The organism is Streptomyces sp. NPDC102467 (assembly GCF_044765445.1).
In the GTDB taxonomy this organism is placed as follows: Bacteria; Actinomycetota; Actinomycetes; order Streptomycetales; family Streptomycetaceae; genus Streptomyces.
In genome coordinates this window covers 366,326-478,642 of sequence record NZ_JBIWKA010000007.1, presented here as the reverse complement: position 1 = coordinate 478,642, position 112,317 = coordinate 366,326, and the positions used below count along the sequence as shown (strand labels likewise).

The window sequence follows — 112,317 nt, the reverse complement described above, 5'->3', positions numbered from 1 at the left end:
TCGACCTGCGCGTACCGGCCGAGCGGCACCTGCGAAACGATGTTCGCGCGCTGCTCGTCCGTGAGCACCTTGGTCATGTCGGTGTCGACAAAACCGGGGGCGACGACGTTGAAGGTGAGGTTGCGCGACCCGAGCTCACGGGCGAGGGAGCGCGCGAAGCCGACCAGTCCCGCCTTCGAGGCGGCGTAGTTCGCCTGCCCCGCCGAGCCGAGCAGGCCGACGACGGAGGAGATCAGCACGACGCGGCCCTTCTTGGCGCGCAGCATGCCGCGATTGGCACGCTTGACGACCCGGAAGGTGCCGGTGAGGTTGGTGTCGAGGACCGACGTGAAGTCGTCCTCGGACATGCGCATGAGGAGCTGGTCCTTGGTGACGCCGGCATTGGCGACCAGGACCTCGACGTTGCCGTGCTTCTCCTCGATCTCCTTGTAGGCCTGCTCCACCTGTTCCGTGTCGGTGATGTCGCACTTGACGGCCAGGAAGCCCAGCTTTTCGAGCTCCGCCGGATCGCCCGAGCGGTACGTGATCGCAACCTTGTCGCCGGCCTCCGCGAATGCGCGGGCGATGGCAAGGCCGATGCCCCGGTTTCCTCCGGTGACGAGAACCGAGCGGCTCAACGGATCACCCTTTCGATAGCGGTGGTGGTTCCTCGAAAACCTATCGGTACGACGCTCGGTACGGAGAATCGACCACCGACAGTGGCGTACCCGACTCACTGTCGAGTCCCTACAGAAAAGTCTGGCCGCGCGCCCCGCCGCGCGACATGATCGGGCGACGACGTGACGACAGGGAGACATTCGTGCCTCATACGATCGATGAAGCCTTCACGGCGCTCCCGCTGAGGGCCCTCGCCGATGCGGCGCTCGCCCGCGCGCGGGCGCTGGGCGCCGAGCACGCGGACTTCCGCTTCGAGCGGGTGCGCAGCGGAGTGGTGCGGCTGCGGGACGCCAAGCCCGCCGGTTCGTCCGACACCACGGACCTTGGGTACGCGGTGCGGGTGGTGCACGGCGGGACCTGGGGGTTCGCTTCGGGCGTCGACCTGTCCATGGACGCGGCGGCGAAGGTGGCGTCCCAGGCCGTGGCGATGGCGAAACTGAGCGCGCAGGTCATCAGGGCCGCGGGCTCGGACGAGCGCGTGGAGCTCGCGGGCGAGCCGGTGCACGCGGAGCGGACGTGGGTCTCCTCGTACGAGGTCGACCCCTTCACCGTGCCGGAGGAGGAGCGGGCCGGGTTGCTGGCCGACTGGAGCGCGCGGCTGCTCGCGGCCGACGGGGTGAGCCACGTGGACGCCTCGCTGCTCTGTGTCCACGAGAACAAGTTCTACGCGGACACGGCGGGGACCGTCACGACGCAGCAGCGGGTGCGGCTGCATCCCCAGGTGACGGCGGTGGCCGTGGACGGTTCGAGCGGCGAGTTCGACTCGATGCGCACGATCGCGCCGCCGGTCGGCCGGGGCTGGGAGTATCTGACCGGCACGGGCTGGGACTGGGACCGGGAACTGGCCGAGATCCCCGGGCTGCTGGCCGAGAAGATGCGGGCGCCGAGCGTGCGGGCGGGCTCGTACGACCTGGTCGTCGACCCGTCCAACCTGTGGCTGACCATCCACGAGTCGATCGGCCACGCCACCGAGCTGGACCGCGCGCTCGGCTACGAGGCGGCGTACGCGGGCACGTCCTTCGCCACGTTCGACCAGCTCGGCAAGCTCAAGTACGGCTCCGAGATCATGAACGTGACGGGTGACCGCACGGCCGAGCACGGGCTCGCCACCATCGGGTACGACGACGAGGGCGTGGCCGGGCAGTCCTGGGACCTGGTGAAGGACGGGACGCTGGTCGGCTATCAACTGGACCGCAGGATCGCGAAGTTGACCGGGTTCGAGCGGTCCAACGGGTGTGCGTACGCCGACTCCCCCGGGCACGTCCCCGTACAGCGGATGGCGAACGTCTCACTGCAGGCGGATCCGGGCGGGCTCTCGACGGAGGATCTGATCGGCGGGGTCGACCGCGGGATCTACGTGGTCGGGGACCGGTCCTGGTCCATCGACATGCAGCGCTACAACTTCCAGTTCACGGGACAGCGCTTCTTCAAGATCGAGAACGGCCGGCTCACCGGCCAGCTGCGCGACGTGGCCTACCAGGCGACGACGACCGACTTCTGGGGTTCCATGACGGCGGTCGGCGGCCCGCAGACCTATGTCCTCGGCGGCGCCTTCAACTGCGGAAAGGCCCAGCCGGGCCAGGTCGCGGCCGTCTCCCACGGCTGCCCATCGGCCCTCTTCAAGGGCGTCAATATTCTGAACACGACGCAGGAGGCGGGTCGATGAGCCCCCGGATGACTTCTCGTACGAACAGGCCGCACGAGATCGTCGAGCGTGCCCTGGCGCTGTCCCGGGCCGACGGCTGTGTCGTCATCGCCGACGAGACGTCCTCGGCCAATCTGCGCTGGGCGGGCAACGCGCTCACGACGAACGGGGTCACGCGCGGGCGGACCCTGACCGTCATCGCGACCGTCGACGGCAAGGAGGGTGTGGCCTCGGGTGTCGTCTCCCGGTCCGCCGTCACCGCCGCCGATCTCGAACCGCTGGTGCGGGCCGCGGAGGAGGCCGCCGCGCAGGCCGGGGCCGCCGAGGACGCACAGCCGCTCGTCGACGGCGTACCGCACTCCCCCGGCTTCACGGACGCGCCCGCCGAGACCTCGTCGGCCGTGTTCGCGGAGTTCGCGCCCGCGCTCGGCGAGGCCTTCGCGCGGGCCCGGGCCGGCGGTCGCGAGCTGTACGGCTTCGCCAACCATGAGCTGACGTCCAGCTATCTCGGTACGTCGACGGGCCTGCGGCTCCGCCACGACCAGCCCGACGGGACGCTGGAGCTCAACGCCAAGTCACCGGACCGCACGCGTTCGGCGTGGGCGGGCCGCTCCACTCGGGACTTCACGGACGTGGACCCGGCCGAGCTCGACACGGAGCTGGCGAAGCGGCTCGGCTGGGCCGAGCGCCGGGTCGAGCTGCCCGCGGGGCGCTACGAGACGCTGCTGCCGCCGACGGCCGTCGCGGACCTGCTGATCTACCAGCTGTGGTCGGCGGGCGCGCGGGACGCCGCCGAGGGCCGGACCGTGTTCTCCAAGCCTGGCGGTGGGACGCGGGTGGGCGAGCGGCTGAGCGAACTGCCGCTGACTCTGCGCAGCGATCCGCACGAGCCGGGTCTGGAGTCGGCGCCGTTCGTGCTCGCGCACTCCTCCGGCGACGACGCGTCCGTCTTCGACAACGGGCTGCCGCTGGCCGCCACCGAGTGGATCTCGCGGGGCGAGCTGAAGCATCTGTCGACGACCCGGCACAGCGCCGGGCTCACCGGGCTGCCGGTGGCGCCGGCCATCGACAATCTCGTCCTGGACGGCGGCTCGGGGAAGTCACTGGAGGAGATGGTCGCGGCGACCGAGCGCGGGCTGCTGCTGACCTGTCTCTGGTACATCCGCGAGGTCGACCCGGCGACGCTGCTGCTGACCGGGCTGACCCGGGACGGCGTGTACCTGGTGGAGAACGGCGAGGTCGTGGGCGAGGTGAACAACTTCAGGTTCAACGAGTCGCCGGTCGATCTGCTGAGCCGGGCCACCGAGGCCGGACGCACGGAGAAGACGCTGCCCCGGGAGTGGGGCGACTGGTTCACCAGGGCCGCCATGCCCGCGCTGCGGGTGCCGGACTTCAATATGAGCTCCGTCAGCCAGGGCGTCTGACCCCCGTGTATTCGCCCATAGACTGGGCGGGACCAGTTTTCGGGAACGTACGAGGAGACTCAGAACCGTGACGGACATCGTCGACGAACTCAAGTGGCGTGGGCTCATCGCCCTGTCCACCGACGAAGACGCGCTGCGCAAGGCGTTCGCGGACGGTCCGGTCACGTTCTATTGCGGCTTCGACCCGACCGCGCCCAGCCTGCACCTGGGCAACCTGGTGCAGATCCTGACCATGCGGCGCATCCAGCAGGCGGGCCACCGTCCGCTGGGTCTGGTCGGCGGCGCCACCGGTCTGATCGGTGACCCGAAGCCGAACTCCGAGCGCACGCTGAACTCGCCGGAGACCGTGGCCGGCTGGGTCGAGCGGCTGCGGGGCCAGATCGAGCGGTTCCTCGACTTCGAGGGCCCGCACGCGGCGACGATGGTGAACAACCTGGACTGGACCCAGGGCATGTCCGCCATCGAGTTCCTGCGGGACATGGGCAAGTACTTCCGGGTCAACAAGATGATCGCGAAGGAGGCCGTCGCGCGGCGGCTCAACTCCGACGCGGGCATCAGCTACACCGAGTTCAGCTACCAGATCCTGCAGGGGATGGACTTCCTCAAGCTGTACGAGCAGTACGGCTGTGTCCTGCAGACCGGCGGCAGCGACCAGTGGGGCAACCTCACCTCCGGCACCGACCTGATCCACCGGGTCCACCCGGAGGCCGCCGTGCACGCGATCGGCACCCCGTTGCTCACCAAGGCGGACGGCACCAAGTTCGGCAAGACCGAGTCCGGCACCGTCTGGCTGGACGCGGAGATGTTCTCCCCGTACGCCTTCTACCAGTTCTGGCTGAACGCGGACGACCGGGACATCTCCAAGTTCCTCCGCACCTTCTCCTTCGCGTCCCGCGAGGAGATCGAGGAGCTGGAGCGGCAGACCGAGGAGCGGCCGCAGGCACGGGCCGCGCAGCGGGCGCTCGCCGAGGAGCTGACGACGCTGGTGCACGGCGCCGGTCAGACGGCCGCGGTGATCTCCGCGTCGAAGGCGCTGTTCGGGCAGGGCGACGGGAATCTGGCGGACCTGGACGAGGCGACGCTGGCCGCCGCGCTCTCCGAGCTGCCGAAGGCCGAGGTCGCCGAGCTCGGCCCGGTCGTCGACCTGTTCGCCGAGGTCGGCCTCGTGGCCAGCAAGTCCGCCGCGCGCCGCACGGTGAAGGAGGGCGGCGCGTACGTGAACAACGTCAAGGTCGCCGCCGAGGACTTCGTCCCGGGCGCCGACGCCTTGCTGCACGGGCGCTGGCTGGTGCTGCGGCGCGGCAAGAAGAACCTGGCGGCGGTCGAGGTCACGGCCTGACCGCTGCTCGACGCGCACACCCGAGGGGGCCGGATCCTTGTCACGCGGATCCGGCCCCCTCAGGCGTCGGCTATGCCTTCCGCTTGTTGCCCCGCAGGGCCACCCAGGCCATCTCACCGACGCCGACCACCACCACCGCGCCGATCAGCTGCAGCAGATGCCGGATCCAGTCGATGCCCTTGGTGTCGTTGACTCCGAGGCCCGTGGCCGCCCAGTTGCCCAGAACGCTGCCGAGGATTCCGAAGACCGCCGTCAGCCACAGCGGGATCTGCTGCTTGCCCGGCAGGATCGCCTTCGCGATCAGACCGAGCACGAGACCCACGATGATTGCCCACAACCAGCTCATGCCGTCGCCTCCTCATGCGGCGTGAGAATGCGCGCATGCGCACCATGCGTTCAGTCTCTGTCCGTACCCCGTACGGCGCATGTCGGGCAGCTCCATACGAGGTACGACGCAGGGCACACGCCCGGCTCAGGCCTCCCCCGGTCTCGTAGCCGACGCACGCCGGGCGTACCGTGGAAGCGGTCCGGTCCGGGGAGAGTCCGGCGAATGCTCGGGTGGTGGAATGTGATGCGGAAGCGCAGGAGCAACGGCGGAGCACAGGTTTTCCGGATCACAGGGGCCCGGCAGGGGCTCGCGGACGACGTGCGCGGCCGACAGCGAAAGTACGTCATCGGGATGTCCGTCCGTACGCTCTCGGTGATCCTTACGGCCGTGCTGTGGAACGTGGAGCGGCCCGTCGCCATCGTGACACTGGTGCTCGGAGCCCTGCTCCCCTACGTCGCCGTGGTCTTCGCCAACGCGGGCCGGGAGAACGCGCCGGGACTGCCGTCGACCTTCGTGCCCGCCCCTACGCGACCCATGATCGCGCCCACTCCGGCCGGCGGTACGGCGGAAGCCGTGCCGGAGGACCGCGGCTGACCGTAGCCGTCTGCGCACGCCCGCGGCAGGGTGGATGAGGGGTACTCGAACCTCAAGAAAAGCTCAGATCAATCATGTAGTTCAGGTGCCGGGTGCCGGGTCGCCCGTGACATACTGCGTACGCGCTCCGCATCCCCCGTCGGAGCGACGGACCGACGCCGGGCAGCTCCCCCCGTGGCTGCTCGGCGTCGCCATTTCCGGGGCGTTTTCCGGGGCGTTTAGGGTGGACGCGTGAACCTCGCGAACCTCTCAGGACCGGCCCCCACCACCCCCCAGTGCTCGGCCAAGGGCTGCCGCGACGACGCGGTGTGGGTGCTCGCGTGGAACAACCCGAAGCTGCACACACCGGAGCGGCGCAAGACGTGGCTCGCGTGCGAGGAGCACCGCGAACACCTCGCCCAGTTCCTCGGCGTACGCGGCTTCCTCAAGGATGTCGTGACGCTGGAGGAGTGGGACGCCCCCGCGGAGTGACCCGCGCGTCAGGCGTCAGCCGCCGATCGCCGACATGGGGCGGTCGGGCTGCAGGAACGTCGGGTCGTCGAGGCCCGAGCCCGCCTTCTTGCCCCACATCGCGAGCTTCCACATACGGGCGATGTTCTCGTCGCTGCCCTCGGGGCCCTCGGCCCTGAGCGCTGCCCGCAGGTCCGTCTCCTCGGTGGCGAACAGGCACGTGCGGACCTGGCCGTCGGCGGTCAGCCGGGTGCGGTCGCAGGCCGAGCAGAACGGGCGGGTCACCGAGGCGATGACGCCGACGCGGTGCGGTCCGCCGTCGACGACCCAGCGCTCGGCCGGGGCGGAACCCCGCTCCTCGGAACCCTCATCGGTGAGCTCGAAGCGCGTACGGAGAGAGGCGAGGATGTCGCCCGCGGTGATCATGCCGTCGCGCTTCCAGCCGTGCTGGGCGTCCAGCGGCATCTGCTCGATGAAGCGCAGCTCGTAGCCGTGCTCGACCGCCCAGGCGAGGAGCTCGGGGGCCTCGTCCTCGTTCAACCCCGGCATCAGGACCGTGTTGATCTTCACAGGGGTCAGTCCCGCGTCGTGCGCGGCGGCGAGGCCCTCGATGACGTCCTTGTGGCGGTCACGACGGGTCAGGGTCTTGAAGACGTCGGGGCGCAGCGTGTCCAGCGAGACATTGACCCGGTCCAGGCCCGCCTGCTGCAGGGCGGCCGCGGTGCGCTTGAGCCCGATCCCGTTCGTCGTCAGGGACATCCTGGGGCGGGGGGTCAGCGCGGCGACCCGCTCGACGATGCCGACGAGGCCGGGGCGGAGCAGGGGCTCGCCGCCGGTGAAGCGGACCTCGGTGATCCCGAGGTGGGTGACGGCGATGCGGACGAGGCGGACGATCTCGTCGTCGGTGAGCAGGTCCGGCTTGGCCAGCCACTGAAGGCCCTCTTCGGGCATGCAGTACGTGCACCGCAGATTGCACCGGTCGGTCAGTGAAACCCGCAGGTCGGTGGCGACTCGGCCATAGGTGTCGATGAGCACGTGGGCCCCCTCCCTGGAACGTGGGCTGTCTTCTGTCCTCCGAGCCTACGTGACGGGTCCGACAGGGGGAGGCCTGTGATCCCACGAGCATGCCGCGCCCCCGTTCGTAGAGAGCTACGAGCGCTCTGCGAACGGGGGCGCGGACAGGGCTCGGATCAGTGGGCTCCGGTGCCGGTGAGCGAACGGACCTCCAGTTCGGCGTACTTGCCCTTGTCGGCCTTCTCCTTGGCCAGGTAGGTGCCGAGGATGCCCAGCAGGAAGCCGACCGGGATCGAGATGATGCCCGGGTTCTCCAGCGGGAACCAGTGGAAGTCGACGCCCTTGAACATGGACGTCTTCGGGTTGCCGGAGACAACGGGCGAGAAGAGGACCAGGAAGACGGCGGTGAACAGGCCACCGTAGATCGACCACAGCGCCCCGTTGGTGTTGAACCGCTTCCAGAAGAGGCTGTAGAGGATCGTCGGCAGGTTCGCGGACGCGGCGACGGCGAACGCGAGGGCGACCAGGCCCGCCACGTTGAGGTCGCGGGCGAGGGCGCCCAGGGCGATCGAGACGATGCCGATGAAGACGGTCGCCCAGCGGGCGGCCCGCATCTCCTGCTTCTCGGTCGCCTTGCCCCGCTTGATGACGTTCGCGTAGATGTCGTGTGCGAACGAGGACGACGAGGCGAGGGTGAGGCCCGCGACGACCGCGAGGATCGTGGCGAACGCGACCGCGGAGATGGACGCCAGCAGGACCGCGCCCCACGTGGAGTCCACGCCGCCCAGATGGAGGGCGAGCAGCGGGGCCGCCGTGTTGCCTGCCGGGTTCGAGGCGATGATCTCGGCCGGCTTGATCAGGGCGGCGGCGCCGAAGCCGAGCGCGATCGTCATCAGGTAGAAGGCGCCGATGATGCCGATGGCCCAGTTGACCGACTTACGGGCGGCCTTGGCGGTCGGCACCGTGTAGAAGCGGATCAGGATGTGCGGCAGGCCTGCGGTGCCGAGCACGAGGGCGATGCCGAGCGAGAGGAAGTCGATCTTCGAGGTGGCCGTGGCGCCGTACTTGAGGCCGGGCTCAAGGAACGCCGAGCCCTTGCCGCTGTTGTCGGCGGCGGTGCCCAGCAGGTCCGAGATGTTGAAGTCGAACTTCAGCAGCACCAGGAAGGTGAGCAGGATCGTGCCCGCGATCAGGAGCACGGCCTTGACCATCTGCACCCAGGTGGTGCCCTTCATGCCGCCGATGGTGACGTACACGATCATCAGGACGCCGACGAGCGCGACGATGCCGATCTTGCCCGCGTCCGACGTGATGCCGAGCAGCAGCGAGACGAGGACGCCCGCGCCCGCCATCTGCGCGAGCAGGTAGAAGATCGAGACGACGATCGTGGAGGTGCCCGCTGCCGTGCGGACGGGGCGCTGGCGCATGCGATAGGCGAGCACGTCGCCCATCGTGTAGCGGCCGGAGTTGCGCAGCGGTTCGGCGACCAGGAGGAGCGCCACCAGCCAGGCGACCAGGAAGCCGATGGAGTAGAGGAAGCCGTCGTAGCCGAAGAGGGCGATGGCGCCGGCGATACCGAGGAACGACGCGGCGGACATGTAGTCGCCGGAGACCGCGAGGCCGTTCTGGAAGGCGGTGAACTGGCGGCCGCCCGCGTAGAAGTCGGACGCGCTCTTGGTCTGCCGGCCCGCCCATACGGTGATGACGAGGGTCGCGAGGACGAACACCGCGAACAGGCTGATGATCAGTGGGCGGTGCTCGCCGGCTTCTCCGGCGGCGAGTACGTGCTGTGCGGGGCTCATGCGCCGCCCTCCATACGGGTCTTGATGGCCTCGGCCTTGGGGTCGAGCTTCGCGGCGGAGTACCGCGCGTACCACCAGGCGATGAGGAACGTGGTGAGGAACTGGGCGAGGCCGAGCACCAGGGCGACGTTGATGTTGCCGAAGAGCTTGGTGCCCATGAAGTCGCCCGCGTAGTTGGAGAGCAGGACGTAGACCAGGTACCAGGCGATGAACGCGATGGTGATCGGGAAGGCGAACGAGCGGTGCGCCTGGCGCAGTTCACCGAACTCCGCGCTCTGCTGCACCTCGACGAACTCCTCGGTGGAGGGCAGCGCCGGAGCGGAGTCGGGGCTGCCCTTCTGGGGTGGTGGTGCGTCGGTGGCCACGGAGTCTCCTCGTGATGCGGGTGCTGTCGGGGACGGGTGTATCTCACAGTGATGTGGATCACGTGAGCCGGGTCGCGATCGTAGGGCTCCCCGGCGTGATCCAACAGGGGGCGGAAGCGTGCGCGTGCCCCTTGCACAACGGCACGGGGACCCGCGCGCCGTGGTTCAACTCCCCTGATTTCTTTCGGAACTCGTTGATGACCTGCGGCGACTAGAGATACGTTCACACCGCACCACGCGTCATGTACCTGCCCGAGCACCACTTGTGTTCGGGCTTTTCCGTATTCACCGAATACGACGGATGATGTGGAGATCCCATGGCTCATCTGCCTGCCAGACGCCGCCTGGCCCTCGCCCTGCCGATCGGCGTCGCACTGACGGCCTCCTTCGGCTTCCTGCCGTCCGCGGCCGCCGTGCCCGCCGACTCCCCCGCGGTGAGCGCCAGTTCATCGGACACCGCGGATTCAGGGGCGTCGCTCACCTACGTGGTGAACACACGCGGCACCGACGGCCGCACGCTCGCCTCGGTGCGCAAGGCGATATCCGCGGCCGGCGGCTCCATAGTCGAGGGGTACGGGAAGATCGGCGTCATCGTCGTCCACTCCTCGAACCCCGACTTCGGCAAGCAGATGCGCGCCGCGCGGGGCGTGGCATCGGCGGGCGCGACCCGCACCGCGCCGCTCAGCCTCGCCGGCACGACCGACGAGGGCGCCGTACAGAAACTGTCCAAGGCCGATGCCAACGCCCTGGCGAAGAAGGCCACTTCGGCGCAGGAGCCGCTCGAGGCAGACCAGTGGGACCTGCGGGCGATGGGCGCGGACAAGGCCGCGAAGATCAACCCGGGCAGCCGGAAGGTCACCGTCGGCGTCATCGACACCGGCGTCGACGACACCCACCCCGACCTCGCCGCGAACTTCTCCGCCGCCCAGTCGGCGAGCTGCGTCGGCGGCAAGGCGGACACCTCGCCGGGCGCCTGGCGGCCCGCGAACCCGGACCACTACCACGGCACGCACGTCGCCGGTGAGATCGCCGCCGCGCGCAACGGGGTCGGCGTCGCGGGCGTCGCGCCGGGCGTGAAGGTCGCGGGCATCAAGGTGGCCGACCCGGTCAGCGAGCTGTTCTACCCGGAGAGCGTCGTGTGCGCCTTCGTGTTCGCCGCCGACCACGGCATCGAGGTCACCAACAACAGCTATTACGTGGACCCGTGGATGTACAACTGCATGGACGACCCCGACCAGCGGGCGATCGTCGACGCGGTGAACCGGGCCCAGCTGTACGCCACGGAGAAGGGCACCCTGAACCTCGCGTCGGCGGGCAACTCCAACCACGACCTCGACTCGGACGCGATCCTCGACGACTCCAGCCCGGACGACTCGACCGCGGTGAACCGCACGATCGACCCGCACACCTGCTTCGACGTGCCCACGCAGCTCCCGGGTGTCGTCACGGTCAGCGCGACGGGCGTCACCAACTCCAAGGCGTACTACTCCAGTTACGGCAACGGTGTCATCGACATCGCGGCGCCGGGCGGCGACAAGTACCAGATCCCCTCGGACACCCCGTCGAAGAACGGCCGCATCCTCTCCACGCTGCCGGGCGGCGAGTACGGCTGGCTCCAGGGCACCTCGATGGCCTCGCCGCACGCGGCCGGTGTCGCCGCGCTCCTCAAGTCGACGCACCCGAAGGCGTCCCCGGCGCAGTTGCAGGCCCTGATGAAGGCCCAGGCGGACGAGGAGGTCTGCCCGGCCTCGTACGACGGTGACGGGGACGGCGTCGTCGACGCGACCTGCAAGGGCGGCAAGCAGCGCAACGGCTTCTACGGCTACGGCGTCGTCGACGCCCTCAGGGCCGTCAAGTAAGCCTCGGCGCAGCCGACTTATGTATCCACACGTACGTTTCTGAACGAACGGGAGATCCATGACTTCGCCTCACCCGCGGGCCCGGAGCGCACGCCGCGCCCTGTCCGTGCCGCTCGGTATCGCCGCCGTCACGGCCCTGGCCTTCCTGCCGAACGCGGCGGCGTCCGCGGCGCCCGCCGTGGACGCCGCAGGGACGGACGGACCCGATCTCAGCTATGTCGTCAACGTCCATGCCGGACACGGTGGTTCGGCCGGAGTGAAGAAGGCCATCGGCCAGGCCGGCGGGACCGTCGTCATCGCGTACGACAAGATCGGCGTCATCGTCGCCCACTCGAAGAACCCGGACTTCGCGAAGACGATCCGCACCGTGCGGGGCGTCCAGTCGGCCGGGGCCACGCGCACCGCGCCGCTGGCCGCACAGTCCAGCGACGACGTCGCCACCGAGCAGGTGCTGACCACCGCGGAGATCAAGAAGGCCTCCGCGCAGGCCACTTCGGCGCAGGATCCGCTGGAACCGCTGCAGTGGGACCTGCCCGCCATCAAGGCGGACCGGGCCCACGAGAAGTCGCTGGGCAGCTCCAAGGTGACGGTCGGCGTGCTCGACTCGGGCGTGGACGACACCCACCCGGACATCGCGCCGAACTTCGACAAGGGCGCATCCGCCAGCTGCCTGGGCGGCGTACCCGTACAGAAGGACAACGCGTGGCGTCCGGTGGCCGGCGAGTCCGACCACGGTATGCACGTGGCGGGCACCATCGCCGCCGCGAAGAACGGCGTCGGCGTCACCGGTGTCGCGCCCGGCGTGAAGGTGGCGAGCCTGAAGGTGGCCGAGCCGGCCACCGGCATGTACTACACCGAGGCCGTGGTCTGCGGCTTCGTGTGGGCGGCCGATCACGGCGTCGATGTCACCAACTCCAGCTACTACACGGACCCCTGGCTGTTCAACTGCAAGACGGACGCCGACCAGAAGGCACTCGTCACGGCGGTCACGCGGGCCTCCCAGTACGCGGAGCGCAAGGGCGCGGTGAACGTCGCGGCGGCCGGCAACGCCGAGACGGACCTCGCGCAGGACGAGATCGTCGACGACTCCTCGCCCGACGACACGACTCCGGTGCCGCGGACGGTAAAGACAAAGGACTGCCTCGACATACCGTCGCAGCTGCCCGGCGTGGTCACCGTCTCCGCGACGGGCGCCAAGGGCATCAAGGCGTCGTACTCGAACTGGGGCAGGAACGTCGTCGACATCACGGCGCCGGGCGGCGACAGCACCGCCTACCAGACGCCCGCTCCCCCGGCGACCAGCGGCCTGATCCTGTCGACGCTGCCGGGTGGCAAGTACGGCTACAAGGCGGGTACGTCGATGGCGTCGCCGCATGTCGCGGGCGTCGCCGCCCTCATCAAGTCGACGCACCTGCACGCGTCGGCGGCGCAGGTGAAGGCGCTCCTCTACAAGGAGGCCGACGCGACGCCGTGCACCGACCCGTACGACATCGACGGTGACGGCACGGTCGACGCGGTGTGTGTGGGAGGCAAGAACAAGAACAGCTTCTACGGAGCGGGTACGGCGGACGCGTTGGACGCCGTGACCAAGTAGCGGTTCCTGTCGCGGGATTGCGGGGAGGGGCCGGACGGCCCCTCCCCGCTGCACCGTGATGACCTTCCGGCATAGTGCCTGCATGACGCACACACCCGGCACCGCACCTGTCTGGGACGCACTCGGTGGCGACCCGGCCCTGTTGCCCCGCATCTCGTACCGCACGCGCGCGGGGTCGCTGCCCGCGCGCCTGCCCGTGATCGCAGCGGCCCGCGCCTGCGTGGGTGCGTGCGCCCTGGCAGGCGCGGAACTGGCCGCCACGCGCGCGGGGCGGCCGGTGGCCGACGTACTGGTCGACGACGGCGCGGTCGCGACCGCTTTCACCAGCGAGCGGCAGCTGCTCATCGACGGGCGCGCGCCGGTCAACTTCGCCCCTCTGTCGCGTTTTTGGCGTACCGCGGACGGCTGGCTGCGGACGCACGCGAACTATCCGCACCACCGGGCGCGGCTGTGCGCGGCGCTCGGCGTCGGCGCGGACGCGACGGTGGAGGAGGTGGCGGCCCTGCTCGCCGGGCGGTCGGCGTACGAGGTCGAGGAGACGGTGTACGCGGCCGGGGGCCTGGCCGTCGCGCTGCGCACGCCCGAGCAGTGGGCGGCGCATCCGCAGGGCGTCGCGGTGGCGGCCCGTCCGCTGCTGACGCGGGACCGGCTGGACGAGGCCGCGCCGCGTGCCGCGCGGGGTGCCAGCGCGCCGCGCGTTCTCGATCTCACCCGGGTCATCGCGGGCCCGGTCGCCACCCGCACGCTCGCCCTGCTCGGCGCGGACGTGCTGCGGGTGGACACGCCGCGGTTGCCGGAGGATCCGGACGCGCACGCCGACACCGGGTTCGGGAAGCGCTCGACGCGGCTCGACCTGGCGGACAGCGCGGACCGGCGGGCCTTCGAGGAGTTGCTGACCGGCGCCGACGTGGTGGTCACGGGCTACCGGCCGGGCGCGCTCGACCGGTTCGGGCTGACTCCGGAGGCGCTCGTCGAACGGCGTCCCGGACTCGTCGTGGCGTCGCTGTCCGCGTGGGGCGCGTACGGGCCCTGGGGTGGGCGGCGCGGCTTCGACAGCCTCGTCCAGGTGGCGACCGGCATCGCGGCGGTCGAGGGCTCCCCTGCGGAGCCGGGCGCCCTGCCCGCGCAGGCGCTCGACCACGGCACGGGTTACCTGCTCGCGGCGGGAGTCCTGCGCGCGCTCACCGACCAGGCGCGGGACGGCGGTTCTCGGGTGCTGCGCTGTGCGCTCACGCAGACGGCGGGGTGGCTGCTGAACGCGCCGCGTCCGGCGGATCCCGAGGGTCCTGAGGGTCCGGAAGCAGTCGGGGGTGCGCCGGATCCGGGGCACCGGCTGGCGGAGACCGACAGCGCGCTGGGCCGGCTGCGGTACGCGCCGTCACCGGTGTCCTTCGTCGGCGGGCCCGCCGACTGGGCGCGGCCGCCGGGCAGATGGGGCACGGACGAACCGAGTTGGGCCCCACGTGGTTGAAAAGCGTGCGTGTCCGGATCGCTTTGCTCCAGTTGTCCCTGCGCACTTGCCCCGGTCTGTGCCGACTGGTGAAGATCCGAGCGTGACTTCCATACCGCCGGCCACCGAGATGTCGGACGCTCCCGCAGGCGGCGACGAGCCCGCCCGCAGACCCGGCGCCGGGCGCGCCGTCGCGGTGCTCGTGCTCGTCGCCGCCGCCGCGCTGATCCCGATGTTCGGGCCGCGGGCGGCGCTCGATGCCACGGGCGAGGCGGCCGCGCCCGGCGTCGGGGGGATCGCGCTGCTGCGTACGGTGCTGTTCGCGGCGGTGTGCGTGCAGGCGGGCGAGGTGTTCGCCGGGTTCCTCGCGCGCAGGGTCGCTCCCGCGCAGGAGCCGCCGCGGGCCTGGTCGGCGTACGCGTCGTGGGCGGGGTTCGCGGCCGCGCTCGGGCTCGCATCCGTGGTGGCCGCCGGGAACCTGATCCCGCACAGCCTCACCGCCCTGGACATCGGCGGCCTGTACGGGACGCGGGACGGCACCCTCGCCCTGGTGGAGGTCAACGCCTTCCTGGTGGCCGCTTTGTGCACGCGCTCCCGTCGTCCGGCGGCCGCGCTGCTGCCGCTGGCCGCCGTGGTCGTCGCGGAGGCGCTGCGCGCGCACCCGGACACCGAGGACACCCCGCTCGTCGGCTCGGCGCTCACCCTCGTCCATCTGACGTGCGCCGCACTGTGGGTGGGCGGCCTGCTGTACGTACTGCGCATGCTGCGTGCCTGGCGGACGACCGCCCCGGAGGCGGGCACGGCGCTGCTCGGGCTCTACGCGCGCGTGGCCGCGGTGCTGCTCGCGGCGATCACCGCGACGGGGCTGTGCAGCGCGCTGCGCCGGATGCCGCCGAGCACGGTCCTCGACCAACTGACGTCGACGGCCTACGGGCGCACCCTGCTGGCGAAGGTGCTGCTCGTGGCCGTCGTCGCGGCGCTGGCCGTGGTGGCGCGACTACGGCTGCGCGGGGCGCGGGACCGCACGAGTGCGTACGTTCCCGCGCGCGCGGAGGTCGTGGCGCTGGCCGCCGTCGTGGCGGTGTCGGCGGTGCTCACGGCGCTGCCGCTGCCGATCCGCTGGTAGGTACCGCTCGGTGTGCTCAGTGGGCTCGGTGCGCTAGTTGGTGACCATGACCTTGAGCGCGGTGCGCTCGTCCATCGCCTTGTAGCCGTCGGGCACGCCCTCGATGCCGACCGTCATGTCGAAGACGGGCGACGGGTCGATCGTACCGTCGAGCACGTCGGGCAGCAGCTCCGGGATGTATGTGCGGACGGGGGCGACGCCGCCGCGCAGCGCGATGTTCCGGTCGAACATGACACTCAGGTCGAGGCCCGTGCCACTGCCGTGCGGGACGCCCACGAAGCCGATGGCACCGCCGTCGCGGGTGATGTTCACGGCCGTCCGCATGGACTGCTCGGTGCCGACCGCCTCGATCACGGAGTGCGCGCCCTGGCCGCCGGTGAGTTCGCGGATCGCCTCGACGGCCGCGTCGCCGCGCTCGGCGACGACGTCGGTGGCGCCGAAGCGGCGGGCGATGTCCGTACGCACTTCGTGACGGCCGAGCGCGATGATCCGCTCGGCGCCGAGCCGCTTGGCCGCGAGAACGCCGCACAGGCCCACCGCGCCGTCGCCCACGACGGCGACCGTGGCGCCCTTGCGCACGCCCGCGCCGAGGGCCGCGTGGTGACCGGTGCCCATGACGTCGGAGAGCGTGAGGAGGGCGGAGAGCAGGTGGTCGTCGGAGGCCGCCTCTGCGGGCAGCCGCACCAGCGTGCCGTCGGCGTACGGGACGCGCACGGCCTCGCCCTGCCCGCCGTCGTAGCCGACCGCGCCCCAGAACCCGCCGTGCTCGCACGACGTGGTCAGGCCTTCGCGGCAGTAGTCGCAGACGCCGTCCGACCACATGAAGGGTGCGACCACCAGGTCGCCGCGGCCGACGGTGGAGACCTCGGTACCGGTCGCCTCGACGATGCCGAGGAACTCGTGCCCGATGCGCTGGCCCGGCCGGCGTGCGGCCTCGCCCCGGTAGGCCCACAGGTCGCTGCCGCAGATGCAGGCGCGCAGCACGCGCACGACAGCGTCGGTGGGCAGTGCCACCACGGGATCGGGGACGTCCTCGACCCGCATGTCGAACGGGGCGTGGATGGTGGTGGCGCGCATGGGGGGTGTTCCTTTGTGCAGGTCAGTGAGGGGTGCGCCGGGTTTCGACGCGCCTTTCACGGTACGCCGACCGTGGTGCCGTCCGCTCCTCGAGCACCCCCTGGGCCAGCAGGTACTGCGCCGCTACGTAGGTGAGCATGACCCAGAAGTCGGGGCGCGGCAGAGCCGGCCACTCGGCGACGCCCATGGCGATGAGCGAGTCGGACAGCAGGAAGAGGGCGCCGCCGATGCCGGCCACCGGGCCGAGCCGGGAGGCGCCGTACGCCATGGCGGTGAGCAGCACGCTGTACCCGGCGACGGGTCCACGCATGTCCGGGGGCAGGTCGGGCCAGAGCGCCGCGACCGTCGCAATGAGCGCGACGCAGTAGACGGCGCCGAGCAGCGTGCCCCGCGCGCGTGGCCTTCCCTGCCGCTTGAAGAGCACCAGGTAGGAGATGTGCCCGGCGGCGAAGCAGCCCATCCCGGCGAGGAACGCGGCGTCCTGGTCGAACAGGAGCAGGACGTCACCGCCCCATCCCCACAGCAGGGCGGCGCACAGCAGTCGGGGTGCGCCGCGCGCGACGACGTACGCCACGAGGAGGGGCATGAGGAGCGGTTTGGCGACGGTGTGCGTCGCGTCCGATCCTGCGAGGAGCGCGCCGAGGTCGACGGCGCACACGACGAGGAATCCGGTGCGCAGGGCCCGGGGCAAGGTCACGCGGCGCCCTCGGTGACCTTCCGCGGGGCGTGCGGCGCGCTCGTGGGCCGCGGCTGCCATCCGGGGCCCCGGAAGACCCGTCCGGCCCGCTCGCGCCAACTCGCCGCCGCCTTCAGGTCCCGCGCGATGGCCGCGTACTCGTGGGTGGCGACGCGCAGCGGGTTGAAGGAGTTGATGTTCTTGGTGAGCCCGAACACCGGGCGGTCGCCCTCCGCGACCCAGGACCCGAAGAGACGGTCCCAGACGATGAGGATGCCGCCGAAGTTTCGGTCCAGGTAGCCGCCTTGGGACGCGTGGTGCACGCGGTGGTGGGAGGGCGTGTTGAAGACGAACTCGAAGGGGCGCCACATCTTGTCGATGCGTTCGGTGTGGATCCAGAACTGGTAGACGAGGTTGGCCGAGGAGCAGAACGCGAGCGCCGCCGGGTGTACCCCGATCGCGATGAGAGGCAGGTAGAACGGCCATACGGTGAGGCTCGTCCAGGGCTGGCGCAGCGCGGTCGACAGGTTGAACTTGCGGCTGGAGTGGTGCACCACGTGGCACGCCCACAGGATGCGGATGACGTGGTGCCCGCGGTGCGACCAGTAGTAGAAGAAGTCCTGGCCGAGCAGCATGAGCGGCACCGTCCACCAGAGCACGGGCACGCGCAGCGGCGTCAGTTCGTAGACCGCCGTGTAGACGGCGAGGATGGGGATCTTCCACAGGAAGTCGAAGACGAGGCTTCCCAGGCCCATGGTGATGCTGGTCGCCGCGTCCTTGGTCTCGTACCCGGCGGCGTCCTCGTCCGGATGGATGCGCACGCTCACGATCTCGACCACGGTGAGCAGCACGAAGGCGGGTATCGACCACAACACGACATCGGGCAGGTTCGGCGACGACATGCGTGCACCGTAAGGGCAGGTGACGGGCCCCGGCTAGGGGTTGTTACCGACAAGTATTACCGCCGGTACGCACTACGGGCGTGCACTACGGGCACGCAGCGGGCTTCCGCCGGGGCTCGTCACCGCTCACCACACGCGGACCGACCCTCCCTTCGCGAACACCGGGCTCGTCGCGTCGGCCGGCGGCTCCTGGAGGGGCTCGTCGATCTCGGCGACCGTGGGCCCCACGCGGGCGGCGATCGGATCCAGGAGGGCCAGGTCGAAGCCGTAGACGCGGGCGGCGTTGCCGCCGACCATCGCGGCGATCTCCTCGCGGGACAGGCCCGCGTAGGAGATCCGCAGTCCTTCACGCGTGTAGGGGTACGTGCCTTCGTCGTGCGGGTAGTCACTGCCCCACATGATCTTGTCGAGGCCGATGCGGTCCCGTAGCGGCACTTCATGGGGGCGCATGAAACTGGCGCCTACGTAGCAGTTCTCCCGCCATACCGTAGAGGGACCCTTGCCCATCGAATCGGCGAGCCCGGCGCCGAACTTGGACTCCGCGGTGTTCGCCTTCGTGGCCGCCGCGACGAGACGCCCGTGGTAGTAGTCCAGCATGTCGAGCACACCGGGGATCCACCCCGAGCCCTGTTCGGTGAGGACGAGCCGCAGCTCCGGGTGCTTACGGAAAGCGCCGCCGAAGATCAGGTGCCACAGGGCCCGGTGCGAGAACCAGGTCGTCTCCACCATGAAGACGGCGCGCGCGGCCGGCTCCTCGCCGAGCGGCGGCGACGCCGAACCGGCGTGGTGGTTGACCGGGACACCGAGTTCGGCGCAGGTCCGCCAGATCGGGTCGTACGTCGCCGAGTACAGCTCGGCGAGGCCCGAGCCCGGCGGCGTACCGGGCAGCAACAGGCCGCCCTTCAGGCCCGCGTCCGCACAGCGGCGGATCTCCTTCACGGCCTCGTCGACGTCGTTGAGGAGGATCTGGAAGACGCCCGCTCTGCGGCCCGGGGCGGCAGCGCAGAAGTCCGCGAGCCACCGATTGTGGGCACGCAGACCCGCCCAGCGCTGCTCGAACTCGGCGCGCGAGGGCGCGGGCGCCATCAGGGACGCGGACGGGAAGAACGGCGGGATGGTGTTCGGGAAGACGACCTCGGCGACGACGCCGTCGCGCTCCAGCTCCTCGGTGCGGCGCTCGGAGTTCCAGTTGCGGTCGGCGGTGTCGGCGAGCAGGTCCTCGTACGGGTTGACGTAGGTGGCCGCCCACGCGTCGAAGGCGTCGTGGTGCGCGCGCTCCAAGTACGGCTTGTAGTCGAGGAGATCGGCGCCCGCGTGGCAGTCCGCCGAGATCACCGTGTAGCGGTCATCGGACGAGGTCGGTGCGGTCATGAGGTCACCCCGAGGGTCGGGAAGTCGTGGTCGGTCAGCCAGTGCCTGCCCACGTCGCGCGAGCGGGCCCAGGACGCCTCGACGGCGCTCTGGTCGGCGTCCTGGCCGAGGTCGGCCGGGGTCGGTCCGATACGGGCCGCGAGCGGTGCCAGCCTGTCGGTGTCGAAGCCGAACACCTCGGCCGCGGCCAGGCCCAGCATGCGCCGCGTCTCCGCGACCGGGATGTCGTGAAAGGTCTTCCTCAGCCACGCGCGCGTGTCCGGCCAGGTCCCCTCGGGGTGCGGGAAGTCGCTGCCCCACAGGATGTTGTCGACGCCGATCTCGTAGCGCTGCGCCAGTTCGCGGCGCTTGGTGTTGGTGGCGCAGATGAAGACCTGCCGGTCCAGGTACTCGTGCGGCGAGCGCTTCAGCTCGGCGAACGGGGAGAGCTTCTTGCCCCCATGGGCGCCCAGGTAGAGGCGGTCCATGAACCACAGCAGGTTGGGCAGCCACCAGCAGCCCGACTCGGCGATGCCGAACTTCAGCCCCGGGTGCCGCTCGAAGACACCGGACCACAGCAGGAACCAGAGGGGGCGCGCGGGCCACCACGTCACTTCGCTTACGTAGATGCCGAGATGGTCGCCGTACTCGTGGCGCGGCGCCGCACCCGAATGCGTCACGACCGGCATCCCGCACTCGGCCGCCGCCGCCCACACGGGGTCGTAGACGCGCGCGTGGTAGGGGTCCTTGTCGACCCACATGGAGGGGATCATCAGCGCGCCGAGTCCCGACTCCTTGGCGCGCTGCACCTCGGCGACGACCTTGCGCACGTTGTCGACGGCTGCCGTGATGGGCAACAGGGCGACACCACAGTGCCGTTCGGGGTGCTGCGCGACGAAATCGGCGAGCCAGCGGTTGTGGGCCTGCGCGCCGGCCATGCCGAGTTCGGGGTCCTGGTCGCCGGAGAGGCCGAGCCCCACGCCGAAGGGTGCCGCCGTCCGGCTGTCGACGGCGTCCGCGTCGGGGAAGACCACCTCGGCGGCCACTCCGTCACCGTCGAGCTCCTTGAGGCGCTGTGCCGCGTCCCAGCCGCCGCGCAGGCCCTCCTCGTTGTCGGTGAACCATTTCTCGGCGAACGCGTCGTTGCGGATGCCGAGGCGGGTCGCCTCCTCGCGGCGGGCGTCCCGCTCGCCGAGGAAATCGTCGAAGGCGCGGTGGAAACGGCTGTCCAGGTAGGGCCGGTACTCCTCGGTGGGCAGTCCGGCGTGGCAGTCGGAGGAGATGATCAGGTACGGGTCCCGGTCGCTCATCGTGCGTCCCTCCTCGGAGGAGTCAGTCGAGAATGAAGCTCTCCAGGTACGCCGGGTTCGCCCGGTCCAGCATCGACTGCGACCTGGCCCGGATCTGCCGGTCGCTGTGCTCGCTCTCGGGAAGCAGCCAGAACCGGTCCGCCGCGATGCCCTCCACGACGAGGTCCGCCACCTCCTCCACGGGCGTGAAGGCGACCTCGTGACCGGCCTCCTTCATGGCGGCCTCCCACTGGTCGAGGCTGCGGTAGGGCGTCTTGCGGGGACGCTCCTTCGCGTACTGGTCGGGCCGGTTGCGGTGCGATTCCCACAGGCCCGTGCGCAACATGTGGGGGCCGGGGAAAAGTACGGACGCGCCCACGCGCGCGTGCTCCGCCTTCAGGTGCGCGTACAGCGACTCGGTCATCGTCACGACGGCCGCCTTCGTGACGGCGTACACGGACGCGGTCGGCAGCGGCGCGATGCCGCCGTCCCCGGAGGACGTGTTGACGACGTGTCCGGGCTCACCGCTCGCGATCATGCGCGGCACGAACGCCTGGATGCCGTGGAAGACGCCCCACACGTTGACGGCGAACGCCCACTTCCAGTCGTTGGGTTCGTGGCTCCACATGCGGCCCTCCGCGCCCGAGCCGACGCCCGCGTTGTTGCACAGCACATGGCAGGCACCGAACGTCGCGTACGTGTCCTCGGCCAGCGCCATGACCTGCTCGCGCTCACCGACGTCGACCACGCGCGCGTGCACCGTCGCCCCGCTCGCCCGCAGGCCGTCGGCCGCGCTCTGAAGGGCGCTCTTCTCCACGTCGGCGAGCACGACCTTCAGGCCGTCCGCCGCGAACCGCCGCGCCATGGCGAGCCCGATCCCGCTCGCCGCGCCCGTGACGACGGCGACCTGCCCCGCCTCCGGCCGCATCAGGCGCTCCCCTCGGGCGGGCCGTCGAGGATCTGCTGCGGGTCGTCGTAGCGCTGGTGGATGTAGGGCAGCAGGGCCTGGCCGCTGACGCGCTCGACGACCCTGCCCTTCTGGTCGGTGGTCTTCTCACCGATGGTGATCTCCACGAGGGTGCGGACGGGAAGGTCGGCGACGGGGTCGTACATGGACTCGCGGAGCACGATGTCCCCGGTGATCCGCTCCAGCTTCCTGACCTTCTCGTTGCGTACGCAGTGCACGAGGACCGGATCGGCGTCGAACCCCGAACCGTCCACCGCAGGAAGGAACTTGAAGTAGAAGTCCGTCTTCCGCGACGGCTCCGGCAGGGGCAGGGTCTCGCTGACGGCGCCCCGCACCTCCACGAACTCGATGCCGTGCCGGGCCAGTGCTGCCCGCACCACGAGCCCGTCGCGCTCCACCGTGACGTCACCGAGCTTCTTCGGTTCGCCGAACACCTCACGGCCGCCGATCAGGGCCCGCTCGTGGGTCATCGGCATGACCAGCGGATACCAGCCCGCCACCCCGGCGTGCTCGGCGGCGACCGCGACCGAACCGGCGCCCAGCGGATAGCCCGGCAGGTCGACCTTGCTGATGTTGACCCGGACCAGGGGCCGCGCGGCGGGCTTGAGCGGCGGTGGCAGCACCGCCGCGACCGTGTCCGGGTCGGACTCCCACACGGCGACCACGCCGGTGGACCAGATGTCGGGAAGCTTGCTGCTCGCGGTGCGCGCGGCGGCGATCTCCGCCTCTGTGCGCGCTCCGTACCGTACGCGTGCCATGTCGTACCGCCCTTCGTCCGTGACGTGTCGGGGGTCGTTCGCGTGGCGCCTGTAACACAGTTACACCGGCGGCGATGAAGGGTAAAGACACGTGCACCGGCCGGTACGCAGAAGCCAGGAGAGGGGGCGCGGCATGACGCGCTCACCGCTCACCCGCGACGAGGTGCTCGACGCCGCCGCGGCCCTGGTCAGACAGAGCGGCCCGCAGGCGCTGACGATGCGGGGGCTCGCGGCCGAACTGGGCACGGCCGTCACGTCGATCTACTGGCATGTCGGCAACCGCGAGTCGCTGCTCGACGCCCTCGTGGAGCGCACGGTCGCCGATCTCGGCGAGATCCGGCCGCGCGGCGGCACTCCGCAGGAGCGCGTCGTCTCCGTCGCGCGGGCGCTGCGCCGGCTCCTGCGCGCGCATCCGCACCTGGTGGCGATGGTGCATGAGCGCGGCCTCACCGAGCGCATGTTCCTGCCCGCGCAACAGGCCCTGGTGCACGAGGTGCACGCGGCGGGGCTGCGCGGGGCCCGCGCAGCCGAGGCCGTGCGCGCCGTCCAGTTCCAGGTCGTCGGGCACGTCCTGGTCGAGCGGAACCGGGAGCGGGCGCCCGTACAGCGGCCCGGCGAAGAGGACTTGTGGGCCGAAACGGACACGGCCACGGCCGCCGCCGAGGACGACCGGGCCCTCGCCCGGGCGCTCGCCGCGCCGGTGGATCCGGAGCGTGTCTTCACCACCTCCGTACGGGCGCTGGTGAAGTCCCTCCTGGAGGCGGGCACTTGACCTGGCCGCCGATTTTCGGGCCGGGCGGCGACCGGAGTGTCAGTGACGGCCCGTATCCTCAGGGACCATGCTCGAAGACCGCCCGCCGACGTTCGCGTCCGCAGCCCCCTGGCCGACCGCGTACCCCAAGGGATATGCGGTCGTCGACGTGGAGACCACCGGCCTCTCCAGGGACGACCGGATAATCTCGGCCGCCGTCTACCGTCTCGACGCGCAGGGCGAGGTCGAGGACCACTGGTACACGCTGGTCAACCCGGAGCGTGATCCGGGCCCGGTGTGGATCCACGGCCTGACGACCGACGTCCTGGACGGCGCGCCGCTGTTCCCGGACATCGCGGAGGAGTTCGCCGCGCGGCTCGACGGCCGTGTCCTGGTCGCGCACAACGCGGTCTTCGACTGGTCGATGATCGCCCGCGAGTACGCGCGCGCCCAGCGCACCGCGCCGGTCCGTCAGCGGCTGTGCACCATCGCGCTCTCCAAGGAGCTGGGCCTGCCGCTGCCCAACCACAAGCTGGAGTCACTGGCCGCGCACTTCGGTGTCGTACAGGAGCGCGCGCACCACGCTCTCGACGACGCGCGCGTGCTCGCGGAGGCGTTCCGCCCGAGCCTGCGGGCGGCCGCCGTGGGGAACGTGAGACTGCCGCTCCTGGAGTGCCGCCCTCTCACGGAGTGGTCCGAGCCGTCGGTACCGCGGCAGCCGGCGGCCCCGGGGGTCTCCTACCGGGGTGGGGGCGCGGGCAGTTGGCGCCCTTCCCGTAAGCGGCCGGCGTGCCCTTACCCGAACCCTGGCCGGTACGAACCGGGCAAACCACTCAAGCAGGGCATGCGTGTCGCGTTCTCCGGGGACACCTCGGTCGACCGGGAGCTGCTCGAGGACCGGGCGGTCGAAGCGGGCCTCCATGTGGCGACGAGCCTGTCCCGGCTGACCAGTCTGCTGGTGACCAATGACCCGGACTCGTACACGTCGAAGGTCGTGAAGGCCAAGCAGTTCGGGACGCCGGTGATGGACGAGGCGGCGTTCGGACAGCTGTTGCGCGACGTAGAAGACGCTACGGGCGCGGCGGGCGGGGCCTGAGGGACAGACGGGTGATTTGCGGGGCGACTCGCCCCGCGCCCACTCGCCCGGCGCCGCCCGGACGCCCACCCTGTGGCGCATGGCACGTTGCGAAGTCTGCGGAAACGACTACGGCATGTCGTTCGAGGTCCACGCCCAAGGAGCGGTACACGTCTTCGACTGCTTCTCCTGCGCCATCCACCGCATGGCACCGATCTGTGAGCACTGCCGGTGCCGCATCATCGGGCAGGGCGTCGAGGTCGACGGGCGCTGGTTCTGCGGGGCGCACTGTTCCCGCGCGGAGGGGAAGGTGGGCATCGTCGACAACGTCTGACCCTTACCTGGGCCCGTCCACCCCAACCGGGCGCACCCCCCTGAAAACACCCCATGACCGAGCGGTACCGTCATGGGGTGTACCGCTTCCTGTTGACCCGGCAGTGGGTGATCCTCACCCTGGTCGCTCTCGTCCTCATCCCCACGATGATCCGGCTGGGCATCTGGCAGATGCACCGCTACGAGGAGCGCGCCGCACGGAACCAGCTGGTCACCGACGCCCTCAAGGCGAAGCCCGCGCCGGTGGAGGGGCTGACGAGGTCGGGGCACACCGTCACCAGCAGAGAGCGCTACCACTCCGTGACGGCGAAGGGCCGCTTCGACACCGACGACGAGGTCGTCGTGCGCCGCCGCGTCAACTCCAACGAAGAGGTCGGCTACCACGTCCTGACCCCGTTCGTCCTGGACGACGGCAAGGTGGTCCTGATCAACCGGGGCTGGATCCCGGACGACGACACCGATCAGTCCACCTTCCCCAAGATCCCGGCACCGCCCCGCGGCGAGGTCACCGTCACCGGGCGCCTGATGCCCGACGAGACGACCGCGGCGAGCGGCATCAAGAACCTCGAAGGCCTGCCCGACCGGCAGATCATGCTGGTCAACAGCGAGCAGCAGGCCAAGCGGCTCGGCAAGGAGGTGCTCGGCGGCTACGTCGCGCAGACCGCCCCCGAGCCCAAGGGCGACACCCCGGAGCTGATGGGCAAGCCCGGCATGGAGGACTCCGCGCTGAACTACGCGTACGCGTACCAGTGGTGGCTGTTCTCCGCGGCCGTACCGGCCGGCTGGGTGATCCTGGTCCGGCGCGAACTGCGCGATCGGCGCAGGAAGGCGGAGTCCGAGCAGGCGGCGCGGGACACCACGCCGGCCGCGGTCTGAGCCCCTCCTGCCTCACTTTTCCTCACTCGCCCGGTCCCGTCCTGGATTGCCGCACCGGGGCGCCGGGAACTCGCTCCGCGTGCACCCACATATCGAGGACTACGCCCTCATCGGCGACGAACAGACCGCGGCTCTGGTCGGACGGGACGGCTCCGTCGACTGGCTCTGCCTGCCGCGGTTCGACTCACCCGCCTGCTTCGCCGCGCTGCTCGGCGACGAGGAGAACGGCCACTGGCGGCTCGCCCCCAAGAACCTCAAGGACGGCGAGACCTGTACGCGCCGCGCGTACCGGCCCGGCTCCCTGATCCTCGACACGGAGTGGGAGAGCGACGAAGGCCACATCCGGGTCACCGACTTCATGCCGCAGCGCGACAAGGCACCCGATCTTGTACGGATCGTCGAGGGGATCAGCGGCCGCGTCACCGTCCGCGGCACCCTGCGGCTGCGGTTCGACTACGGCCACGTCGTGCCCTGGGTGCGGCGCTGCGACGGGCACCGGGTCGCCGTCGCGGGCCCGGACGCGGCGTGGCTGCGCAGCGAGCCCGAGGTGCACACCTGGGGCGAGGCCTTCGGCACCCACTCCGAGTTCACCGTCGAGGCGGGCGAGACGGTCGCCTTCGTGCTGACCTGGCACCCCTCGCACGAACCGCGCCCCGACCTCATCGACCCGCACGAGTCGCTGCGGCACAGCCTCGCCGACTGGCAGGCGTGGGCGGACCGGTGCTGCTACGAGGGCCCCCACCGGGAGGCCGTCCTGCGCTCCCTGCTGACTCTGAAGGCACTCACCTACGCGCCGACCGGCGGCATGGTCGCCGCGCCCACCACCTCGCTGCCGGAGGAGATCGGTGGCGTACGGAACTGGGACTACCGCTACTGCTGGCTGCGCGACGCCACCCTCACCCTGAACGCGCTGGTCTCCGCCGGATATCTGGACGAGGCCGAGGCCTGGCGCGACTGGCTGGTGCGCGCGGCCGCCGGTGACCCCGCGAAGCTGCAGATCATGTACGGCCTCGCGGGCGAGCGCCGACTGCCCGAGCAGGACCTGACCTGGCTGGACGGATTCCGTGGTTCACGCCCCGTACGCAGCGGGAACGACGCCGTGCAGCAGTTGCAGCTCGATGTGTACGGCGAGGTCGTCGACTCCCTCGCGCTGGCCCGCCACGCGGGTCTGCACGACAAGCCCCACGTCTGGCAGCTGCAGTTGGCGCTCCTGGACTTCCTGCACGACGCGTGGCGCGAGCCCGACGAAGGGCTGTGGGAGGTGCGCGGGCCGCGCCGCCACTTCGTCCACTCGAAGGTCATGACCTGGGTCGCGGCCGACCGCACCGTACGCGCCCTGGAGGACCATCCGGAGCTGCCCGGCGACCTCGACCGGCTGCGCAAGCTGCGGGACACCATCCATCAGGATGTGTGCGAGCGCGGCTACGACGCCGAGCGGGGCACCTTCACGCAGGCGTACGGCTCGACCGAACTCGACGCGGCGACCCTGCTCATCCCGCGCGTGGGTTTCCTGCCGCCGGACGACCCACGGGTGATCGGCACCGTCGACGCGGTCCGCAGAGAACTGGCGCGGGACGGTTTCGTACGCCGCTACAGCACGGACCACAACTCCGTCGACGGCCTGCCGGGACAGGAAGGGGCGTTCCTCGTCTGTTCGTTCTGGCTGGCGGACGCGCTGCACATGACGAGGCGCACGAAGGAGGCGCGCGAGCTGTTCGAGCGGCTCGTGGCGCTCCGCAACGACGTGGGGCTGCTCGCCGAGGAGTACGACCCCCGGGCGGGCCACCAGCTCGGCAACTTCCCGCAGGCGTTCAGCCATATCGGCCTGGTGACCAGCGCGCTGACCCTGTTCGGCACCACCGGCACCGGAGAGGCAGGATAGGAACCATGGATCTTGGACTGAAAGACCGTGTCTACGTAGTCACCGGCGCCACCCGTGGCCTCGGCAACGCCGCCGCGCGTGAACTCGTCGCCGACGGCGCGAAGGTCGTCATCACCGGGCGCGACGAGCAGACGGTCAAGGACGCGGCGGCCGCGCTCGGCCCGAACGCGCTGGGCGTCGCCGTCGACAACGCCGATCCGCAGGTCGCGGAGCGGGTGATCGGCGTCGCCCGACAGGAGTTCGGCGGGTTCGACGGGATTCTCGTCAGCGTGGGCGGGCCCGCGCCCGGCTTCGTCGCGGACAACACGGACGAGCAGTGGCAGTCCGCGTTCGAGTCGGTGTTCCTCGGTGCGGTACGGCTCGCGCGGGCCGCGGCGGCCGAGCTCGGCGAGGGCGGCGTCATCGGCTTCGTGCTCTCCGGCTCCGTGCACGAGCCGATCCCGGGACTGACCATCTCGAACGGACTGCGGCCCGGCCTCGCCGGGTTCGCCAAGTCCCTCGCGGACGAGCTGGGCCCGCACGGGATCCGTGTGGTGGGGCTGCTGCCCGCCCGCATCGACACGGACCGCGTCCGCGAGCTGGACGGGATGTCGGCCGACCCGACGGCGACCCGGGTGGCCAACGAGTCGCGGATTCCACTGCGGCGCTACGGCACCCCGGCCGAGTTCGGCCGGGCCGCCGCGTTCTTCCTGTCGCCTGCCGCCTCGTACCTGACCGGGGTCATGCTGCCGGTCGACGGCGGCTTCCGGCACGGCTTCTGAGCGTGCCTGAGCCCTGAGGAACCCTTGCGGAGAAGGGCGCCTCAGGGCTCAGTCGCTCTCAACTCACCCTCTCCGCGCGGTGCTTGACCGCCCGCAGTCGGACCTCGGCGGGCAGTGACTCCAGGCCCGCCGAGTCCCTCGCCTGTGCCAGCGCGCCGTCGCCGAGCTGCCGCAGGGCGTCGCCGGGCGCGGCGTGCGGTTCCAGGGTGAGGTTCATCCTGGCCCGTGGCGTCGAGCGGCGGCCGGTCAGGACAGCGCCCGCGTGGTCCACGCCGTCCAGTTCCTCTGCCCCGCTCACCAGCACGCTCTCCAGGGCCCGGCCGCGCACCAGCGCGCCCTCGCCGTCCCCTGTGTCGACGAGCACCTCGGTCAGGCGGCGGCGCCGGAACTGCGCCACCAGCCACCACAGCGCGAGCAGCACCAGGACGCCGAGCACGGCGATCACCACCGGCCACCACCAGCCCTCGTCGCGCCAGCGCTGCCGGTCCGCGACGCCGAGCAGGACGTCCTTGCGACTCTCGTAGATCCACCACGAAGGAGGCTTCGCGCCGAGGCCGACGGCGAGCACCGAGCCGCCGCCGGCCACCAGGACGAGGCCGAGCAGACCGAGCACGATCCGGTTCACGGTTCTGAGCACGTCCCTCATCCCTTCTTCCCAGGCCGTGCCACGCGCACCACGAGCTTGGGGTCTCTGTCGATCCCGAGCCCCCTGATGCCGTCGCCCAGCGCGGAGTCCAAGTCGGCCCGTACGTCGTCGAGTTCACGGAAGTGCGAGACCGCCCGCACATCCGCCTTGGAGCGCTTCATACGGACGCGTACGGACTGCACGCCCGACACCTCCATGGCCCGGTCGCGCAGCACCATCGCGGCGGCGTCCCGGTGCAGTCCCGCCCGCATGTCGGGGTGGGCGGGGCGCATCGGCAGGAGACCGCGCAGCCCGGGGGTCACCGCGAGGAGCAGCAGCCAGAGGCCGAGTGCGGCGGCGATACCCGCACCGACCAGGACGCCGGTGTTCTCCAGCGGCCGTTCGGCGAGTTCCCGGGCGAGGCTGCGCCGCCACTGCATGGCCGGGCGTCCGGAACGTACCGACGCGACATCGTAGAGCAGGATGCCCACCGCGCCGAGGAGCACCAGCGCGGCCAGCGCCGCCGGGATGCGGCGGGCCGACCAGAAGCGGCCGGGTTTCTTCTGGCCGTCCAGGGTGGGGTGCGCCGCGTGGGACGCGGTGGGTGCCGACCGGTCGTCCGGGTCTTCCCCGGAACGCTCGATGACGGGCAACCGCTGGGTTGGTTCGCTCACCGGATCCTCCCCCGGGCCGTCGCACCCGACCGGGCCGGATGCAGCCGTTCCACCTGGACAGCCACCTCCGGCACCTCCATTCCCGCCAACGTCCGCACCCGCTCCGCGACTTGACGGCGTACGGCGCCGCACTGGGTGCCGATGTCCGCCGGGTAGTCCAGCTCCAGGCTGATGCGGACGCGAGCGGTGTCGTGGTGCACGGTGACCGTGGCATGCGGCGGCGCCCCGTCGTCCGGGACGGCGTCCAGTGCCTCACGTGCCGCGTACGCGGCGATCTTCGCGACGACCCGGTCGGCGATCCGGGTCGCGCCGCGCTCGGCGGGCGCGACCTGTGCCGCCACGGGTCACCGCCGCCGGTCGCCGCGCGAGCGGAAGAACTCGCCGGGTTCGAGGTCCCCTTCGAGGAACCGGCCGGCCACGAAGCCGATGGCGCCGAGCGCCGCCACCAGCACGAACGCCCCGAAGCCGCCGAAATATCCGGCGAATCCGAGGGCCATGCCGGCGATCATTCCGATCACGGCCAGATTCATCGTGCGCTCCTCTTGCCTACGCTGCGTACGGATCCGGTGCTCACTGGAGCCGCGATTCCTGCTCGTCGTCGTCCTCGTCGTCCGGCAGCTTCACGTCGCTGACGGCGATGTTCACCTCGACGACCTCGAGCCCGGTCATGCGCTCGACGGCCACGATGACGTTCTCCCGCACAGCGCGTGCGGTGTCGGTGATCGACACGCCGTATTCGACGACGATCTCCAGATCGAGCGCCGTCTGTACCTCACCGACCTCGGCCTTCACGCCGCGCGACACGGACTTGCTGCCGCCGGGCACCTTGTCGCGCACGGCGCCGAAGGTCCGCGACAGGCCGCTGCCCATCGCGTGGACGCCGTCCACGTCGCGGGCCGCGAGACCGGCGATCTTCTCGACGACGCCGTCGGCGATGGTGGTCCGTCCCCGGCTCGCGGGGTCGCCTCCGCCTCGCTTGGTCACGTTGGTCCTGCCGGCGGTGGCCGCGGGCATGTCGCCGGGCTTCTGCGTGGTGTCGCTCATCGGGGCCGTCCCCTCTATGAGGTGTAACTCGGTGGGATGGTGCCTTCTTTTGCCCACATTAAGTGCGGTTACCTCGTCCCGCGCCCGGGATGGGGCAGCCTGGGGCAATGACGGTAGACCGATGGGCACAGGCGGTACGGCAACAGCTGGGGATCGGCAGGCTGCTGCCGTTGGGCGGGCCGGGTGACGGGGCGTGGATCGTGGAGCCCGCCGCGCAGGAGGTGCTGCGCCGGGCGGTGGCCGGGGTGCGCGGCGTGCGCCTGGGTTCGGTGCGGCTGTCGCCGGCCGACCCCGACGGGGAGTACGAGTCCGTGGTGCCCGCCCCGCCGAGCGCGCTGCCGCCGGGGCCGTTGCGGATCGTGGCGGAGTGCGCGGCGACGGCCGACGAGCCGCTGCCGTCGGCCACCGCCCGGCTGCGCGCGGCGCTCTCCCGGGCGGCGGACGAAGGCCTCGGCCTGGTGGTGACGGAGGTGGATCTCCAGGTCACGGCGTTGCTGGAGGCCGAGGCGGGGACGGATCCCGCCCCCGAGAAGGAGACGGAACCGGGGTCGACCGAGACGCCGGCGCCCCTGTCGGGCGACGAGGGGCGCGCGGCGCAGGCGGCGCTGGCCGTGCCCGGTGTGGCCTGGCTGACGGGCGCCCTGGGCGGTCGGGGCCGCGCCATCCACCTGGAGGAGCAGGCGGGCGGGGCAGCGCTGCCGCGGCGTCATGTGCGGGTGGAGCTGGCGGTGTCGGACGGGGCCCGCGCCCTCGATGTCACGCAGGCGGTCCGACGCTCCGTGACGGCGGCGCTCCCCGACGCCCCGACCGTCGCGGTGCTGATCACGGATATCGCGCCGCGAACGGCGGGTGGCGCGACAACCTCGCGGGACTGACCCGAACGAGGGAACTCGGCCCGAACGGAGGGAACTCGGCCCGAACGAAGGAACTCGGCCCGAAATATCGCGGGTCCCCGGCCCGGAATTCAGTCGCCGAGGCCGGCCAGGTCACGCAGGCGCCGCCCCTGGGCGGCGCGCTCGGCCGCGCGCTGCTCGTCCAGCGTGCGGCCGCCCACCCCCTGCAACAGCGCCTTGGTCTCGATCACGGCGTCCCGCGGAGCGGCGAGCAGCGCCGCGACCAGGTCCTGCGTCGCGGCGTCCACCTGGTCGGCGGGCACGGCGACATTGGCCAGGCCGCAGGCCACGGCCTCCTCGGCCCGGACGTAACGCCCGGTGACACAGATCTCCACCGCCCGCGCGTATCCGACGAGCGAGACGAGCGGGTGCGTACCGGTGAGGTCGGGGACGAGCCCGAGGCTGGTCTCGCGCATGGAGAACTGCACGTCGTCGGCGACGACGCGCAGGTCGCACGAGAGGGCGAGCTGAAAGCCCGCGCCGATCGCATGCCCCTGGACCGCGGCGACGGAGAGGATGTCGCCGCGCCGCAGCCAGGTGAAGGCGGATTGGTACTCGGCGATCGTGGAGTCGAGAAACTCCTCGCCGCCGCGTGCCATCTCGATGAAGGACGGCTCGCCGTCGAAACCCTCGGGCGTGAACGCCTGACGGTCGAGGCCCGCGGAGAAGGACTTGCCTTCGGCGCGCACCACCACGACCCGCACGGAACCCGGCAGGGACCTCCCGGCCTCGGCCAACGCCCGCCACAGAGCGGGACTTTGGGCGTTGCGCTTGTCCGGGTTGGTCAGGGACACCGTGGCGATCGCGTCGTCGACGGTGAGCCGGACGCCGTCCTTGTCGAGCAGCGGTGCGGGCGTGGTCATCTGGACCTCCGAGTCTGCGCGGTCATAAGTGACTGCACAGTAACCACCCGGCCGATCAGTAGACCGACCGGGTGGTCACCGAAGGAAACAACGAGCCAGGTCGCGTCAGTTCGCCGCGGCCTTCTTGCCTCGTGTGGCCCCGCCGCGACCTCGCAGCGTGACCCCGGACTCGCTCAGCATCCGGTGCACGAAGCCATACGAGCGACCGGTCTCTTCGGCCAGCGCCCGGATGCTCGCACCGGAGTCGTACTTTTTCTTCAGGTCTGCCGCGAGCTTGTCGCGCGCGGCGCCGGTTACCCGGCTGCCCTTCTTCAGAGTCTCGGCCACCCGTGCCTCCTCGTGGGAAGTGCGCTCTGGAATTCCCATGATCACCCCTTGCGGCGTTCCTGGCCACCCATTCGGCAAGGTCCGTAGGCGCTCAATTCCTGGTGGCAAGGGTGTCCACACGAGTGGAATTCAAAATTCCGGACGCCTCACGCGGCGCCCGGAACCCCCCGTATCGAAGAACCGGCAGGTCAGCGATGCCCCGAGCGCCGCAAGGCCGCCGAAGCCCGGACCGCGGAAAAATCCGTGTATGACACACCGCGGTACGAGGCGATCTCACTCAGATGAGGGATCACGGATCGGCCGAATGATCCATACCGAGTGGATCAATCATTCGATCACGCCGTGCTGACGCGTCCGAAGCGGGCACGAAACGGGCAGCCGGGGCCCGAAACGGGCCCTCGCCACGTCAGGCCAGGGCGACCAGGTCCGCGTAGCCCTGGCCCCACAGGTCCTCGACACCGTCCGGGAGCAGGATGATGCGCTCCGGCTGGAGCGCCTCGACGGCGCCCTCGTCGTGCGTGACGAGGACGACCGCGCCCTTGTACGTGCGCAGCGCGCCGAGGATCTCCTCGCGGCTGGCGGGGTCGAGGTTGTTCGTGGGCTCGTCGAGGAGCAGCACGTTCGCGGACGAGACCACCAGCGTCGCGAGCGCGAGACGGGTCTTCTCGCCGCCGGAGAGGACCCCGGCCGGCTTGTCGACGTCGTCACCCGAGAAGAGGAACGAGCCGAGCGTCTTGCGCACCTGGATCAGGTCGAGGTCGGGGGCCGCGGAGCGCATGTTCTCCAGGACCGTGCGCTCCGGGTCGAGCGTCTCGTGCTCCTGCGCGTAGTAGCCGAGCTTGAGGCCGTGCCCCTCGATGACCTGCCCGGTGTCGGGCTTCTCGGCGCCGCCGAGGAGCTTGAGCAGGGTCGTCTTGCCCGCACCGTTGAGACCGAGAATGACGACCCTCGACCCCTTGTCGATGGCCAGGTCGACGTCGGTGAAGATCTCCAGCGAGCCGTACGACTTCGAGAGGCCCTCGGCCATCAGCGGCGTCTTGCCGCACGGCGAGGGATCGGGGAAGCGCAGCTTGGCGACCTTGTCGGACTGGCGCACGTCCTCCAGACCGGCGAGGAGCTTGTCGGCGCGCTTGGCCATGTTCTGCGCGGCCACCGTCTTGGTGGCCTTGGCGCGCATCTTGTCGGCCTGCGCGTGCAGCGTGGAGGCCTTCTTCTCGGCGTTCTGGCGCTCGCGCTTGCGGCGCTTCTCGTCCGCCTCGCGCTGCTGCTGGTAGAGCTTCCAGCCCATGTTGTAGACGTCGATCTGGGAGCGGTTGGCGTCCAGGTAGAAGACCTTGTTGACGACCGTCTCGACGAGCTCGACATCGTGGGAGATCACGATGAAGCCGCCGCTGTACGACTTGAGGTAGTCGCGCAGCCACACGATCGAGTCGGCGTCAAGGTGGTTGGTCGGCTCGTCGAGGAGCAGGGTGTCCGCGTCGGAGAAGAGGATGCGGGCCAGCTCGACACGGCGCCGCTGACCACCGGAGAGCGTGTGCAGCGGCTGGCCGAGGACCCGGTCGGGCAGGTTCAGCGCGGCCGCGATGGTGGCGGCCTCCGCCTCGGCGGCGTACCCGCCCTTCGTGAGGAACTCGGTCTCCTGGCGCTCGTACTGCTTGAGCGCCTTGGTCTGGGTGGCGCCCGTGCCGGTCGCGATGCGCTGCTCGTTCTCGCGCATCTTGCGCATCAGGCTGTCGAGGCCGCGCGCGGACAGGATGCGGTCGCGGGCCAGGACGTCGAGGTCGCCGGTGCGCGGGTCCTGCGGCAGATAGCCGACCTCGCCGGAGCGGGAGATGGTGCCGCCGGCCGGGATGCCTTCACCGGCGAGGCACTTGGTCAGGGTGGTCTTGCCCGCCCCGTTACGGCCGACCAGGCCGATGCGGTCGCCCTTGGCGACACGGAAAGAGGCGTTCTCGATGAGGATGCGGGCGCCGGCGCGCAGTTCGATACCGGATGCGGTGATCACGGGGGTTACTCCAGGACAGGGTTAACGGCTGATTGACAAGACGGGGCCAGGGCGAGGGCCGGTCGGCGCCGCTAAACCACCCAGAGGGGAAACGTCATACGAGCCAGTTTAACGGTGGGATGCAAACGGATTCGCCGGGGCCGTGGACGGGCCTGTGTCGGCTGTGCCCGGCAGCTCGTTGCCCAGGGGTGTACGGCGGGGCACGATCCTGCCGAGGCCGTCCACGGCCACGATCCGCTCGCTCCACGCCACCGTGTCGTCGGCGCAGGGCTGGGCGACCAGCAGAGCGGATGCCCGCCTTACGTAAGTGGCCGGTTCGAACGCGCAGCCCGCGCGCGCGGGCAGCACCCAGCGCAGGTCGCCGTCCGCGGCGCGGTACGCGGCGATGCGGTGCGGCGTGATGACGGCGAGCATCCGGCCGCCGGGGTCGAGCGGCTGCAGGACCCCCGCTCCGTCGTGCGCGCCCGGCGTGCGCAGCCAGGCAGCGGCGCCCGGGATCGCCCGGTGCCAGCGCACGGTGCGCCCCTGGGCGCCCTCGGTGTCGGTGACCATGCCGTCGCTCCACAGCGCGAGCGCCTGCCCCGGCGCGGCCAGCACGGCGAGCGGACGGCGCCCTTCGCGGGTGTGCCGCCAGCGCACGGCGGTGTCGTACGCCTCGACCGCCGCGCCTCTCGTACGCAGCCGGAGAGCGCCTGGCGCGGGGTCCGCGGCCACGCGCGCGTAGCGGGTGAGGTGGTCCCCGAAGGGAGCCGGACGGACGTGATGGGCGGCGGCGATCAGGGGCAGGACGAGGAGCGCGGCGGCGAGCGGCCGAAGGAGGGCCCTGCGGGGGCGGCGGGGCGCGGGCTCCGGGTGCGGAAGCGGCGGCCGGGCGGTCCGCCGTGCGGGGACCGCCTCTGTCGTCACGTCGAGCGGTACGACCGCCATCACCCGCCCCCTCCTCACCGCCAGGCACAAATCAAGCGCAGAGCGTAGCGGCGGGCGGGAGCGAGAAGGTTCGCGGACGGCGGTGACACGGCGGGGGCGCCGGCACCCTCCCCCGTTCGGCCCTGGGATGGGGGCCCGATGCGCGCCCCTGGGGTCAGGCCCCGCCCGTGTGGACCTGGAACGCCGCCCGGCGTACCGCCTTCGCGAGGGCCGGGTCGGGGTGCGCGGCCGCCAGGGCGACCAGGACCTGGACGGTTCGGGGGTGGCCGACGGCACGGACCTCTTCGATCAGCGCGGGCACGGTCGGCTGCACCGCGGACTCCAAGTGCCGTACGAGCAGGGGCGCTTCGCCGTGGTCCGCGACGGCCGCTGCCGTGTCGACCCAGAGCCAGGTGGCCTCTTCGCGGGTGAGGACCGTGTGCACGTCCTCGGGGTCGGCGCCCTCGTACTCGGCCAGCCACAGCAGGGCATAGGCGCGCAGGCCCGGCTCTTCGGCGCAGCGGCGCACCTCGGGCTCGGCCGGCGCGCCGACGACCCGCAGCGCCTCGAAGGCGAGGCCGCGCAGCAGCGCGTCCTCACCGCGGGCGGCGTAGAGGAGTTCGGTGACAGCGTTGCCGACGTCGCGGGCGGCGAGCCAGGCGCGGTACTCGGCGCGGGCCGCGTTCGGGCGCAGGCGGGCGCAGCCGCGCAGCATGTCCTCGGCGGACACCTCGATGTTCCCGGCCGGGGACTGGGCGGCGACGCAGATCTGCTCCAGCTTGACCCAGACCGCCCAACTGCCCAGCGGCGTAAGTATGGCGGCCTCGTCGGCGTACGTCAGGGCGCCGACCGAGGCCAGGCCCGCGAGGGACCAGTCGAGCAGGGGGAGCAGCGGGGTGTCCTCGGGCGGCACCGGCTCGGGCCGCGGCCCGTACGGGATCTCGCAGCGCTCCGTGCGCAGTTCGGTGACGCGCTGGTCGAGGAGGTCGAGGAGCTGGGCGGCCGGGACGGGGCCTGCCATCAGCTGGCAGAAGGAGAGCAACTGCGGTACGGCTTCGATGACTTCGGCCACGGCGGCGGGCTCGAGGGAGTCCGGCGCCGGGTGGACGAGGGACCAGGCGTCGAACAGGGCGACCCAGCCGCGCAGCACGGCCGTGTCGTCGCGGTCCCAGACGCGCAGCCGCCAGCCGGGCCGGGCGATGTCGCCGTGCACCTCGACGAGGCCGGCCAGCCGCGCGGTGTCCCAGTCGGCGCGGACCTGGCCGACGGTCAGGCCCAGATCGGCGGCGGCGCGGCGCGCGGTGGCGTCCGAGAGGGTGCCCTTGCCGTCGTCCGTGCCGGTGCCGTTGCCGGCGCTCAGCGTGGAGTCCGCCCAGCGCGCCACACGGACGGCCGCGGCGAGGCCCTGCCGGGCGGCGCGGGCGAGCTCGGCGGGCGGCGGGGTGCCCTCCGGCGGGCGCGGCGCGGGCCGCCGGACCGCTGCGCGGGGGGCGGCGGCGGCCAGGGGCTGGCGGCGCGGGCCGACGAGTCGGAGTCTGGAGTCGCGCGGGGTACGGGACGTCACTTGAGCAGTGTCCAGGGTGACCCCGCGAAATCCCAAACGGGAGCTGTTGTTCGGGGTTCGGCTCATGGTTCGCCGGACCCGGACGCGGGTCACATCAGCGGCGTCAGGAAGCGCCGCAGCGCCTCTTCGTACCCCTTCGGGTCCGCGTTCCACATCGCGTTGTGCGGGGCGTCGTCGACCGTGTGAAGGGTGACCAGATCCGGGCGCCTGATGGCCAGTCGGCGGGAGAGCGCCCAGGGCGCCACCTCGTCGTCGGGGCCGTGCAGCAGCAGCGTGGGGACCCTGAGGGCGCCCGGGTCGACGGCTTCGCCGAGGCGGTCGCCGCTCAGCCCCGTGCGGCCCTGCGCGGCCCGTACCGCGAGCGGGAGCAGCGGGGCAGGGGTGCGCCGGGCTCCGGCCAGGGCGCGCAGCGTCGCCTCCCAGCTGAGCACCGGGGAGTCGAGGACCAGGCCCGCGATGCGGTCGCGCAGCGCCGAGTGCGCGGCGGCGTGCAGGGCCATGGCGGCCCCGGTGGACCAGCCGTGCACGATCACGTTCCGGGCACCGAAGCGCACGGCGTGGCGGATCGCGGCGTCCAGGTCGCGCCACTCCGTCTCGCCGAGGTGGCCGAGGCCGTCAGGGGAGCGCGGCGCGCCGAGGTCGCCGCGGTAGGCGAGGGAGAGCACCGGGAGCTGGTGGTGGTGCAGGAACTCCATGACGTTCATGGAGTGCTCGCGGGTGGTGCCGAGGCCGTGCACCGTGATGACCCAGGTGTCGCGCACGCCGGGCAGGAACCAGGCGGGCAGCGCCCCGAGTTCGCCCGGGATGTCGACGTCGGCGTGGTCGAGGCCGAGCGCGGACTTGGGGTCGCCGATATACACCTGCGGCGTGAGCCACGCCTTGCGGCCGGGTTCGAGGGAGCCGTGGGTGACGCGCTCCAGGCGGCGCACGACGGTGTCCACGGCGTGCGGCGCCGACTCGATCACGGGCCCGACGACCGCGTGGTAGTTGTCGCCGGCGAGGCCGTACGTGCCCGGACGCAGCGAGGCCAGGTCGCGGGTGAGGGTGATCTGCCCCGCGGCGACGGCGTGGACGGTGAGCCTGGGCTCGGTGGGCAGGGGGCGCCCCGCGGGCGCCTTGAGCGCGGCGTCGCTGGCCAGCCGGCCGGCGGCGATCGCGGCGGCGGAGACTCCGAGCACGGCGGTGACGGCAGCGGCTGTCGCTTTGACGGTACGCACTCGTCCAGTGTCGACGGACGGGCCCGCCCGGGCCAGTGGGGCGGTGGGTGGGAGTGACGCCCGTCGGCTGCCGGGCCGGGCGGGTCGAAATTTCCGGTGGCGGGCGGGTCTACGCGCCGTCCGTCTGCTGCCCGTACCCGCTGAGGCGCTCCCCCGCCTCGCGCAGCTGCTCGTCCGTGAGGAGAGAAGGGGTGCGGCCGGGGACGGAGTGGGCGGTGAGCCAGAGCCGGCACATCCACTCCAGCTGCGCGGTGCGGTCGTAGGCGGCGGTGAGCGTGGGTCCGTATGTGATGGTCCCGTGGTTCTGCAGCAGGCACCCGGTGCGTCCGGCCAGGGCTGCGAGCATGTTCTCGGCCAACTCGTCCGTTCCGTACGTCGCATAAGGGGCGACACGCACCAAGCCCCCCAGGGCAGCGGTCATGTAGTGGACGGCCGGGAGTTCGGGGACGAGCGTGGACACCGCGGTGGCGTGCACCGCGTGAGTGTGTACGACGGCGCGCGCGTCGGTGTGCCGGTAGACGGCCAGGTGCATCGGGAGTTCGCTGGTGGGGGCGAGCGTGCCGGTGTGCTGCGTGCCGTCGAGGTCGACGGCGACGAGGTCGCGCGGGCCGAGCCGGTCGTAGGGGACGCCGCTCGGGGTGACGAGGACGGCCTCTCCGACACGGATGGAGGCATTGCCGGAAGTCCCCACGACCAGTCCGTCGCTCACCGTCCTGCGGGCTGTCGCCACCAGCTCTTCCCATGCCTGCGCGAGTTCCGTCATGCCGCGCATCCTGCCAGGTGTACATAACGCGACATAGGGGCATAGATCGCCCCCTGATGACCATTGGCTGGCCTTCGACGGGCAAGACGGGATCTTCCAGTAATCTCTGGGAGATTTGTCATGAACGTCGCCATCCGGGGGGAAACATGGCTCGTGATCGCAAACCGTCCCGCCGCCGCGCCGCCGTCGCGGCGGCGTCGTCGGTGGCCGCTCTGACACTGGGGGTATCCGCACTGGCCGAGCCGCCCGCACAATCCGCGGGCCTGCCGCGGGGACACGACGTCTCGTCACACCAGAAACACGTCAACTGGCGGAAAGCAAAGAGCAAAGGGGCCCGGTTCGTCTACGTGAAGGCGACCGAGTCGACGACCTACAAGAACCCCTACTTCACGCAGCAGTACAACGGCGCCCGAACGGCCCGCCTCGTCCGGGGCGCCTACCACTTCGGCGTGCCCAATCAGTCGTCGGGCAGGACCCAGGCCTCGTACTTCGTGCGCAATGGCGGGGCCTGGTCGCGGGACGGATGGACGCTGCCGCCCGCGCTCGACATCGAGTACAACCCGTACAGCAAGAAGCACAAGTGCTACGGGCTGAGCAAGGCCCGGATGGTCTCGTGGATCAAGTCCTTCAGCAACGAGGTACTGCGCGGCACCGGGCGGCGTCCGGTGATCTACACGAACTACCACTGGTGGAAGACGTGCACCGGCAACAGCCGGGCGTTCGCCGCCAACCACGCCCTGTGGCTCGCCCGCTACGACGAGAGCTCGGGCGCACTGCCCGCCGGATGGACGTACTGGACGTTCTGGCAGTACGCCAATCGCGGCGGCCTGCCGGGCGATCAGAACGTCTTCAACGGCTCGATGGCCCAGCTGCAGCGGTTCGCCCGCGGGTAGCCGAGCGGGCCGATCCAGAATGCGCGCCGCCGCCCCGGCCCCAACCGGAGCGGCGGCACTGGAAGACCAGAGCACTGGGTACTGGGGTACTGGGTGACAAGAGCCACAAAAGCCTCTTGCGTCAGGCCTCGGATACGCAGAAAACCCCTGGGACACCGGGGTCCTTGCGTGTTCTCACAGTCGCTCTGCGTGGGGGTTGCCTGAGGTCCTCCACCAGTTCACCTTCCGTTCATGCGGCCGCCCTACGTTCACCAAGGCTTCGGCAATCTGCCGTGGTCAGCGACGCCGTCCGCAACCTGAAACGGATATACGGATATGGCACTTGATGCCACACTCCTGCTTGCGATCGTGATCGTCACCGCGCTGGTCTTCGATTTCACCAACGGTTTCCACGACACCGCCAACGCGATGGCCACCACCATCTCGACAGGCGCCCTCAAGCCGAAGACGGCGGTGGCCATGTCCGCCGTGCTGAACCTCGTCGGAGCGTTTCTCTCCGTAGAAGTCGCGAAGACCATTTCCGGCGGCATCGTCAACGAGGACGGCCTCAAGACAGAGGTCATATTCGCGGCGCTCGTCGGCGCCATCCTCTGGAACCTGCTGACCTGGCTGGTCGGCCTGCCGTCCAGTTCCTCGCACGCCCTGTTCGGCGGCCTCATCGGCGCCGCGGTCATGTCGATGGGCTGGTCGTCGGTGAACGGCGGCACCGTCGTCACCAAGGTGCTGCTGCCCGCGGTCGCCGCGCCGATCGTCGCCGGCCTCGCCGCGATGCTGGCCACCCGCCTCACGTACCGCATCAGCAAGAAGACCGACCAGAAGGCCACGGCCAAGGGCTACCGCGCCGGGCAGATCGCCTCGGCCGGACTCGTCTCCCTCGCGCACGGTACGAACGACGCGCAGAAGACGATGGGCATCATCACCCTCGCCCTGATCACCGGCGGCGTCCTGAACCCCGGCGCGAACCCGCCGCTGTGGGTCATCGTCTCGGCCGGTATGGCCATCGCGATGGGCACCTACCTGGGCGGCTGGCGGATCATCCGCACCATGGGCAAGGGCCTCACCGACCTCGCCCCGCAGCAGGGCTTCGCCGCGCAGACCAGTGCCGCGACCGCGATCCTCGCCTCCTCGCACATCGGCTTCTCGCTCTCCACCACGCAGGTCTGCTCCGGCGCCGTGATGGGCTCAGGACTCGGCCGCAAGGGTGGTGTCGTCCGCTGGTCGACCGCCACCCGGATGTTCATCGCGTGGGGCCTGACCCTGCCGGCCGCCGGTCTGGTCGGCGCGGGCGCCGAGTTCCTCACCAAGCAGGGCACGTGGGGCATCGGCCTGACGGCGCTCCTGCTGATCAGCGGCTCCGCGATCATCTGGAAGCTGTCGCGCCGCGACTCCGTCGACCACACGAGTGTCACCCCCGACGCGACCGACTCCGTCGAGGAGCCCGCGGGCGTCGTGACCACGGCCATCGCCGCGGTCAGCCCGCCGCCGATCGCCGCGCTCGTGGAGTCCGGGGCGTCGGCCGAGATGAAGTCCACGATCCCCGCTCCGGCCTCGGCCGTGGCCGACCCCGCGCGCCCCGCCGGCGCCACGCTGTAAGGAAGCAGGACCAGCTATGAAGATCGACTGGGCGGCTCTCGGCTCCGTCTTCGGGGTCAGTCTCGTGGTCACCGTGGCCCTGGTGGGTCTGTTCACCCTCGGCATCGTGGGCCTCTCCAAGCGCGAGTCCACGGCGCAGCGGGGCGGCTCGGCGACGATCGCCACGTCCGGCGCGTACCTGTGCTTCGCGCTGTGCGCGGCGGCCGTGGCGTACGGGATCTTTCTGATCGTGGCGTGACCTGGATCCGGGTCCAGACCGGGGCCCGGATCTGACCCTGGATCCGGCCCTGGTTCCGGCCCGGCCGGAACCGGCTCGACGACAGCGCCCCATGGACTCCTGGTCCATGGGGCGCCGCGCATCTCTGTGGACCTCCCCACACTCGCCTCTCCCAGGTCAACGGCGAGTTGACGCACCTTCGCGCACCGTGGTGGACTTCCCGGGCCATATACGGCAGCAGTTCGAGGAAGCCGGTGCGAATCCGGCGCGGTCCCGCCACTGTGAGCCCTCCTTTGGGGAGGGTGAGCCAGGAACTCTCGCTGCCGGTCTCGTCGAACCAGGGCGTGGACACCCTGAGTGAGGACAACTACCGCCATGTTCGCCCTGCGCGGCGCGGCGCGGCCCGAGCGCGTCTTCGCGTCCGGTGCCGCCGCCGGACTCCTCGCCGACCTGCTGTTCGGTGATCCGCGCCGAGGGCACCCCGTCGCCGGTTTCGGCCGGGCCGCGGGAGCCGTGGAACGCGTGCTGTGGCGGGACCACCGTGGGTGGGGCGCCGCGCACACGATGGTCTGCGCAGGTGGTGCCGCAGCTGTCGGCGCCCTCGCCGCCCGTGCCGTACGCCGCTCCCCCGCCGCCTCCGTCGCGCTGACCGCCGCCGCCACCTGGGCCGTGCTCGGCGGCACCTCGCTGGGCCGCGAGGCGCGCGCCGTCGGGGCCGCGCTCGAGGCCGGGGACGTGGAGCTGGCCCGCGAACTGCTGCCGCGCCTGTGCGGCCGGGACCCGCAGGGCCTCGACGCCGACGGGATCGCGCGCGGGGTCGTCGAGTCCGTCGCCGAGAACACCTCGGACGCCGTCGTGGGCGCGCTGGTCTGGGGCGCCGTGGGCGGGGTGCCGGGCCTGCTCGCCTTCCGGGCCGTGAACACGCTGGACGCGATGGTCGGGCACAAGTCCCCCAAGTACCGCCGGTTCGGCTGGGCGTCGGCCCGGCTCGACGATGTGACCGGGTGGCCGGGGGCGCGGCTGACGGGAGCGCTGGCCGTACTGACGGGCGGGCGGCCGCGTGAGGCCGCCCGCGCCTGGCGCGAGGACGCGGGGCACCATCCGAGCCCCAACGCGGGGGTCGTCGAGGCCTCGTTCGCGGGGGCGCTCGGGGTGCGGCTCGGCGGGACGCTGGCGTACGGGGGCAGGATCGAGCACCGGCCCGTGCTGAACGCGCGAGGGCGCGCGGTGCGGGTGTCGGACGTGGAACGGGCCGCGCGGTTGTCGCGGCGGGTGAGTGTGGCGGCGTGGGGAGTCTGTGTGGCCGGGCGGTTGTGGGTGCGAGGGTCTGGGTGGGGGCGTCGATGAGCGGGCGCGGAGGCGGGCTGCTCGTCGCCGGGACCACGTCGGACGCCGGGAAGAGCGTGGTCACCGCGGGAATCTGCCGGTGGCTCGTGCGGCAGGGCGTGAAGGTCGCGCCGTTCAAGGGGCAGAACATGTCCCTGAACTCCTTCGTGACGCGCGAGGGCGCCGAGATCGGACGGGCGCAGGCCATGCAGGCGCAGGCCGCCCGGGTCGAGCCGACCGCGCTGATGAATCCGGTGCTGCTCAAGCCGGGCAGCGACCGCAGCAGCCAGGTCGTACTCATGGGCAAGCCCGTGGGCGAGATGAGTGCGCGGGGCTACCACGGGGCGCGGCAGGGCGCGTTGCTCGACACCGTCGTGGGGTGCCTGGAGGAGTTGCGGGGCAGTCATGACGCCGTGATCTGTGAAGGGGCGGGCTCCCCCGCCGAGATCAATCTGCGCCGTACCGACATCGTGAACATGGGCATCGCGCGGGCCGCGCGGCTGCCGGTCCTGGTGGTCGGGGACATCGACCGGGGTGGCGTCTTCGCCTCGTTCTTCGGTACGACGGCGCTGCTGGCGCCCGAGGACCAGGAGCTGCTCGCCGGGTATCTGGTGAACAAGTTCCGGGGCGATGTGACCCTGCTCGAACCCGGCCTCGACATGCTCAAGTCCCTTACCGGACGGCCCACTTACGGAGTGCTGCCGTTCCAGCACGGCCTCGGTATCGACGAGGAGGACGGGCTGCGGGTGTCCCTGCGGGGCACGGTGCGCGAGTCCGTGGTGGCGCCGCCCGTCGGCGAGGACGTGCTGCGGGTCGCCGTCTGCGCGGTGCCGCTGATGTCGAACTTCACGGATGTCGACGCGCTGGCCGCCGAGCCGGGCGTCGTGGTCCGGTTCGTGGACCGCGCCGAGGAGTTGGTGGACGCCGATCTGGTGGTCGTGCCGGGCACGCGCGGAACGGTGAAGGCGCTGGAGTGGCTGCGTGAACGGGGACTCGCGGACGCGATCGTCCGGCGGGCCGCCGAGGGGCGCCCCGTGCTCGGCATCTGCGGCGGGTTCCAGGTGCTCGGGGAGCGCGTCGAGGACGAGGTCGAGTCGCGGGCCGGTGTCGTCGACGGGCTCGGCCTGCTTCCCGTACGCGTGCGGTTCGAGCGGGAGAAGACCCTGGAGCGGCCGGTGGGCGAGGCGCTCGGGGAGTACGTCGAGGGGTACGAGATCCATCACGGGGTCGCGGAAGTACTCGGCGGGGACGCCTTCCTGGACGGGTGCCGGGTCGGGGCCGTCTGGGGGACGCACTGGCACGGGTCGCTGGAGTCGGACGGGTTTCGGCGGGCGTTTCTGCGGGAGGTCGCGGACGCGGCAGGCCGGCGGTTCGTGCCGGCGCCGGACACGTCGTTCGCGGCGCTGCGCGAGGAGCAGTTGGATCGGCTCGGGGATCTGATCGAGCACCACGCCGATACGGATGCGCTGTGGCGGTTGATCGAGTCCGGGGCGCCGGACGGGCTGCCGTTCGTTCCGCCGGGGGCTCCGTCATGAGCGCCGCCGCGCGTGCGGCCCTGGGAGGTCGCCCCCGCCGCCCCTTCCCGTCCCGTCCCCGGAGGCTGCGCCCCCGGACCCCCGTCGGCTTGTTCGCACGTGCGGGTGCGTGGGGGCTGGTCGCGCAGTTCCCCGCGCCCCTAGGTCCGTACCACTCATCGGAGGTTGACCGCTGATGCCCACCCCCTACCCCTTCACGGCCCTCGTCGGCCAAGACGATCTGCGGCTCGCTCTCCTGCTCAACGCCGTGTCGCCCGCCGTCGGTGGTGTGCTCGTGCGCGGCGAGAAGGGGACCGCCAAGTCCACTGCCGTGCGGGCGCTTTCGTCGCTGCTGCCCGATGTGGACGTGGTCCCGGGGTGCCGGTTCTCGTGCGCCCCGACAGCGCCCGACCCACAGTGCCCTGACGGGCCGCACGAGGTCGGCCCTGGGGCTCAACGCGCCGCGCGCATGGTCGAGTTGCCGGTCGGCGCGTCCGAGGACCGACTCGTCGGCGCGCTCGACATCGAACGGGCGCTCGCCGAGGGCGTGAAGGCCTTCGAGCCGGGTCTGCTCGCCGACGCGCACCGCGGAATCCTCTACGTCGACGAGGTGAACCTGCTCCACGACCACCTGGTCGATCTTCTCCTCGACGCCGCGGCCATGGGCGCCTCCTACGTAGAGCGCGAGGGCGTCTCCGTACGGCACGCGGCACGCTTCCTTCTCGTCGGGACGATGAACCCCGAAGAGGGCGAGCTCCGGCCGCAGTTGCTCGACCGGTTCGGGCTGACCGTGGAGGTCGCCGCGTCGCGGGAGCCGGAACAGCGCGTGCAGGTCGTCAAGCGGCGGCTCGCCTACGACGACGACCCCGAGAGCTTCACCGCACGCTGGGCCGGCGAGGAGGCTGACGTGCGCGAGCGGATCGTCGCCGCTCGCGCCCTGCTGCCCCAAGTGCGCCTCGGTGACGGGGCGTTGACGCGGATCGCCGCGACCTGCGCCGCGTTCGAGGTGGACGGGATGCGGGCCGACATCGTGATGGCGCGTACCGCGACCGCGCTCGCCGCGTGGGCGGGGCGCACCGATGTGCTCGCGGAGGACGTGCGGCAGGCCGCGCTGCTCGCGCTCCCGCACCGGCGGCGGCGCAATCCCTTCGACGCGCCGGGGCTCGACGAGGACAAGCTCGACGAGACCCTGGACGAGTTCGGCCCCGACGACCCCGCCGCTGAGGACGATCCCGAGCCCGACGGCCCCGATGACGGAGGTCCGGACGGTGGTGGCGGGCTCCCGCCGCGGAACGGCCCGCAGGACGGACCTGAGCAGGAGGGACCGCAAGAGGGGTCCCCGCAGGACGACCCCGAGGAGCCCGGCGCCGCGTCGCAGGAGGCCCCCGAGGAACCGGCGGGCGCGCCCGCGTCCGGCGGGGCCCGGGAGCAGCGGGCCGTCTCGGCCGGTGAGCCGTTCCGTACGAAGATGCTGAGCGTCCCGGGTCTGGGCGAAGGCGCCGCCGGGCGCCGGTCCAGGGCGCGGACCGAGCACGGCCGCACGACGGGCGCGGTGCGGCCCCGGGGCGCCCTGACCAAGCTGCATCTGGCGGCGACGGTGCAGGCGGCGGCGCCGCACCAGCGGGCACGCGGCCGCTCGGGCCGCGGGCTGGTCGTGCGCCGCGACGACCTGCGGCAGGCCACCCGGGAGGGCCGCGAGGGAAACCTGGTCCTCTTCGTCGTGGACGCCTCCGGGTCGATGGCCGCGCGGCAGCGGATGGGCGCCGTGAAGGGCGCCGTGCTGTCGCTGCTGCTCGACGCCTACCAGCGGCGCGACAAGGTGGGCCTCGTGACGTTCCGCGGGACGGGGGCCGAGGTGGCGCTGCCGCCGACATCGAGCGTGGACACGGCCGCGGCCCGCCTGGAGACGCTGCCGACCGGTGGGCGTACGCCGCTGGCCGCGGGGCTGCTCAAGGCGCACGAGGTGCTGCGCGTGGAGCGGCTGCGGGACCCGGCGCGGCGGCCGCTGATGGTCGTCGTGACGGACGGGCGGGCCACGGGCGGCCCCGAGCCGGTGAAGCTGGCGGGACGCGCGGCCGGGCTGCACGCCACCGAGGGCACGGCGTCCGTGGTCGTCGACTGCGAGTCGGGCCTGGTGCGGCTCGGGCTCGCCGGGCAACTGGCCGGTCAACTCGGCGGCACCGCCGTCACGTTGGAGGACCTGCGGGCCGACGCCATCGCCGGACTCGTCAAGGACGTACAGGGAACGAACCAGACCCGCAGGAGGGCCGCCTGATGCCGCAGGGACAGCCGAGTGTCGTACCGGACGACGGGCTGACGACTCGTCAGCGCCGCAACCGCCCGCTGGTGTTCGTGCACACGGGCATCGGCAAGGGCAAGTCGACGGCCGCGTTCGGGCTCGCGCTGCGCGCCTGGAACCAGGGCTGGCCGATCGGGGTGTTCCAGTTCGTCAAGTCGGCGAAGTGGAAGGTCGGCGAGGAGAACGCGCTGAAGGTCCTCGGCGCCTCCGGTGAGGGCGGCACCGTCGACTGGCACAAGATGGGCGAGGGCTGGTCGTGGGTGCAGCGCGACGACCAGGCCGACAATGAAGAGAAGGCCCGTGAGGGCTGGGAGCAGGTGAAGCGGGACCTGGCCGCCGAGACGTACAAGCTGTACGTGCTCGACGAGTTCGCGTATCCGATGCACTGGGGCTGGATCGACGTGGACGAGGTGGTGGAGGTGCTGCGCGGGCGTCCCGGCACGCAGCACGTCGTCATCACGGGCCGCAACGCCCCGGAGAAGCTGGTCGAGTTCGCGGATCTCGTCACCGACATGTCGAAGGTGAAGCACCCGATGGACACGGGCCAGAAGGGCCAGCGGGGCATCGAGTGGTGACAGGCACGACAGGTACCACTGGGGCGGCGACCGTGGACGTACCGCGGCTGGTCATCGCCGCGCCCGCGTCCGGGTCCGGCAAGACGACCGTGGCGACGGGGCTGATGGCCGCCTTCGCCGAGCGCGGTCTCGCCGTGTCGCCGCACAAGGTCGGGCCCGACTACATCGACCCGGGCTACCACGCCCTCGCGACCGGACGCCCCGGCCGGAATCTGGACGCGTACATGTGCGGGCCCGACCTGGTCGGCCCGCTGTTCGCGCACGGCGCGCGGGGCTGCGAACTGGCGGTCGTGGAAGGCGTGATGGGCCTGTTCGACGGCGCTTCGGGGCAGGGCGAGCTGGCGTCGACGGCTCATGTCGCCAAGCTGCTCAAGGCCCCCGTCGTCCTGGTCGTCGACGCCTCGTCGCAGTCCCGGTCGGTGGCGGCGCTCGTGCACGGCTTCGCCTCGTTCGACCCGCAGATCCGGCTCGCGGGCGTCATCCTCAACAAGGTCGGCTCGGAGCGGCACGAGCTGTTGCTCCGGGAAGCCCTGGAGGAGGTCGGCGTCCCGGTCTTCGGCGCACTGCGCCGGGAGGCTCAAGTAGCCACGCCCGCACGTCACTTGGGACTCGTCCCGGTGGCCGAGCGGAGTTCCGATGCGGTGGGTTCGGTGCGCGCGGCCGCGGCGATGGTGCGCGCGGGGTGCGATCTGGAGGGGCTGCTGGCGCTGGCGCGTACGGCGCCGCCGCTGATGACGGAGGCGTGGAGCGCGGCGCCCTCGGAGGTGCGGGGTCCGGTGTCCTCGCAGGTGCGGTCGGCCGAGGCGCGCGGTAAGCCGGTCGTGGCGGTGGCGGGCGGCCCCGCCTTCACCTTCTCCTACGCCGAGCACGCCGAACTGCTGACGGCGGCGGGCGCCCAGGTGGCCACCTTCGACCCCCTCCACGACGAACACCTCCCCGAGGGCACCGCCGCGGTCGTCATCGGCGGTGGCTTCCCTGAGGTCTACGCCCCCGAGCTCTCCGCCAACGGACAGCTCCGCAAGGCCGTGGCGGAACTGGCCCGCTCGGGCGCCCCGGTGGTCGCCGAATGCGCGGGCCTGCTGTATCTGTCGCGGTCCCTCGACGGACAGGAGATGTGCGGGGTGCTGGACGCGGACGCGCGGATGACGAGCCGGCTCACGCTCGGCTACCGGGACGCCGTCGCCGTCTCCGACAGCGTGCTGGCACCGGCCGGGGCCCGGCTGCGCGGCCACGAGTTCCACCGCACCGCCCTCGAACCGGGCGCGGGGCCCGCGCCCGCGTGGGGGATGCGGCTTCCGACGCCGCGCGTCGAGGGCTTCGTACAGCAGGGTGTGCACGCCAGTTATCTGCACACCCACTGGGCGGCCCTTCCGGACATCGCCCGGCGCCTCGTGGACCGGTGCGGCGGCACGCCGTGAGCTCCGCGCTCTCAGCCGGCGAGGCCCACGACGAGCCAGATGAACGCCGCGCCCGCGACCGTGCACAGCAGGGTCGAGCGGGCGGGGTGGTCGTGGTGGGCCTCGGGCAGGATCTCGGCCGCCGCCAGGTACAGCAGCACTCCGCCGAAGAATCCGAGATAGCCGCCGAGCAGTTGCTCCGGAATGGTGAACAGGAGTGTCGAGGCGGCGCCCACCACGGGGGCCGCGGCGTCGGCCAGCAGCATCATCGTCGCCTTGCGGCGGGCGTTCCCGTACAGGCGCGTGATCGTGTACGTGTTGAAGCCGTCGGCGAAGTCGTGCGCGATCACCGCGAGCGCCACGGCGAGGCCCATGCCGCCGCCCACCTGGAACGCGGCGCCGATCGCGATGCCGTCCATCATGCTGTGCCCGACCATCGCCCCGGCCGCCGTGAGGCCGACCTCGGGAGTCCGCCCGTGTCCGTGCTCGGCGGCCCCGTGGGCGGCCTGGCGCTGGGCGAGGAGGTGTTCCAGGACGTGCGCGCCGAGGAACCCCGCGACGAACAGCAGCAGCGCCGCCGGCACCCCGAAGACCGGGCCGCCCGCCGCGTCCAGGGCCTCCGGCAGCAGGTCGAGGCCGACCACGCCGAGCATCAGTCCACCCGCGAGCCCGAGCACCAGGTGGCGCCGGTCGGTGACCCGCCTCGCGGTCCAGCCGCCGACCAGGGTCATCACAAAAGCGCCGAGCGCCACGAACACCGCCATGGGCACTGCCTAACCCATCCGACCCCCGCGGCGCACATCCGACACCGCCCGGATGCCGTGATCGTCGGGGTCGGGGCCCGCGCCGGGGTGGCCCCGGACGAGGTCCTCGGGCTCGTCCGGGCCGTGCTGGACGAGGCGGGTGCCGGGGCGGGCGACGTGGTGGCGCTCGTGACGGTCGACGTGAAGGGGCAGGAGCCCGGGATCGTGGCGGCGGCCGGGGCGCTCGGGGTGCCGCTGGTGACGTACGACGCCGGGACGCTCGCCGCCGTGCCGGTGCCGCACCCCTCGGAGGGGGCGCGCGGCGCGGTGGGCACGCCGTCGGTCGCCGAGGCCGCCGCGCTCGTCGGCGGGGGTGAGCTGCTCGTTCCCAAGCGCATCTCGACGGGGGCCGGCGGAGGGGCCGGACGGGTGACGTGTGCGGTGGCCAGGGCCGGGTAGGGTCCGGTCCCGCTCGGCCCCTCCACCTCGTACGTCTTGTACGTCTTTCCGTACCCCGCAAGGAGTCAGTACCGTGCACACTCCTCCCCCGGCCCTGCTCGCCGCCCTGGAGCGGCGGCTCGACGACGTCCTGGGCGGCGTCGCCCGCGCCCCGTTCGACCGGGCCGATGTGACGGTCCTCCTCGTGGGGCAGGGCTCTGCCGACTCCGCGGTCAATGCCGAACTCGCGGCGGCCGCACGCCTGTTGTGGGAGGGCAGCGGGTACGCCGGGGTGGAGCCGGCCTTCGTGTCGGCGGCGGCGCCGGACGTGCCGTCGGGGCTCGACCGGTGTGCGGCTCTCGGGGCGCGGCGGGTGGTCGTGCTGCCGTACGAGGCGCTGCCGCCGGACCGGTTCTGGGAGCAGGCCCTGGGGTGGGCCGCCGCGCACCCGGAGGTGGAGGTGCGGCGCGGGGAGGCGCCCGCCGGGCCCTCGGCCACGGCGGACGGGCCCGATCTGCGGCATCACGGAGATGCGGAAGTGCGGGACGACGGGGAGAAGTTGACGGATCTCGCGGTGAACGTCCGCACCGGTACGCCGCCCGCGTGGCTGCGGGAGCACCTCGCCGGGTCGCTGGAGGGTCTCGCCGCGTATCCGGACGGGCGGGCCGCGCGGGCGGCGGTGGCGGCGCGGCACGGGGTGCCGGTGGAGCGGGTCCTGCTCACGGCCGGGGCGGCGGAGGCGTTCGTCCTGCTGGCGCGGGCGCTTGCGGTACGGCGCCCTGTGGTGGTGCATCCGCAGTTCACGGAGCCGGAGGCGGCGCTGGAGGATGCCGGGCACGCGGTGGGCCGGGTGCTGTTGCGGGAGGCGGACGGCTTCCGGCTCGATGCCGCGCTGGTGCCCGGGGACGCGGACCTGGTGGTCGTCGGTAATCCGACGAACCCGACGTCCGTGCTGCATCCCGCCGATGAGGTGGCCCGGCTCGCGCGGCCTGGCCGGGTGCTCGTGGTCGACGAGGCGTTCATGGACGCCGTGCCGGACGAGCGGGAGTCCCTGGCCGGGCGGACCGATGTGCCGGGTCTGGTGGTGCTGCGGAGCCTGACGAAGACGTGGGGCCTTGCCGGGCTGCGCATCGGGTACGTGCTGGCCGAGCCGGAGGTGGTGGCCGCCCTGGAGCGCGCGCAGCCGTTGTGGCCGGTGTCGTCGCCCGCGCTGGTGGCCGCGCTGGCGTGTGTCTCGGAGCGGGGGGGCGCGGAGGCGGCCGACGCGGCGCTGGCGGTCGCGGCGGACCGGGAGTATCTGGTGGGCCTGTTGCGGGAGTTGACCGGTCTCGGGGTGTCGGTGGCGGGTCCTGCGGAGGGGCCGTTCCTGTTGGTACGGGTACCGGACGCGTGCGCTGTGCGGGAGCGGTTGCGTGCTGCCGGGTTCGCTGTGCGGCGGGGCGATACGTTTCCGGGGTTGGGACAGGACTGGGTCCGGGTTGCCGTGCGGGGCCGGGATGTCAGTGCGGGGTTCGTGGCGGCGTTGAGAGAGGCGCTGGGCGGCTGAGTCGCGGCTGGTCGCGCCGTTCCCGGTGCCCCCAACGGGGCGCCGCCCCCCAGCAGCGCCCCTCCCCCCCTGCCCCCAGATCGCGACTACGCGCGCGTGCGCCCGCGGCGGGCCATGGCCACGGCGCCGCCGCCCGCGACCAGGAGGACGATCGCGCCGCCCGCGATGTACGGCGTCATCGAGTTGCCGCCCGTTTCCGCCAGGTCGGCCTTGGTGCCCTGGGGCTTCACCTCGGTGTCGTCCGCCGGCTTCGGGGAGGCGGGCGGCGCGGCCGGCTTCGGGGATTCGCAGGTGGCGCCGGCCAGGGTGACCTCGCCGTTGACCTCGGCGACGTTCAGCTTGAGAGGGTTCACGGAAACCTTCAGTTGCAGCGCGGACGCGGCCGCCGTCGTCGAGGTCGTCGACGTGGTGGACAGGCCGAGCGAGACCTCACCGACGCCCGGGACCTTGACCTCCGTGGTGCCTCCCGTGCTCAGCGTCACCTTCTTGCCGAGCACCGTGACAGAGCCCAGCAGGTTCGATTCGGCGACCGGTTTCTTGCCGGCCTCGCACAGGGCCTTCGAGGTGACCTGGTCGACCTCGATCAGGGAGAGCAGCGGCAGGCCGGGGATGTGGACCTTGGCGTGGACGAGCTGCGTGAAGCCCTCCGCCTTCTTGGCGTCGACGGTCGCCCTCGCCTTCGCCACGTCCGCGCGGAGCACGCTGAACGGCCGGTTGCCGTCGACGCCGTCCAACTGCACGGACAGCGCGGTCTTCTCGGCGCTGGCGGGGGCCTGCACCTCGTTCAGCGCGACCTTGAGCGGGACGTTCACGGTCTTGTTCAGGAGAGAGACGTCCAGGCCCGTGCGGAGCACGACCGCGCCGGCCTTGCCGCCGTGGTCGCCGGTCGCCGCGGCGGGGCCCGCGGTCGCGAGCACGGCGGGTCCGGCGGCGAGCACGGTCGCCACGGCCGTAGCGGCGATGCGGTGGGCGGGCGTGCGCAGAGCAGTGGTGACAGTGGAGCTGGGCATGCTGGTGGGACCCCCAGTAGAGGACGAAAGGTGACGAGAGAGGACAGAAGGAGACCGGTCGGTACAGCTCAGGATGAGAGAGGACAGAAGAAGACCGGTCGGGACAGTTCAGGACGAGAGATGAACAGCACACGGGACGTCGGAGCGTGCGCATGGGGACACACGCGGCGCCACCGACACCGTCGACCGGTCATCGATGAGGGAATCTTTACGCACTGAGAGTGAACGGGCGGCAACCCGAAGTGAGTTCACCCCAAAGGGGGGTTTCCGTGCATGTCTTCGAATCTTCGGGCTCGCCTGTTCCCTGAAGCCACTCTGATGTCACCCGAACCGGCCACCCGCCCCCATGCGCCGGTTGACAGCGCGGGCGCGGACAAGTTGTGTGCAACGAGCAGCTGCCCGCGCAGGTCACGCTGTGTCAACCCGTGTACTGGGCAGAGGAGTTCGATGCCGCGCAACGTCGTTCTGATCACCGCCGACCAGTGGCGCGGCGACTGTCTCTCGGCCGCGGGCCACCCGGTGGTACGGACGCCCTATCTGGATCAACTTGCGGGCCGCGGCGCCCGGTTCGACCGCGCGTACACGGCGGTGCCGTCCTGCATCCCCGCGCGGGCCGCGCTGCACACCGGGCTCGCGCAGACCTCGCACGGCCGCACCGGGTACCGCGACGGGGTGCCGTGGGAGTACCCGGTGACGCTGGCGGGCGAGTTCGGGCGGCACGGGTACCAGACGCGGGCGATCGGGAAGCTGCACGCGTACCCGGAGCGCCGTCGCATCGGGTTCGACGAAGTGACGTTGCACGACGGGTACTTGCACTTCGCCCGGGACCGGCGGACCGATCCGCGGTTCCACGACGACTATCTGGCATGGCTGGAGCGGCAGCCCGGCGGCGGCGAGTACACGGACCACGGCCTCGACTGCAACAGCGTGGTGGCGCGGCCGTGGGACCGCCCGGAGCGGCTGCACCCGACGAACTGGGTGGTGACGGAGGCGGTCGACTTTTTGTACCGGCGGGATCCGACGGCGCCTTTCCTGCTCCACCTCTCCTTCCACCGGCCGCATCCGCCCTACGATCCGCCGCGCTGGGCGTTCGAGCAGTATCTGGACGCGCCCGAGTACCGGCCGGTGGTGGGTGACTGGGCCGGGGCCCTGGAGGAGTGGCGTGACGACACGCGCGCCGACGCCAACTACGCGTCGTACGACGGCCGTACGGTCCATCGTGCGCGGGCCGGCTACTACGGCCACATGTCCCACATCGACCAGCAGATCAACCGGTTCGTGCAGGCGCTCGACGAGTTCCGGCTCGCCGACGACACCTGGATCTGCTTCACGTCGGACCACGGCGAGATGCTCGGCGAGCACCGGCTGTGGCGGAAGGCGTATCCGTACGAGGGGTCGGCGCGGGTGCCGTTGATCCTCGCGGGGCCGCGCGGGGCGCTGCCCAGGGGGACCGTCGTCGGCTCCGGCACGGTGGCCGAGCTCCGCGACATCATGCCTACGCTGCTGGAGTGCGCGGAGCTGCCGGTGCCGGACGGCCTCGACGGGCACAGCCTGCTTCCGGCGGCGCGGGGCGTTCAACTTCCCTCACCACGTCCGTACTTGCACGGCGAGCACGCCCTGTTCGGGGAGTCGATGCACTGGCTGACCGACGGGCACAGCAAGTACGTGTGGTTCTCGGGCGCGGGACGCGAGCAGCTTTTCGACCTGGACGCGGACCCGCACGAGCTGCACGATCTGGCGCCGGACGCACCGGAGGACGTCGCCGAGTGGCGTGCGCGGCTCGTCGCGGAGCTGACGGAGCGGCCCGAGGGGTACGTGGAGGGCGGTGCGCTCGTTGCCGGCCGGGAGCCGTTGGACCAGCTGCCGGCGCGGTGGCGCGCGGCGCGGGCCTGAGGGGCGCTCCGGCGGGCGGGGGCCTCTATCTGTTGCCCGCGCCCCCGCTAACCCGCTGCCCACTACCCCACGACCTTGCCCCGCAGCACGATCCGGCGTGGCGCGGCCAGCACTCCCACCTCCGCCCGCGGGTCCGTCTCGTACACGACGAGGTCCGCCGGGGCGCCCTCCTCGAGTGCCGGGCGGCCGAGCCACTCGCGGGCTCCCCAGGCGGTGGCCGAGAGCGCCTCGACCGGGGGGATGCCCGCCTTCACCAGTTCGGCCACCTCCCCTGCGACCAGGCCGTGGGCGAGGGCGCCGCCCGCGTCGGTGCCGACGTAGACCGGGACTCCGGCGTCGTAGGCGGCGCGGACCGTGTCGTAGCGGCGGTCGTGAAGCCGCCGCAGGTGCGCCGACCAGCGCGGGAACTTCTCGTCGCCGCCCTTCGCGAGCTGCGGGAACGTGGCGATGTTGACGAGGGTCGGGACGATCGCGACGCCTCGCTCCGCGAAGAGCGGGATGGTGTCCTCGGTGAGTCCTGTGGCGTGCTCGATGCAGTCGATGCCCGCCTCGACGAGGTCGCGCAGGGAATCCTCGGCGAAGCAGTGGGCCGTGACCCGGGCGCCGAGCCGGTGGGCCTCGGCGATGGCCGCCTCGACGGCTTCGCGCGGCCAGCAGGCGCTGAGGTCGCCGATGTCGCGGTCGATCCAGTCGCCGACCAGTTTGACCCAGCCGTCGCCGCGCCGGGCTTCCTGGGCGACGTACGCGACGAGTTCGTCCGGCTCGATCTCGTGGGCGTAGTTGCGGATGTAGCGGCGGGTGCGGGCGATGTGCCGGCCCGCGCGGATGATCTTCGGGAGGTCCTCGCGGTCGTCGATCCAGCGGGTGTCGGAGGGCGAGCCCGCGTCACGCAGCAGCAGGGTGCCGTGGTCGCGGTCGGTCAGGGCCTGCTTCTCCGCGGTCTCGGCGGGGACCGGGCCGTGGGTGTCGAGGCCGACGTGGCAGTGCGCGTCGACGAGTCCGGGGAGCGTCCAGCCGTCGACCGTCGTCACGTCCAGGCCCGCGGCGGTCGGCCGGTCGTAAGTGATCCGGCCGTCGATCACCCACAGTTCGTCGCGTACGTCCTCGGGTCCGGCCAGGACCCTTCCGGTCACGTGCAGCACCTCTGCTGGGCTCGGCTCACTCATGCGCGAAGCCTATGAGGGGGGTGGGTACGCTCGACAACGGCATCCCGTCCGAACCCGTGAGCGAAGAGAGCACCACCGTGACGCATCCGTTTCTCGATCTGGCCCCCCTGAGCGCGGAGCACTTCGCCTCCATCGAGGACCGCGTGGCCCGTCTCATGAACACGTCCGCGTCCCAGGACGTCGTGATCATGCAGGGTGAGGCGCTGCTGCCGCTGGAGGGCGCGATCCGTGGGGCGGCGGGGCCCGGCACCGTCGCCCTGAACGTGATCACCGGCCCGTACGGGCAGACCTTCGGGGACTGGCTGCGCGACTGCGGGGCGACCGTGCACGATCTGGCGGTCCCCTTCCACGCGGCCGTCACCGCCGATCAGGTGCGGGAGGCGTTCGCCGAGCACCCTGACATCGACTTCGTCTCGCTGGTGCACGCGGAGGCGGCGACCGGCAACACCAACCCGGTCGCCGAGATCGGCGCGGTGGTGCGGGAGCACGGCGCGCTGTTCTACCTCGACGCGGTGGCGTCGATCGCCGCCGAGCCGGTGCTGCCGGACGCGTGGGGCGTGGACCTGTGCGTGATCGGCGCGCAGAAGGCGATGGGCGGCCCGGCCGGGGTCTCCGCCGTCTCGGTGAGCGCGCGGGCCTGGGAGCGGATGGCCGCCAACCCGCAGGCGCCCCGGCACTCATACCTGTCACTGCTCGACTGGAAGCAGCGCTGGATCGAGGGGGGCCGGAAGGCGCTGCTGCACGCCCCGGCACAGTTGGAGATGCTGGCGCTCGAAGCGTGTGTGGACCGGATCGAGAGCGAGGGGCTCGACGCCCTGATGGCCCGGCACGCGAGCGCCGCCGCCGCGACCCGGGCCGGAGCGCTTGCCCTGGGCGGAGGACTGCAGCCGTACGTCCATGAGGCCCGGGACGCCGCTCCGGTCGCCACGACGCTGCGGGCGCCCGCCGGGACCGACGCCCGTGAGCTGGTGGCGAAGGCCCTCGCCGTCGACCCGGTGCTGCCCCTGGTCGCGGGCGGCGGCGCGCTGGCCGCGGAGATGATCCGGGTCAACCACTACGGTCCGCAGGCCACCCGCGGTGTCGTGCAGTCCTCGCTGGCCGCTCTGGGCGGGGCGCTCGCGGAAGCCGGGTCCGAGGTGGACCTGGAAGGTGCGCGCAAGGCTGTCGCGGGCGCCTGGGCATAATCCCCTCCGTCTCCCACACAGCCTCCCGCACACAGGAGCGCCGCCTTTTCGGGCGGCGCTTTTCTATTTCTTCTTTCAGGCATTCTTCAGGTAATTATCAGAACAGCTTCCAGTACTGCTTCTGCCCGCTTTTCCAGGTCGTAAACACTAAGATTTCAACAACGGGAACCGACGTAATTCGGACGGGCGTCCGACCAGTTTCGACGTTGTGACGTACTCCACAAGCTCAGCGTTTTGACCGTTTTATCCGTGTGAAATCGGTACATTCTTCAGAAAGCTCATGCGCGGGCCCACCTGCGCGCGTTAACACAGATCCCTCGATCGCGTAACCCCTGGCCCAGATGCAATTCCAGAAATTGCTCGGTAAATTCAATTCGCATGACCGCCGCACAAGCGCAATTCCAGCTCGACCAGCCCAGCGTGGCCGACGGGGCCGCGATCTGGCGTATCGCACGTGACTCCAAGGTGCTCGACCTCAACTCCTCGTACAGCTATCTGCTGTGGTGCCGCGACTTCGCGGCCACCTCTGCGGTGGCCCGCGACGAGGTCGGCGAGGTCGCCGGATTCGTCACCGGCTACATCCGGCCGGAGCGGCCGGACACCCTGGTCGTGTGGCAGATCGCCGTGGACGACGCCCACCGCGGGCACGGTCTGGCCGGAGAGCTCCTGGACGGAGTGACCGCGAAGGTCGCCGCCGCGCGGCAGGTCACCACCGTCGAGACGACGATCACGCCGGACAACGCGGCGTCCCAGGCGCTCTTCCACTCCTTCGCCCGCAGGCACGGGGCCGGAGTGGAGCGCACGGTCCTCTTCGACGCGGGGCTGTTCCCCGACGACGGGCACCTGCCCGAAGAGCTGTACCGCATCGGACCGCTCGCGCCGGCCGTCTAGCCGGTCCCGAGACCATCGTGAACCCCCCTCAACTCCCCTTTCAAGAGGAGCATTTGCTGTGACCATCACCCAGCCGGACCTGAGCGTCTTCGAGACCCTTGAGTCGGAGGTGCGCAGCTACTGCCGCGCGTGGCCCACCGTCTTCGACCGGGCCCAGGGCAGCCGCATGTACGACGAGGACGGCCACGAGTACCTGGACTTCTTCTCGGGAGCCGGCTCGCTCAACTACGGCCACAACAACCCGGTGCTGAAACGCGCCCTCATCGACTACCTGGAGCGGGACGGCGTCACGCACGGCCTCGACATGTCGACGTCGGCCAAGCGCAACTTCCTGGAGTCCTTCCAGAACATCATCCTGCGCCCGCGCGACCTGCCGTACAAGGTCATGTTCCCGGGCCCGACGGGCACCAACGCCGTCGAGTCCGCGCTGAAGCTGGCCCGTAAGGTCAAGGGCCGCGAGTCGATCGTGTCGTTCACGAACGCCTTCCACGGCATGTCGCTCGGCTCGCTCGCCGTCACCGGCAACGCCTTCAAGCGGGCGGGCGCCGGCATCCCGCTGGTGCACGGCACGCCCATGCCGTTCGACAACTACCTGGACGGCCAGACGCCCGACTTCATCTGGTTCGAGCGGCTGCTCGAGGACCAGGGCTCCGGCCTCAACCAGCCCGCCGCCGTGATCGTCGAGACGGTGCAGGGCGAGGGCGGCATCAACGTGGCCCGCGCCGAGTGGCTGCGCAAGCTCGCCGACGTGTGCAAGCGCTGGGACATGCTGCTCATCGTCGACGACATCCAGATGGGCTGCGGCCGCACCGGCGCCTTCTTCTCCTTCGAGGAGGCGGGCATCACACCGGACATCGTGACTGTTTCGAAGTCCATCAGCGGGTACGGACTCCCCATGTCCCTCTGCCTGTTCAAGCCGGAGCTCGACGTCTGGGAGCCGGGCGAGCACAACGGCACGTTCCGCGGCAACAATCCCGCGTTCGTGACGGCCGCCGCCGCCCTGGAGACGTACTGGACCGATGGCCCGGCCATGGAGAAGCAGACGCTCGCCCGCGGCCAGCAGGTCAACGAGGCCCTCGGCGCGCTGCGCGACGAGTTCCCCGGCGACACCGTCCAGTACCGCGGGCGCGGGCTGGTGTGGGGACTTGAATTCCGCGACAAGGAGCGGGCCGGAAAGGTCGCCAAGCGCGCTTTCGAGCTCGGTCTGCTCATCGAGACCTCCGGCCCCCAGAGCGAGGTCGTCAAGCTGCTTCCGGCGCTGACGATCACGCCCGAGGAGCTGGAAGAGGGGCTGCGCACACTCACCAGGGCTGTGCGCGAAACCGCCTGACGCCCCCTCAGGAACGTAGAAGAGAGAGGCAGCAACTCACCGTGATTGTCCGTTCGTTCAAGGAGATCGAGAACACCGACCGGCACGTGAAATCGGCGTCCGGCACGTGGGAGAGCAAGCGCATCGTCCTTGCCAAGGAGAAGGTCGGCTTCTCCATGCACGAGACGATCCTCTACGCGGGTACCGAGACCGACATGTGGTACGCCAACCACATCGAGGCCGTACTCTGCGTGGAGGGCGAGGCCGAGCTCACCAACAAGGAGACCGGCGAGAAGCACTGGATCGAGCCGGGCACCATGTACCTCCTGAACGGCCACGAGCGCCACACGCTGCGGCCCAAGACGGACTTCCGCTGCGTGTGCGTGTTCAACCCGCCTGTCACCGGGCGGGAGGACCACGACGAGAACGGCGTATACCCGCTGCTGACCGAACCCGAGGAGGCCTGATCCCGATGACCGCCATCTCTGCGGACCCCGACATCACCGATCTGTACCCGACCCGCGGTGCCTCCGAAGTGGCCACCCCGCGCGTCGACCCGGTCGTCTGGTCGCCGCCGGGGGCGCGGGGCCCGATCCGTGAATCGGACCTCGCGGGCTTCGAACGGGACGGCTTCCTCGCGATCGATGAGCTGATCGGCCCGGACGAGATCGGCGTGTATCAGGCCGAGTTGAACCGTCTCGTCAGCGATCCGGCGATCAAGGCCGACGAGCGCTCGATCGTCGAGAAGAAGACGCAGGACGTGCGCTCCGTCTTCGAGGTGCACCGGATCAGCGAGGTGTTCGCGAACCTGGTGCGCGACGAGCGCATCGTGGGCCGGGCCCGCCAGATCCTCGGCTCGGACGTCTACGTCCACCAGTCGCGGATCAACGTGAAGCCCGGCTTCGGGGCGAGTGGCTTCTACTGGCACTCGGACTTCGAGACCTGGCACGCCGAGGACGGTCTGGCGAACATGCGGACGGTGTCCGTCTCCATCGCGCTGACGGAGAACTACGACACCAACGGCGGCCTCATGATCATGCCGGGATCGCACAAGACGTTCCTGGGCTGCGCCGGTGAGACGCCGGAGGACAACTACAAGAAGTCGCTGCAGATGCAGGACGCGGGCATCCCCTCGGACGAGGCCCTCACCAAGTTCGCCGACGCGCACGGCATCAAGCTGTTCACCGGCAAGGCCGGCTCGGCGACCTGGTTCGACTGCAACGCCCTGCACGGCTCGGGCGACAACATCACCCCGTACCCGCGCTCGAACGTGTTCATCGTGTTCAACAGCGTGGAGAACACGGCGGTGGAGCCGTTCGCGGCACCCATCCGGCGCCCCGACTTCATCGGGGCGCGGGACTTCACTCCGGTGAAGTGACGCCGTACGTACGCACATAAGTGGGGGCGGGACCGACAGACGGTCCCGCCCCCACTCATGTGCGCTCACAGCGCCGGGTCACAGCCAGGCGAGCCGGGCCGCGCGGTCGAGGACGGCACGCACGGCTTCCTCGTCGCCGAGTGCGCCCCTGGGGACGGTGCCCGGGGCGGCCCGGCCGCCGATCAGCAGGCAGAAGTCGACCGGATGCAGGGCGAGTTCGGCGCGTACCGGTGCGCCCTCCGCTCCGAGGATCCACTCCGTGCCGCGGGCGTCGTCCGTGACGGTGAGCGCGACCGGCTCCGCGTCGGGGCCGAGCGCTTGGCCGAGGATGCGGACGGCGAGGCGGACCAGCCGCCACAGGTGCGCGGCGGGCGGCGGGGGCACCGGGCGGTCCACGGCACGGCCGATGTCGTCGGCGTGGATCCAGGTCTCGAAGGCGCGGATCAGGAAGTGCTCGGCGACGGGGAGCCTGATGCCGACCAACGTGGCTGTCCGCGCGGCCTGTTCGGGGTCGCGGGCGGCCGGGGTGTCGAGCAGTGCGGCCGCTTGCGCGTGCCAGGTGGCGACCGTGTCCCGCGGGGCGCGGGCGCGTTCGTGGGCGATGACGCGGTGGGTGCGGCTCGCCCAGTCCGTGCGCCAGTCGGTCTCCTGCGCGGCGACCGGCACGGTCGGGGCCGCCGGGGCGTTGGCCGGAAGGCCCAGGTGGGTGGCGAGGTGCTCGTCGGCGGCGATGAGGTGGGCGACCGTGTCCTGCACGGTCCAGTCGTGGATCACCGGGGTGCGCCAGGCGGCGGGGTCCGGGGCGGCGTCCGCGTCCGGGTCGAGTTCGGCGAGGAGTGCCTGGAGCGCGGCCACCGCGGCGGCGTAGGGCTCCGCGTGCGGCGCGGTGCGGGGCGCGGGCGGGCGGGCGGCGAAGGCGCGGGCCAGGACGTCGTCCCTGACCGCGGCCCGGGGCGGGGCGAGACCGGCGGCCGGGCCGTCGAGCAGCCGCACGGTCTCCCGCAGCCGCGCCGCCTCCGCCGCGCACGACGCGCACTCCGCCAAGTGCCCCGGCAGGGAGCGCTGTTCGGCCGGGGTCAGCGCGTGCACGGCCCAGGCACCGAGGAGATCGCGGATCGCCGCGTGGTCGTATTCGTCGGTCGCCATCACGCGCTCCTTTCCGTGGCCGGGTCGGGCGGCTCCGCCAACGTTTCGGCCAGCCGGTGCAGGGCCGCGCGCAGCCGGGTCTTCGCGGTGCCCTCGGGGATCCCGAGCTCCGCCGCCGCCTGACGGTACGTCCGCCCCGCGAAGTACGCCAAGTGCACCACCTGCCGCTGTGGCAGCGGGAGTTCGGCGAGTGCGGAGTGCAGCAGGAGGGCGCGCTCCCGGTCCACGACCCGTTCGTCGGGGCCGGGGTCCTGTGCCGGGATCGCGTGCAGGACCTCGTCGTCCGCACCGGCCGCCTTGCGGTGGCGGGCCTCGCTGCGCACCCAGTCGACGGCGCGGCGGTGCGCCAGCATGGTGAGCCAGGTGCGGAGCGTGCCGCGGCGCTCGTCGTACGTGCAGGGCCGCGCCCAGAGGTGGGCGAAGACCTCCTGCGCGACGTCGTCGGCGGCGCCGGCCTGGTGCGTCACCCGGACGGCGACGCCGCGGACGAGCCCGCCGTAAGTGTCGTACGCCTCGGCGAGCGCGGCCTCGTCGCCGTAGACAAGACGCCGGTGCAGCTCGGCGTCGGCCGTCGGTCCTGTCCCGTCCTTCCGGGCCACCGGCACCACCACCTCGTAGTGCTTTCTAGCGTCCGGCGGGGCCGAGCGCCAGGGTCCGGCCGGTCGATCAGCGGGAGAGGGCGTCCAGCAGCCGGTCGACATCCTCGGGCGTGTTGTAGAGATGGAAGGAAGCCCTCAAGTTGCGTGCACGATTGGAGAGTTCGAGTCCGGCGGTATGCAACTCCGGTTGCTGTACGCCGAGTTCGGGCACCGAGATGATCGGGGAGCCGGGCGACGGGATCGGTGCCCGGCCGAGGGACGCCAGGCCCGTACGGAAGCGGTCGGCGAGCGCCAGGTCGTGGGCGCGTACGGCGTCCACCCCCAACTCCTCGATCAGGGCGAGGGAGTGACGTGCCCCGGCGTACGCGATGAGGCCCGGCGACTCGTCGAACCTGCGGGCGGAGCGGGCCAGCTCGGTGACGGGGCCGTAGCAGCTGTCCCACGGCTTCTCCCCCGCGACCCAGCCGCCGAAGACGGGCGTCAGCTCCTCCGGGTCCTCGGGGCCGACGAAGAAGACCGCGCCGCGCGGGCAGGTGAGCCACTTGAAGGCGACGGCGGCCATGTAGTCGGCCTCCGCGGCGTGCTCGGCGAGCGGGAACCACCCCGCGGCCTGCGAGGCGTCGACGTAGAGGCGGGCGCCGTGGGCGCGGGTCGCGGCGCGCAGTGCCGCGAGCTCCGCCACCCGGCCGTCCGCGGACTGGACCGCGCTCACGGCGACCAGCGCGGTGCCGGGCCGGACGGACTCGGCGAGCGCCTCCAGCGGGACGGTGCGGACCTTGAGGTCCCCGCGCACGTGGAAGGGGTTGATCGTGGAGCTGAACTCGCCCTCGGCCACGAGGACTTCGGCGCCTTCGGGCAGCGACGCGGCGATCAGTGCGGTGTACACGGCGACGGACGCGCCCGTCGCCACCCGGGTCACCGGGACCCCCGCGATCCGGGCGAACGCGGCGCGGGCCTCCTCGACGTCGGCGAACAGGGAGTCGAGGGAGCGGCCCCGCACCATGGCGGAGATCGCCTCGCGCATCGCGTCCGCGGCCCGTACGGGCAGCAGCCCCGAGCTGGCCGTGTTCAGGTAGGTGGTGGCCGGGTCGTACTGCGCGCGGACGAGATCGAGGTTCAGGGCAGGGGCGACGGGCAGGTGCTCACCGGTGGTCTCCATGACCCCACTCTGCCCCGCCGCGGGAAGGGTCAGGCCTGGGGAACCGCGCAGCCGTCGGGGCCGCAGGCGTCGCCGCCCTCGGCTCCTTCGATCACGGTGAGCGGCGAGCGGCTGCCCCACGCCTGGGTGAGGGCCTGGGCGAAGACCTCGGCGGGCTGGGCGCCGGAGACACCGTACTGGCGGTCGAGCACGAAGAAGGGCACGCCCGTCGCGCCGAGTTCGGCGGCCTCGCGCTCGTCGGCGCGCACCTCGTCGGCGTACCGGTCCGGGTCGGCGAGCACCTCGCGGACCTCGGCCTCGTCGAGTCCGGCCTCGACGGCGAGCCGCACCACGTTCTCCTCGTCGGCGAAGACGGAGCCGCCCTCGGCGAAGTTCCCGCGGTACAGGACGTCGATCAGGGCGTCCTGGACGCCCTTGGCCGCGGCGAGCTGGAGCAGGCGGTGCAGGTCGAAGCTGTTGCCGTAGTCGCGGCCCTCGGTGAGGTAGGGCAGGCCGAGCGCTTCGGCCTGCTGTCCGAGGCCCCGCTCGTTGGCGGCGGCCTGGGCCTCGCTGATGCCGTACTTCTGGGCGATGTGCGGGACGACGAGTCCGGTCTCGCCCTTGGCGGCGGACGGGTCGAGCTCGAAGGAGCGGTGCACGACCTCGACCGCGTCCTTGTGCGGGAACGCGTCGAGTGCCTGCTCGAACCGGGACTTGCCGATGTAGCAGAACGGGCAGTTGATGTCGGTCCAGATCTCGACGCGCATGGGGTCTCTCGCTCCAGTTTCGTACGGCACAGGGGGTGCCCCTGCGCCGTACTTCAACCGGATGGTGCCTCCGCTCATTCCCGGCGGGCGGGAACGGCGGCAGCGGTCAGGAGCCGTCCCGCATGCCCTGCGGCCAGGCCGGGCGGAACTCGATGTGGTCGTAGCGGACCTCGCACCCCTCGCCCGTCGGCGACTGCGCGAGGAAGCCCACCTGGGCCGCCGCCGCGGACTTCTCGTCGCCGAGGGAGAAGATGCGGACGAACGTCCACGTCTCGCCGTCGGTCGAGGCGTGGAACGCGAAGGCCGCACCGGTACGGCTGATCCGCAGCCACACCGTCGACCCGGGCACCACGAAGGCGTTCGCGTCGTCGGAGTGCCCGCGGGTGACGACCGTGCAGATCGTCGGCTCGGCCGGGGAGCGCTCGTAGCAGAGCTTCGCCCACTCCCGCTCTCCTACGTGGAGGTAGAGGACGCCCGCGTCGAAGTCCGCCGCGAAGCCGACGGTGACCCGGGCGATCAGCTGGAAGTCGCCTTCCGGCGCCCCGATCAGGCGGGGCGCGTCGGAGGCGGGTTCCAGCGAGTCGCCGGTCGGCGGCACGAAGCGGTCCTGGCGGGCGCCGGCCCGGCCGGTGAGCGTTCCGTCCTCGTACGACCACTGCCCGTCGGGGCCGTAGGGGTACAACGGGAACGGCAGTTCAGGAAGGTGGAACTCCATGGGCGTCAGTTCTCCAGGCGGCCGTTGTAGCGGCGCGGCAGACCCAGCGGGTTGTCGTCGCGCAGCTCCGGGGGCAGCAGGGCCTCGGGGGTCGTCTGGTACGAGACCGGACGCAGCCAGCGCTCGATCGCCGTGCCGCCGACCGAGGTGGAGGTCGAGGTCGTCGCCGGGTACGGCCCGCCGTGGTGCTGGGCGGGGGCGACGGCGACGCCGGTCGGCCAGCCGTTGACCAGGACACGCCCTGCGAGCGGGGTCAGCTCGGCGAGGATCTCGGTGCCGCGGCCCTCGCCGGCGGCCTCTTCCGCGGAGAGCTGGACGGTGGCCGTGAGGTTGCCGGGCAGCCGCGAGAGGACGGCGGTGATCTCGTCCGCCGACTCGTAGCGGGCGACGACCGTGACCGGGCCGAAGCACTCTTCGAGGAGCAGGTCGTGCGCCCCGCCCTCGACCGCGAGCTTCGTGGCCGGGACCGTGAGGAAACCGGGGCTGACCGTGTGCTCGCCGCCCGCGCCGGGGGTCACCGGGGCGTCCACGTCCGGGAGCTGCGCCCGCTCGGCGACGCCCGCGACGAAGTTGTCGCGCATGCGGTGGTCGAGCAGGACGCCGGCGGCGGTGTCGCTGACGGCGGCCGTGAGGGACTTGACAAGAGCGTCGCCCGCCTCGCCGCCCGGCGCGAAGACCAGGCCCGGCTTCACGCAGAACTGGCCGACGCCCAGCGTCATGGAGCCCGCAAGGCCCGTACCGATCTGCTCGGGACGCTCGGCGGCGGCCGCCTCGGTGATCACGACCGGGTTGAGGGAGCCCAGCTCGCCGTGGAACGGGATCGGCACCGGACGGGCCGCGGCCGCGTCGAAGAGCGCACGTCCGCCGCGTACGGAACCGGTGAAACCGGCCGCAGCGACCAGCGGGTGCTTGACCAGTTCGACGCCCGCCTCGAAGCCGTGCACGAGACCGAGCACGCCCTCCGGGATGCCGTGCTGCGCGGCGGCCCTGCGGATGACCGACGCGACCAGCTCGGAGGTGGCCGGGTGGTCGGGGTGGGCCTTGACGACGACGGGGCAGCCCGCGGCGAGCGCGCTCGCGGTGTCGCCGCCGGGCACGGAGAAGGCGAAGGGGAAGTTCGACGCCGAGTAGACGGCGACGACGCCCAGCGGGATCTTGTAGCGGCGCAGGTCCGGGATGGGCGGGGTCGCCGTGTCGTCGGGGTGGTCGATGACGACGCCGAGGAAGGCGCCCTCGTCGACGACCTTCGCGAACGCCCTCAACTGGAAGCCGGTACGGGTGAGTTCGCCGGTGAGGCGGACCGGACCGAGTGCGGACTCCGCGTCGGCGGCCTCCACCAGGTGGTCCTTGGCCTCGTCGAGCAGGTCGGCCGCGGTGCGCAGGAAGGCGGCGCGGACGGCCCGGTCGGCGAGCGCGGGGCGGGCCGCGTGGGCGGCGCGAACCGCCTGGTCCACCTCTTCGGCCGTGGCCTCGACCGCGACCTGCTCCCGCTGCTTCCCGGTTCGGGGGTCGACACTCCAGACTGGTGCTGCTGCCACGGCGAATTCCTCCAGCTTTTCTCGCGGCTCGCCGGACGAGCCGCGAGGGTCGTTCGATATACTGAACGCTGTCTCTGTCGATGAACTGTACGGAGACTATTTCTCGTCGAACGAAGGGGTCAAGGGCGATGTCGGCTGGCGAGACGGGGGCCGTTGCGGGCACCGCAACAGGTGGCGCGCAGGCTGGCGCGCAAGGGGGCGCACAGGTCAAGTCGGCGGTGCGCACGGTCGAGCTGCTCGAATACTTCGCGGGCCGCCCCGGCATGCACTCCCTGGCCGCGGTCCAGGAGGCGGTCGGGTACCCGAAGTCGAGCCTGTACATGCTGCTGCGCACGCTCGTCGAGCTCGGCTGGGTGGAGACGGACGCGACCGGGACGCGGTACGGGATCGGGGTGCGGGCGCTGCTCGTCGGGACGTCGTACATCGACGGCGACGAGGTGGTGGCCGCCGCGCGGCCCACGCTCGACCGGCTCTCCGACGACACCACGGAGACCATCCACCTGGCGCGCCTCGACGGCACGAACGTGGTCTATCTGGCCACCCGCCAGTCGCAGCACTACTTGCGGCCCTTCACGCGCGTGGGGCGGCGCCTTCCCGCGCACTCCACGTCGCTGGGCAAGGCACTGCTCGCCACGCACACCGACGAGCAGGTCCGCAAGATGCTCCCCGAGACGCTGCCCGCGCTGACCGAGCACACGATCACCGACCGCGAGAAGCTCATCGAGGAGCTGCACACGGTGCGGGAGCAGGGCTTCGCGGTGGACCGCGAGGAGAACACGCTGGGCCTGCGCTGCTTCGGCGTCGCCGTCCCGTACCGGACGCCGGCCAGGGACGCGATCTCCTGCTCGGTGCCGGTGGCACGCCTCACGCCCGCGCACGAGCAGATGGTGAAGGACGCGCTGTTCGACGCCAGGGACCGGCTGACCCTGGCCACGCGTCGGCTCTGAACTCGCGATCCCGCGCGTGAGAGGTTTCTGAGAAAAGCGGGTCTATTGGAACGATTCGCTCCGGGCCGCTCGTCTTACCAGCGGGATGAACAAGACGATCAGGCGCGCCTCCGTCTTCAGTCTGCTGCTCGTGTTCGCTCTGCTGGTCAGGGCGACATGGGTGCAGTTCTACGACGGCCAGGCCCTCGCGGACAACGACAAGAACCGGCGGAAGACGATCGCGCAGTACGCGTATCCGCTGGGCGACATCATCGTGGGCGGAAAGGCGGTGACGGGCTCGGAGAAGACGGGTGGCGGAAGCGACCTGAAGTACAAGCGGACCTACACGGACGGCTCCCTGTACTCGGCGGTGACCGGCTTCACCTCACAGGTGTACGGCTCGACGCAGCTGGAGTCCCTGTATCAGGACACCCTGGACGGCACCGACAACCAGCTGAAGAACCCGGTCGACACGATCACCGGCAAGCACGCGAGCCCCGGTGACGTGGTCACGACGATCGACCCGGCCGTGCAGAAGGCCGCGTCCAAGGCGCTCGGCGACACGAAGGGCGCCGCCGTCGCGATCGATCCGGAGACCGGCAAGGTCCTCGGCATGGTGTCCTCGCCGTCGTACGATCCGTCGCAGATCAGCGGTTCGGGTTCGTCCGACGCGAAGGCGTGGAAGAAGCTGTCCGACGACGAGGACGTGCCCACCATGAACCGGGCACTGAAGCAGGCACTGCCGCCGGGCTCCACGTTCAAGCTGGTGGTCGCCGCGGCCGCCCTCGAGGACGGGCTGTACTCGTCGGTCGACGACAAGACCGACTCCCCGAACCCCTATCAGCTGCCGGGAAGCAGCCAGCCCCTGAGGAACGAGAGCGCGAGCGCGCCGTGCGAGGACGCCACCCTCCGCACCGCCCTCCAGTACTCCTGCAACAACGTCTTCGGCAAGCTGGCCGTCGAGCTCGGCCAGGACAAGGTCAAAGCGATGGCCGAGAAGTTCGGCTTCAACGACGAGAAGCAGGACATCCCCGTACGGGCCGCCAAGAGCATCTACCCGTCCGGCATGGACAAGGCGCAGACCGCGCTGTCCGCCATCGGCCAGTTCGACGTGACGGCCACCCCGCTGCAGATGGCGATGGTCTCCGCGACGATCGCCAACGGCGGGGAGCAGGCCTCGCCGCACATGGTCTCCGAGGTGACGAACGCCGACGGGGACGCGATCAAGAGCTATCCGGACTCCGACGGCAAGCGCGTCGTCAGCTCCTCGACCGCGTCGCAGCTGCGGTCGGCGATGGAAACCGTCGTGACGAAGGGCACGGGCACGAACGCGCAGATCTCCGGCGCGACCGTGGGCGGCAAGACGGGCACGGCACAGCACGGCGAGAACAACAGCCAGACGCCCTACGCCTGGTTCACGTCGTACGCGAAGGACGACTCGACCGGCAAGGAGGTCGCGGTGGCGGTGGTCGTGGAGCAGTCGAACGCGGCCCGCTCCGAGGTCAGCGGCAACGGTCTGGCGGCGCCGATCGCGAAGGCGATGATGTCGGCGGCGCTGAAGAACTGAGGGCTAGGGCCCTTCTTCAGAAGGGCCCTAGCGGCGCCCCTTCCATGCCACCAGTGCCCAGACCGCGAGGAGGGGTACCGCCGCTCCCGTCAGGGCTCCCGTGACGAAACCCGCGCCCGTGCTCGCCTCACCGTCCGAGAGGGACAGGATGATCGCCGCGGCGATCAGCACGAGGGTCGCCGCCCCCAGCGTCGCGTAGAAACGGCGGCTGAAGAAGGCGTGGCGGGCCGGGGCCGCCGGCGGCGGGGCGGTGAACTCCGCCGCCGGGCCCAGCGTCGCCGCCTTGGGGCGCTTGTACCAGCCGTAGACGACCCAGGTGCCGCACGGCTCCCAGCCCTCGACCGCGAGCTTGTGGTCCAGGGCGGCGCGGCCGCGGGTCACCAACTCCCGCCGGTACTCCCAGCGTTGGAGCTGTTCGGGGTCCCGGCGGCTGACGAAGCGGCCGAGCGCGTCGATGCGTTCGACCTCCCAGCCCTCGTCGCCGAAGCGGTCCAGGAGCGCTTCGTCCGCGTAGGTGTCGGCCGTCCAGCGCCATGTCTCCACGTGTTCATCGGGGGCGGCGGCCTGCTCCTCGGCCTCCGGGGCCAGTTGCCGCGCGAAGTCCTCCACCGGGCCGAACTCCTCGACGGGGTCACCCGGCCCGGACTCGGCCACGTGCGCGGCGAGGCCGGCGACCGTGGCCGACACATGGTCCGACGGCAGTCCGCGGGCGAGCAGGAGACGAGCCAGTTCGCCCAGGTAGTCCGGGGTGGCCGGGGTGGCCGGGGTGGCCGGGATATCGGTCACCGCGCTCCTCCCATCGCCGGCATCTCCCGTACGGAGGTGTCGAACTCCCGCCACAGTGCCCCCTGTTCACCCAGCGTGGTGCGGCCCGCGTCGGTGAGCGTGCAGTAGCGGCGGCCCGGCCCCTTCTCGTACCTGGTCAGTATCGCAACCTGGGTCGCGAACCTGCCTTCCGGGTTAGCCCGCCCTTTGCCCGGCACCCCGCCCGCCGGAACCCGTTCCTCCGTCGAGTACGAAATCCCGCACGACCTTCGAAACGTCGTACGCAACGCTGGTACGCTCTCGCATCCCGTCCGGCCGCACAGTGAGGGAGGGATGCGCGTGAGCACCGTCGTGGACGACGACGACTCCGCCGAATTCCAGGCCTTCTTCGAACGGCATCACGCCGAACTCGCCCGGCTCGCCCACCTGTTGACGGGCGAGGCGGACGCCGCCGACGATCTCGCGGCGGATGCTCTGCTCGCGCTCTGGCACCGCTGGGACCGGGTCAGGAACGCCGATCACCCGGTGGCGTACGCACGCGGTGTCGTCGCCAATCTCGCCCGCACCCGGATCCGCAGCGCGGTCCGTGAGCGGCGGCGCGTCGCCCTGTTCTGGTCGGGGCGGCAGGAGCGCGCCGAGGACCCCGACGTGCCGGCCGTGGTCGACGTCCAGGGCGCGTTGCGTGAACTCCCGTTCCGCAAGCGGGCGTGCGTGGTGCTGCGGCACGCGTTCGACCTGTCGGAGAAGGACACCGCGCTCACCCTCGGGATCTCGGTGGGTACGGTGAAGAGCCAGACGTCGAAGGGCATGGCCGAGCTGGAGCGGCGGCTCGGGTCCGGCGAGCGGGACGGGCCGGCGCCGCGCCGTGTCCGGGCGGTCGGGGCAACGGTGGAGGGAGGCCCCCGGTGAACGACGAACTGCGGCAGCGGCTGCGCGATTCCGCCGGCGCGCACCGCCCCGACCGGGAGCGGATGCTCGCCCGGATCGAGCGGGGCATGTCCGATCCGCGTGCGGCGGTACCGGAGCGGCGCAGGCCCGCCGTCGGCTGGGTGCGGATCGCCGGGGCCACCGCCGGGGTCGCCGGGGCGCTCGCGGTGGGTGGCTTCGCGATCAGCGCCGCGCTGGTCCAGGACGACGGCCCGCGGCAGACGGTCGCCGTGCCCCCGACGCCCGCGGGCGTGCCGACACCGTCGGCGGACGCCACGTCGCGGGCGCCGGGGCCCTCCGACTCCCCCTCGGGGCACCGCAGTTCGCCCGCCGCGCCGCCCGCGCCCCGGCACTCCTCCTCGGCTCCGGCCGCCACCGCCACGGCCGACGGGCCACTGTGGTCGGACGGGTCCGTCGACCCCGGCTCGAACGACTTCTGGGCACAGAGCGACATCAAGTTCAGGACGAGACAACAACTGAGCGCGCTCACCGTGGAGTTGCGTGTCGCGCAGACCGGAGGCGTCAGCGGCACCGGCAACTGGCGGACCCTGCCCGCCGACGACTTCTCGGTGTCCGTCGCCGAGCGGGGCGGGTTCCTGGTGTTCCGGTGGGTCCTGAAGGACGGCCGTTCGGTGCCTGCCGGGGAGTACGTGTTCGCCGGGCAGTTCGACCACCCCCGGGGCGGACGGGACGCGGGCCGTGACAGGTACTCCGTGGCGGGACGGACAGCGAGCGGCGAACGGGCCGCTGTGGGCGGCGACTTCACGTAGCGGATGTCCGCCGGAAACGGAGCGGCAACCTTTGCTCCGGGCCCGGCGACTACCGGGCATGACGAAGAAAGCCAATCGATCCCCCCGCAATCACCGGCGACGCGTCACCCGCCGCAGGACCACCCTCGGCGGCCTCGTCGCCCTGACCCTCACGGGCGCCGCCCTCGTGACGACCGGCATGCTCAGCCCGGCCGGGGCCGCGACCGCCTGGCCGACGGCCACCGGCACCCAGGCGGTGAGCAGCAGCATCTCGGTGTCGGGCACCTACGACGGCAGCTACAAGCGGTTCTACGGTTCCGGTGATCTCGGCGGCGACGGCCAGGACGAGGGCCAGGACTCGATCTTCAACCTGAAGGACGGCGCCACGCTGAAGAACGTCATCATCGGCTCCCCCGCCGCCGACGGCGTGCACTGTGCCGGCAGTTGTACGTTGCAGAACGTCTGGTGGGAGGATGTCGGTGAGGACGCCGCCACCTTCAAGGGCAAGTCCACGTCGTCCGTCTACACCGTGTACGGCGGCGGCGCGAAGAAGGCCGACGACAAGGTGTTCCAGTTCAACGGCGCGGGCAAGCTCGTCGTCACCAAGTTCCAGGTGTCGGACTTCGGCAAGCTGGTCCGCTCCTGCGGCAACTGCTCGACGCAGTACAAGAACCGCAGCATCATCATCAACGACGTCGACGTGACCTCACCGGGAAAGTCGATCGTCGGCATCAACTCCAACTACGGTGACACGGCCGCCCTGCGCAATGTGCGGATCCACGGCGACAGCAGCAAGAAGATCAAGCCGTGCGTCCGCTACAACGGCAACAGCACCGGCGCCGAGCCCACCGAGGTCGGCAGCGGCCCCGACGGCACGTACTGCCAGTACACCGCCTCCGACCTGACCTACGACTGAGCGGTCACGCGGGGACGGGACGCCCCGCCGGTGTGACCCGGCGGGGCGTTTCCGGGCAGGCTCCGGTCAGCCGACGAAGTACGTCGGGTTCGGGAACTTGTACGTCTTGTTCGCGTAGCCGCCGTCGAGGTCCGACTGCTGGTCGCCGAAGTTGCCGACGATGTCGTAGCCGAGCGACTCGATGTGCTTGCGGGTGCCGGACTTGTACTGCACGGTCGTGCACTTCCAGGCGCCGGCGGTGGCGCAGCCGCTGAGGTAGGCGGGCGGGGTGTCGGCGTTCTTGAGGAAGACGTGACGGGCGTCGAGGTTGGTGTCGATGCCGACCTTCTTCAGGTTCTCGACGGCACCGGCGCGCTGCGACTCGCTCAGCCCCGAGTTGTAGAAGACCTCGACGCCCTTGCTCTTCGCGTACTTGATGAGGGCGGGGGTGCCGAAGACCGCCGGGCGGTCGGCCTCGGCCACGTAGGCGGCCCAGGTGGCGCTGTTGTAGACGTAGTTGGTGGAGACCTCGTAGTCGAGGCTGAGCAGCAGCGTGTCGTCGATGTCGAAGACGATCGCCGGCTTGGCGTGGTGATGCTTCGCCTTCTTCACCGCCTTGGCGATGTCCTTCTTGGCGCTCGCCTCGACGCGGTGCAGGTCGTCGGCGTAGGCGCTGTCGGGCGCGGCCTGCCAGGTGCCGTCGGCGTCCTGGGTGGCGCCGTAGTACGTCTTGATGTCGCCGACCAGCTTGCCGATGTTGTAGGGCTCGGCCGTGGTCTTCGCGGTGGGCGCGTCGGCGCCTGCCGTGCCGGTGCCGTAGAGGGCTCCGCCGGCGAGGGCGCACGCGGCGGCGATACCCGCGACTCTGATGGACTTCCGCATGTGTGGTGACTCCGGATCTGGCCCGAAACGGCCGTCGGTTCAGGAGGTCCCTGGTCCGCGCACGCTCCGTGATGGTGATCGTCCGCGCCAGGTCACCGCTTGTCTACGCGCATCACACGCATCCCGCGAGAGGCTTTATCCGATCGATACACGATCCGTGAAATTGGCGCGGTCGGCCGGGCCCGGGAAGCGGGCGGGGGAGGTCGCCGTTGATCCATTGCTCAGCCATGGATGCGGCTTGACCTCGCCTTTGAGCGCTCCGCCATAGGCTCGTTGGTCGCACACCCGACGACAAGACCGCGGAGCCGAGCACCGCCCCGCGCAAAGGACACCCAGTGCTCCAGCAGTTCACCGTCGCCGCCTCGACGCACGGTCCGTCCCCGGTGCTCCTCGCCGTGTTCGCACTCGGCGGCGTCGTCGCCCTGTGGGCCGGTCTGAGCTGGGCGTTCGACATACGCGGGAGCACCGTCCGGCGCTCCCAGCGGATCCGGCAGCGCACGGCGGACCGCTGGGGCGGCCCGGAGCGGCTCGGCACCCCTCCGGCGAACGTGTTCGGGAGCGTGGGATATCTGCGGTTCCTCGGAGTGATGCTGGCCTTCGCCGGAGTCGTCCTGCTGGTCATCGTGTACGCCCTGTGGCAGCTGGGGTGACGACTCCGGCGTCCCCTCGCCTACGACTCCGGGGAGAGGCCGTGGGGCCGCCAGTCGCCGAGGTAGCTCTCGCGGGTGTGCCGCGCGGCCTCTTCGCGGGTGAGCTGCGGCCTGTTCGCGGGCACTGAAATGTCGGCTCCCGCACCGTAGTTGCGGTACTCGGCGAACCGCTGGCTCTGCCACGGGTAGGCGTCCGACATGTTCGTGTAGGGCGCGACCGCGTCGATGCCGGGGCCCATACGGGTGTCGCGGACGGTAAGCATCGGGCGGGCCGTGGTGTCGGAGCTCGGCACCCACGGGCGGGCCAGCTTGTAGAAGGCGTCCGGGGCCGCGGAGCTGATCCGGGAGCGTGCGACGAGGAAGCCCCGCGGGTCGGCGCCCGCCGTGGACGGCGCGAAGACGAATCCGTACGGGGCCCCCGCGAGGTCCGTACGGTCGAGCGTGCGGAAGTGGCACCGGTCGAAGACCGCCGTGCCGCGCCCGAAGACGAAGTCCACGTCACCTTCCACGTAGCAGTCGCGGAAGTACTGGCGGGCGAACGTGGTCAGCGCGGACGAGTCGGCGTACAGGGTGTCCTGGTGGCCGAGGAAGCGGCAGTCGAAGAAGGCCGAACGGTCGCCCATGACCTTGATCGCGACGGCCTGGGTGCCGGTGATGTCCGGGTGGTCGGCGCGCAGCCAGTCGTTGGCGAAGGTGATCCCCCGCGCCGTGAATCCGTCGGCGCGCAGGGTCACGGTGGCCGAGCCCGTGGTGCCGTACGTGCCCGATCCGTCGGGCTTGGCGGTACCCGCCGCGTTGTCGTACACGATGACCGTGCGGCGCGGGTCGCGGGCGGCCCCGATCCAGGTCATTCCGGTCGAGGCGAGGGCGGCGGAGACCGTCTCGCGGTAGACGCCGGGCGCGATGACGAGGGTGTGGCCTGCGCCGGTGGCGGCGGTCACGGCGGCCTGCACGGTGGTGTGGTCGCCCGCGCCGTTGCGGTCTACGTAGAGGGTGCGCGCGTTCAGGCGGCGCGCGGGCGATCCGTAGGGCCCGAAGGGGCGGGGACGGGCGTGGGCGGGAGGGGTGTTCCCGAGGGCGAGCGCGGCGCCCGCCCCGGAAACGATGAACGCCCGTCGCGACGAGCCAGGTCGAGGGTGCTGAGAGAACATTCCTTCACTCCATCCGGCCAGGGGTGCGGGGCAGTGCCGATCAGCGGCTCCGCCGCGGAGCGCGAGCGACCACGAAGGCCCCGCACCCGGTCGACAACGTCGTCTCAGCGGAGCCGGTCCGCCCCGGCCCCCCGGGCGACAACCCGCGGCACGGCCTTGGCCGGGTCCACCTGCGTACGCAGTGTCGGCTTCCACCCGGCCCCCGAGGAGAGCGGGGTCGCCGGATTCGCCGCGTTGTAGGCCCCGACGAGGTCGGTCCGGGCGCCGTTCACCACGTTGCCCTCGGCGGTGACCGGATAGTCGCTCCACCGGTAGAGGACCGAAGCGGCGCCGATGCCCTTCGGCAGAGTGAACGCGTTCTTCTCGGCGACGAGTTGAGACTTGAAGCCGATGCCGAAGGAGTATCCGTAGTCGCCGTTCGCGACGTAGGAGTTGTTGTACGCGTCGACCTGCCCGAAGCGGACGCGCGGCGCGCGCTCGACGAGGTTCTTGAACAGGTTGTGGTGCAGGGTGACCCGCAGCTTGCCCTCGTCGGTGGCGCCCGCGCTGTCGCTGTTGCCGATCATGAACGTCTTGTCGTGGTCCTCGAAGACGTTCCACGAGGCGGTGACCAGGTCGGCGCCCTTGACGACGTCGAGTTCGCCGTCGTGCTGCTGGAAGATCCGCCCGTAGTACGTGGGCAGCGTCGAGTCGGGGTGGTCGCCGTCGGTGAACGTGTTGTGGTCGAGCCAGACGTGCGTGGAGTTGTAGACGACGGCCGCGTCGTACTCGGAGTTCCAGTTGCCGGTGTCGCCGTCGGTCGGGTCCCACTGCGGGAAGCAGTCGAGCGGGGACTCCATGGTGAGGCCGCGCACGATGACGTTGTCGACACCGTTGATCTGGAGACTGCCGCCCACGATGCCCGCGCCCTTGCCGACACCGATGATCGTCGTGTTGGCGGGGACGGCCGCCTTGATGGCCTTGGCCTGCGCGAGGGCCGACTGGTTGCGCAGGTACTCCTGGGTGCCGGCGGTCGCCTTCTGCTGCTCCAGGTCCTCGTCGTAGCCCCAGACGGCAGGGTCGTAGTCGGCGAGGTACCGGTCGAAGTCGTAGCCGTCGACGGCGAACTCGGAGCAGTCCGCGCCGTCCGCGTCGAGGGTGCCCTTGACCTTGATGATCCGCGGGGCGGTGCCGCTCTCGGCGAGGGCCGCCTTGAACTCGGCCCAGGTGGTGACCGTGTACACCCGGCGGGCGTCCGCGCCGCCCGTGGTGCCGGTCGTCGCCGAGGCCCAGCCGTCGTGGGCGGCGAGGGTCTGCCGGGCTACGTCGCGGCCGTGGGCCTGGGCGGCGCCCGTGCCGGTGACGGCGAGGACGAGGGCGGTGCAGCCCACGAGTCCAGCTATGACACGACCATGACATCTCTGTGTGATCACTGTGCGCTCCTTGCGGGATTTCGGACAGGGGGTTCGGACGGCGGCGAACGGGGGTTCGTTCAAGCCGGGGTGGTGCCGGGCGAACGGTGGTTCGTTCAAGCCGGGGTGGTGCCGGGCGAACGGTGGTTCGTTCAGGCCGGGGTGGTGCCGGGCAGCCAGGTCAGGCGTGACCGCCAGACCTCGGACAGCTCGTCGATCTCCTCGCCGAGGCGGCGCACGTCGCGCGCGGGCAGCACCCGGCGGCGCAGCAGCTCGGTGGCGACGAGGCGGGCCACGGCGATCGCGCCGGGCGGGTTGGCGTGCGTGTTGTCCTGTTCCGTGGCGGTCCAGTTGAAGTAGACCTTCGTCTCCTCGACGCCGAGCCGCTGCCACAGCGCGAGCGACAGCGCCTGTATGTCGAGGAGCGCGACGCCCTCCTGCCGGGCGAGGGCCCGCATCGCCGCCGGGTAATCGCCGTGCGTGGGCAGCGCGGTGCCGTCGGCGTCGAACTTCCTGCGCTCGACGGCGGTGGCGAGCACCGGCCGGGCGCCCTTGGCCCGCGCCCCGTCGACGTAGAGCTTCAGGTGCTCCTGGTACGTCGACCAGGGCTCGGTGTAGCGGGCGGGGTCGGCGCTCTTCTCGTCGTTGTGCGCGAACTGGATCAGCAGGAGGTCGCCGCGGCGGATCTCGGTGAGGATGGCGGAGAGACGGCCCTCGTCGACGAAGCTCTTCGAACTCCGGCCGTTGACCGCGTGGTTGGCGACCTTGACGGAAGGAGCGAGGAAGAACGGCAGGGCCATGCCCCAGCCGGTCTCCGGCTCGGCGTCCGCGTACTTCTGGGCCGCGGTGGAGTCCCCCGCGATGAACAGGGTCCGGCGGCCGTCCTTCGCGGTCCTGGCCGCTGCCGGGGGCGCGAAGGACGCGGCCAGCGGCAGTCCGGCGAGCGCGGCCAGGGTCGCTCTTCGGGTGGTCGACACGACGATGTGCCGTCCTTTCTTGGACGTATTCTCACGAACCTACGGGGATGGCGGGTCCGGCGGCGGGAGTGGCGGGACGTGTGACATCCCGCCGCCGGACCGGTCGGCCGGGCGCGAGGCGGTGAGGGAAGGGCTGTGGGACAGGCCTTACTTGGCCTGCGCCTTCCACTCGTCCTGCGCCTTGTTGAGCTGCTCTGCGAGCGTGTCGAGGAACTTCTTCGCCGACTCCTTGCCGAGCATGACCTTCTGCAGGTCGTCCTCGTTGTCGGCCTTGGAGACGGTGTTCCAGTCGGGCAGGTAGTACGGCAGCTGCACGATCTTGGTGGAGCCGGACGCCAGGGCCTCGGCGGCGAGCCGGGTCGGCTCCGACTTCTGCACCCAGGCGTCCTTGGCAGCCTCGGTGTTGGACGGGATCTGCTTGGCCGACTCGTTCCACTTGCTGTTCTGCGCGTGGGACGCGGCGAACTCGATGAACTTCCAGGCAGCCTGCTTGTTCTTGCCGGACTTGAAGAGCCCGAGCCCGTCGACGGGGTTGGAGACCTGGACGCGGGTGCCGTCGTCACCGGTCGGGTTGGGCAGGCCGCGGAACTTGTCGCCGAACGCCTTCACGTGGTCGCCGTAGGAGCCCAGGTTGTGGCTGAGCATGCCGATCTGGCCGCTGTCGAACTGCGCGACCATCTTGGTGAAGTCGTTGTTGACGTCGGCGGACGGGGTGGCCTTCTTGTAGAGACCGACGTACTTCTCCAACGCGGCGACGTTCTTGGGGTCGTTGACCGTCGTCTTGGTGCTGTCCGCGTCCCAGAACGAGGTGATGCCGCTCTGCCCGTACATCACGTCGAGGGCCTGGGCGATGGAGCCCTCGCCGCCGCGGATGGTGTAGCCGAACCGGTTCTTGCCGGTGTCGGTGAGCTTGTCGGCGGCGTCGAAGAACTTCGTCCACGTCGTCGGCGCGTCCAGACCGGCCGTCTTGAACATGTCGGTGCGGTAGTACAGGACGCCGTTGTTGGCCGAGGTCGGGACGGTGAACATCTTCGAGCTCGAGCCGCCGGCCGCCTTGACCGACTCCAGGAAGGCGTCGTTGATCTTGCCGCTGAGGGAGCTGGTGGCGAGGCGGTCGTCGAGCGGTTCGAGGGCGTTCTGCGCGGCGATCCCGGCGAGCATCGCAGTGCCCACGCCGCCGACGTCGGGCAGGCCGCCGCCCTGGATCGCGGTGTCGTACTTGGACTGCACGCTCTCGGCGGGAATGCCGACGTACTTCACCTTGATGTCGGGGTTCGCCTTCTCGAAGTCCTTGATGATCTCCATCCAGACGTCGCGGCGCACGGCCGTGTTGTTGTCCCAGAAGGTGATCTCACCCTTGCCGGAACCCTCGCCCCCCTTGTCCCCGCCCGCGCCGCTGCCGTCGTCGCCGCAGGCGGTCGCGGTGAGTGCGAGAACGGTGGTCAGGGCGAGGGCGGTGCCGGTGCGGAGGGTGCGTCTGCGCGTACGGATGTTCATGATCGGCTCTCTTCTTCTGGATCCAACTGAGGGTGGCGGCCGGCGGATGGCGCCCGGCCGGTGATGCCTAGCGGGTGACGGGTGATGCCTGGCGGGCGATACGGAAGTGCGTGAACAGGGCTGTCCCGGCGGGTCCCGGGCCGGGCGGTGCCGCCGCGAACAGGCCGAGCAGCGCGCCGACCCAGCGCCACGGCGCCGCGGCGAACATTTGGCCCGAGGGCCGGAAGCCGGCGCCGTCGCCCGTGTCGACGGAGAAGCGGCAGCGCGCCCCGTCGGTGATGTCGACGCGCAGCCGCGCCGTCCCGTCCGGCGCCGCGCGTCCCGCGGCGGCGTCGCGTTCCGTCTCGGCGACGGCCTCCGCGAACCGGTGCGCGACGCGGGCGGCGCCGTCCTCGGCGCGCTCCAGACCGATCCAGGAGTAGGCGTCGCCGAGCACGACAAGTCCCGCTCTGGCGCCGGGCGTTGTACTGGTGAGCCGGAGATCGACCTCGACGCGGGACGGTCGCAGCGGCAGCCTTTGGGTGAGCACATGCGGTACGCGGCGCAGGTCACGCACGCCGTCCGCGGACCGCACACAGGCGAGCCGCAGCCCGTCCCCGGCGTGCGAACTGGCCCAGCCCTCACGGGGGTTGGCCGACCACTGCCACTGCCGTCCGAACCGGCCGCCGGGGAAGTCGTCGTCGGTGGCGGGCGCGGTGACGGGCTGCGGGGGCAGCGCGGGCTTCTTGTGTACGAGCACGGGGGCGCCGTCGTCTCCGAGCACCGGCCAGCCGGACGCGTCCCAGCGCATCGGCTGCAGATGCACGACCCGTCCGTACGGGCCGCGCTGCTGGAAGTGCAGGAACCAGTCCTCGCCGATGCCGGTGCGCACCCAGCCGCCCTGGTGGGGGCCGTTGACCGCGGTGTCGCCCTGTTCGAGGACGACGCGCTCCTCGTAGGGCCCGAAGAAGGAGCGGGAGCGGAACGCGCCCTGCCAGCCGGTCTCCACACCCCCGGCGGGGGCGAAGATCCAGTACCAGCCGTCGTGCCGGTAGGCCTTGGGCCCCTCGATGGTGAACCAGCCGGGAAGCTGGTCACCGTCGATCAACAGCCGTCCCTCGTCGAGGAGTTCGCGGCCATCGGGGCTCATCCGGTGTCCGGTGAGCCGGTTCTTCACCCCGGACCGTGACCTGGCCCAGGCGTGCACGAGGAACGCCTCGCCGCTCTCCTCGTCCCACAGCGGGCAGGCGTCGATGAGGCCCTTGCCCGCCTTGAGGAGGTGCGGCTTGGTCCACGGCCCCCTGATCGACGGGGAGTTGGTCTGGAAAACGCCGTGGTCGGGGTCGCCCCAGAAGATCCAGAAGCGGCCCGCGTGGTGGCGCAGCGCGGGTGCCCAGACACCGCAGTCGTGGCGTGGTGTCGTGAACGCCTCCGCGGGTTCGAGCCGGTCGAGGGCGTGCCCGACCAGCGTCCAGTTGACGAGGTCGCGGGAGTGCAGCAGCGGCAGGCCGGGGGCCCGGCCGAAGCTGGACGCGGTGAGGTAGAAGTCGTCGCCGACGCGGACCACGTCGGGGTCGGACCAGTCGGCGGCGAGCACCGGGTTGCGGTACGTCCCGTCGCCCAAGTCGCCCGAGCCGCCCGTGCGCGGCACCCCGGTCATGCGGACACCGCCTTGCGGACCAGGGCGGCGGCGCGGGCCCGGTCGAGGCGGCCGTCGGCGACGACCGTGACGACGCGGCGCACGGCGGTGTCCCCCGCGGCGATCCGCAGCCGCACGTCGGAGGCGAGCGAGGAGCCGACACCCGGGTACTCCCCCGTGCGCACGAACCAGGGATCGCGGCGGGTCTCGGCGGTGGCTCCGGCGAACACCAGGGTCCAGCCGTCGCCCGCCAGGGCCAGCCAGGCGGCGGCGCTGCCGTGCACGGCCGACTCGCCCTCCGCGGTGGCGGTGAACACGGTGGGCGCGGCCACTTCCTTGGGCGCGCGCCAGAAGAACCCTCCGTAGGCGGCGCCGGGCCGGCCGTTGGTGGCGGGGCTGCCGATGGTCAGGTCCTGGGCGGCCGGGTTCGTCAGCGTGAAGGTGAGGTCCAACGCCCAGGCGTCCGCGGCCAGTTGTGAGGCGGCGACGGTCCGCCGTTCCCGCAGTACGAGGCAGCCGTCCGCGGTCCACTCCAGGTCCTCGACGAAGCCGTCCGGGTCGCACAGTTTGAACTCGCGGTGCCGCTGCTCGCCGTGGTTGTCCAGGGCGGTGGGCCCCTGGTCGCGGACGTAGGTGCGGCCGCCCCAGAAGTTGTACCCGGCGACGTCCGGCACGGCGACGCTCACCCCGAGGTGGTGGACGTGGTCGGCCGGGGCGAACTCGGTGACCGGGGTGCCGCCGAGGGTCGTGACCGGGTGCAGGCAGGGGCGCGGCGCGAGGCGGTGCCCGACGTCGGGGCGCAGATCGTAGCGGGCGACGGGGCGGCCCGCGCAGCTCAGGGTCAGGGGTTCGGTGGCCTGTCGCAGTAGGGGACTCACGGTGCTGCCTCCAGTCCTGGCCGGGCCCAGACCGCTCCGAGCTCGGCGTATCCGGTGAGGGAGTCGGCGCTGGCGGCGACCAGGCCGTCGATGCCGTGCACGACACGGCGGACGGCGTCCTCGCCCGCGCCGGTACCGGGCGCGGTGCGCCACGCGTCTGCGGGCAGGGCGCGCGGGTCGGGGGCGCTGCGAATCGCTTCGACGACGCGCATGAAGGCCCCCGTCGAGGCGGGTGTGACCAGGAGTTCCGCGTCGGCCGTCAGATGGTCGACGAGGTTCTCCAGGAGATCCGTGCGCCCGTGCACGGTCTCCTGCGGGCCGTGTCCCGCGCGCTGGACGAGGACGCGGTCCTGCTTGTACCAGAAGGTGATGCGGCCGCGGCTGCCGTGCACGACGACGTACGGCTCGTCCGGCCACTCGGCGCAGAGCGTCGCGGCGACGGTGACGCGCGAGCCGCTGCGCGTGGTGAGTTCGACGTAGGAGGTGTCGTCGGCCTCGATGGCGTTGGCGCGGAAGAGTTCGGTGCGGATGCCGGTGAGGTCGTCGGAGCCGGTCGCGCCGTCGAGGGCGAGGGCGGTGGCGACGGCGTGCGCGAGGGGGTTGGTGAGGACCCCGTCGACGACGTCGACCTGCCCGCCCGCGCCGTCGTCGAGGCGGCGGTGTCCGGCCCAGGGCGCGCGCCGGAAGTACGCCTCGTCGCGCGCCCACGCTCCGGCGGCGCCGGTGCCGAGCGGTTCACCGATGAGGCCGTCGCGTACGAGATCTCGTATATGGGACACGGCGTGCGAGCCCAGCGACTGGAAGCCGACCTGGCACGCGATGCCCGCCTCGGCCACGCCGCGGGCCATCCGCTCGTATTCCGTATATGACGGCGCGGGCGGCTTCTCCAGGAGCAGGTGCACGCCTCGCCGGGCGGCGGTCAGGGCCAGGTCGGTGTGTGTGGGGATCGGGGTGCAGATGATCGCGATCCGGGCCCCGGTCGCGTCGAGGAGCGCCCCGAAGTCGTCGCCCTGCGCGACCGGGGGCCGCTGGGAGCCGAATCCCGCGAGTTCCTCCTCGTCCAGCGGCTTCAGCTCGCACACGCCGGCGAGCGTGACACGGCCCGCGTCGGCGAGGCGCCGCAGGTTGTTCAGGTGCCAGCGGCCGTGACCGCGCGCCCCTGCGAGGACGACGGGGACCGGCTCGGTGGTACGCGGGCTGCCGGTGCGTGGGGTGCTCATCCCTTCACCGCCCCGGCGCTGAAGCCCGTGACGAGCCACTTCTGGATGAAGGCGAAGACGATCACGACGGGTACGGCGGCGACGACACCGCCGGCGGCGAGGGCACCGAGGTCGACGGAGTCGGCGCCCATGAGCGTCGACAGGCCGACGGGGATCGTCTGCTTGTCCTGGTCGGAGAGGAACATCAGGGCGAAGAGGAAGTGGTTCCAGCTGTGCACGAAGGCGAACGAGCCGACCGCGATCAGCCCCGGTCGCAGCAGCGGGAGGACGACGGCGCAGAAGGCGCGGAAGCGTCCGCAGCCGTCGACCCAGGCGGCCTCCTCCAGGGAGTACGGCACGTTCTTGATGAAGCCGCTGATGAGGATCATCGTGAGCGGCAGTTGGAAGACGGTCTCGGCGATGATGACGCTGCCGAGGGAGTTGATCATCTGCAGGTTGGCGAAGATCTGGAACAGCGGCACCAGCATCAGGGCGCCCGGGATGAACTGCGAGCAGAGCAGGGCCAGCATGAAGCCCTGTTTGATCTTGAAGTTGAAGCGGGCGAGGGCGTAGCCGCCGGCCAGCGCGACGACGGTCGTCATCAGCATCGAGGCGACGCCGACGAGCAGGCTGTTCTGGAAGAAGATCCCGAACGAACGCTCGTTCCACACCTTGTCGAAGTGCTCGAAGGTCAGCGGCCACGGCACCAGGGACGTGGAGCCGGTGGGCCGGAAGGCGAACAGCAGCATCCAGTAGAACGGGATGAGCGTGAAGAGGAGGTAGACGCCGAGCGGCACGTAGATCTGCCAGCGCGGTACGTCGTCGTAGGAGCGGCCCTTCTTGGGCGGGGTGGCGTCGAGCCGGCGGCGGTGCCGGGCGCGGGTCGTGGCGGCGGGTGCGGTGGTGGCGGTCAACTGGGCTTCCTTGACGGTCACTTCTCCCCGCCCCCGAACTTGCTCAGCCGCAGATAGACCATCGAGCAGAACAGGAGGATCACGAAGGCGATGGAGGTCAGCGCGGACGCGTAGCCGAAGTCGTGGCTGTCGACGGCGATGGAGGCGATGCGCAGCGGCAGGGTGGTCGTCTCACCGGCGGGCCCGCCGCCGGTGAGGGTGTAGAGCAGGTCGACGTTGTTGAACTCCCACACCGCGCGCAGCAGCGTGGACAGGATGATCGCGTCCTTGAGGTGCGGCAGCGTGATGTGCAGGAATTGCCGGACGCGGCTGGCGCCGTCGACCTCGGCGGCCTCGTACAGGTCCTTCGAGACGGATTGCAGGTCGGCGAGGATGAGGATCGCGAAGAAGGGGACGCCGCGCCAGAGTTCGGCGGTGACGACGGCCGGGAAGACCGTCGCGGTGTCCGACAGCCATGACGTGCCGTACGTGCCCACGCCCAGGTCGGCGAGGTAACGGGTGATGCCCGTCTGGGAGTTGTAGAGCAGCATCCAGACGGCCGAGGTGAGCACGCCCGAGACGGCCCACGGCGAGAAGACGAGCGCACGGGCCATGGCGCGCCCCACGAACGTCTGGTTGACGACGAGCGCGAGCCCGAGGCCGAGCAGCAGTTGGAGCACCACCTGCACGACGACCCATTGGAGGCTGAAGCCCAGCGTGCTCCAGAAGTCGGGGTCCTTGGTGAACGCGGTGACGAAGTTGTCCAGGCCCGCGAAGCCGTTGCGCCACGGTTTGGTGGGGTTGTAGTTCTGCAGGCTGTAGTAGAAGACGCTGAGCACGGGGTACGCGATGAAGCCCAGCATCAGCAGCCCGGCGGGGGCGATCAGCAGGTAGGGGAGCCTGCGCGGGGTGGCCGACGTGCGGCGCCGGGTTCGCGGGGCTTTCGCCACGGCAGCGGCTTGGGCCATGCCTGGACTCCGTTCTTCGAAGCGCTTCGCAGACGTTGTTCGGTATCTCGGCGCTGTTCGGTATCTCGGCCAATGGGTGCGGGGCGGAGCGGGGCGGCGGGGCGGTCAGCCCGCGTACGGATCAGGGACCTTGCCCGGCTTGGCCAGGAAGGCGAAGTCGCAGCCGGTGTCGGCCTGGGTGATCTGCTCGTTGTAGAGCGCCCCGTATCCGCGTTCGTAGCGCTCGGGCGGCGCGGTCCATTCGGTGCGGCGCCGATCCAACTCCGCGTCCGCAACGTTGAGTTGCAGCACGCGGGCGGTGACGTCGAGGGTGACACTGTCGCCGGTGCGCACCAGCGCCAGGGGCCCGCCGACATACGACTCCGGGGCGACGTGCAGCACGCACGCCCCGTAGCTCGTGCCACTCATCCGGGCGTCGGAGATCCGCACCATGTCGCGCACACCCTGCTTCAGCAGGTGGTCGGGGATCGGCAGCATCCCGTACTCGGGCATGCCGGGGCCGCCCTTGGGGCCGGAGTTGCGCAGCACCAGCACGCTGTCGGCGGTGATGCCCAACTCCGGGTCGTTGATGGTGCGTTGCATGGTCTTGTAGTCGTCGAAGACCACGGCGGGGCCGGTGTGCTTGAGCAGGTGCGGCTCGGCGGAGATGTGTTTGATGACGGCGCCGTCGGGACACAGGTTGCCGCGCAGTACGGCGACACCGCCCTCGGGCGCGACCGGGTTCTCGCGGGGTCGGATGACGTCGTCGGCGTGCACGACGGCGCTCTCGATCTGGTCGCCGAAGCGGCCGTTGACCGTCGGCCGGTCCAGGTGGAGCAGGTCGGGGATGCGGGAGAGGAAGGCGGGCAGGCCGCCGGCGAAGTAGAAGTCCTCCATCAGGTACGTCTGTCCGCCCGGCCGCACGTTCGCGAGCACCGGGACGGTGCGCGCGATCCGGTCGAAGTCGTCGAGCGTGAGGGTGACCCCGGCGCGGCCCGCCATGGCGATCAGGTGGATCACGGCGTTGGTGGAGCCGCCGAGCCCGAGCACCGTGGTGACGGCGTCCTCGAAGGCCTCTGCGGTGAGGATCTCGGACGGCTTGAGGGCGGTCCAGGCGAGCTCGACGGCGCGGCGCCCGGAGGCGGCGGCCATCCGCTCGTGCGCCGAGTCGACCGCGGGGATCGAGGAGGCGCCGGGCAGCGTCATGCCGAGCGCCTCGGCCGCGGCGGTCATCGTGGAGGCGGTCCCCATGGTCATGCAGTGCCCCGGTGAGCGTGCCAACCCGCCCTGCAGCTCTCGTAGTTCACAGTCAGTGAGGTTGCCGGCGCGGTGCTCGTCCCAGTACTTCCACATGTCCGTGCCGGAGCCGAGGGTCTCGCCGCGCCAGTGTCCGGGCAGCATCGGTCCCGCGGGCACGAAGAGCGACGGCACGTCGGCCGAGGTGGCGCCCATGAGCAGTGCCGGGGTCGACTTGTCGCAGCCGCCGAGCAGCACGGCCGCGTCGACGGGGTAGGAGCGCAGCAGCTCCTCGGTCTCCATGGCGAGGAGGTTGCGGTAGAGCATGGGGGTCGGCTTCTGGTACGTCTCCGAGAGCGTGGAGACGGGGAACTCCAGGGGGAAGCCGCCGGCCTGCCACACGCCCCGTTTGACCGCCTCGGCGCGCTCGCGCAGATGGACGTGGCAGGGGTTGATGTCCGACCAGGTGTTGAGGACGGCGATCACCGGGCGGCCCTTGTACTCCTCCGCCTCGTACCCGAGTTGGCGCATCCGCGCGTTGTGCGACCAGGTGCGCAAGGTGCCCTCGGTGCCGTACCACTGGTGGGAGCGGAGCTCCTCGGGGGCGAGCCGGGTTCTCGGAGCGGTGGTCATATGGACCACCCCGCCGCGATGTCCGCGACCTCGGCGCGCTCGGGTCCGGCCAACTCCTGGCTGGGCGGCCGGACTTCGCGGCGGCACAGGCCGAGTGAGGCGAGGGCTTCCTTGACGACGGTGACGTTGTTGGCGGAGGCGTCGGCGCCGCGCAGCTCCTCGAAGCGGCGGATCTGTTCCCAGACCTTCATGGCACCCGGATAGTCACCCGATCGAAGCGCTTCGATCATGGACAGCGAAATGCCAGGTGCGACGTTCACGAGGCCCGAGGTGAAGCCGGTGGCGCCGGCCGAGAAGTAGGACGGCGCGTACGGCTCGGCGAGCCCGGCGACCCAGACGAACCGGTCGAGACCCGCGTCCCGGGCGAAGGCGGCGAACCGCGCGGCGTCCGGCACGGCGTACTTCACGCCGATCACGTTCGGGCAGGCCGCGCCGAGTTCAGCGAGGCGGGACCCGGGCAGCGCGGCGTTCTTGAGGTACGGGACGACGCCGATCTCGGGGACGGCGTCGGCGATGGCACGGTGGTAGTCGACCCAGCCGCCCTCGGAGACGTACGGGTGCACGGGCTGGTGCACCATCACCATGTGGGCGCCGAGGTCGCGGGCGTGGCGTGCCGCGTCGACGGCGGTCGGCACGTCATGGCCGACACCGACCAGGATCGCGGCCCGCTCCCCCGCCTCGGTGACGGTCAACTCCGTTATCCGGGTGCGCTCTTGAAGGGTCAGGGCATAGAACTCGCCGGTGTTCCCGTTCGGCGTGAGCGTGCGCACCCCGGCGTCGAGCAGCCGTCGCAGCAGGTTCTTGTACGTGGCCTCGTCGACCGATCCGTCCTCGGCGAACGGCGTCACCGGGATCGCGACGACATCGGCCAGCGCGGCCCGCTGGTTCTGATACGAGTACGACGCTGTCATGAGCGCTGCTCACCCTCTTCTTCCGGGACCTCGACATCGGGGAAGGCCCGTCGCACGAACGACGCGATGTGGTTCCGCAGCGCGCGCGAGGCACCCTGGGCGTCACCGGCGAGGGCGAGTTCCAGGATCTCGCGGTGCTCGGCGGCCTCCCGCTCCCAGGACGGGTGGGCGGCCCAGGCGACCGCGGAGACCAGGGCGGCCTGGTCACGAACCTCGTCGAGCATCTTGCCGAGCAGCGGGTTGCCGCACGGGACGTACAGCGCACGGTGGAACTCCCGGTTGGCGAGGGAGCGTTGGGCCGTGTCGGCCGCGGTGGCGGCGCGCTCCAGGGCCTCGCGGGCGGCGTCAAGCGAGGCGCGGCGGTGCACCGTGCGGCGCAGCGCCTCCGGTTCGAGCAGCAGCCGTACGTCGTAGACCTCGCGGGCCATGTCCGCGTCCACCATGCGCACCGTGACGCCCTTGTACTGGTTCATCACGACGAGACCGGTCCCGGCCAGGGTCTTGAGCGCCTCGCGCACCGGCGTCTTGGATACGCCGAACTGCGCGGCGAGGTCGGTCTCCACCAGGGCCTGCCCCGGTCTCAACTGCCCGGTCAGGATGCGGTGCTTGATCTCGTCCTGCACGTACTGCGTGCGGGACGGGATCGGCGTGGGCACTGAGGTCATGCGCGCCTCTCGGGTCTGATGTCCGGCTGTTCTCGTATCTCGTATCGCGTCTCATATATGACGTACGAAGTACGACGCGTTGAAGCTAGAAGCAGCCGGCTGTTTCGTCAACGCTTCTATCAAAAGAAGTTCGGCCGACATCCAAATTGCCCGCTGCCCCCTGCGATCGCTCAAGAGGGCGTCCACAGAGGGCAGTTGTAGGTGTTCCGGTTACGGCTTCCAGGCCGGGTCGCGGCCGCTCAGGCCGATGACGCGGTCGAGGAGCGGGGCGTCGTCGGGTACGGGCACGATCAGCCCGAACAGGCCGTCGCGGCCGTCGGCGCCGTCGTCGCCGTCGTCGGTCGGCGCGAGCAGGTCACGGGCGGCTCGCAGCGCCGCCTCGTCGGGGACGTACTCCTGACCGGTGGCCCTGGCCACGTCCCAGCCGTGCACGACCAGTTCGTCGGCGGTGACCAGACCGGCGACGGCGCCGGGCAGCTCGAGGCCGCCCGCCTGCGTCATGCCCTGCCAGGCGGCGGGCTGCCGCCAGGTGTCGACGAGGGCGTCCAGTGCTTCGGGCAGGGCGGTTCGCCAGTCGGGGCCGAGTTCGGGGAGCGCGGAGCCGGGGTCGGTCCCCCCGGTTTCCTTGCGGCCCGCGGCACGCAGTCCGACGGACAGGCCGAGGAGGTGGCCGAGCAGCTCGCGCACCGCGTACTCGGGACAGGGCGTGGGCAGGTCGAGCTGGTCCTCACGGACGCCGTGGGCGAGGCGCGCGACGATGCGGGCCTGCGGGCCGATATCCACTGTGATGTCACTCATGGCGCTCATGGTGGGTGGACCGGCCCGCGGCCCGGAACTCATCGGTGCGGCGTGTCAGAGTTCCGCGAGCGCCCCCGTGACCGTCTTCAGGTCCGCGTCCGACGCGAGCCCCGCGTGGTAGAGGCGCAGCTCGGTGGCGCCCAGGTCGCGGGCGGCGCGGGCGTCCTCGGCAAGGGTGTCGGGGCTGCCGCCCATGCCGCGTACGACGGTCAGGTTCGCGGCGACGACGCCCTTGCCCTGCGCGGCGAACGGCCGCACCGGGTCCGCGCCGCCCGTGCAGGGCACGACTACCCCGTCGGCGACGGAGAGGATGTGCGCGGGGTCGACGCCCACGTTGGCGCCGCAGTGGTAGGAGACCGGGGAGGCGTGGAGCAGCACCTGGAACCCGGCGGGGGCCGCGTCGCGTACCGCGGCGACCGCGGCTTCCTGGAGGCTGCGGGCGGTCGCGTCGCGGTAGGCGCGGGTGGCCGTGGCGACCTCGGCGCCGAGCAGTTTCTCGACCGTGACCCAGCCGTCGTCGGCCGCCGCCCCCCGCCATACGGGTTCCAGGGCGTCCCGCACGGACCGCGCCAACTCATCGGCGTTCAGGCCGTGTTGTGCGTACCCCGTCCGGCAGTCGGCGCAGAAGCACAGCGACATCAGGTACTGTCCGGCCTCGCCGAGCCCGACGCCGGCCGTCTTGTCGTGGGCGTGCAGATGGGCGAGGCCGTACCAGCCGAGCGACTCCAGTTCGGTGCCGTGGGCGCCCGTCCTGGTGGCGGCCTCTGCGGCGAGGTCGACGAGGTAGGCGCGGGTGGCGGGCTGCGCGATGCAGGGGGCCCACGGGTAGCGGTCGCCGTAGGCGTTGCGGACCGAGGTGTCCGGGCGTTCGGCGCCGAGGCGGGAGTTGTGCGCGAGGACGACCCAGGTGTGGACGGAGAGACCGGCCTCGGCGAGGGCGGTGGCTGCTTGCCCGTACGCGTCGCCGGGAGCCCAGTCACCGGCGGCGTACGGCCTCAACTCCCTTCCTTGCCAGCGCTGTTCGTCGATCGGATAGAGCACGGAGGCGTGTTCGGCGGTGACGATGCGGTGGTGCGGGTGGCGCGGGGTGAGGGCGCGCGTGGAGTGGTAGGCGGCAGCGAGGGTGACCTGCTGGACTCCGAGATCGGCGATGCGGCGGGCCGCGTCCGGGTCGCCGTTGACGTCCCAGGGGTAGACGAACGTGGAGACCTTCACTTGCCGGCTCCTTCCAGCAACGCCTGGCCGTGCTCGATGAGTTCGGTCAGCTGCTTGACGTGTTCCTCGGTCGGCTCCTGCAGCGGCGGGCGCACCTCGCCGACGTCGAGGCCGCGCAACCGCACCGCCGCCTTCACGAGGGACACCGCGTAGCCGCGGCCCTGGTTGCGCAGTTCGACGAGCGGCCGGTAGAAGCCGTCGAGGAGCTTGTTCACCGCTGCGTCGTCGCCCGTGTTCAGTGCCTTGTGGAAGGCCTGCGCGATGTCGGGCGCGAAGCAGAAGACGGCGGAGGAGTAGAGCGTGATGCCGATGCCGCGGTAGGCGAGGCCGGTGAGCTCGGCGGTCGGCAGTCCGTTGAAGTAGAGGAAGTCCTCCGGGACTTGCGTGCGCACGGCGCTGACGATGCGCTGCATCAGGTCGAGGTCGCCGAGGCCGTCCTTGAGGCCGAGGATCTTGGGGTGGCGGGCGAACGCGACGACGGTCTCCGGAGTGAAGACGGCGTTGTCGCGCTGGTAGACGATGATGTCGAGGGAGGTCGCCTCGGACAGCTGCGTGTAGTGCCGCAGCAGGCCTTCCTGTCCGGCCACCACGAGGTAGGGCGGCATCGCCAACAGGCCGTCGGCGCCCGCCCGTTCGGCGATCCGCGCGTAGTGGACGGCGAGGGCCGTGCCGTATCCGGCGCCGGCGACGACGGGCACCCGGCCCTCGGTCGCCTCGACCGCGGCCGCGACGCAGGCCTCGAACTCCTCGGGGGCGAGCGCGTGGAACTCACCCGTGCCGCAGCAGGCGAACACGGCGGCGGCCCCGGCCTCGACGCCGCGCCGCACATGGGTGCGGTAGGTGTCGAGATCCACAGCGCCGTCGGGGCCGTACGCGGTGACGGGGAAGAACAGCGGCCCGCTGGGGATGCCGAGTCGAGCGGCGAGGGGGCCAAAAGGGGGCGACGTCACGGGCTCTCCCTGAACATGTGCATGTCTCTGATCCGCGTCTACATTTCTGAACGCGCTCACCGTAAGCCGCCCCAAAGGGGACGGTCAAGCACTCGAACTCGCCCGGCACGAACGGAACTTCTCGCTTCGGATCACTCCGCCGGATCACTCCGGAGGAGACCGCGTCCGCTCCCGCGGGTCCGTGCGGCTCTTGACGGAGCACGCGGCCCCTCTTTAGCGTGTCCATAAATGTGAATGTCGCTCACACATACGGAGATCACGCGCATGTCAGTGCCGCCCGAGCCGTCAGTGCCGTCAGTGCCGTCACGTCCCGCCACGCCCCGCACGATTCTGCTCACCGGCGCCGCCGGCGGACTCGGCACCCTGATGCGGGAGCTGCTGCCCGAGTACGGCTACGACCTCCGGCTGCTCGACGTACGCCCGATCGCGGACGCGCCGGACGCGATCGTCGCCGACCTGAACGACACGGAGGCGCTGCGCGAGGCGGTGCGCGGCGTCGACGGCGTACTGCATCTGGCCGGGATCTCCCTCGAGTCGACCTTCGAGAAGATCCTCGACGCGAACATCAAGGGCACCTACCACCTCTACGAGGCGGTGCGCGCGGAGGGCGAGAGCCGGCCGGACGGCGTCGCTCCCCGGATCGTCTTCGCGTCGTCCAACCACGCGATCGGCTTCACCCCGCGCCCGCGCACCGAGGACGGCGCCCCCGTGGTCCCGGTCGAAACGCTGCGCCGCCCCGACACGTACTACGGCCTGTCGAAGTCGTTCGGCGAGGACCTCGCGCAGTTCTACTGGGACAAGTTCGGCCAGGAGACCGTGTCGGTGCGCATCGGATCCTGCTTCAAGGAGCCGACCGACGTGCGCATGATGTCGGTCTGGATGAGCCCGGCGGACGGCGCGCGCCTCTTCCACGCGGCGCTGACCGCCGAGAACGTCGGCCACACCGTCGTCTACGGTTCCTCCGCCAACACCCGCCTGTGGTGGGACCTGTCGAGCGCCCGCGCCCTCGGCTACGAGCCGCAGGACAACTCGGAGGAGTACGCGCCGAACCTGCTCGCCGAGTTCGGCCCTCTCTCCGACGAGAACCCGGCCCATCTGTACATGGGCGGCCGCTTCATCAACGACCCGCCGATCTGGCCGTACTGAGCACCACTTGATCGAACGGGCAGGAGGGCGGGCGGGCACCGAACGGGCCCGCCCGCCCTCTTGTTCGGGCACCCGCGCCGCCCGAACCCACATGCCTCACCGCTCCCTCGCAGGTCCACGGCGGGCAGCCGGATCGCGAAACGGGCCGGAACGGGCAGCATCAAGTCCGCAACAGACCTGGTCACCGCCGCACGACGCCGGTAGAACTTCCGGTGCGGGCCCTTCCGGGCCCGAACGGGCAACGGAGCTCTCCAGGAAGGCGGGTCGGCATGAGCGCGGAGGAACGGCAGCGGGAGATCGTGCGCACGGCACGCCGCACCGGGTCCGTGGACGTCACGGAACTCGCCACCGAGCTGGGCGTCGCCAAGGAGACCGTCCGCCGGGATCTGCGCGCCCTGGAGGACCACGGCCTGGTCCGGCGTACGCACGGCGGGGCGTATCCGGTGGAGAGCGCCGGGTTCGAGACGACGCTCGCGTTCCGTACGACGATGCACGTGCCGGAGAAGCGGCGGATCGCCACCGCCGCCGCCGAGCTGCTCGGGGACGCCGAGACCGTCTTCGTGGACGAGGGGTTCACGCCGCAGCTGATCGCCGAGGCACTCCCCCGCGACCGGCCGCTGACCGTCGTCACCGCGTCGCTGGCCACGGCAGGCGCGCTCGCCGAGGCCGACAACACCACCGTGCTGCTGCTCGGCGGCCGGGTGCGCGCGGGCACGCTCGCCACCGTCGACCACTGGACGACGAAGATGCTGGCCGGCTTCGTCCTCGACCTCGCCTACATCGGCGCGAACGGCATCTCCCGCGACCAGGGCCTGACCACCCCCGATCCCGCGGTCAGCGAGGTGAAGGCGCAGGCCATCAGGGCCGCACGGCGCACGGTCTTCGCGGGCGTGCACACCAAGTTCGGCGCGGTCAGCTTCTGCCGGTTCGCGCCGGTGGGCGCGCTGGAGACGATCGTCACGGGCAGCCAGCTGCCCGCGTCCGAAGCGCACCGGTACTCGTTGATGGGCCCGCAGGTCATCCGCGTCTGAACGTGAACTCCCCTTGTACATGCGGCAATTACCCACACCCCCTGTTCTCCTTCTCCCTCCCCTTTTTGCACCCCCTTTGTCCCCATACGCCACATGAGTCCAGGAGCATCCATGCGAACCCAGAGCCGACGAAGGCCACCGGGCGCCCTGCTCGCGACGGCCGCCGCAGGGACGCTGCTCATCCCCCTCCTGTCCGGCTGCTGGGCCGGCGCGGGCGGGCTCGGTACGGGCGGTGACGCCATCAACGTACTGATGGTGAACAACCCGCAGATGACCGAGTTGCAGAAACTCACCGCCCGCCACTTCACGCGCGAGACCGGCATCAAGGTGAACTTCACCGTGCTGCCGGAGAACGACGTCCGCGACAAGATCAGCCAGGACTTCGCCAACCAGGCGGGCCAGTACGACGTCGCGACGCTCAGCAACTACGAGATACCGATCTACGCCCGCAACGGCTGGCTGCACGAACTGGGCCCGTACGTGAAGAAGGACCCCGGCTTCGACCAGCAGGACATTCTGCAGCCCATGCGCGAATCCCTCACCGGCGACGACGGCAAGCTCTACGGCGAGCCCTTCTACGGCGAGTCGTCCTTCCTCATGTACCGCAAGGACGTCTTCAAGAAGAAGGGCCTGAAGATGCCCGCCCACCCGACCTGGCAGCAGGTCGCGGACCTCGCGGCGCAGGCCGACGGCGCCCAGTCGGGCATGAAGGGCATCTGTCTGCGCGGCCTGCCCGGCTGGGGCGAGATGATGGCGCCGTTGACGACCGTCGTGAACACCTTCGGCGGCACCTGGTTCGACAAGGACTGGACCGCGCGCCTGGACGACAAGGGCTTCAAGGACGCCACGAAGTTCTACGTCGACCTCGTCCGCAAGCACGGCGAGTCCGGCGCCGCCCAGTCCGGCTTCGCCGAGTGCCTCAACAACCTCACCCAGGGCAAGACCGCCATGTGGTACGACGCGACGTCCGCCGCGGGATCGCTCGAATCCGCGAACTCCCCGGTCAAGGGCAAGATCGGCTATGTGTCCGCGCCCGTCGAGAAGACGGCGAACAGCGGCTGGCTCTACACCTGGGCGTGGGGCCTGCAGAAGGCGTCCCACAACCCCGACAACGCCTGGAAGTTCATCTCCTGGGCGTCGGGCAAGGAGTACGAGAAGCTCGTCGGCGAGAAGGTCGGCTGGTCCGACGTCCCCGCGGGCAAGCGCGCCTCGACGTACGAGATCCCGGCGTACCGCTCCGAGGCCGCCGCCTTCGTGGACGTGACGCGCACCGCCATCGAGGGCGCCAAGCCGCGCGATCCGGGCGTGCAGAAGCGGCCCGCGCCCGGCATCCAGTTCGTCGGCATCCCCGAGTTCACCGATCTCGGCACCAAGGTCTCGCAGGAGATCAGCGCGGCCGTCGCCGGTCGCCAGTCCGTCGACTCGGCCCTGAAGAAGTCCCAGAAACTCGCCTCCGAGATCGCGAAGGAGTACGAGGGCCGATGACCACACCGACCGCGACCCCGGCCCCCGTGGCCCGTACCCGCGCGCCCGCCTCGCGGCCCGCGCCCCAGAAGCTCCGTGCCTGGGCCACCCGGGCGCCGCTCCTGCCCGCACTCGTCTTCATGATCGTCGTGACCCAACTGCCCTTCGTGGCCACGCTGGTGATCTCCCTCTTCGACTGGAACGCGCTGTACCCGGACGCCCGGCACTTCACCTGGTTCGGGAACTACTCGGAGGTCCTCACCGACCCCGATCTGCGCAAGTCCGTCCTGACGACGATCGTCCTGACCGTCACCGTCGTCGTGGTCAGCCTTGTCGTCGGGCTCGGCCTGGCGCTGCTCCTGGACCGGAAGTTCAAGGGGCGCGGACTCGTCCGTACGCTGCTGATCGCGCCCTTCCTCGTGGTGCCCGTGGCGGCGGCCCTGCTGTGGAAGCACGTCCTGTACAACCCCGAATACGGGCTGCTCAACGGCCTGTTGCACTACGTCGGCGGTCCGCAGCCCGACTGGATCTCCAACACGCCGCTGATCGCGGTCGAGGTGGCGCTGATCTGGCAGTGGACCCCGTTCATGATGCTGATCCTGCTCGCCGGTCTGCAGTCGCGCTCCCCCGAACTCATCGAGGCGGCCCGGATGGACGGCGCGAGCCCCTGGCAGGTGTTCCGCCACATGACGCTGCCGCATCTGCGCCGCTATCTCGAACTCGGCGCACTGCTCGGCTCGATCTACATCGTGCAGAACTTCGACGCGGTCTTCACGCTCACCTCCGGCGGCCTGGGCACCGCGAACCTGCCCTACACCGTCTACCAGAGCTTCTACCAGGCCCACGAGAACGGGCTCGCCTCGGCGGCCGGCGTCCTGGTCGTCATCGGTTCGATCATCATCGCGACCTTCGCGCTGCGCGTCGTGTCGTCACTGTTCCGCGAGGAGGGGTCGCGCTGATGACGCGCTCAGCACTCTCGAAGCCCTCTACGTCCTCAAGCTCCTCACCTACCCTCAGAGGCAAGGGACTCGGCCTGGTCGCCTGGCTGGCCGGCATCGTCTTCTTCCTGCCCATCGCGTGGATGGTGCTGACGTCCTTCCACTCGGAGGAGGACGCGGCGACCAACCCGCCGTCCTTCGCCGCCTCGCTCACCCTCGACGGCTACCGCGACTTCTTCGGCGCGGGCGGCGGCGCGAGCCCCTGGCCCGCGCTCATCAACTCGACGGTGGCCTCGCTCGCCTCGACGCTCCTCGTCCTGGTCCTCGCCCTGCCGGCGGCGTACGCGCTGTCGATCCGCCCGGTGAAGAAGTGGACGGACGTCCTGTTCTTCTTCCTCTCCACGAAGATGCTGCCGGTGGTGGCGGGCCTGCTCCCCATCTACCTCTTCGCGAAGAACACGGACTTCCTCGACAACATCTGGCTGCTCGTCATCCTCTACACGTCGATGAACCTGCCGATCGCGGTGTGGATGATGCACTCGTTCCTCGCGGAGGTGCCGGTCGCGGTCATCGAGGCCGCCCAGATCGACGGCGCGCGCCTGCCCACGGTCCTCACCCGGGTGGTGGCCCCGATCGCGCTGCCCGGCATCGCGGCGACCGCGCTCATCTGTTTCATCTTCAGCTGGAACGAACTCCTCTTCGCGCGGGTGCTCACGGGCGTCGTCGCCCAGACCGCGCCCGTCTTCCTGACCGGCTTCATCACCAGCCAGGGCCTGTTCCTGGCGAAGGTGTGCGCCGCGTCGCTCGTCATCTCCCTGCCGGTGCTCGCCGCAGGGTTCGCCGCCCAGGACAAGCTGGTCCAGGGCCTGTCGTTGGGAGCTGTGAAATGAAGGCCGCGATCGTCGAGTCAGTGGGCAAGGTCGTCGTCGGCGAGGTGCCCGACCCCACGCCGGGCCCCCGGGACGTCGTCGTGGAGGTGGCGGCCTGCGGCCTGTGCGGCACGGATCTGCACATCCGGCAGGGCGAGTTCGCCCCTACGCTGCCGGTGGTGCCGGGACATGAGTTCGCGGGCACGGTGGCCGAGGTCGGCAGCGCCGTCACGGAGGTGCGGGTCGGTGACCGCGTCGCCGTCGACCCGTCACTGCACTGCCACGAGTGCCGCTTCTGCCGCGCCGGGCGCGGCAACCTCTGTGAGCGCTGGGCGGCGATCGGCGTGACGACAGCGGGCGGCGCGGCCCAGTACGCGCTGGCCCCCGTCGCCAACTGCGTCCGCCTCCCCGACCACGTACGCACCCAGGACGCGGCCCTCATCGAACCGCTGTCCTGCGCGGTACGCGGCTATGACGTGCTCCAGTCACGCCTCGGCTCCCACGTGCTGATCTACGGCTCGGGGACCATGGGCCTGATGATGCTGGAGCTGGCCAAGCGCACCGGCGCCGCGAGCGTCGACGTCGTGGACCTGAACGCGGAGCGTCTCGCGACGGCCCAGCAGCTCGGCGTCTCGGCGTCCGCCGCGGGACCGGACGAGCTGGACCGCCCCGAGGGCTGGGACGTGGTGATCGACGCGACGGGCAACGCGGCGGCGATCCAGGACGGCCTCGGCCGGGTGGCGAAGGCGGGCACGTTCCTGCAGTTCGGCGTCGCGGACTACGCGACCCGCGTGACGATCGACCCGTACCGCATCTACAACCAGGAGATCACCATCACCGGCTCGATGGCGGTCCTGCACAGCTACGAGCGGGCGGCGGAGCTGTTCGCGGGCGGGGTCCTCGACCCGGACGTCTTCATCAGCGACCGGCTTCCCCTCGACCAGTACCCCGAGGCCCTGGACCAGTTCGCGTCGGGCGTGGGCCGCAAGATCGTCGTCGTCCCGTAATCCGGTACCGCCTGGTGCACGACGGCACGGCCGGGACTGCTGTCCCGGCCGTGCCGAACGGTGCTGTCAGAGCGCCTGGGCCGCGGGCTTCACCATGCCGCGTACCGTGCGCGACTTCACGAAGTCACCCAGCGCCGTCATCTCCCACTCGCCGGAGAACTGCTTGATGAGCTTCGCCATCATCACGCCGGTCTGCGCCTCCGCGCTCGTCAGGTCGAAGCGGACCAGCTCCTCGCCGGACGCGGCGTCGATGAGGCGGCAGTACGCCTTGGCGACCTCGGTGAACTTCTGGCCCGAGAACGAGTTCACCGTGAAGACAAGGCCCGTGACGTCCTGCGGCAGGCGGCCCAGGTCGACGACGATCACCTCGTCGTCGCCCGCGCCCTCGCCCGTGAGGTTGTCACCGGAGTGCTTGATCGCGCCGTTCACGATCGAGAGCTTGCCGAAGTAGCAGCTGTCGACGTGGTTGCGCTGCGGCCCGTACGCGATGACCGACGCGTCCAGGTCGATGTCCTTGCCGCGGAACGCGGGCTCCCAGCCGAGGCCCATCTTGACCTGGCTCAGCAGCGGTTTGCCGCCCTTGACCAGGGACACCGTCTGGTTCTTCTGCAGGGAGACGCGGCCCTTGTCGAGGTTGATCTTCCCGGCGCCGGGCGCGGGGGCGGCCGGCGGGGCAGCCGGAGCCGCGGCCGGCGGCGGGGGCGGGGCGATGCGCGGGTCGACCGGCGGGGTGCTCGGCGCGGGCATCGCGGCGGCCGGGGAGGCTGCCGGGGCCGCGACGGGCGGGGCGACAGGCGCGGCGGCGGGCGCGGCCGGTTCCTCGACCGAGACGCCGAAGTCGGTGGCGATGCCCGCCAGACCGTTCGAGTACCCCTGGCCGACCGCGCGGGCCTTCCACGCGCCGTTGCGCAGGTAGACCTCGACGATCACCAGCGCCGTCTCGGCGCCGAGCTGCGGGGGCGTGAACGTCGCCAGGACCGAGCCGTCGTCCGCGTTGCGCACCGTGGCCGTGGGCTCGATGCCCTGGAACGACTGGCCGTCGGCGTCCGGGCTCGCCGTGACGACGATCTTCTCGATGCCCGGCGGCACGGCCGCCGTGTCCACCGTGATCGAGTCGGGGCTCGTGCCCCCGCCCGACGTGTACGTCACACCGGGGCCCGCCGGCTGGTTGTAGAAGATGAAGTCGTCGTCCGAGCGCACCTTGCCGTCGGCGGTGAGCAGCAGGCCCGATACGTCGAGCCGCACGGGCGCCGAGACGTCGACCGCCACACGCTGCGCCGTGAGCGGGATGTTCGAACCTGGGGTCATGGCTGTCATGCCAGGGGTAACGAGCAGCTCCGCTTTGCCGTTCCCTTACCCAAGAATTTTTCTTCCGGGCCCGGGCGCGCTCGTGGTGGCCACGGCATCGTCGAGGCGGGGCGGGGCGCGGCTCGACGGCTGTCTCACCCGTACGAGCGACGCCACGCGGGGCCGCTTGCCGCTGCGCCGATCGGGGCGCCGCGCAGTGCGAGAGTTCCGGGCGTGAATCTGCGCAAAGACTTTTCCCACGGCTCCCCGCCGGACGATCCCACGACCGGCGAGGGCGTCGCCGACGCGGGCGACCTCGGCTACAGCAAGGCCCTCGAACCACGCCACATCAGCATGATCGCGATCGGTGGCGCGATCGGCACGGGGCTCTTTCTCGGGGCGGGCGGAAACCTCGCCAAAGCGGGTCCCGCGCTGGCGATCGCGTACGCGGTGTGCGGAGTGTTCGCGTCCTTCGTCGTGCGGGCCCTCGGCGAACTCGTCGTGCACCGCCCCTCGTCGGGCTCGTTCGTGAGCTACGCCCGTGAGTTCCTGGGCGAGCGGGGCGCGTACGTCGCGGGGTGGATGTACGTACTGAACTGGGCGACCACCGGCATGGCCGACATCACGGCGATCGCGCTGTACGTGCACTACTGGTCGATGTTCACGTCGGTCCCGCAGTGGGTGCTCGCGGCGATCGCGCTCGGAGTCGTGCTCACCGTGAACCTGATCTCCGTGAAGAGCTTCGGCGAGATGGAGTTCTGGTTCGCCATCGTCAAGGTCACCGCGATCGTGGCGTTCCTGCTGATCGGCATCTTCTTCCTCGTCTCGCGCGACGACGTGGCGGGACACACCCCGGGCCTGTCGCTCATCAGCGACAGCGGGGGCTGGTTCCCGATGGGCGTGCTGCCCGTCGTGCTCATCACGCAGACGGTGATCTTCGCGTACTCGGCGGTGGAGATGGTCGGGGTGACGGCGGGCGAGACGGCCGATCCGGAGACGGTCGTACCGAAGGCCGTGAACTCGATCATGTGGCGGGTGGGCATCTTCTACGTCGGGTCGATCGTGATGCTGACGCTGCTGCTGCCGTGGACGGCGTACTCGGCGAATCAGAGCCCGTTCGTGACGGTCCTGTCGAAGATCGGGGTGCCGGCGGCGGGCGGCATCATGAACCTGGTCGTGCTCACGGCCGCGATGTCGTCCCTCAACTCCGGTCTGTACACGACCGGCCGCATCCTGCGCTCCATGGCCATGGCGGGCTCGGCGCCCTCCTTCACCGCGCGGATGAGCCGCAGCCATGTCCCGTACGCGGGCATCCTGTTGACGTCGACGGCGGCGCTGCTCGGGGTCGCCCTGAACGCGTGGCTGCCCGAGGACGCGTTCGGGATCGTCACGAACGTCGCCTCGCTCGGCGTCATCTCCACCTGGTCCATGATCATGCTCTGCCATCTGGTGTTCGTGCGGCGGGCGAAGCAAGGGCTCGTCCGGCGGCCCGCGTTCCGGCTGTGGGCGTCGCCGTGGATCGAGCTGACGACGATCGCGTTCCTGTTCGCCGTGCTCGTGATGATGTGGTTCGACACGAACGGCGCGGGCCGCGACACTGTGCTGCTGCTCGTGCCCATCGCCCTCGCCCTGGCGGCCGGCTGGCTCGTCGTACGGCGGCGGGTGCACCGGATCGCCGCCGAGTCGCAGGCGCCGCCGGTGGACCCGCTGGGGTAGCCGCGACCTGCGATCCTGTTCACTGGCTCTCGGCGGATCCCGGTCGGATTCGTGGGAACCCTGCGCGGCGCACCCGCGTCGCAGAGATCATCAGGACAAGAGCGTGCGGCGGGAGGAGTTCGATGGACCGGTTCGAGTTCGGGGAGTACCGGGCGGTCGCGCTGCTCAGTGAGAGCGGCGCGGGCCGGGCGTATCTGGCGCGCGCGGGCTCGGGGCCGCTCGTCGTGGTGAAGACGCTGGACCCTCAGGTCGCCGATGAGCCCGTGCTCCGGGAGCGGCTGCGGCACGAGGCGCGGGCGGCGCGCACCGTGCGCGGCCCGTTCACGGCGGCGGTGCTCGGCGCCGATCCGGACGCGGAGCCGCCGTGGCTGGCTGCCGAGTACTGCGCGGGGCCGTCGGTCTCGGAGGCGGTGGCGGGCCTCGGTCCGCTCGCGTCCGAAGATCTCGCGGCGCTCGGCGCGGCCCTGGCTCTGGCGCTCACCGCCATCCACGCGGCGGGGCTCGTGCACCGCGGCCTGAAGCCCGCGAACGTCCTCATCACCAGGGAGGGCCCGCACGTCCTCGACTTCGGCAGGCCCGCCCCGGCCGACGGGGACGTGATCGGCTCCCCCGGTTTCCTGGCGCCCGAGCAGATCACGTACGCCACCGAGCCCGCCGCCCCCTGCGACGTGTTCGCGCTCGGCGCCCTGCTCGTGCTCGCGGCGACGGGCCGCAATCCGCACGGCGCGGGCACCGCGCCGAAGATCGTGCACCACACACTGCACGAGCAGCCCGACCTGGTCGGGCTGCCGAACGCGGAGTGGACCGGTTTCCTGGCCCGCTGTCTCGCGAAGGAGCCCGCCGCGCGCCCGACCGTCCCCGAGGTCCTGGCCTGGTCCGGCGCCCGCGCCGCCGAACAGCCGTGGTGGTTGGGGCCGGACGCGGGAGCACTGATCGACACGCATGAGGAGTCGGTGCGGCAGCGGATCACGGAGGCGCAGGAGGAGGCCGACGCGGCGCGCGCGGGCACGCCGCGCACGTCGTACTGGGGGCCGTGACAGCCCCCGGTACGACGGTGGTCAGCGCTGGCGCTTCCAGGGTCCGGTGATCGCCAGCATGATGCCGGGCGTCTGGATGTTGGCGTACAGGGTGCGCCCGTCCGGCGAGAAGGTGACGCCGGTGAACTCGCTGTACGAGGGCTCGTCGGCGGTGCCGATGTTGAGTTCGTTGCGCGCGATCGGGTAGGTGTTGCCGCGCTCGGTCGCGCCGAACAGGTGCTGGATGCCCTCGCCGTCCTCGGCGATGACCAGACCGCCGTACGGGGAGACGGTGATGTTGTCCGGGCCGTCGAAGGCGCCGTCCACCGAGGGGTCCGGGTTGACGCCGAGCAGCACCTTCAGGGTCAGCGTGCGGCGCTTGGGGTCGTAGAACCAGACCTGTCCGTCGTGCGCGACGGGGCTCTCGTCGCGGGCGAACGAGGCGACGACGTAGGCGCCGCCGTCGGCCCACCACATGCCCTCCAGCTTGCGGGCGCGGGTGACTTCGCCGTCCTTGAACTGTTTGCGCGTGGAGACCGCCTTGGCGTCGCGGTCGGGGACGTCCACCCAGTCCACGCCGTACACCGTGCCGGTCTTCGTGGCGCGGGACAGGTCGTCGACGAACCGGCCGCCGGAGTCGAAGCACTTGAAGGCCTGGAGCACACCCGCGTCGTCGGCGAGGGTGCGCAGCTTGCCGCGGCCGTGGTGGAAGCCGTGCGGCGGGACCCAGCGGTAGAGCAGTCCGTTGGGGCCCGAGGCGTCCTCGGTGAGGTACGCGTGGCCGCGCTTGGGGTCGATGACGACCGCCTCGTGCGCGTACCGGCCGAACGCCTTGATCGGCTTCGGGGAGCGGTTGGCGCGACGGTCGGCGGGGTCGACCTCGAAGACGTAGCCGTGGTCCTTGGTGAAGCCGTTCTTGCCGGCCTTGTCCTCGGTCTCCTCGCAGGTCAGCCAGGTGTCCCACGGGGTGCTGCCACCCGCGCAGTTGGTGGCGGTGCCGGCGATGCCGACCCATTCGGCGACCTCGCCGCCGCGGCGCACCTCGACGACCGTGCAGCCGCCGGCCGCCATGGGGTCGTAGACGAGGCCCTCGGTGAGCGGCACGGGGTGCGGCCAGTCGGCGCGGGCGCCCGCCAGCTCGTGGTTGTTGACGAGGAGGGTGGTGCCGCGCGGGCCGTCGAAGGTGGAGGTGCCGTCGTGGTTGGACGGCGTGAACTCGCCGGACTCCAGCTTGGTCTTCCCGCTGTAGGTGATGACCTTGTACGAGAATCCGGCGGGCAGCGCGAGGAGGCCCTTGGGGTCGGACTTCAGCGGACCGTAGCCGGCGCCGTGGTGGCCGCCGTGGTGGCCGTGCCTGTCCTCGGCGACGTCCGTGACGTCGGTGTCGGTGGCGGCGAGCGCGCCCGGCGCGGTGGCGAGGGCGCCGACGGATCCGGCCAGGGCGATGCCCGCTCCGGTGGCCGCGGAGCGTCTGGTGAAGTCCCTGCGAGTGACTGACATGGTGGCTGTCTCCTGCTGACGGTGGACGGAGGCGGGGCCGGGTGGGGAGGGGGCGCGGACCCTGTTTCGGCCACACGTTCTCGCTCGCGTATAAACGGCGGTTGAACACCGTCCGACGTCGAGGGGCCCGCTTCCATGACTTCCGTGAACCTTCCGCAGTCCGGCCGCCGGGTTCTGGTGACCGGCGCCTCCCGGGGGCTCGGGCGGGCGCTGGCCCGCGCCTTCGCGGCCAACGGGGACCGGGTCGCCGTGCACTTCGGGTCGCGGGAGGAGGAGGCGCGGGCCACGCTCGGTTCGCTCGAGGGCGACGGGCACGTCCTCGTCGGCGGCGACGTCTCCGACGCGGCGGGCGCGGCAGCCGTCGCCGAGCGGGCCGCCGAGGGCCTCGGCGGCATCGACGTCCTCGTGAACAACGCGGCCGTGAATCTGCCGCACCCGCCCGCGACCACCTCGTACGAGGACTGGTCGGAGCTGTGGCAGCGGCACGTGGCGGTCAATCTGCTCGGTACGGCGAACCTGAGTCATCTGGCCGCGCATCGCATGATCGAGCAGGGCACGGGTGGCCGGATCGTCAACGTCGGCTCGCGCGGCGCCTTCAAGGGCGAGCCCGACCACCCCGCGTACGGGGCGACGAAGGCGGCCGTGCACGCGCTCGGGCAGTCCCTCGCCGTCGCGCTCGCACCGCACGGGATCGGCGTGGCCTCGGTGGCGCCCGGGTTCATCGAGACCGAGCGGGTGGCGCACCGGCTCACCGACGAGGTGCGCGCGCAGAGCCCGTTCGGCCGGGTGGCCTCGGCGGACGAGATCGCCGGGGCCGTGCTGTGGCTGGCGTCGCCCGGGGCGCAGTGGGCCTCGGGAACCGTCCTCGACCTCAACGGCGCCTCCTACCTGCGCACCTGACAGCGCCCGGCAGTGCCATTCCACGCGAAACGCCTTGACCGCCCTGTCGCGCGGCAATAGACAAGGCCGTACCTGCATCACCGCATCACCGCCCAGGGGTGGCGAGCCGAGTGGACGACGCACGCCAGGCACGCGATCTCCATGAGAGCCGGCCGACGAAGCCGGCCACTGTCAGGGGAAGAGGTGGTCCGGCGTGAGCCGACCCGAATTGATGCGAGGACCCGCCGGCGGTCAGCTCAGCGACAGCTCCCGCCGGCAGGCGACCAGTGACTTCCTGCGGCGCGAGGCGCCGCTGGCGAACGTGGTCGGCTTCGGCCACGGCGTGAAGTGGATCGGCGGAGAGCCCACGGGCGAGCCGGCCGTCCTCGTCCTTGTGACCCAGAAAGTGCCCGAATCACTGCTGCCCGAACGGGATGTGATTCCTCGTCAGATGGATGACGGCACCCCGACCGACGTCGTGGCCGTCGGCCAGATCTCCGCCCAGCGCAGGCAGTCCAGGCCGTCCGGCGCCCGCGCCGATGAAGGCGTCACCTATGTGCCCGACGGCGGCGTCTCCCAGCGGTTCGCCGGCTTCGGACAGCCGCGCCTCGATGAGCTCGGCGGGCTCGCGACGTTCGAGCCGCAGCTCCTCGTCCGCCGGCTGCGGCCGTGCCCCTCGGGCTTCTCGGTCGGCAACGTCGCCGTCACCGCGGGCACCCTGGGCAGCGTGGTCTACGACTTCCTGCCGGGCGCGACGGTGGACCCGCCGGGCCCCGGGCTCGGCACCCCGGCGAAGTTCTACATCCTGTCCAACAACCACGTCCTCGCCGACTCCAACCGGGCGCGGCCGGGCAGTGCGATCGTGCAGCCCGGCACGTTCGACGGAGGCACGGATCCCGCGGACCGCATCGCGACGCTGTCGCGGTTCATCACCATCCAGTTCGCCCCGCAGACGCCGCTGGACCAGCAGAACAACGTGGTCGACTGCGCGCTCGGCGAGGTCCAGTTCCAGGACGCCACCCGCGAGCAGCACTTCAGCGGTGCGCCGCGCGCCTGGCGTCGTAAGACGAATGTCGCGGTCGGCGACCTCGTGAAGAAGACGGGCCGTACGACGAACATCTCCTTCGGCCGGATCATGGCCGTCGACACGACGATCGACGTCGACTACGGCACGGCCGGTACAGCCCGGTTCAGGGACCAGATCCTCACCACGAACATATCGGCGGGCGGCGACTCCGGGTCCCTCGTGACCTCGCTCGACCAGGTGGTGGTCGGCCTGCTGTTCGCCGGTTCGTCGCAGGTCACCGTCGCCAACCATGTCGAGAACGTACGCACGTTGCTGCGCGTCGAGCTCGCCGAGCAGCTCGCCTGACACCCGAACCTTCGAAGGGAGGCCGGTCCATGACGACTCAGGCACGCAAGCAGAAGGGCCAGTCCCGCGGCGAGCACCGCTTCCACAATCCGCAGGGGGCGGAGGTCAAGACGCGCGACGAGGCGTTCGCCGCGCAACAGGACCTGTCCGCCGAGGCCGTCTCGGTCGACTGCAAGTTGGAGCTCAGCAACGGCTCGATCACCTTCGCCATCACGGCGAGGATCAACCCGAACACGCACCCCTACGTGGTGACCGGCGGCCGGATCACGTCCGGTATCTGCGGCGCCCCGTGGGACATCACGGGCGGATTCATCGGCGACACGATCCGCATCGACGCGAAGCGGTCGGGCCAGGGTTCCTGCGCCGACACGCTCACCCTGGTCGGCGAGTACCACAACCCGCCGTCGTACCGGGGCACGTACGGCTTCGACGGGGCGACGTCCTCGTTCCAGCACACGACGCGCTATCTGTGCTGACCCGCCTATGAGACGGTTCCGAACTCCCGCTCGGCGAGCGGGAGTTCGGCACCGTCGCGCAGATACGGGTGTCAGCCCTGCGCCGAACGGGCCTTGAAGGCCGCCTTACGCGCTTCCTTGGCCACCTTCTTGTCCGGGTGCAGGCGGCCCATCGCCTCCAGCACGTCGGCCGTGGCGGGGTGCTCCACCCGCCACGCCGCCGAGAAGAAGCCGCTGTGCTGCGCGGCGAGCCCCTCGACCAGCGCCTGCAACTCGTCCGAATTGCCCTCCAGGGAGAGCTGCGCGGCGATCGTGTCGACGGTCAGCCAGAAGACCAGGTCCTCCGAGGGCGCGGGCACGTCCGTCGCACCGTGCTCGGCGAGCCAGACCCGGGCGAGGCCGCCGAGTTCGGCGTCGTCGAGGACCTCGCGCAGCGCCGGTTCGGCCTCCCTCCCGACCAGCGACAGGGCCTGCTGACAGCGGAGCCTGCGCAGCGGCGCACCCTCGTCCGCGCCGCGCGCGGCGGCGAGCAACTCCCGTGCGGCGCCCAGCGGTTCACGTCGGGCGAGCCACTGCTCGATCTCGGCCTGCGCGGCCGCCTGCGAGAACGCGGACGTGGCTCCGAGCAGCGTGTCCGCACCCATGTCGACGAGGTCGCCGACAGCGGGCGCGTCGAGCCCCGCCTCCAGCATCCGGGCCCGGATCCCGTACAGGCCGAGCGGGGTGAGCCGCACCATGCCGTACCGGGAGACGTCGGACTCGTCCACGGGCTCCACGGGCTCCGCGACCGACTCGTCGGCGGCGGCCATGAGCGCCTCGTCGACCGGCTGGAACTCCACGAGGCCGACCGGGTCGAGCAGCCTGAACTGGTCGTCGAGCCGCATCATCGCGTCCGACACCTGCTCCAGGACGTCGTCAGTGGGCTCCCTCATGTCGTCGGGCACGATCATCGACGCGGCGAGCGCGGGCAGCGGGATCGGGCCGTCGCCCGCGCCGCCCTCGGTGACGGTCAGCAGGTACAGATTGCCGAGCACGCCCTCCAGGAACTCGGCCTCCGCCTCCGGGTCCCAGTCGAGCTGCGAGAAGTCGATCTCGCCGCCCTCCTCCATAGCGTCCACGAGGTCCTCGAGGTCGGGGACGCTGGCGTCGGCCAGCACCGTGTCGAGCGCGCCGAGCCACAGGCCGAGCACGTCCGCGGGGCCGCCGGAGGTGAGGGCGGCGAGTTCCTCGCCCACGGCGACGGTGCCGTACTCCTCGCCGTCCTCGCCGTCCTCGCCGTCCTCGTTCCCGTCCACGATCTCCACCAGGCCCGTGTCGACCGCGATGCGCCAGGCCTCGCTCGCGTGGGCGGCGCCGTCCTCGTCGCCGGTCAGGCCCAGCTCGGCCGCGGCGGCGGGCAGCTGCTCCTCGACGAGTTCGCCGCCCGCGCCGACCCGGGTGTCGGGTCCGGCCCAGCGGGCGAGGCGCACCGCGCGGGACAGCAGGGGGGTGGCAAGGGCGTCCCGCGCCAGCTCCGCTTCGGCGGGAAGCCGGACCGGCGGCAGGGGGGAGCTGTCTGACATCGGCTGATTCTCCTCAGGGCATACGGTGCGACCGCTCAGCCTAGACGGATTTGACCCTTTGCTGCCCGGTTCATGTACCCGTCAGGTTTCGGTCGCCCCGAAGACATCCGCGAAACCTTGACAACTCCCCTGCGCAGGCAAGAGATTTACGCGCGTAGAAAGCGTATGAAGCCACCCCTCGTCCCGGCGCTCGCCACCCGCACGTCCCCGGAGGGATCCCCTTGCCGAGCAACTCCGCGCACCCTGTGTCCATTGCGTTCTCCCGCTCCCGCCTCGCCGCACTCGCCGTCACGACGGCCTGCTGTGCCACGTACGCCCTGGTCGTGACGGCCCCCGCGCACGCGGCGGCCGCGGTCGCCATCCACGACATCCAGGGCGCCACCCGCACCTCCCCGCTCGCCGGTCAGCAGGTCACGGGCGTGGCCGGGGTGGTGACCGGGGTCAGAACGTACGGCTCGTCCCGCGGCTTCTGGTTCCAGAACACGACGCCCGACGACGACCCCGCCACCAGTGAGGGTGTCTTCGTCTTCACGAGCTCCGCACCGACGGTGAAGGTCGGCGACGCGGTGACGGTCTCGGGCACGGTCTCCGAGTACGTGCCCGGCGGCGCCTCGACCGGCAACCAGTCGCTGACCGAGATCACCAAGCCGACGGTGGCCGTGGTCTCGTCCGGCAACCGGGTACCGGTCACGACCATCAGCGCCAAGTCGGTCCCCGCCGCTTACACGCCCGCGGGCGACCCGGCGGCGAGCGGCTCGATCAACGGCCTGACGCTGCGCCCGAAGAAGTACGCCCTCGACTATTACGAGTCCCTGGAGGGCCAGAACGTACGGGTCGGCTCCTCCCGGGTCGTCACCGCGAGCGACGCGTACGCGGAGCTGTGGGTCACCGTGAAGCCGCGGGAGAACACGACCGAGCGGGGCGGCACCCGGTACGGCTCGTACACCTCGCAGAACACCGGACGCCTGCAGATCCAGTCGCTCGGCGCGGTCGCCGACTTCCCCGTCGCCGATGTCGGCGACGTCCTGTCCGGCCGCACCGAGGGCCCGCTCGACTTCAACCAGTACGGCGGATACACGCTGGTGGCACGGGAGTTGGGCACGCTGAAGCAGTCCGGGCTCAGCCGCGAGACGACCCGCGCGCAGAAGTCGGGCGAGCTGGCCGTGGCCACGTACAACGTGGAGAACCTCGACCCGACCGACGCCACGTTCGAGGAGCACGCGGCGGCAATCGTCGACAACCTGAAGTCGCCCGACATCGTGTCCCTGGAGGAGATCCAGGACAACAACGGCGCAAAGGACGACGGCACGGTCGCCGCCGACGTGACGCTGACCAGACTGATCGACGCGATCGTCGCGGCGGGCGGCCCCCGCTACGACTGGCGCTCCATAGACCCGGTCAACGACCAGGACGGCGGCGAGCCCGGCGGCAACATCCGCCAGGCGTTCCTGTTCAACCCCGAGCGGGTGGCGTTCACGGACCGCGCGGGCGGTGACTCCACGACGGCCGTGGGCGTGACCCGCAGCCACGGCAAGGCCGCGCTGACCGCGTCCCCCGGCCGTATCGACCCGGCGAACGAGGCCTGGAAGAACAGCCGCAAGCCGCTCGCGGGCGAGTTCACCTTCCGCGGGAAGAGCGTCTTCGTCATCGCCAACCACTTCGCGTCGAAGGGCGGCGACCAGCCCCTGACCGCGCAGTACCAGCCGCCCGTGCGCAGCTCGGAGACGCAGCGCCACGCGCAGGCGACCTCGGTGAACTCCTTCGTGAAGGACATCCTCAAGGTCCAGAGGAACGCCGACGTCATCACGCTCGGCGACATCAACGACTTCGAGTTCTCCGGTACGGCCCAGCGCCTGGAGGACGGTGGAGCGCTCTGGTCGGCGATCAAGTCCCTGCCGAAGAGCGAGCGTTACACCTACGACTACCAGGGCAACAGCCAGGTTCTCGACCAGATCCTGATCAGCCCGTCGATCCGGAAGAAGGACGCGTTCCGGTACGACAGCGTGCACATCAACAGCGAGTTCCACGACCAGATCAGCGACCACGACCCGCAGGTGCTGCGCCTGCGTCCGTAGGGTCACTGCCGCGTCCCCGGAGCCGGAGGCTCAGGTGAAGACCGTGGCCAGCCAGTCGCTCCAGGCGGTCTGGTTCCGCGCGGCGTCGGCGTCCGGGGCGAAGTCGTGGATGCTGATGCCGAGGGGGGCGCCCCAGGGCCCGCGGCCGAAGATCCGGTAGAAGGTGTCGTCGGTGCGCAGGCCGATGAAGTACGCGTTGCGGTAGTCGAGTACGACGTCCAGGGTCTCCCCGTACGGGCCCTGGGCGCGTACCCGGGCGCCCTCGGTGGCGTTGTCGGGCAGGCCGAGGGCGCGGCCGACGGTGGTGAGCGCCTCGCGGGTCACGGACTTGGCGGGGCCGTTCACCGTGGTGAAGGCGACCGGGCGGCCCACGAAGTGCGCCACGTACTGGCGCAGGGTGTGCAGGTAGAAGTCGGTGTGCTTGGCGACGCCCTCGTAGAGCTCGTCCCAGTTGTCGGTGAAGACGCCGCTGTGGACGTAGCGGATCAGGGCGCGGCTGCCGCCGTTGCGGGGCTCGATCGTGTAGTCGAGCTGGTTGAGCGTCTGGAACGGGGGCAGCGCGGCCGGATCCTTGGACCGGACACCGAGCCGGCGCGGCGGGTCCCAGACGGTGAGCACGGTGTTGTACGGCCCCGCGCCGCCCTGCTTCGGCTCGTACTTCATGGGCCACAGCCAGCCGCCGGTGCCGCTCGTCACGGCGTCCCAGGCCTGGTCGGGGCCCGCGCCGACCTCGAACAGGCGCGATATCTCGAATTCCTTGCCGCTGCTCTCACTCATGTCCGGGCCCCCGCCCCTCGCTGTGCCGAGCCGCGCCACCTGGCCTTCGATCCGGCGCACAACTCCGTTGTCCGCGCGGCACTTTGACTTCTCACCGGCCTCTCATGGTGGCGCATCCCGGACCTTTTGGCACCCGTACCGTCGCGCCGTTCGGCGACGAGCAGGCACCGCTCGCCCCCTCCATCCTTCAGCACTGCTCCGCGCCACCTCGTAGCAGATTTAAGTGGAGCTTCACGATGGGGCGGCCGACACTGCTCTCATGAGCGATACGAACTTCGGCCGCGCCCTGTGCGCCATGGTCACGCCCTTCACCGACGCCGGCTCCCTCGACCTGGCGGCGGCGCAGAAGCTGGCCGACCGGCTGGTCACCGAAGGGTGCGAGGGGCTCGTACTGTCCGGCACGACCGGTGAGTCCCCCACGACGACGGACGCCGAGAAGGCGGACCTCGTGCGCGCGGTGCGCGAGGCGGCCGACGGGCGGGCGGCCGTCCTCACCGGCGTGGGCACGGCCGACACCCGCCACACGCTCGACCTCGCCCGGCAGGCACAACGGGCGGGCGCCGACGGCCTGTTGGCGGCGCCTCCGTACTACAGCCGCCCGCCGCAGGACGCCGTGGAAGCGCACTTCCGCGAGCTGGCGGACGCGACGGACCTGCCCGTGATGCTGTACGACATCCCCGCCCGCACCGGCACCCGCATCGAGCCGGACACACTGCTGCGGCTCGCGGAGCACCCCCGGATCGTCGCCGTGAAGGACTGCGCGTACGACCTGCTCGGCACCCAGAAGGTCATGGCCGCGTCCGACCTGGCGTACTACACGGGCTGCGACGAGTACGTGCTCGCGCTGTACGCGCTGGGCGGCGCGGGCTATGTGTCGACCGTGGCGAACGTCGTGCCCGGCGCCTTCCGGGCGATCGTCGACGCGTACGACGCCGGTGACACCGCCGGGGCGGCCCGCCGCCAGCAACGCACCATCGCCCTCACGGAGTTGGCGATGAGCGCGGGGCTGCCCGGAACCGTCACCGTGAAGGCCCTCCTGGCCGCACTCGGCCTGCCGGGCGGCGGAACGGTCCGGGCACCCCTGAAGCCCGCCGGCCACGAGGTGACCGACGGGCTGCTCCGGGCTTACGACGAGCTGGTCAGCGCGTCTGGAACTGAGGTTCCCAGCGGCCCGGGTAGTCGGCCGACGCCTTCCTGAAGTCGCTGAGCGGGACGACCTTGTGCGAGCCCAGCGTGATCAGCAGCAACTGGTTGTGGAACTCCCCCGCGCCGCCACACTTCTCGGGGTCACACCCCCAGGCGATGATCCGCTTGCTGTCTGCCCAGGCGATCACCTGCTGGGCGGGCAGTTTCTCCGCGAGCTTCCCGGTCCTCGCATCGTTCACCGCGACGGCGATCTTCTTCCCCTTGCCCGCGAAATCCCCTCCTACGTGCTTACCGTCGGGCGAAAGCCCTGCCGCGACGTACGGCGACACGTGCTCCGTGCCGCGGGGCGCGGGTACCTTACGGCCGTCGAAGTCGTAGTAGAGGGAACCGATGTCGCCCATCATGCTCGTTTCGAACACGTAATTGCCGACGGGGCTGAACGCGAAGTCCTCACGCGCGTTGTGGTCCCACTGGTCGCCCTTCTGCGGTTTGGCGACCCACTTCCCCTTTCCGCTGGCCACGTCGATGACGGAGTAGCCGGTGCGTGAGGGGTGGCCGGGGCCCGGCAGGGTCTTGCCGCCCTTGCCGTCGGTCGTGGCGACGTCGACCTCGACGTCCTTGTAAAGGTGGTCGGGGTCCCTCTTGTACGTCGTCGCGACGAGCTTGCTGCCGTCGGCGGAGTACTCGACCCCGGCGACCCCCTGTGCCACCGGGATCCAGCGCTCCACCTTGTTCGTGGCGAGATCGAGCAGCCCGACCCGCCGGGCGGGCAGTTTCTGTTCGAGCACGGCGGCGGTGCGCAGGCCCGGGGCGACTGTCAGCACGGACCACTTGGTCGTCTTGCGGTACGTCTTCGTCGTCGGGTCGAGCACGCCGTAAATACGGGTCAGCCGTCCGTCGCCGTTCTCGAAATACACGCTTTTGTACGAGGCGAACGAGGCGAGCGCCGTCCGCCCGGCCGCGATCGCGTCCCTCGGCGGCGACTGGTCCGGGTGCGCGACGACGTCGACGGGGCCGATCACATCCATGGGCCTGACGTCCTCGCCACCGCCGATGCGCGGCACCACCACGGCTGTGGCGACCACCGCGGTGACGGCCACCACTGCGGACACGGCGGCGCGGGTCCGCCGCCTGCGCCGGGTCACGGAGACCCGGTCGGCGAGGTCGACGGGCGCGGGCCCGACCTCGGCCGCTTGTTCGCGCAGTGCCTCCTTGAGCAGTTCGTCGACGTTCACGGGCGCACCTCCACAGGCGCGT

107 protein-coding genes, 1 pseudogene and 1 riboswitch (2 of these 109 only partly in view) are annotated in these 112,317 nt (G+C 71.2%); of the genes and pseudogenes, 52 read left to right on the top strand and 56 right to left on the bottom strand.

Annotated features, from left to right (window positions below):
- Window positions 1-617: the 5' portion of a 3-oxoacyl-[acyl-carrier-protein] reductase gene (gene fabG / locus ACIREE_RS17565; RefSeq protein ID WP_404152260.1), read on the bottom strand. 100 nt of this gene lie to the left of the window's left edge; only the first 617 of its 717 coding nucleotides appear in the window; its start codon is at window positions 615-617; its stop codon lies off the left edge, out of view.
- Window positions 618-799: 182 nt separating this feature from the next.
- On the opposite strand from fabG, the gene ACIREE_RS17560 reads away from it, so the two are divergent.
- From ACIREE_RS17560 to tyrS, 3 genes are all read left to right on the top strand, one after another.
- Entirely contained in the window at window positions 800-2,323 is a 1,524-nt protein-coding gene (locus ACIREE_RS17560) for a TldD/PmbA family protein (protein ID WP_404152257.1), read from the top strand.
- An 8-nt stretch (window positions 2,324-2,331) separates the two neighbouring features.
- Complete coding sequence (locus ACIREE_RS17555) at window positions 2,332-3,726, top strand: metallopeptidase TldD-related protein (protein ID WP_404152254.1); 1,395 nt, start codon at window positions 2,332-2,334, stop codon at window positions 3,724-3,726.
- A 67-nt stretch (window positions 3,727-3,793) separates the two neighbouring features.
- Window positions 3,794-5,065, top strand: a complete 1,272-nt coding sequence (gene tyrS, locus ACIREE_RS17550) for a tyrosine--tRNA ligase (RefSeq protein WP_404152251.1) — start codon at window positions 3,794-3,796, stop codon at window positions 5,063-5,065.
- A gap of 70 nt (window positions 5,066-5,135) precedes the next feature.
- On the opposite strand, the gene ACIREE_RS17545 is transcribed toward tyrS, so the two are convergent.
- A complete protein-coding gene (locus ACIREE_RS17545) occupies window positions 5,136-5,411 on the bottom strand; it encodes a GlsB/YeaQ/YmgE family stress response membrane protein (protein ID WP_363194214.1) in 276 nt (91 codons plus the stop codon).
- A gap of 225 nt (window positions 5,412-5,636) precedes the next feature.
- On the opposite strand from ACIREE_RS17545, the gene ACIREE_RS17540 reads away from it, so the two are divergent.
- On the top strand, window positions 5,637-5,987 hold the full coding sequence (locus ACIREE_RS17540) for a DUF3099 domain-containing protein (protein ID WP_404152248.1): 351 nt from the start codon (window positions 5,637-5,639) through the stop codon (window positions 5,985-5,987).
- Window positions 5,988-6,218: 231 nt separating this feature from the next.
- The gene (locus ACIREE_RS17535) at window positions 6,219-6,458 is read left to right on the top strand and encodes a hypothetical protein (RefSeq protein WP_404152245.1); all 240 of its coding nucleotides are present in this window, start codon (window positions 6,219-6,221) and stop codon (window positions 6,456-6,458) included.
- A 15-nt stretch (window positions 6,459-6,473) separates the two neighbouring features.
- Here the strand turns inward: ACIREE_RS17535 and moaA are convergent, their stop codons facing one another.
- From moaA to ACIREE_RS17520, 3 genes are all read right to left on the bottom strand, one after another.
- A complete protein-coding gene (moaA, locus tag ACIREE_RS17530) occupies window positions 6,474-7,472 on the bottom strand; it encodes a GTP 3',8-cyclase MoaA (RefSeq protein ID WP_404152243.1) in 999 nt (332 codons plus the stop codon).
- A gap of 155 nt (window positions 7,473-7,627) precedes the next feature.
- Window positions 7,628-9,253 carry a cation acetate symporter gene (locus tag ACIREE_RS17525; RefSeq protein WP_404152241.1) on the bottom strand — a complete coding sequence of 542 codons (1,626 nt, stop codon included), beginning with the start codon at window positions 9,251-9,253 and terminating at the stop codon, window positions 7,628-7,630.
- The gene (locus ACIREE_RS17520; protein WP_404152238.1) at window positions 9,250-9,618 is read right to left on the bottom strand and encodes a DUF485 domain-containing protein; all 369 of its coding nucleotides are present in this window, start codon (window positions 9,616-9,618) and stop codon (window positions 9,250-9,252) included. Before ACIREE_RS17520 ends, ACIREE_RS17525 begins: the two co-directional genes overlap by 4 nt.
- Before the next feature lie 317 nt (window positions 9,619-9,935).
- On the opposite strand from ACIREE_RS17520, the gene ACIREE_RS17515 reads away from it, so the two are divergent.
- From ACIREE_RS17515 to ACIREE_RS17500, 4 genes are all read left to right on the top strand, one after another.
- Window positions 9,936-11,477: a S8 family peptidase gene (locus ACIREE_RS17515; protein ID WP_404152235.1), complete on the top strand. Its 1,542-nt coding sequence runs from the start codon at window positions 9,936-9,938 to the stop codon at window positions 11,475-11,477.
- A gap of 58 nt (window positions 11,478-11,535) precedes the next feature.
- Entirely contained in the window at window positions 11,536-13,071 is a 1,536-nt protein-coding gene (locus tag ACIREE_RS17510; RefSeq protein WP_404152233.1) for a S8 family peptidase, read from the top strand.
- 82 nt (window positions 13,072-13,153) lie between these two features.
- On the top strand, window positions 13,154-14,542 hold the full coding sequence (locus ACIREE_RS17505; RefSeq protein ID WP_404152230.1) for a CoA transferase: 1,389 nt from the start codon (window positions 13,154-13,156) through the stop codon (window positions 14,540-14,542).
- A 109-nt stretch (window positions 14,543-14,651) separates the two neighbouring features.
- Window positions 14,652-15,647, top strand: coding sequence for a CopD family protein (locus ACIREE_RS17500; protein ID WP_404152344.1), 996 nt, complete (start codon window positions 14,652-14,654; stop codon window positions 15,645-15,647).
- A gap of 33 nt (window positions 15,648-15,680) precedes the next feature.
- Here ACIREE_RS17500 and ACIREE_RS17495 read toward each other — a convergent pair whose 3' ends face one another.
- From ACIREE_RS17495 to ACIREE_RS17465, 7 genes are all read right to left on the bottom strand, one after another.
- Window positions 15,681-16,724: a zinc-dependent alcohol dehydrogenase family protein gene (locus ACIREE_RS17495; protein ID WP_404152228.1), complete on the bottom strand. Its 1,044-nt coding sequence runs from the start codon at window positions 16,722-16,724 to the stop codon at window positions 15,681-15,683.
- A gap of 22 nt (window positions 16,725-16,746) precedes the next feature.
- Window positions 16,747-17,421 (bottom strand): lysoplasmalogenase, encoded by a 675-nt coding sequence (locus ACIREE_RS17490; protein ID WP_404152225.1) that lies wholly within the window; start codon window positions 17,419-17,421, stop codon window positions 16,747-16,749.
- Window positions 17,418-18,302 carry a sterol desaturase family protein gene (locus ACIREE_RS17485; protein ID WP_404152222.1) on the bottom strand — a complete coding sequence of 295 codons (885 nt, stop codon included), beginning with the start codon at window positions 18,300-18,302 and terminating at the stop codon, window positions 17,418-17,420. Before ACIREE_RS17485 ends, ACIREE_RS17490 begins: the two co-directional genes overlap by 4 nt.
- 126 nt (window positions 18,303-18,428) lie before the next feature.
- Window positions 18,429-19,673 (bottom strand): amidohydrolase family protein, encoded by a 1,245-nt coding sequence (locus tag ACIREE_RS17480; RefSeq protein ID WP_404152220.1) that lies wholly within the window; start codon window positions 19,671-19,673, stop codon window positions 18,429-18,431.
- Window positions 19,670-20,962: an amidohydrolase family protein gene (locus ACIREE_RS17475; RefSeq protein ID WP_404152217.1), complete on the bottom strand. Its 1,293-nt coding sequence runs from the start codon at window positions 20,960-20,962 to the stop codon at window positions 19,670-19,672. The genes ACIREE_RS17480 and ACIREE_RS17475 overlap by 4 nt, the downstream gene beginning before the upstream one ends.
- A 22-nt stretch (window positions 20,963-20,984) precedes the next feature.
- Window positions 20,985-21,869, bottom strand: coding sequence for an SDR family NAD(P)-dependent oxidoreductase (locus ACIREE_RS17470; protein ID WP_404152214.1), 885 nt, complete (start codon window positions 21,867-21,869; stop codon window positions 20,985-20,987).
- Entirely contained in the window at window positions 21,869-22,666 is a 798-nt protein-coding gene (locus tag ACIREE_RS17465) for an acetoacetate decarboxylase family protein (protein ID WP_404152211.1), read from the bottom strand. The genes ACIREE_RS17470 and ACIREE_RS17465 overlap by 1 nt, the downstream gene beginning before the upstream one ends.
- A gap of 133 nt (window positions 22,667-22,799) precedes the next feature.
- Between ACIREE_RS17465 and ACIREE_RS17460 the strand changes: the two genes are divergently transcribed.
- The 6 genes from ACIREE_RS17460 to ACIREE_RS17435 all read left to right on the top strand — a co-directional run bounded on the left by ACIREE_RS17460 (window position 22,800) and on the right by ACIREE_RS17435 (window position 28,344).
- Window positions 22,800-23,438: a TetR/AcrR family transcriptional regulator gene (locus ACIREE_RS17460; protein WP_404152209.1), complete on the top strand. Its 639-nt coding sequence runs from the start codon at window positions 22,800-22,802 to the stop codon at window positions 23,436-23,438.
- A 67-nt stretch (window positions 23,439-23,505) separates the two neighbouring features.
- On the top strand, window positions 23,506-24,513 hold the full coding sequence (locus ACIREE_RS17455; RefSeq protein WP_404152206.1) for a DEDDh family exonuclease: 1,008 nt from the start codon (window positions 23,506-23,508) through the stop codon (window positions 24,511-24,513).
- A 79-nt stretch (window positions 24,514-24,592) separates the two neighbouring features.
- On the top strand, window positions 24,593-24,826 hold the full coding sequence (locus tag ACIREE_RS17450) for a hypothetical protein (RefSeq protein ID WP_404152203.1): 234 nt from the start codon (window positions 24,593-24,595) through the stop codon (window positions 24,824-24,826).
- 77 nt (window positions 24,827-24,903) lie between these two features.
- Complete coding sequence (locus ACIREE_RS17445; protein WP_404152341.1) at window positions 24,904-25,701, top strand: SURF1 family protein; 798 nt, start codon at window positions 24,904-24,906, stop codon at window positions 25,699-25,701.
- A gap of 79 nt (window positions 25,702-25,780) precedes the next feature.
- Window positions 25,781-27,583, top strand: a complete 1,803-nt coding sequence (locus ACIREE_RS17440) for a glycoside hydrolase family 15 protein (RefSeq protein WP_404152201.1) — start codon at window positions 25,781-25,783, stop codon at window positions 27,581-27,583.
- Between the two features lie 5 nt (window positions 27,584-27,588).
- Window positions 27,589-28,344, top strand: coding sequence for an SDR family oxidoreductase (locus tag ACIREE_RS17435; protein WP_404152199.1), 756 nt, complete (start codon window positions 27,589-27,591; stop codon window positions 28,342-28,344).
- A gap of 58 nt (window positions 28,345-28,402) precedes the next feature.
- Here the strand turns inward: ACIREE_RS17435 and amaP are convergent, their stop codons facing one another.
- The 5 genes from amaP to ACIREE_RS17410 are packed head-to-tail and all read right to left on the bottom strand — an operon-like array spanning window position 28,403 to window position 30,687.
- Window positions 28,403-28,990 (bottom strand): alkaline shock response membrane anchor protein AmaP, encoded by a 588-nt coding sequence (gene amaP / locus ACIREE_RS17430; RefSeq protein ID WP_404152196.1) that lies wholly within the window; start codon window positions 28,988-28,990, stop codon window positions 28,403-28,405.
- Complete coding sequence (locus ACIREE_RS17425; protein WP_404152194.1) at window positions 28,987-29,643, bottom strand: DUF6286 domain-containing protein; 657 nt, start codon at window positions 29,641-29,643, stop codon at window positions 28,987-28,989. Before ACIREE_RS17425 ends, amaP begins: the two co-directional genes overlap by 4 nt.
- Entirely contained in the window at window positions 29,640-29,984 is a 345-nt protein-coding gene (locus ACIREE_RS17420; protein ID WP_404152191.1) for an Asp23/Gls24 family envelope stress response protein, read from the bottom strand. The genes ACIREE_RS17425 and ACIREE_RS17420 overlap by 4 nt, the downstream gene beginning before the upstream one ends.
- Window positions 29,985-29,987: 3 nt before the next feature.
- Window positions 29,988-30,173 (bottom strand): hypothetical protein, encoded by a 186-nt coding sequence (locus tag ACIREE_RS17415; RefSeq protein WP_404152189.1) that lies wholly within the window; start codon window positions 30,171-30,173, stop codon window positions 29,988-29,990.
- 40 nt (window positions 30,174-30,213) lie between these two features.
- Window positions 30,214-30,687: an Asp23/Gls24 family envelope stress response protein gene (locus tag ACIREE_RS17410; RefSeq protein WP_404152186.1), complete on the bottom strand. Its 474-nt coding sequence runs from the start codon at window positions 30,685-30,687 to the stop codon at window positions 30,214-30,216.
- Between the two features lie 107 nt (window positions 30,688-30,794).
- Between ACIREE_RS17410 and ACIREE_RS17405 the strand changes: the two genes are divergently transcribed.
- Window positions 30,795-31,562 (top strand): nucleopolyhedrovirus P10 family protein, encoded by a 768-nt coding sequence (locus ACIREE_RS17405; protein ID WP_404152183.1) that lies wholly within the window; start codon window positions 30,795-30,797, stop codon window positions 31,560-31,562.
- 89 nt (window positions 31,563-31,651) lie between these two features.
- Here the strand turns inward: ACIREE_RS17405 and ACIREE_RS17400 are convergent, their stop codons facing one another.
- From ACIREE_RS17400 to ACIREE_RS17370, 7 genes are all read right to left on the bottom strand, one after another.
- Complete coding sequence (locus ACIREE_RS17400; protein ID WP_404152180.1) at window positions 31,652-32,443, bottom strand: enoyl-CoA hydratase/isomerase family protein; 792 nt, start codon at window positions 32,441-32,443, stop codon at window positions 31,652-31,654.
- Between the two features lie 105 nt (window positions 32,444-32,548).
- Complete coding sequence (locus ACIREE_RS17395) at window positions 32,549-32,770, bottom strand: helix-turn-helix domain-containing protein (RefSeq protein WP_324772334.1); 222 nt, start codon at window positions 32,768-32,770, stop codon at window positions 32,549-32,551.
- A gap of 406 nt (window positions 32,771-33,176) precedes the next feature.
- Window positions 33,177-34,775, bottom strand: a complete 1,599-nt coding sequence (locus tag ACIREE_RS17390; RefSeq protein ID WP_404152177.1) for an ABC-F family ATP-binding cassette domain-containing protein — start codon at window positions 34,773-34,775, stop codon at window positions 33,177-33,179.
- Between the two features lie 108 nt (window positions 34,776-34,883).
- Window positions 34,884-35,702 carry a hypothetical protein gene (locus ACIREE_RS17385; RefSeq protein WP_404152174.1) on the bottom strand — a complete coding sequence of 273 codons (819 nt, stop codon included), beginning with the start codon at window positions 35,700-35,702 and terminating at the stop codon, window positions 34,884-34,886.
- 154 nt (window positions 35,703-35,856) lie between these two features.
- A complete protein-coding gene (locus ACIREE_RS17380) occupies window positions 35,857-37,245 on the bottom strand; it encodes a hypothetical protein (protein WP_404152172.1) in 1,389 nt (462 codons plus the stop codon).
- An 89-nt stretch (window positions 37,246-37,334) separates the two neighbouring features.
- Entirely contained in the window at window positions 37,335-38,462 is a 1,128-nt protein-coding gene (locus ACIREE_RS17375) for an alpha/beta hydrolase (protein WP_404152169.1), read from the bottom strand.
- A gap of 109 nt (window positions 38,463-38,571) precedes the next feature.
- Window positions 38,572-39,225, bottom strand: a complete 654-nt coding sequence (locus ACIREE_RS17370; protein ID WP_404152167.1) for a class II aldolase/adducin family protein — start codon at window positions 39,223-39,225, stop codon at window positions 38,572-38,574.
- A 146-nt stretch (window positions 39,226-39,371) separates the two neighbouring features.
- On the opposite strand from ACIREE_RS17370, the gene ACIREE_RS17365 reads away from it, so the two are divergent.
- The 8 genes from ACIREE_RS17365 to ACIREE_RS17330 all read left to right on the top strand — a co-directional run bounded on the left by ACIREE_RS17365 (window position 39,372) and on the right by ACIREE_RS17330 (window position 49,060).
- Entirely contained in the window at window positions 39,372-40,118 is a 747-nt protein-coding gene (locus tag ACIREE_RS17365; protein WP_404152164.1) for a lysozyme, read from the top strand.
- 315 nt (window positions 40,119-40,433) lie between these two features.
- Window positions 40,434-41,711, top strand: a complete 1,278-nt coding sequence (locus ACIREE_RS17360) for an anion permease (protein WP_404152162.1) — start codon at window positions 40,434-40,436, stop codon at window positions 41,709-41,711.
- A gap of 16 nt (window positions 41,712-41,727) precedes the next feature.
- Entirely contained in the window at window positions 41,728-41,949 is a 222-nt protein-coding gene (locus ACIREE_RS17355; protein ID WP_404152159.1) for a hypothetical protein, read from the top strand.
- A gap of 223 nt (window positions 41,950-42,172) precedes the next feature.
- A riboswitch (cobalamin riboswitch) is annotated at window positions 42,173-42,245 on the top strand.
- Between the two features lie 58 nt (window positions 42,246-42,303).
- On the top strand, window positions 42,304-43,275 hold the full coding sequence (locus ACIREE_RS17350; protein ID WP_404152338.1) for a cobalamin biosynthesis protein: 972 nt from the start codon (window positions 42,304-42,306) through the stop codon (window positions 43,273-43,275).
- Entirely contained in the window at window positions 43,272-44,789 is a 1,518-nt protein-coding gene (locus ACIREE_RS17345) for a cobyric acid synthase (RefSeq protein WP_404152156.1), read from the top strand. Before ACIREE_RS17350 ends, ACIREE_RS17345 begins: the two co-directional genes overlap by 4 nt.
- A 175-nt stretch (window positions 44,790-44,964) precedes the next feature.
- Window positions 44,965-47,043 carry a putative cobaltochelatase gene (locus ACIREE_RS17340; protein WP_404152154.1) on the top strand — a complete coding sequence of 693 codons (2,079 nt, stop codon included), beginning with the start codon at window positions 44,965-44,967 and terminating at the stop codon, window positions 47,041-47,043.
- The gene (cobO, locus tag ACIREE_RS17335; protein ID WP_404152151.1) at window positions 47,043-47,642 is read left to right on the top strand and encodes a cob(I)yrinic acid a,c-diamide adenosyltransferase; all 600 of its coding nucleotides are present in this window, start codon (window positions 47,043-47,045) and stop codon (window positions 47,640-47,642) included. Before ACIREE_RS17340 ends, cobO begins: the two co-directional genes overlap by 1 nt.
- Window positions 47,643-47,674: 32 nt before the next feature.
- Window positions 47,675-49,060, top strand: coding sequence for a cobyrinate a,c-diamide synthase (locus ACIREE_RS17330; RefSeq protein ID WP_404152148.1), 1,386 nt, complete (start codon window positions 47,675-47,677; stop codon window positions 49,058-49,060).
- Window positions 49,061-49,071: 11 nt separating this feature from the next.
- On the opposite strand, the gene ACIREE_RS17325 is transcribed toward ACIREE_RS17330, so the two are convergent.
- Entirely contained in the window at window positions 49,072-49,803 is a 732-nt protein-coding gene (locus ACIREE_RS17325) for a ZIP family metal transporter (RefSeq protein WP_404152146.1), read from the bottom strand.
- A gap of 57 nt (window positions 49,804-49,860) precedes the next feature.
- Here ACIREE_RS17325 and ACIREE_RS17320 point away from each other — a divergent pair, with 57 nt between their 5' ends.
- The 3 genes and pseudogenes from ACIREE_RS17320 to cobC all read left to right on the top strand — a co-directional run bounded on the left by ACIREE_RS17320 (window position 49,861) and on the right by cobC (window position 51,766).
- Entirely contained in the window at window positions 49,861-50,241 is a 381-nt protein-coding gene (locus ACIREE_RS17320; RefSeq protein ID WP_404152143.1) for a cobalamin biosynthesis protein, read from the top strand.
- Window positions 50,219-50,551: pseudogene (locus ACIREE_RS17315) on the top strand (hypothetical protein); the annotation flags it as partial. The gene ACIREE_RS17320 and the pseudogene ACIREE_RS17315, both read left to right, overlap by 23 nt.
- A gap of 123 nt (window positions 50,552-50,674) precedes the next feature.
- Window positions 50,675-51,766, top strand: coding sequence for an Rv2231c family pyridoxal phosphate-dependent protein CobC (gene cobC, locus ACIREE_RS17310; protein ID WP_404152335.1), 1,092 nt, complete (start codon window positions 50,675-50,677; stop codon window positions 51,764-51,766).
- Window positions 51,767-51,852: 86 nt separating this feature from the next.
- On the opposite strand, the gene ACIREE_RS17305 is transcribed toward cobC, so the two are convergent.
- A complete protein-coding gene (locus tag ACIREE_RS17305) occupies window positions 51,853-52,776 on the bottom strand; it encodes an SCO1860 family LAETG-anchored protein (protein WP_404152140.1) in 924 nt (307 codons plus the stop codon).
- 447 nt (window positions 52,777-53,223) lie between these two features.
- On the opposite strand from ACIREE_RS17305, the gene ACIREE_RS17300 reads away from it, so the two are divergent.
- Window positions 53,224-54,669, top strand: coding sequence for an arylsulfatase (locus ACIREE_RS17300; RefSeq protein ID WP_404152137.1), 1,446 nt, complete (start codon window positions 53,224-53,226; stop codon window positions 54,667-54,669).
- A 62-nt stretch (window positions 54,670-54,731) separates the two neighbouring features.
- Here ACIREE_RS17300 and ACIREE_RS17295 read toward each other — a convergent pair whose 3' ends face one another.
- Window positions 54,732-55,835 (bottom strand): amidohydrolase family protein, encoded by a 1,104-nt coding sequence (locus ACIREE_RS17295; protein WP_404152134.1) that lies wholly within the window; start codon window positions 55,833-55,835, stop codon window positions 54,732-54,734.
- A 77-nt stretch (window positions 55,836-55,912) separates the two neighbouring features.
- On the opposite strand from ACIREE_RS17295, the gene ACIREE_RS17290 reads away from it, so the two are divergent.
- The 5 genes from ACIREE_RS17290 (at window position 55,913) to thpD (ending at window position 60,597) form a co-directional block, all read left to right on the top strand.
- The gene (locus ACIREE_RS17290; protein ID WP_404152332.1) at window positions 55,913-57,019 is read left to right on the top strand and encodes a pyridoxal-phosphate-dependent aminotransferase family protein; all 1,107 of its coding nucleotides are present in this window, start codon (window positions 55,913-55,915) and stop codon (window positions 57,017-57,019) included.
- Window positions 57,020-57,397: 378 nt separating this feature from the next.
- Window positions 57,398-57,910: a diaminobutyrate acetyltransferase gene (gene ectA, locus ACIREE_RS17285; protein ID WP_404152132.1), complete on the top strand. Its 513-nt coding sequence runs from the start codon at window positions 57,398-57,400 to the stop codon at window positions 57,908-57,910.
- Between the two features lie 58 nt (window positions 57,911-57,968).
- Entirely contained in the window at window positions 57,969-59,240 is a 1,272-nt protein-coding gene (gene ectB / locus ACIREE_RS17280; protein WP_404152129.1) for a diaminobutyrate--2-oxoglutarate transaminase, read from the top strand.
- Between the two features lie 41 nt (window positions 59,241-59,281).
- The gene (locus ACIREE_RS17275; protein ID WP_404152126.1) at window positions 59,282-59,686 is read left to right on the top strand and encodes an ectoine synthase; all 405 of its coding nucleotides are present in this window, start codon (window positions 59,282-59,284) and stop codon (window positions 59,684-59,686) included.
- Window positions 59,687-59,691: 5 nt separating this feature from the next.
- A complete protein-coding gene (thpD, locus tag ACIREE_RS17270; RefSeq protein WP_404152124.1) occupies window positions 59,692-60,597 on the top strand; it encodes an ectoine hydroxylase in 906 nt (301 codons plus the stop codon).
- Between the two features lie 78 nt (window positions 60,598-60,675).
- Here thpD and ACIREE_RS17265 read toward each other — a convergent pair whose 3' ends face one another.
- From ACIREE_RS17265 to ACIREE_RS17240, 6 genes are all read right to left on the bottom strand, one after another.
- Complete coding sequence (locus tag ACIREE_RS17265) at window positions 60,676-61,743, bottom strand: maleylpyruvate isomerase family mycothiol-dependent enzyme (RefSeq protein WP_404152121.1); 1,068 nt, start codon at window positions 61,741-61,743, stop codon at window positions 60,676-60,678.
- Window positions 61,743-62,354: a sigma-70 family RNA polymerase sigma factor gene (locus tag ACIREE_RS17260; protein WP_404152119.1), complete on the bottom strand. Its 612-nt coding sequence runs from the start codon at window positions 62,352-62,354 to the stop codon at window positions 61,743-61,745. The genes ACIREE_RS17265 and ACIREE_RS17260 overlap by 1 nt, the downstream gene beginning before the upstream one ends.
- Window positions 62,355-62,409: 55 nt before the next feature.
- The gene (locus tag ACIREE_RS17255) at window positions 62,410-63,501 is read right to left on the bottom strand and encodes an aminotransferase class V-fold PLP-dependent enzyme (RefSeq protein ID WP_404152117.1); all 1,092 of its coding nucleotides are present in this window, start codon (window positions 63,499-63,501) and stop codon (window positions 62,410-62,412) included.
- Between the two features lie 29 nt (window positions 63,502-63,530).
- Complete coding sequence (locus ACIREE_RS17250) at window positions 63,531-64,247, bottom strand: DsbA family oxidoreductase (RefSeq protein WP_404152114.1); 717 nt, start codon at window positions 64,245-64,247, stop codon at window positions 63,531-63,533.
- 106 nt (window positions 64,248-64,353) lie between these two features.
- Entirely contained in the window at window positions 64,354-64,962 is a 609-nt protein-coding gene (locus tag ACIREE_RS17245) for a DUF1349 domain-containing protein (protein ID WP_404152111.1), read from the bottom strand.
- A 5-nt stretch (window positions 64,963-64,967) separates the two neighbouring features.
- A complete protein-coding gene (locus ACIREE_RS17240; RefSeq protein ID WP_404152108.1) occupies window positions 64,968-66,500 on the bottom strand; it encodes an aldehyde dehydrogenase (NADP(+)) in 1,533 nt (510 codons plus the stop codon).
- A 128-nt stretch (window positions 66,501-66,628) separates the two neighbouring features.
- Here ACIREE_RS17240 and ACIREE_RS17235 point away from each other — a divergent pair, with 128 nt between their 5' ends.
- Window positions 66,629-67,447 (top strand): IclR family transcriptional regulator, encoded by an 819-nt coding sequence (locus ACIREE_RS17235; protein ID WP_404152105.1) that lies wholly within the window; start codon window positions 66,629-66,631, stop codon window positions 67,445-67,447.
- 85 nt (window positions 67,448-67,532) lie between these two features.
- Complete coding sequence (locus ACIREE_RS17230; RefSeq protein WP_404152102.1) at window positions 67,533-68,993, top strand: peptidoglycan D,D-transpeptidase FtsI family protein; 1,461 nt, start codon at window positions 67,533-67,535, stop codon at window positions 68,991-68,993.
- Between the two features lie 27 nt (window positions 68,994-69,020).
- On the opposite strand, the gene ACIREE_RS17225 is transcribed toward ACIREE_RS17230, so the two are convergent.
- Window positions 69,021-69,779 (bottom strand): hypothetical protein, encoded by a 759-nt coding sequence (locus ACIREE_RS17225; RefSeq protein WP_404152099.1) that lies wholly within the window; start codon window positions 69,777-69,779, stop codon window positions 69,021-69,023.
- 318 nt (window positions 69,780-70,097) lie between these two features.
- Between ACIREE_RS17225 and ACIREE_RS17220 the strand changes: the two genes are divergently transcribed.
- The 3 genes from ACIREE_RS17220 to ACIREE_RS17210 are packed head-to-tail and all read left to right on the top strand — an operon-like array spanning window position 70,098 to window position 72,350.
- Window positions 70,098-70,667: a SigE family RNA polymerase sigma factor gene (locus ACIREE_RS17220; RefSeq protein ID WP_404152096.1), complete on the top strand. Its 570-nt coding sequence runs from the start codon at window positions 70,098-70,100 to the stop codon at window positions 70,665-70,667.
- Window positions 70,664-71,455, top strand: coding sequence for a hypothetical protein (locus ACIREE_RS17215; protein WP_404152094.1), 792 nt, complete (start codon window positions 70,664-70,666; stop codon window positions 71,453-71,455). The genes ACIREE_RS17220 and ACIREE_RS17215 overlap by 4 nt, the downstream gene beginning before the upstream one ends.
- A 58-nt stretch (window positions 71,456-71,513) precedes the next feature.
- Window positions 71,514-72,350 (top strand): pectate lyase, encoded by an 837-nt coding sequence (locus ACIREE_RS17210; RefSeq protein ID WP_404152091.1) that lies wholly within the window; start codon window positions 71,514-71,516, stop codon window positions 72,348-72,350.
- Window positions 72,351-72,416: 66 nt separating this feature from the next.
- Here the strand turns inward: ACIREE_RS17210 and ACIREE_RS17205 are convergent, their stop codons facing one another.
- Window positions 72,417-73,211 (bottom strand): HAD family acid phosphatase, encoded by a 795-nt coding sequence (locus ACIREE_RS17205; RefSeq protein ID WP_404152089.1) that lies wholly within the window; start codon window positions 73,209-73,211, stop codon window positions 72,417-72,419.
- 335 nt (window positions 73,212-73,546) lie between these two features.
- Here ACIREE_RS17205 and ACIREE_RS17200 point away from each other — a divergent pair, with 335 nt between their 5' ends.
- Window positions 73,547-73,861, top strand: a complete 315-nt coding sequence (locus tag ACIREE_RS17200; protein ID WP_404152086.1) for a hypothetical protein — start codon at window positions 73,547-73,549, stop codon at window positions 73,859-73,861.
- Window positions 73,862-73,881: 20 nt separating this feature from the next.
- On the opposite strand, the gene ACIREE_RS17195 is transcribed toward ACIREE_RS17200, so the two are convergent.
- From ACIREE_RS17195 to ACIREE_RS17125, 15 genes are all read right to left on the bottom strand, one after another.
- Window positions 73,882-75,012 carry a pectinesterase family protein gene (locus ACIREE_RS17195; protein WP_404152083.1) on the bottom strand — a complete coding sequence of 377 codons (1,131 nt, stop codon included), beginning with the start codon at window positions 75,010-75,012 and terminating at the stop codon, window positions 73,882-73,884.
- A gap of 104 nt (window positions 75,013-75,116) precedes the next feature.
- A complete protein-coding gene (locus ACIREE_RS17190; RefSeq protein WP_404152080.1) occupies window positions 75,117-76,424 on the bottom strand; it encodes a polysaccharide lyase family 1 protein in 1,308 nt (435 codons plus the stop codon).
- A 131-nt stretch (window positions 76,425-76,555) separates the two neighbouring features.
- Window positions 76,556-77,380 carry a rhamnogalacturonan acetylesterase gene (locus tag ACIREE_RS17185; protein WP_404152077.1) on the bottom strand — a complete coding sequence of 275 codons (825 nt, stop codon included), beginning with the start codon at window positions 77,378-77,380 and terminating at the stop codon, window positions 76,556-76,558.
- Between the two features lie 147 nt (window positions 77,381-77,527).
- Window positions 77,528-78,877, bottom strand: a complete 1,350-nt coding sequence (locus ACIREE_RS17180) for an ABC transporter substrate-binding protein (protein ID WP_404152075.1) — start codon at window positions 78,875-78,877, stop codon at window positions 77,528-77,530.
- A 67-nt stretch (window positions 78,878-78,944) separates the two neighbouring features.
- Window positions 78,945-80,516, bottom strand: a complete 1,572-nt coding sequence (locus ACIREE_RS17175; protein ID WP_404152072.1) for a family 43 glycosylhydrolase — start codon at window positions 80,514-80,516, stop codon at window positions 78,945-78,947.
- The gene (locus ACIREE_RS17170) at window positions 80,513-81,373 is read right to left on the bottom strand and encodes a PmoA family protein (protein WP_404152070.1); all 861 of its coding nucleotides are present in this window, start codon (window positions 81,371-81,373) and stop codon (window positions 80,513-80,515) included. Before ACIREE_RS17170 ends, ACIREE_RS17175 begins: the two co-directional genes overlap by 4 nt.
- Entirely contained in the window at window positions 81,370-82,593 is a 1,224-nt protein-coding gene (locus ACIREE_RS17165; protein WP_404152067.1) for a Gfo/Idh/MocA family protein, read from the bottom strand. The genes ACIREE_RS17170 and ACIREE_RS17165 overlap by 4 nt, the downstream gene beginning before the upstream one ends.
- Window positions 82,590-83,507: a carbohydrate ABC transporter permease gene (locus ACIREE_RS17160; protein ID WP_404152064.1), complete on the bottom strand. Its 918-nt coding sequence runs from the start codon at window positions 83,505-83,507 to the stop codon at window positions 82,590-82,592. The genes ACIREE_RS17165 and ACIREE_RS17160 overlap by 4 nt, the downstream gene beginning before the upstream one ends.
- Window positions 83,504-84,433: a carbohydrate ABC transporter permease gene (locus ACIREE_RS17155; protein WP_404152061.1), complete on the bottom strand. Its 930-nt coding sequence runs from the start codon at window positions 84,431-84,433 to the stop codon at window positions 83,504-83,506. The genes ACIREE_RS17160 and ACIREE_RS17155 overlap by 4 nt, the downstream gene beginning before the upstream one ends.
- Window positions 84,434-84,538: 105 nt before the next feature.
- On the bottom strand, window positions 84,539-86,281 hold the full coding sequence (gene araD, locus ACIREE_RS17150; RefSeq protein WP_404152058.1) for an L-arabinonate dehydratase: 1,743 nt from the start codon (window positions 86,279-86,281) through the stop codon (window positions 84,539-84,541).
- Window positions 86,278-87,192, bottom strand: coding sequence for a dihydrodipicolinate synthase family protein (locus ACIREE_RS17145; protein WP_404152055.1), 915 nt, complete (start codon window positions 87,190-87,192; stop codon window positions 86,278-86,280). The genes araD and ACIREE_RS17145 overlap by 4 nt, the downstream gene beginning before the upstream one ends.
- Window positions 87,189-87,857 (bottom strand): GntR family transcriptional regulator, encoded by a 669-nt coding sequence (locus tag ACIREE_RS17140; RefSeq protein ID WP_404152052.1) that lies wholly within the window; start codon window positions 87,855-87,857, stop codon window positions 87,189-87,191. The genes ACIREE_RS17145 and ACIREE_RS17140 overlap by 4 nt, the downstream gene beginning before the upstream one ends.
- A gap of 210 nt (window positions 87,858-88,067) precedes the next feature.
- On the bottom strand, window positions 88,068-88,664 hold the full coding sequence (locus ACIREE_RS17135) for a TIGR03086 family metal-binding protein (RefSeq protein WP_404152049.1): 597 nt from the start codon (window positions 88,662-88,664) through the stop codon (window positions 88,068-88,070).
- Between the two features lie 45 nt (window positions 88,665-88,709).
- Window positions 88,710-89,870, bottom strand: a complete 1,161-nt coding sequence (locus ACIREE_RS17130; protein ID WP_404152046.1) for a hypothetical protein — start codon at window positions 89,868-89,870, stop codon at window positions 88,710-88,712.
- A complete protein-coding gene (locus tag ACIREE_RS17125; RefSeq protein WP_404152043.1) occupies window positions 89,867-90,820 on the bottom strand; it encodes a 5-dehydro-4-deoxyglucarate dehydratase in 954 nt (317 codons plus the stop codon). The genes ACIREE_RS17130 and ACIREE_RS17125 overlap by 4 nt, the downstream gene beginning before the upstream one ends.
- Before the next feature lie 264 nt (window positions 90,821-91,084).
- On the opposite strand from ACIREE_RS17125, the gene ACIREE_RS17120 reads away from it, so the two are divergent.
- The 6 genes from ACIREE_RS17120 to ACIREE_RS17095 all read left to right on the top strand — a co-directional run bounded on the left by ACIREE_RS17120 (window position 91,085) and on the right by ACIREE_RS17095 (window position 97,275).
- Window positions 91,085-91,966, top strand: coding sequence for an NAD-dependent epimerase/dehydratase family protein (locus ACIREE_RS17120; RefSeq protein ID WP_404152040.1), 882 nt, complete (start codon window positions 91,085-91,087; stop codon window positions 91,964-91,966).
- 269 nt (window positions 91,967-92,235) lie between these two features.
- Window positions 92,236-92,997 (top strand): DeoR/GlpR family DNA-binding transcription regulator, encoded by a 762-nt coding sequence (locus ACIREE_RS17115; protein ID WP_404152037.1) that lies wholly within the window; start codon window positions 92,236-92,238, stop codon window positions 92,995-92,997.
- Between the two features lie 111 nt (window positions 92,998-93,108).
- The gene (locus ACIREE_RS17110) at window positions 93,109-94,482 is read left to right on the top strand and encodes an ABC transporter substrate-binding protein (protein WP_404152034.1); all 1,374 of its coding nucleotides are present in this window, start codon (window positions 93,109-93,111) and stop codon (window positions 94,480-94,482) included.
- Window positions 94,479-95,420 (top strand): carbohydrate ABC transporter permease, encoded by a 942-nt coding sequence (locus tag ACIREE_RS17105; RefSeq protein WP_404152031.1) that lies wholly within the window; start codon window positions 94,479-94,481, stop codon window positions 95,418-95,420. The genes ACIREE_RS17110 and ACIREE_RS17105 overlap by 4 nt, the downstream gene beginning before the upstream one ends.
- Window positions 95,420-96,289, top strand: a complete 870-nt coding sequence (locus ACIREE_RS17100; protein ID WP_404152029.1) for a carbohydrate ABC transporter permease — start codon at window positions 95,420-95,422, stop codon at window positions 96,287-96,289. The genes ACIREE_RS17105 and ACIREE_RS17100 overlap by 1 nt, the downstream gene beginning before the upstream one ends.
- Entirely contained in the window at window positions 96,286-97,275 is a 990-nt protein-coding gene (locus tag ACIREE_RS17095) for a zinc-dependent alcohol dehydrogenase family protein (RefSeq protein ID WP_404152027.1), read from the top strand. The genes ACIREE_RS17100 and ACIREE_RS17095 overlap by 4 nt, the downstream gene beginning before the upstream one ends.
- 66 nt (window positions 97,276-97,341) lie before the next feature.
- Here ACIREE_RS17095 and ACIREE_RS17090 read toward each other — a convergent pair whose 3' ends face one another.
- Window positions 97,342-98,583, bottom strand: coding sequence for a TerD family protein (locus tag ACIREE_RS17090; protein WP_404152024.1), 1,242 nt, complete (start codon window positions 98,581-98,583; stop codon window positions 97,342-97,344).
- A gap of 219 nt (window positions 98,584-98,802) precedes the next feature.
- Here ACIREE_RS17090 and ACIREE_RS17085 point away from each other — a divergent pair, with 219 nt between their 5' ends.
- A complete protein-coding gene (locus ACIREE_RS17085; protein ID WP_404152330.1) occupies window positions 98,803-100,278 on the top strand; it encodes an amino acid permease in 1,476 nt (491 codons plus the stop codon).
- Between the two features lie 122 nt (window positions 100,279-100,400).
- Window positions 100,401-101,315 carry a protein kinase gene (locus ACIREE_RS17080; RefSeq protein ID WP_404152022.1) on the top strand — a complete coding sequence of 305 codons (915 nt, stop codon included), beginning with the start codon at window positions 100,401-100,403 and terminating at the stop codon, window positions 101,313-101,315.
- 21 nt (window positions 101,316-101,336) lie between these two features.
- Here ACIREE_RS17080 and ACIREE_RS17075 read toward each other — a convergent pair whose 3' ends face one another.
- Window positions 101,337-102,794, bottom strand: a complete 1,458-nt coding sequence (locus ACIREE_RS17075; protein WP_404152019.1) for an alkaline phosphatase PhoX — start codon at window positions 102,792-102,794, stop codon at window positions 101,337-101,339.
- Window positions 102,795-102,929: 135 nt separating this feature from the next.
- Between ACIREE_RS17075 and ACIREE_RS17070 the strand changes: the two genes are divergently transcribed.
- From ACIREE_RS17070 to ACIREE_RS17060, 3 genes are all read left to right on the top strand, one after another.
- Entirely contained in the window at window positions 102,930-103,694 is a 765-nt protein-coding gene (locus ACIREE_RS17070) for an SDR family NAD(P)-dependent oxidoreductase (RefSeq protein ID WP_404152016.1), read from the top strand.
- Between the two features lie 193 nt (window positions 103,695-103,887).
- Window positions 103,888-105,045, top strand: coding sequence for a hypothetical protein (locus ACIREE_RS17065; RefSeq protein ID WP_404152013.1), 1,158 nt, complete (start codon window positions 103,888-103,890; stop codon window positions 105,043-105,045).
- A gap of 29 nt (window positions 105,046-105,074) precedes the next feature.
- Window positions 105,075-105,521 carry a hypothetical protein gene (locus ACIREE_RS17060; RefSeq protein WP_404152010.1) on the top strand — a complete coding sequence of 149 codons (447 nt, stop codon included), beginning with the start codon at window positions 105,075-105,077 and terminating at the stop codon, window positions 105,519-105,521.
- A 71-nt stretch (window positions 105,522-105,592) separates the two neighbouring features.
- On the opposite strand, the gene ACIREE_RS17055 is transcribed toward ACIREE_RS17060, so the two are convergent.
- Window positions 105,593-107,062, bottom strand: coding sequence for a hypothetical protein (locus ACIREE_RS17055; protein WP_404152007.1), 1,470 nt, complete (start codon window positions 107,060-107,062; stop codon window positions 105,593-105,595).
- 221 nt (window positions 107,063-107,283) lie between these two features.
- Here ACIREE_RS17055 and ACIREE_RS17050 point away from each other — a divergent pair, with 221 nt between their 5' ends.
- The gene (locus tag ACIREE_RS17050) at window positions 107,284-109,137 is read left to right on the top strand and encodes an endonuclease/exonuclease/phosphatase family protein (RefSeq protein WP_404152004.1); all 1,854 of its coding nucleotides are present in this window, start codon (window positions 107,284-107,286) and stop codon (window positions 109,135-109,137) included.
- Between the two features lie 30 nt (window positions 109,138-109,167).
- Here the strand turns inward: ACIREE_RS17050 and ACIREE_RS17045 are convergent, their stop codons facing one another.
- Window positions 109,168-109,914 carry an SRPBCC domain-containing protein gene (locus ACIREE_RS17045; RefSeq protein WP_404152002.1) on the bottom strand — a complete coding sequence of 249 codons (747 nt, stop codon included), beginning with the start codon at window positions 109,912-109,914 and terminating at the stop codon, window positions 109,168-109,170.
- Window positions 109,915-110,173: 259 nt separating this feature from the next.
- On the opposite strand from ACIREE_RS17045, the gene dapA reads away from it, so the two are divergent.
- Window positions 110,174-111,112: a 4-hydroxy-tetrahydrodipicolinate synthase gene (gene dapA, locus ACIREE_RS17040; protein WP_404151999.1), complete on the top strand. Its 939-nt coding sequence runs from the start codon at window positions 110,174-110,176 to the stop codon at window positions 111,110-111,112.
- On the opposite strand, the gene ACIREE_RS17035 is transcribed toward dapA, so the two are convergent.
- Together ACIREE_RS17035 and ACIREE_RS17030 are read right to left on the bottom strand one after the other, a co-directional pair.
- Window positions 111,054-112,295, bottom strand: a complete 1,242-nt coding sequence (locus ACIREE_RS17035; RefSeq protein ID WP_404151996.1) for a WD40 repeat domain-containing protein — start codon at window positions 112,293-112,295, stop codon at window positions 111,054-111,056. The genes dapA and ACIREE_RS17035 overlap by 59 nt on opposite strands.
- Window positions 112,292-112,317, bottom strand: partial view of a SigE family RNA polymerase sigma factor gene (locus ACIREE_RS17030; protein ID WP_404151994.1) — the end only. The gene runs 550 nt beyond the window's last position; the window shows 26 of its 576 coding nt (coding positions 551-576); its start codon lies off the right edge, out of view; its stop codon occupies window positions 112,292-112,294. The genes ACIREE_RS17035 and ACIREE_RS17030 overlap by 4 nt, the downstream gene beginning before the upstream one ends.

What these genes read in the sequence shown, in the direction of transcription:
- ACIREE_RS17555 (WP_404152254.1), top strand. Translation starts at nt 2,332, where the DNA reads ATGACTTCTCGTACGAACAGGCCGCACGAGATCGTCGAGCGTGCCCTG.
- ACIREE_RS17545 (WP_363194214.1), bottom strand. Translation starts at nt 5,411, where the DNA reads ATGAGCTGGTTGTGGGCAATCATCGTGGGTCTCGTGCTCGGTCTGATC.
- ACIREE_RS17540 (WP_404152248.1), top strand. Translation starts at nt 5,637, where the DNA reads ATGCGGAAGCGCAGGAGCAACGGCGGAGCACAGGTTTTCCGGATCACA.
- ACIREE_RS17525 (WP_404152241.1), bottom strand. Translation starts at nt 9,253, where the DNA reads ATGAGCCCCGCACAGCACGTACTCGCCGCCGGAGAAGCCGGCGAGCAC.
- ACIREE_RS17515 (WP_404152235.1), top strand. Translation starts at nt 9,936, where the DNA reads ATGGCTCATCTGCCTGCCAGACGCCGCCTGGCCCTCGCCCTGCCGATC.
- ACIREE_RS17510 (WP_404152233.1), top strand. Translation starts at nt 11,536, where the DNA reads ATGACTTCGCCTCACCCGCGGGCCCGGAGCGCACGCCGCGCCCTGTCC.
- ACIREE_RS17505 (WP_404152230.1), top strand. Translation starts at nt 13,154, where the DNA reads ATGACGCACACACCCGGCACCGCACCTGTCTGGGACGCACTCGGTGGC.
- ACIREE_RS17500 (WP_404152344.1), top strand. Translation starts at nt 14,652, where the DNA reads ATGTCGGACGCTCCCGCAGGCGGCGACGAGCCCGCCCGCAGACCCGGC.
- ACIREE_RS17495 (WP_404152228.1), bottom strand. Translation starts at nt 16,724, where the DNA reads ATGCGCGCCACCACCATCCACGCCCCGTTCGACATGCGGGTCGAGGAC.
- ACIREE_RS17485 (WP_404152222.1), bottom strand. Translation starts at nt 18,302, where the DNA reads ATGTCGTCGCCGAACCTGCCCGATGTCGTGTTGTGGTCGATACCCGCC.
- ACIREE_RS17480 (WP_404152220.1), bottom strand. Translation starts at nt 19,673, where the DNA reads ATGACCGCACCGACCTCGTCCGATGACCGCTACACGGTGATCTCGGCG.
- ACIREE_RS17475 (WP_404152217.1), bottom strand. Translation starts at nt 20,962, where the DNA reads ATGAGCGACCGGGACCCGTACCTGATCATCTCCTCCGACTGCCACGCC.
- ACIREE_RS17470 (WP_404152214.1), bottom strand. Translation starts at nt 21,869, where the DNA reads ATGCGGCCGGAGGCGGGGCAGGTCGCCGTCGTCACGGGCGCGGCGAGC.
- ACIREE_RS17465 (WP_404152211.1), bottom strand. Translation starts at nt 22,666, where the DNA reads ATGGCACGCGTACGGTACGGAGCGCGCACAGAGGCGGAGATCGCCGCC.
- ACIREE_RS17460 (WP_404152209.1), top strand. Translation starts at nt 22,800, where the DNA reads ATGACGCGCTCACCGCTCACCCGCGACGAGGTGCTCGACGCCGCCGCG.
- ACIREE_RS17455 (WP_404152206.1), top strand. Translation starts at nt 23,506, where the DNA reads ATGCTCGAAGACCGCCCGCCGACGTTCGCGTCCGCAGCCCCCTGGCCG.
- ACIREE_RS17450 (WP_404152203.1), top strand. Translation starts at nt 24,593, where the DNA reads ATGGCACGTTGCGAAGTCTGCGGAAACGACTACGGCATGTCGTTCGAG.
- ACIREE_RS17435 (WP_404152199.1), top strand. Translation starts at nt 27,589, where the DNA reads ATGGATCTTGGACTGAAAGACCGTGTCTACGTAGTCACCGGCGCCACC.
- amaP (WP_404152196.1), bottom strand. Translation starts at nt 28,990, where the DNA reads ATGAGGGACGTGCTCAGAACCGTGAACCGGATCGTGCTCGGTCTGCTC.
- ACIREE_RS17415 (WP_404152189.1), bottom strand. Translation starts at nt 30,173, where the DNA reads ATGAATCTGGCCGTGATCGGAATGATCGCCGGCATGGCCCTCGGATTC.
- ACIREE_RS17410 (WP_404152186.1), bottom strand. Translation starts at nt 30,687, where the DNA reads ATGAGCGACACCACGCAGAAGCCCGGCGACATGCCCGCGGCCACCGCC.
- ACIREE_RS17405 (WP_404152183.1), top strand. Translation starts at nt 30,795, where the DNA reads ATGACGGTAGACCGATGGGCACAGGCGGTACGGCAACAGCTGGGGATC.
- ACIREE_RS17400 (WP_404152180.1), bottom strand. Translation starts at nt 32,443, where the DNA reads ATGACCACGCCCGCACCGCTGCTCGACAAGGACGGCGTCCGGCTCACC.
- ACIREE_RS17385 (WP_404152174.1), bottom strand. Translation starts at nt 35,702, where the DNA reads ATGGCGGTCGTACCGCTCGACGTGACGACAGAGGCGGTCCCCGCACGG.
- ACIREE_RS17370 (WP_404152167.1), bottom strand. Translation starts at nt 39,225, where the DNA reads ATGACGGAACTCGCGCAGGCATGGGAAGAGCTGGTGGCGACAGCCCGC.
- ACIREE_RS17365 (WP_404152164.1), top strand. Translation starts at nt 39,372, where the DNA reads ATGGCTCGTGATCGCAAACCGTCCCGCCGCCGCGCCGCCGTCGCGGCG.
- ACIREE_RS17360 (WP_404152162.1), top strand. Translation starts at nt 40,434, where the DNA reads ATGGCACTTGATGCCACACTCCTGCTTGCGATCGTGATCGTCACCGCG.
- ACIREE_RS17355 (WP_404152159.1), top strand. Translation starts at nt 41,728, where the DNA reads ATGAAGATCGACTGGGCGGCTCTCGGCTCCGTCTTCGGGGTCAGTCTC.
- ACIREE_RS17350 (WP_404152338.1), top strand. Translation starts at nt 42,304, where the DNA reads ATGTTCGCCCTGCGCGGCGCGGCGCGGCCCGAGCGCGTCTTCGCGTCC.
- ACIREE_RS17345 (WP_404152156.1), top strand. Translation starts at nt 43,272, where the DNA reads ATGAGCGGGCGCGGAGGCGGGCTGCTCGTCGCCGGGACCACGTCGGAC.
- ACIREE_RS17340 (WP_404152154.1), top strand. Translation starts at nt 44,965, where the DNA reads ATGCCCACCCCCTACCCCTTCACGGCCCTCGTCGGCCAAGACGATCTG.
- cobO (WP_404152151.1), top strand. Translation starts at nt 47,043, where the DNA reads ATGCCGCAGGGACAGCCGAGTGTCGTACCGGACGACGGGCTGACGACT.
- ACIREE_RS17325 (WP_404152146.1), bottom strand. Translation starts at nt 49,803, where the DNA reads ATGGCGGTGTTCGTGGCGCTCGGCGCTTTTGTGATGACCCTGGTCGGC.
- ACIREE_RS17305 (WP_404152140.1), bottom strand. Translation starts at nt 52,776, where the DNA reads ATGCCCAGCTCCACTGTCACCACTGCTCTGCGCACGCCCGCCCACCGC.
- ACIREE_RS17300 (WP_404152137.1), top strand. Translation starts at nt 53,224, where the DNA reads ATGCCGCGCAACGTCGTTCTGATCACCGCCGACCAGTGGCGCGGCGAC.
- ACIREE_RS17295 (WP_404152134.1), bottom strand. Translation starts at nt 55,835, where the DNA reads ATGAGTGAGCCGAGCCCAGCAGAGGTGCTGCACGTGACCGGAAGGGTC.
- ectA (WP_404152132.1), top strand. Translation starts at nt 57,398, where the DNA reads ATGACCGCCGCACAAGCGCAATTCCAGCTCGACCAGCCCAGCGTGGCC.
- thpD (WP_404152124.1), top strand. Translation starts at nt 59,692, where the DNA reads ATGACCGCCATCTCTGCGGACCCCGACATCACCGATCTGTACCCGACC.
- ACIREE_RS17265 (WP_404152121.1), bottom strand. Translation starts at nt 61,743, where the DNA reads ATGGCGACCGACGAATACGACCACGCGGCGATCCGCGATCTCCTCGGT.
- ACIREE_RS17255 (WP_404152117.1), bottom strand. Translation starts at nt 63,501, where the DNA reads ATGGAGACCACCGGTGAGCACCTGCCCGTCGCCCCTGCCCTGAACCTC.
- ACIREE_RS17250 (WP_404152114.1), bottom strand. Translation starts at nt 64,247, where the DNA reads ATGCGCGTCGAGATCTGGACCGACATCAACTGCCCGTTCTGCTACATC.
- ACIREE_RS17245 (WP_404152111.1), bottom strand. Translation starts at nt 64,962, where the DNA reads ATGGAGTTCCACCTTCCTGAACTGCCGTTCCCGTTGTACCCCTACGGC.
- ACIREE_RS17235 (WP_404152105.1), top strand. Translation starts at nt 66,629, where the DNA reads ATGTCGGCTGGCGAGACGGGGGCCGTTGCGGGCACCGCAACAGGTGGC.
- ACIREE_RS17230 (WP_404152102.1), top strand. Translation starts at nt 67,533, where the DNA reads ATGAACAAGACGATCAGGCGCGCCTCCGTCTTCAGTCTGCTGCTCGTG.
- ACIREE_RS17210 (WP_404152091.1), top strand. Translation starts at nt 71,514, where the DNA reads ATGACGAAGAAAGCCAATCGATCCCCCCGCAATCACCGGCGACGCGTC.
- ACIREE_RS17205 (WP_404152089.1), bottom strand. Translation starts at nt 73,211, where the DNA reads ATGCGGAAGTCCATCAGAGTCGCGGGTATCGCCGCCGCGTGCGCCCTC.
- ACIREE_RS17195 (WP_404152083.1), bottom strand. Translation starts at nt 75,012, where the DNA reads ATGTTCTCTCAGCACCCTCGACCTGGCTCGTCGCGACGGGCGTTCATC.
- ACIREE_RS17180 (WP_404152075.1), bottom strand. Translation starts at nt 78,877, where the DNA reads ATGAACATCCGTACGCGCAGACGCACCCTCCGCACCGGCACCGCCCTC.
- ACIREE_RS17175 (WP_404152072.1), bottom strand. Translation starts at nt 80,516, where the DNA reads ATGACCGGGGTGCCGCGCACGGGCGGCTCGGGCGACTTGGGCGACGGG.
- ACIREE_RS17165 (WP_404152067.1), bottom strand. Translation starts at nt 82,593, where the DNA reads ATGAGCACCCCACGCACCGGCAGCCCGCGTACCACCGAGCCGGTCCCC.
- ACIREE_RS17155 (WP_404152061.1), bottom strand. Translation starts at nt 84,433, where the DNA reads ATGGCCCAAGCCGCTGCCGTGGCGAAAGCCCCGCGAACCCGGCGCCGC.
- araD (WP_404152058.1), bottom strand. Translation starts at nt 86,281, where the DNA reads ATGACCACCGCTCCGAGAACCCGGCTCGCCCCCGAGGAGCTCCGCTCC.
- ACIREE_RS17145 (WP_404152055.1), bottom strand. Translation starts at nt 87,192, where the DNA reads ATGACAGCGTCGTACTCGTATCAGAACCAGCGGGCCGCGCTGGCCGAT.
- ACIREE_RS17140 (WP_404152052.1), bottom strand. Translation starts at nt 87,857, where the DNA reads ATGACCTCAGTGCCCACGCCGATCCCGTCCCGCACGCAGTACGTGCAG.
- ACIREE_RS17135 (WP_404152049.1), bottom strand. Translation starts at nt 88,664, where the DNA reads ATGAGCGCCATGAGTGACATCACAGTGGATATCGGCCCGCAGGCCCGC.
- ACIREE_RS17120 (WP_404152040.1), top strand. Translation starts at nt 91,085, where the DNA reads ATGTCAGTGCCGCCCGAGCCGTCAGTGCCGTCAGTGCCGTCACGTCCC.
- ACIREE_RS17115 (WP_404152037.1), top strand. Translation starts at nt 92,236, where the DNA reads ATGAGCGCGGAGGAACGGCAGCGGGAGATCGTGCGCACGGCACGCCGC.
- ACIREE_RS17110 (WP_404152034.1), top strand. Translation starts at nt 93,109, where the DNA reads ATGCGAACCCAGAGCCGACGAAGGCCACCGGGCGCCCTGCTCGCGACG.
- ACIREE_RS17105 (WP_404152031.1), top strand. Translation starts at nt 94,479, where the DNA reads ATGACCACACCGACCGCGACCCCGGCCCCCGTGGCCCGTACCCGCGCG.
- ACIREE_RS17100 (WP_404152029.1), top strand. Translation starts at nt 95,420, where the DNA reads ATGACGCGCTCAGCACTCTCGAAGCCCTCTACGTCCTCAAGCTCCTCA.
- ACIREE_RS17095 (WP_404152027.1), top strand. Translation starts at nt 96,286, where the DNA reads ATGAAGGCCGCGATCGTCGAGTCAGTGGGCAAGGTCGTCGTCGGCGAG.
- ACIREE_RS17090 (WP_404152024.1), bottom strand. Translation starts at nt 98,583, where the DNA reads ATGACCCCAGGTTCGAACATCCCGCTCACGGCGCAGCGTGTGGCGGTC.
- ACIREE_RS17080 (WP_404152022.1), top strand. Translation starts at nt 100,401, where the DNA reads ATGGACCGGTTCGAGTTCGGGGAGTACCGGGCGGTCGCGCTGCTCAGT.
- ACIREE_RS17075 (WP_404152019.1), bottom strand. Translation starts at nt 102,794, where the DNA reads ATGTCAGTCACTCGCAGGGACTTCACCAGACGCTCCGCGGCCACCGGA.
- ACIREE_RS17070 (WP_404152016.1), top strand. Translation starts at nt 102,930, where the DNA reads ATGACTTCCGTGAACCTTCCGCAGTCCGGCCGCCGGGTTCTGGTGACC.
- ACIREE_RS17060 (WP_404152010.1), top strand. Translation starts at nt 105,075, where the DNA reads ATGACGACTCAGGCACGCAAGCAGAAGGGCCAGTCCCGCGGCGAGCAC.
- ACIREE_RS17055 (WP_404152007.1), bottom strand. Translation starts at nt 107,062, where the DNA reads ATGTCAGACAGCTCCCCCCTGCCGCCGGTCCGGCTTCCCGCCGAAGCG.
- ACIREE_RS17045 (WP_404152002.1), bottom strand. Translation starts at nt 109,914, where the DNA reads ATGAGTGAGAGCAGCGGCAAGGAATTCGAGATATCGCGCCTGTTCGAG.
- dapA (WP_404151999.1), top strand. Translation starts at nt 110,174, where the DNA reads ATGAGCGATACGAACTTCGGCCGCGCCCTGTGCGCCATGGTCACGCCC.